This window comes from Nesterenkonia flava (genome assembly GCF_031432335.1).
GTDB classification, from domain to species: domain Bacteria; phylum Actinomycetota; class Actinomycetes; order Actinomycetales; family Micrococcaceae; genus Nesterenkonia; species Nesterenkonia flava.
Genome location: NZ_JAVKGT010000003.1, coordinates 1 through 115,343, shown reverse-complemented (window position 1 = coordinate 115,343; position 115,343 = coordinate 1). Strand labels below are relative to the sequence as shown.

The window sequence follows — 115,343 nt, the reverse complement described above, 5'->3', positions numbered from 1 at the left end:
AGTAGGCCACCTTATTCACCGGGCCTCCGAGATCAATGCACATCATGAGGCCAAGAATGACGCCCAGCAGTACGGCGGCGGAGCCGGTCATGCCCTCGAGCCAGCCTTCCAGTGCACCCGTCAGCGCGGCGATCGGACCACCGAGAACCAGCAGCATCAGACCCGCCGCGACCACGGTTCCCACCAGCGGGATAATGACCACCGGCATGAGCCCGGCCAGCCACCGGGGGACGTCCAGCCGGCGGAAGCCGTAGGCGACCCCGCCGGCAAGCACGCCGCCGACGATGCCGCCGATGAAGCCGGCGTCCATGCTCAGAGCCACAGCACCGGCGGTGAAACCGGGAGCGATGCCGGGACGGTCCCCCATGCCGTAGGCGATATAGCCGGCAAGGGCGGGCACGAGGAAGCCCATAGCGGCGCCGCCGATGGTGAAGAACACCGCGCCCAAGTAGGCCCCGAGCGGGCCGAAGAGACCGTGGAAGGGCTGGGGAAGATCAGCCTCGGAGGGAAGGTCCCACAGCGTACTCCCGAAGACCAGGTCATCAGCCGTGTCGGTGATGTTGTACCCGCCGAAGAGGAACCCCAGCGCGATGAGGAGACCGCCTGCGGCCACAAAGGGAATCATGTAGCTCACGCCGGTCATCAGGACGCGCTGGACACTGCGGCCGAAGCTCTCCCGCTCGGTGTCTGCTGTAGTGTTCCCGCTCTCCGCACTGTCGGACTCGACGCGTCGAGCCTGAGGGTCTGAGGAGGCGCGCAGCGCCTCCTCCAGCAGCTGGTCAGGCTCATCGATGCCCCGTTTGACGCGCGAAGCGACTACCGGCTTTCCAGCGAACCGGTGCTTCTCCCGGACATCGACGTCGGCAGCGAAGATGACGGCGTCTGCGGCGGCGATGACAGAGGAGCTCAGGGGAGTGGATCCTGCGGAGCCCTGGGTCTCCACCTGCAGGTCGATGCCCCGGGCTGCGGCCGCCTTCTTGAGGGAGTCTGCCGCCATGTAGGTGTGGGCGATGCCAGTGGGGCAGGCGGTGACTGCCACCAGGTGGGGGACTGCACCGTCTGCGGTCTTGGCCGCAGAGGAGGAGGGTGTGCTCTCGGTCGTCTCGGAGGCGGCCGGTTCCTGGCTGGGGGCTACGGCCGACTCCACCAGCTCCACCACCTCGGAGGGGTCGGAGGCGCTGCGCAGCGAGGCGACGAACTTGTCTTGCATGAGCCCGGTGGCCAAGGCGGAGAGGATCTTCAGGTGGTCCTGGCTTGCGGTCTCCGGAACGGCGATGAGAAACACCAGATCTGCAGGACCGTCCGGAGAGCCGAAGTCAGCAGCCTCGGCCAGCCGTGCGAATGCCAGGGTGGGGGCCTCCACAGCCGAAGTCCTGCAGTGTGGGATGGCGAAGCCGCCTGGCATGCCCGTGGCAGACTTTTCCTCCCGTGCCCAGGCTGCGGAGGCCAGGCTTTCCGGATCATTCGTCCGACCCGCTGCGGCGACCTGCTGGGCCATCGCCCGGATAATCTCTCGCGGCGGCGCCGTCGCGAGAGCATCCAAGCTGACCAGCTCTTCAGTGATGATGGCCATTGATCTGTCCTTTGCTACTAGAGAGTGAGCTCTTCGACGACGACGTCGCTGAGCCGGAGGTCTTCGGGGCCGGGCATGGTGGAGCCCGGCAGTGAGGCGGCTGCCCGCCCCTGGGCCATAGCGTGGCGGAGACACTCGGAGGCGGTGGCGCCGCGCTCATGCGCGGAAAGGAAGCCCGCCAAGGAGGCGTCGCCCGCTCCCACGGTGCTGCGGACCACCAGCGGCGGGCCTGAGGCGGCAAGCACCGGCTCGGAAGGATTCGCGGGCACAAAGACCGCGCCGTGTCTTCCCAGGGTGACCAGCGCTGCCCGGATGCCGTGGGCCTGCAGGGCCCGGACCAGCCGTGCCACCTCCTGCTTGCTTCCCTCCAGCTCAGCGGCTGTCAGGCGGGGGACTTGATGGGCTCCCAGGAGGCGACCTGCCACCTCCTTCAGCTCCTCCGCATTGGGCTTGATGAGGTCCGGGGAGCCTGCCGCAGCCCGCACCAGGGCGTCGCCGGAAGCATCTACAGCAACAAGCGCCGGGGCAGATGCGCGGCGCACCTGCCCAATGGTCCGCTGGTAGAAGTCTGCGGGGAGCCCGGGTGGAAGGGAGCCCGCCATGGCGATCCAGGAGGCACCGGCGGCCTCCCGGAGAATCAACGCGGTGAAATCCGCAGCATGCTGAGGGCTCAGCCGCGGACCGAGTTCGTTGATCTTAGTGGTGATGCCCTGAGGATCGGTCACGGCGATATTGGTTCGCAGCGGCTGCCCCAGCGTGATGCTGCGGTGAGGGACCGCAAGCTCATGGAGCGCGCTGATCACAGGGTCGGAGGGGTCGCCGGGAAGCAGGGCCAGGGTGGCATCACCGGCGGCGGCCAGTGCGCGTGCAATGTTGACGCCTTTGCCGCCGGGTTCTGCGTGCTGACCCGTGGCGCGTTGAACCTGGCCCACGGCCAGCGGACCGCTGAGCTCCACGGTTTTGTCCAGACTGGGGTTCGGCGTCACTGTCACGATCATGAGGCCACCACCACACGGACCTCTGCTTCGGTCAGCGCCTGAGCCAGAGAGCCCTGCGGAGCCGCGTCGGTGATCAGGACGTCAATGTCCTCCAAACGGGCAAACTGCACCAACGAGGTGCGCCCGAGCTTTGAGGAGTCAGCGAGGACGACCCGCTGCCGACCTGCCTCGAGCAGGGCCGTCTTGACCGCGGCTTCAGCAGTGTCCGGGGTGCTCAGCCCGAAGGTTGAGTCCACCCCGTTGGTTCCAAGGAAGACGACGTCGGCCCGTCGTCGCTGCAGGGCCGTAGCGGTCTGTGCCCCGACGGCGGCACCGGTGATCCCCCGGATGCTGCCGCCGAGGATCTCCACCTCGATGCCGGGCGAGCTGCTGAGCTTCTGAGCGATCGGCAGAGCGTTGGTGATGAGGAATCGATGTGAGTCGGGTCCGGCCACAGTGCCGGGCGCCATCAGGTCTGCCAGCGCTTCGGTGGTGGTACCGGCGTCGATGATCATGGAGCCGCCCGCGGCGGGAGGCAGGAATGCCAGGGCCGCTTCAGCGATGCGCAGTTTCTCCTGAGCATGGCGGCTGAGCCGCTCCTGGAGTGAGCTTTCCGCCCGGGAAGAGGCGGAGGAGGGCACCGCGCCGCCGTGGATACGACGCAGGGAACCCTCCGTTTCCAGCTGGTCCAGATCGCGGCGCACTGTTTCACGGGTCACGCCGAGATGGTCGGCGAGCTGCTGCACGCTCACGGTGCCCTCACGGCCCAAAAGGCTGAGGATCCGTTCGTGTCTCTCCGGGGCCAGAAGAGGCATGGGAAGTCTCTTTTCGAGGTCAGAAAGTGCTTCAGGCCACATGTCTGTGGGTTTAGCCGCACTTTATCTGCGTTTATCTGCGTTTCGCAACAATGGCGTGTCGACGTCGTCGACGGATCGAGGGAGGGGTATGCAGGCGTGATTGCTCCCGAGCGGGGCCCCGGGTATAGTTGTGGGTTGTTGTGCGTGTCCACCCCTGCGTGGTTTCGTGTCGAGGCGGCTCAGTTGCATGGCCACATGCCTCCGCGGATACGGAAGGGGAGCTACGGGCCCGGCCTCTCTTCAGTCCTCACCTGAAGAGCCGGATTGCGCACCCGCAAAGAGAACGCAGGTTCTCCATGACGCAGTGCATCTCACACACTGTTGCTCGTGGAAGATCTGCACCGTAGAACACCGACCGTAAGGCATACCAACGTGCGTACGTACACCCCCAAGAACGGCGACGCCGACGCGCAGTGGCACATCATCGATGCCACTGACGTGGTCCTGGGCCGCCTTGCCAGCCAGGCTGCAACCCTGCTGCGCGGCAAGCACAAGCCGACCTTTGCTCCGCACCAGGACATGGGCGACTTCGTCATCATCATCAATGCAGAGAAGGTCGCCGTCACCGGCGACAAGGCCTCCAAGAAGCGCTACTGGCGCCACTCCGGGTTCCCCGGCGGCATCAAGTCCATCACCTTCGAGGACATGATTCAGCGCTACCCCACCCGCGCCGTGGAGCAGGCTGTGAAGGGCATGCTGCCCCACAACAAGCTCGGCGCCGCGCAGCTGAAGAAGCTGCGCGTCTACGCCGGCAGCGAGCACCCTCACGCTGCTCAGCAGCCCAAGCCCTTTGAGATCACCCAGGTCGCTCAGTAGTCCTGGCCACCGCACAACTTAGGAACTTTTAAGGAGAACCGTGGCTCAGAACACTGAAGAGCTCACCGAGACCGAGGAGCTGACCAGCTACACCTCGGAATCCGCCCCCGCCATCGAGACCGAGGACGCCGCCTCCGAGCGTGCCCCCCTCACCGTTCCCGGCGCAGCAATCGGTCGCCGCAAGCGCGCCCGTGCCCGCGTCCGTCTGGTGCCCGGCACCGGCAAGTGGACCATCAACGGCCGCAGCCTGGAGGACTACTTCCCCAACAAGCTGCACCAGCAGGAGGTCAACGACCCCTTCACCCTGCTGGGCCTGGAAGGCGCCTACGACGTCATCGCCCGTATCGACGGCGGTGGCCCCTCGGGTCAGTCCGGTGCCCTGCGCCTGGGCATCTCCCGCGCGCTCAACGGCATCGACCGTGACCACAACCGCCCGGCCCTGAAGAAGGCCGGCTTCCTCACCCGCGACGCTCGCGCCGTGGAGCGGAAGAAGGCAGGTCTGAAGAAGGCCCGCAAGGCCCCGCAGTACTCCAAGCGCTGATTCTCCGCTTCGCGGACGATTACAGCTTCATACCGAAAATCCCCGCCGGGTTTGTCCCGGCGGGGATTTTTGCTGTTCGGCCGTTAGACTCAAATCCAATATGACCAGATTATTCGGCACTGATGGGGTCCGCGGTGTGGCTAATGGGCTGCTGACCGCCGACCTGGCACTGAAGCTCTCCCAGGCCGCAGCGGTGGTGCTGGGGCACCGTCGCACCGCCGAGGACAGGCGGCCTGTGGCCGTAGTAGCTCGTGATCCTCGGGTCTCCGGCGAGTTCCTGGCCTCCGCGGTGGAGGCTGGTTTGGCCTCGTCGGGGGTTGATGTCTATGACGCCGGTGTTCTTCCCACTCCGGCCGCGGCATTCCTTGTAGCGGACTTCGGGGCAGACTTCGGCGTGATGATCTCAGCCTCCCACAACCCGGCTGCGGATAACGGGATCAAGTTCCTGGGGCGGGGCGGGCATAAGCTCGATGACGCCGTGGAGGACGAGATCGAGGCTCAGATGGCTCAGGCCCCCCTGCGGCCCACCGGCGCGGAGGTGGGCCGGGTCAAGCGGTTCTCCGATGCCGAAGACCGGTACGTGGTGCATCTGCTGAAGTCCCTGGGTGCTACCAGCTTGGAGGGCCTGAAGGTGGTGCTGGACTGCGCTCACGGCGCCGCCTCAGGGTGTTCACCGGAGGCTTTTGCTGCTGCCGGTGCCCAAGTGGTGGTGATCGGTGCTGAGCCGGATGGGATCAACATCAATGATGGCTATGGCTCCACCCACCTGGAGAATCTGCAGGCGGCAGTCCTGGAGCATTCCGCGGATCTGGGGATCGCGCATGACGGGGACGCCGATCGCTGTCTGGCGGTGGATCATACCGGTGAGGTGATCGATGGTGATCAGATCATGGCGGTGCTGGCGATCGCGTTGAAGGAGTCCGGGACTCTGAAGGATGACACCCTGGTGGTCACCGTGATGAGCAATCTGGGGTTGAAGCTGGGGATGGCGAAGGCTGGGATCAGCCTGATTGAGACCGCGGTGGGGGACCGGTATGTGCTTGAGGGCATGCGTACCGGGGGCTATTCTCTGGGCGGTGAGCAGTCGGGTCACCTGATCTTCAGTGAGTTCGCGACCACTGGTGATGGTGTGCTGACCGGGCTGCAGCTGGCAGCCCGGGTCGCAGCGACCGGCAAGACGTTGAAGGAGCTGGCAGCTGAGGCCATGACCAGGCTGCCGCAGGTGCTGATCAATGTCGGTGGGGTGGATAAGGCCAGGGTGAAGACCCATGAGGCGGTCCAGGCGGCGGTGGCTTCGGTGGAGTCCCGTCTGGGGGCCTCTGGTCGGGTGCTGCTGCGTCCTTCGGGCACGGAGCCGGTGGTGCGGGTGATGATCGAGGCGCAGACCGCTGAGCTTGCCCAGTCTGAGGCTCAGGCCCTGGCCGAGGTGGTCAAAGCAGAACTCGCCCTCTGACGTCCGGGAGCCTTCCCGGAACCAGATCGATACTCACAAGGAAGCCCGCCCCACTCCTGTTAGCCAGGAGGGGCGGGCTTCCTTGTCGGTCAGCGCGGAGCGTCAGTCCTTGCCCCAGACGATATTGCGGGCCTTGCCGAAGAGTCCGGCGTTCTTCTCCGCCTCCTCAGCAGCTTTGGCCTCATCTTCGGCCCGGCGCTCAGCCTCTACGAGGCTGGCGATGTAGGCCGGGTTGGTGACCTCAGTCTGCGCCTTGAGCTGGTCACGGATCTCGCGGAGCAGCAGCACGTTCTCCTCCGGCTCCTCCTCGGGCTCGCCGAACTTCTTGTTCCGGGCCTCAATCATCTTGTTCATGGGCAGGATGACGAAGAAGTAGATCGCTGCCGCGATCAGCAGGAAGTTGACGGTGGCCGTTGCCAGCACGCCGAACCGCATGGGCGGGCCCTCCATCCCCGGCAGGGTGATGGCCCACAGATAGTTCAGGTCGGGTTCCTGCCCACCCACCAGCTGGGCAATGAGGGGCATGAGAATGCTGTCCACCAGCGCGTTGACGATGCCGGTGAAGGCCGCACCGAGCACGACTGCGACCGCAAGATCGATGACATTGCCCTGTTTGATGAACTGGAAGAATCCCTTAAGCATGCGGCCAGTCTACGGCTCTAGGGCGTGTAGTTCAGCTGTTCGGGCAGAGGTTCTTCCTCCGGATAGTCCTGCACCGGGGGCTGGTCCCAGAACTCCTCCAGAGTCAGGCCCGACTCGTGAACCGCGGTGGCACTCTCCACCCCCAGGTACCGCAGGTGCCATGGTTCGTAGGGGAACCCGGTGATGTCCTCCTGCCCGCGGGGGTAACGGATGATGAATCCGTAGGTGTGCGCGTTCTCCGCGAGCCAGCGTCCCTCGGGGGTGTCGCTGAAGCACTCGGAGAGAATGCAGTCCATGTGGTCCCAGGACAGCAGATCCGCGGCCAGGCCGCTCTGGTGCTCGGAGTACCCCGGACGGGAGTGATAGACGTCGGCCCCTTGAGTGCCTAGCCGCCGGTGCGCCTCGGAGTACACCTCCACCTGATAGTCATAGGACCGGTAACCGCTGGCCAGCGCGAGGTTCGGATAGCTCTCCTGCGCCTCGGCGAACAGTGCCTCCAGCGCGTCAGCGGCCTCCTCGCGCAGAGCGATACCCTCCCGATTGGCCGGAACATCCGGGACCACCAGGTCCTGCGGCTCCCAGTCGTGAAGCGGATGGCTTCGATTGACCAGCACAGAGATCGACTCGGGGTCCAGATTCACGGCTGGATCGAAGCTGCGCTCATCCGTGAAGGAATCTGCCTCCGCCGAATCGGCTCCCTCCTCGCCGTCGGCACCTGCCTCATCACTCCGCTGGGGAGACCCGGGGCGCTCAGATGACGACGACGGCGTTCCCGCCGCCTCACCGGACTCAGACTTCTGCGTCTGGCCCCCTGGAGAGGGTTCCTGCTGCCCGGGCGGGGTGCCGGCGTCGTCGTCGTTCCCAGCGCCGCAGGCGCCCAGCATCAAGGAAGAGACTGCGAGGCAGGTCAGCAGAGCCGCTGGCGGCGCGGTGCGGAGCGGGGAGGCCTGGGCGCGAGACATGTTCTCACCCTAACCAGTGCGTGCTCAGGCGCCGGGCAGGGGAGCCGGTCCGTGGAGCAGATGATCGGGATGGGGCTCCGGATCCTCGTAGTCCGGGGCCGGCGGCTGATCCCAGTACTCCTCCAGGGTCAGTCCGGCCTCATAGACCTCAGTGGCGGTCTCCACCCCCACATAGCGCAGATGCCACGGTTCGTACGGGTAGCCGGTGATGTGCTCCATGTCCTCCAGGTAGCGGACGATGAAGCCATGGGTGTGGGCGTTCTCCGCAACCCACTGTCCCTCCGGGGTGTCGGCGAAGCATTCGCCGAGCATGCAGTCCGGATTGGCAATGCTGATGACGTCGGCGGCCAGTCCGGTTTGGTGCTCGGAGTATCCAGGGCGCGACATATAGCGGTCAGTGTCCTCGGTGCCCACCTCCGCGTGACGGGCGGAGTAGATCTGCACCTGGTAGTCGAAGGACCGGTAGCCGCTGACGAATCCCAGCACCATGTCCTCCTCCACACCTGCGGCGAAGAGCTCCTCGAGCGCGTCGGCAGCCTCTTCGCGCAGTGACATGGCCTCCTGCGGACCGTACTGCGGCACGTCCGGAACCACCAGATCCTCAGGTTCCCAGTCCATGGGCTCGAACGGGTTCTGCCGGTTGACCAGCACGTGGATCGACTCCGGATCCCAGCTGGGGTCACTGGCGCGCTCGGGCTCGGGATCCTCCGCGGGCTCGGGCTCTGCGTCAGATGCCGTCTCCCCGGGGGATCCCGCGTTCTCGGTTTCGGTGCCGGAGGCCTCTGCGGCGTCCCGGGTCTGATCAGGACCCTCAGAAGACGCGTCGTCGGAGGTGAGGGCGCCCCATAGGGCGGAGACCCCGGTGGCCACTCCCCAGCCCAGAAGCAGGAACACCGGAATGATCAGCAGCAGAGCGACGGTCCGACGACGACGCAGCACCTGCCGGCGACGCGCAGCGCGAGTCGGGCGCGGGGCGCGCGGGGATGCAGAGGAAGGAACGCTCATGGTCAGACCTTGCGCAGCAGGACACGGGAGACGCTGTGGTCCTCACCCTTGGACATCACCAGGCGGGCGCGGGAGCGGGTCGTCTGGATATTCTCCTGCAGGTTGGGTCCATTGATGCGGTCCCAGATATCCCCGGCGCGTTCGACCGCCTCTTCATCGGTCAGCGTCGCGTATTTATGGAAGTAGCTGTGCGGATCGGCGAACGCGCCGTTGCGCATCCGCATGAACCGATCCACGTACCACTGCCGGATGTGCTGGCGCTTGGCGTCCACGTAGATGGAGAAGTCGAAGAAGTCGCTCAGCGCCAGGCCCGTGGTGCCGTCCTCGCGCACCCTGGCCGGCTGGAGCACATTCAGGCCCTCCAGGATCAGCACATCGGGGCGGCGCACGACGACCTCCTCACCGGGGACGATGTCATAGATCAGGTGCGAGTACTTGGGGGCGCGAACCTCGGGGCGCCCGGACTTCACCTCGGAGACGAAACGCAGCAGCGCGCGGCGGTCGTAGGCTTCGGGGAAGCCCTTTCGCTCCATGAGGCCCCGCCGCTCAAGCTCCACGTTGGGGTAGAGGAACCCGTCAGTGGTGACCAGCTCCACCCTCGGGGTGGAAGGCCAGCGACGCAGCATCTCCTGCAGCACACGGGCAGTGGTGGACTTGCCCACCGCCACCGAACCGGCCACACCGATCACAAAAGGCGTGCGGCGGGTGTCTTCTCCGAGAAACGCGTTGGCGGCGCTGCGCAGGTGCGCGGCGGACTCCACGTAGATCGACAGGAGCCGTGACAGGGGCAGGTAGACCTGCGCGACTTCTTCCAGGGAGAGGTGTTCGCCGATGCCGCGCAGCCGATCCACGTCCTCCTGATTCAGCGGCTGCTCGATCGTGTCGGCCAAACGCGCCCAGGCGGAACGGTCCAGCTCCACGAAGGGGGAGTAATGAGCGGACTCGGCTTCGAAAGGGGGAGAGCCGGCCCACGGCGCCGTGCCGGTCACTGCGCGCGGAATAGGACCCGTGGCCGTCGTGGGCACGGATCCGTTCAGGGGATCATCAGAGAAGTGCGGTGACACACCCTCACGATATCGTCATGCGGAGCCGGCCGGAGCACACATGATCAGCGACGTCGCCGCAGGCAGCCCACGACGACGTCGTTCCCTGTCGTCCTGCCCCGTGGCCTGGGGCACATCGTGGCCGCAGAACTCGGCCGGACGGTAGTCTTGTCGCTATGTGTGGAATTGTCGGGTATATCGGCCTGCCGGAGAAGACCAGTACGCATTCTGCGTTGGATGTGCTGCTGGAGGGTCTGCGGCGTTTGGAGTACCGCGGGTATGACTCTGCGGGTGTAGCCACTGTTGCTGATGGTGTGATCGAGGGCCGGAAGAAGTCAGGCAAGCTGGCGAATCTGGTGGCTGAGATTGAGGCTGCGCCGCTGCGTGAGGCTTCTCTGGGTATTGGTCATACTCGGTGGGCGACCCATGGTGGGCCTACTGATCAGAACGCTCATCCGCATTTTGGGGATCAGGGGCGTCTGGCGGTGATTCATAACGGGATCATTGAGAACTTCGCGGAGCTGAAGCAGAAGCTGCTTGCTGCTGGTGAGGTGTTTGAGTCTGAGACTGATACTGAGGTCGCGGCGAAGCTGATTGGTCGCTATTACCGCAACGCGGGTGATCTGACTGAGGCGATGCGTCTGGCGTCCAATGAGTTGGAGGGCGCGTTCACGTTGCTGGCGGTGCATGTGGATCAGCCTGATCGTGTGGTGGCCTCGCGCCGGAACTCCCCGCTGGTAGTAGGTCTGGGTGAGGGCGAGAATTTCCTGGGCTCTGATGTGTCCGGGTTCATCGATTTCACGCGTGAGGCGGTGGAGCTGGAGCAGGATCAGATCGTGACGATCACCACTGATGATGTGGCGATCATCAACTTTGATGGGACACCGGCTGAGGGTAAGCGGTTCCATATTGACTGGGATGCTTCTGCTGCGGAGAAGGGCGGCTATGACTCTTTCATGGAGAAGGAGATCAATGAGCAGCCCAAGGCGGTGGAGGACACCCTGCTGGGTCGCACTGATGCGTCTGGTCAGCTGACTTTGGATGAGCTGCGGATTGATCCTGAGGAGCTGAAGAACACCTCGAAGATCATTGTGCTGGCCTGTGGTACGGCTGCTTATGCCGGGCATGTGGCGAAGTACGCGATTGAGCATTGGTGCCGGATCCCTGTGGAGGTGGAGCTGGCTCATGAGTTCCGGTACCGGGATCCGATCATTGATGAGAACACCCTGGTGGTCTCGATCTCCCAGTCCGGTGAGACGATGGATACCTTGATGGCGGTGCGCTACGCCAAGGAACAGGGTGCCAGGACCCTGTCGATCTGTAACACCAATGGGTCGACTATTCCGCGTGAGTCGGATGCGGTGCTGTATCTGCATGCAGGTCCGGAGATCGCGGTGGCCTCCACCAAGGCGTTCTTGGCGATGATCGCTGCCTCGTATCTGTTGGGTCTGTATCTGGCGCAGCTGCGGGGTCAGCTCTTCCGTGAGGAGATCAAGGACATTCTGGCGGATCTGCATAAGATCCCGGCGAAGATTCAGAAGATTCTGGATTCCAGTGAGGACATTAAGGCCCTGGCGCGGGCGATGAAGGATACTCCCAGTGTGTTGTTCCTGGGGCGCCATGTCGGGTTCCCGGTGGCGCTGGAAGGAGCGCTGAAGCTCAAGGAGCTGGCTTATATCCACGCGGAGGGTTTTGCTGCGGGTGAGCTTAAGCATGGTCCGATTGCTCTGATTGAGCAGGATCAGCCGGTGTTTGTGGTGGTTCCCTCTCCGCGGGGCAGGGATTCGCTGCATTCGAAGGTGGTCTCCAATATTCAGGAGGTCCGGGCCCGGGGTGCTAAGACCATCACGGTGGCCGAGGCTGGGGATGATGCGGTACGTGAGTTCTCCGAGACGGTGTTCTTTGTGCCGGAGACCTCCCCGCTGCTGATGCCGCTGCTGACCACGGTGCCGCTGCAGATATTTGCCTGCGCCCTGGCTGCGGAAAAGGGTTATGACGTGGACCAGCCGCGCAACTTGGCGAAGTCCGTCACCGTCGAGTAGCTCGTCGAAGAAACTGCAGGACAATGGCGTGAGGCCCTTGGTCGACAACGGCCAGGGGCCTCACCCCTCACGTGGAGGAGGCCAGCGCATGATTGTGGGCATCGGTGTGGATGTGGTCCTGGTGACCCGGTTCGAACACCAGCTGCGTAAGGCGCCTGCCCTGCGCGAGCGCCTCTTCACCCCAGCAGAACGACCGCTGAATACCCGGTCCCTGGCGGCACGGTTCGCTGCTAAGGAAGCCGTGGCTAAGGCTCTCGGAGCTCCCGCGGGCATGAACTGGCAGGACTGCCAGGTCGTTATGGACGCCGCCGGGGCACCGCATGTCAAGGTCACGGGCACCGTGGCAGCTGTTGCCGAGGCCAAAGGCGTGAGGCGCTGGCACCTCTCCCTCTCCCATGACGGAGACGTGGCCACTGCCATGGTGGTGGCCGAGGGATGAGAGACCGACTGGACTCGGAGGGCAGACCGCCTCTCCGCTCCGTGTTACGCGCCCGCAGCGGAGGCCCCAGCGCCCTGTGGTCCCCGTGGTGGGTGCTGCTCTACCTGGCAGCAGGCGCCGCGGCGGTGGGCAACGCTCTGCTCCGGGCGGAGGGGACCGGTTCCGGCTACTGGCTGCATGTGCTCCCCATGCTGATGATGGGGCTGATGGGCTTCCTGTTCCCAGCACTGATGCTCCACGTCACGGTCTCCTGGGTGCAGAATCGGCGGAGGTGAGCTGGATGCGCTATGAACCGGTGTGGACAGGGGCCCAGATCCACTCAGCGGAGGCTCCGCTGCTTCGGGCTGGGGAGCCCCTCATGCGTAGGGCCGCCTGGGGGCTGGCCCAGCATGTGCTGTCTCTGCTAGGCGGTCAGGCCTATGGCCGGCGGGTGGTGGGTCTCATCGGCTCGGGCAACAACGGCGGGGACGGGCTATGGGCCCTGGCCCTGCTGCGTCGCCGGGGAGTTGACGCCCGGGCCGTGCTGGTCCGTCAGAGGGCGCATCCGGAGGGTCTGGCCGCCTTCCGTGCCGCCGGGGGCCGGGTCGTGCAGGAGCTTGAGGCAGACGCCGACGTCGTCATCGACGCAATTCTTGGCACGGGCTTCCGCGGCGAGTTTCAGGCCCCTGAGTTGCCTGACCGCGCTCTTGTGGTCGCCTGCGATCTGCCCTCAGGGGTGGATGCGGATACCGGTCAGGTGCGCGGCACCGCGATCCAGGCGGACCACACGGTGACCTTCGGCGGGCTCAAGACGGGCCTGCTGGTTGGTGAGGGCGGATTACGCAGCGGTCAGCTGCACCTGGTGGATATCGGCCTAGGTCCCCAGCTGCCTCCGCCTGATGCGCACTGCGTGGCTGCCGGTGCTGCGAGAGAAACGATGGGTGAGGTGGAGGGTGACAGGGAAGCTGCACACGACACCTCCCGCACGCCTATGGATTCTGCCGATCTGCGGGAGGTTTCAGGTGCGCCCGTATCCCAGGCTGCCACCCTGCACATGAGACCTCCCGTGGGGCCGGGACCGCTGCTGCGGGGCCCAGCTCCGGGCGCGCACAAATACTCGCGTGGCACCGTGCATGTGGTGGCTGGCTCCGCCCAGTACCCCGGGGCCGCAGTCCTGAGTGTCGGTGCCACGGTCCGCACAGGGGTGGGGATGGTGACCTTCCAGACCGCGCAGCAGGCTGCGGACCGGGTGATCAGCAGCTTTCCCGAGGCGGTCGCTGCTGCCGAGCCGAGCCGGGCTTCCGCCGTCGTTGTGGGTCCCGGGTTGGGGGAGGACCCGGCCCAGCTGCTGGCGGCGCAGCAGGCCATCCGGTGGGCAGTTCAGGAGGAGACACCCTGTGTGGTCGACGCCTCCGCCCTGGCCCTGGTGCCGCAGCTGAAGCTAAGCCAGAATATCCTGCTGACCCCACATCTGGGGGAGATGCGCCGGCTGCTGCGCAGCTGCGGACACCCCGATCTGCTGGAGCTCCTGAGCACTGACCCGCTGCAGGCGGTGCGTAGCGCCGCCGAACGCCTCCAGGCCACCCTGCTGCTCAAAGGTCCGACGACGATCATCGCCTCTCCCGGCGGGACCCCGATCCTCCACCGGGGGTCGACCCCGGGGCTGGCCACGGCGGGATCAGGGGATGTGCTCGCCGGGATCCTGGGCGCTGTGACGGCCACCCAGAAAGCGCCGATCGACCAGCTGGCCGCTGCCGCGGCAGCACGGCATGTCCAGGCGGCCCGCCTACTGGACCCACACGGAACCGGCGCCTTCGGTGCCGCCCAGCTGCTGGAGGCTCTGACCGTATGAGTGCAGAGCAGCAGAGACCACCGGCCCCACAGCATCCGCCTCGCAGGGACTTTCTGGGGTCCCTGGCAGCCAACAGGCGCGGCGCCTGGGGTGAGGTCTACCTGCTCTTCGCCCTGGCCGGGATCGTTGTTTCGATAATCATGGGTTACCGTCTGGTGGACAACTTCCGGGAGGCCATGGGCGGACCCCACGGCGCGCCATCAGTAGGTGAGGTGGTGTTGTCCGGAGGGCTCATCTCTCTGGTGCTGGTGCCCGCAGCTCTGCTGGTGGCCGGGCTCATTCACCTGCTCACCTGGGCGGTGGGAGGCCCTTACCCGGGACGCCGGCTTCCGCCGGGTTCTCCCCCTCATCCCTCCTCCGGTCCCCGGGGCCCCGGATACTGAACCAGCACTGAACACGTAGAGTGGAGCCTATGAGTTTCACCGGTGCGCAGCCGAGCGCCGTCCACCCCGGATTCGAGCGGGCGGCAATCGTCGACACCGCTGCGATCAGGCACAACGTGCGCACCATCGCTGATTACGTGCGCCCTGCAAAAGTCATGGTCGCTGTGAAAGCCGACGGGTACGGCCACGGGGCGCTGACCACCGCCCAGGCTGCGCTGGAGGGCGGTGCCGACTGGCTGGGCACCGCTCATGTCACTGAAGCCCTGAGCCTGCGCCGCGCCGGCATCGAAGCGCCCATTCTGGCCTGGCTGCACACCCGCGGCACAAACTTCGCGGAGGCCATTGAGGACCACATTGACCTGGGGATCTCTGGCTGGGAGCTCGATGAGGTGGCCGCCGCTGCCAGCCGTCTGCAGACTCCTGCGCGCGTGCACCTGAAGATCGACACCGGACTCGGGCGCAACGGTGCCACCGCAGCCGCCTGGCCAGAGCTGACGCAGCGGGCCTATCGCTACCAGGAGGAGGGGCTCATCAGCGTCGACGGGATCTTCACCCATCTCGCCGTGGCCGATGAGCCGGACCGTCGCGAGACCGACGAGCAGCTGGAGGCCTACCGGCAAGCATTGGCTGTGGCTGAGGAGAACGGGATTGTCCCCGACCTGCGGCACGTGGCCAACACCCCGGCAGCGCTCTCCCGCCCGGACGCCCACTTCGACATGGTCCGTGTGGGGGTGGGGGTCTACGGGGAGAGCCCGTTCGCCGACCGCAGTGCCGCTGATCTGGGGTTGAAGCCGGCCATGGAGCTGCGCACCACGGTCGCCAACGTCAAACGGGTGCCCGCCGGCCAGGGCATCAGCTACGGGTTGACCCATCGGGTGGATGCTCCCACCGCGCTGGCGCTGATACCCCTGGGCTACGCCGACGGCATTCCGCGCATCGCGGTGCACGCGCCCGTCAGCATCAATGGTCACGTCTACCGCTCCGCAGGGCGCGTGGCCATGGATCAGTTCGTCGTAGATCTCGGCAGCGAGGACGCTCCCGTGAGTGTGGGTGACCAAGTGGTGCTCTTCGGCGGCGAGTCCGGCATCTCCGCAGCGGACTGGGGCGAGGCTGCCCACACCATCAACTACGAGATCATCACCCGCATCGGTGCGCGCGTCCCGCGGATCGTCACCGACTCCGGTGATGCGACTGAGGCTGAGTAGGAGACCGGATGACACCCTCACCCGCCGACCAGCCCGCCGAACCCCTGCCGGGGGAGCGCTGGGAGCGCCGCATCCCCCTCACCGACCTTCAGGAGACCGCGGAGTTCGCCCGGGGCCTCGCCGCTCATTTGCGCGGCGGGGACCTGCTGGTGCTGACAGGAGGTTTGGGCGCCGGCAAGACCACCTTCACCCAGTCGCTGGGAGAGGCACTGGGGGTCAGCGGTCAGATCAGCTCCCCCACCTTCGTGCTTTCGCGCATCCACCGAAGCGCCACTCAGGGGCCCGACCTGGTCCACGTGGATGCGTACCGGACCGACGCCGCGGGCCTGGAGTCCCTGGACCTACTGGCCACACTGCCTGACTCGGTCACCGTGATCGAATGGGGTCGCGGACTGGTCGAGCGCGCCCTGCTGGGAGAGTCCGGCTCCTGGATTGACCTCGAGCTTCTGGCCACCGAGCCCGAGGCCATCACCCCGGCTGTAGCGGCCGGGGAGTCTCTGGCCGCCCACGCCGCTGCGCCGCAGATCGTCACAGACTTCTCCGAAACGGAGGAAGATCTGGCGGGAACTCCGCGGACGGCGGTGCTGCGCGGCTACGGACCGCGCTGGGAGCAGCCGCCGCTGTAGCAAGCCGGCACCGTAGAGGGAGTCGGGACCAGCCAGGCGGCCTGCGCACAGACGCCTTGAGTACCATGGTGGGGTGCTTCTTGCCCTCGACACCTCCGCCGGAGCCTCCGCCGCCCTGATCCGCAGCGGAGAGGTCCTCGCCTCCTGGCGGACCGAGCAGACCAACACCCACGCCGAAGTCCTGGCCCCTGCCGTACAGAGCCTGCTTCAGGAGGCGGGCGCACAGGTGACCGCCGGAGAGATGCCGGTTGACGGCGTCGTCGTCGGAGTGGGTCCCGGGCCCTTCACCGGCCTGCGCGTGGGACTGGCGCTGGCGCAGAGCCTCGCCGAAGGCTGGGGCGTGCCGCTGCACGGAGTGTGCAGCCTGGACGCGGTGGCGCTGCATGCTGTCCAGACCAACAGCGTCTCCGGTGAGTTCCTCGTCACCACCGATGCTCGCCGCCGCGAGGTCTACTGGGCCCGGTACGAGTCCGACGACGACGGATCCCGCCTGATCGAGGGGCCCTTCGTGGGCAGCGCCTCGGAGTTGCCCGAGCTGCCTGCCGTCGGTGCAGGGGTGAGTCTGTACCCGGAGCACCTGCGTCTTCCCGATCAGGCCCCGCGGGAGGCCTCCGGCTGGATCCCGCAGGCGGCTGAGCTGGGGCTGCTGGCAGACGGTGCGCTCGCCGGTGACCTCCTGGGGGTGCTGTGCGAACCGCGCCCGCTCTACCTCAGAGAATCCGACGCCCAGATCCCTCAACAGATGGGTGCGCCCCAGCAGACGCGTGCCCCGCAGCAAACGCGGAGCACCCCATGAGCGCCGGCCACTCCGCGCGGTGGACGTTGCGTGCCATGCGGGCCGACGACGTCGCCGCAGTCCTCGACCTGGAGCGGCGCCTATTCCCGCACGATGCCTGGCCCGAGAGCTTCTTCTACGACGAACTCGCCCACGCAGAGCCCACTGTTCCCGCTGACCAGGCCACGCGCCGCTACTGGGTTGCTGAAACCGCCGAACAGGCCGGCGGCACGGCCGGGATCATCGGGTACGCCGGGATGATGTGTGTGTTGCCACTAGCTGATGTGCAGACCATCGCCGTTGCCCCCGAGGCTCAGGGGCAGGGACTCGGCAGCGCACTGCTGGAAGAGATCGAAACCGAGGCGCGGCGCCGCGGGGCTGAGGACCTTCTGCTGGAGGTCCGCGAGGACAATCCGGGCGCCCAGCGCCTGTATCTGCGCGTGGGCTTCGAACAGATCCACCGCCGCCCGCACTACTACCCCGACGGAGGCGATGCGCTCATCATGCGCAAGCACCTGGCTGATCCGAAACCCTCCACTGCTGCGAACCTGACAGGAGACGTCCGGTGAGTGCCACCGCAGCCACCGCCCAACCCCTGGTGCTGGGCATCGAAACCTCCTGCGACGAGACTGGTGTCGGCATTGTGCGCGGCACTCGACTCCTGGCCAATGAGGTGGCCTCATCCATGGAGGAGCACGTCCGCTTCGGCGGTGTCATCCCCGAGATTGCCGCACGTGCGCACCTAGAGGCCTTCACCCCGACGCTGCGGCGGGCGCTGGACACTGCCGGGGTGCAGCTGAGCGACGTCGACGCGATCGCAGTAACTGCAGGCCCCGGACTTGCCGGTGCACTTATGGTAGGGCTCTCCGCAGCCAAGGGGCTCGCGATGGCTGCGAACAAGCCGCTCTACGGGATCAACCACCTGGTGGCCCACGTGGCCGTGGGTCTGCTCTCCGACGGGGACCGCGATGCCGCGGTGGCTGCGCTGCCGCCTGATACGGGGGCGCTTCTGGTCTCCGGCGGGCACACCGAGATCCTGCGCGTGGGCTCCCTGACTGACGACGTGCAGCTGCTGGGATCCACCATCGACGACGCCGCCGGTGAAGCCTACGACAAGACGGCCCGCCTGCTGGGGCTGGGCTACCCCGGCGGTCCAGCCATCGACGCTGCAGCCGCCCAGGGCGACGGCTCAGCCTTCCGGTTCCCGCGCGGTCTGACGATGCCTAAGTTCGAAGGCAGCGCCGAGAACCCTGGCAAACACCGGCACAACTGGTCTTTCTCGGGTCTGAAGACCGCAGTGGCACGCGCCGTGGAGCAGTTCCAGGACCAGGGTCTGCCCGTGCCGGTGGCCGATATCGCGGCCAGTTTCCAGGAGGCCGTGGTGGACGTCCTGACTTCTAAGGCTGTGCGCGCATGCCGCGAGCATGGCATCACCACCCTGCTGCTGGGCGGGGGAGTGGCGGCCAACCGGCGGTTGCGACAGGTTCTCGCTGAGCGTTGCGAGGCCGCAGGGATCGAGCTGATCGTGCCGCCGATCCCGCTGTGCACCGACAACGGCGCCATGGTCGCCGCCCTGGGGGCTCAGCTTGTGGCGGCGGGGGCGGCCCCGTCGTCGTTGGCGGTCCCGGCCGACTCCTCGCAGCCGGTCGAGCGCATCAGCGTCTAGACCACCCACCGCGTTCGCACCCCACTACGGCACTGATTGCGCTGCCTAAGGCGGGGGCGAATGCGCCAACCGGGGTGTGATCGCAGGGTCGTGAGCACCGGGAAAAGCCCCGCCCCGAGGCTTTAACGCCGGCGTGGCAGTCCGGCACGGCTCAATCGCTCGACCATCCGCGCGGGATCTCGCAGGTCGTCCCAGACCCACCTCACGGTGCGGAGCCCCAGCTCCGCCAGCGTCTCTTCGCGACGTTTCTCCTGAAAGACCACCTCGCCCGCGTCGTCTCCAGAGAGCTGTCTGGCCCGCGTGTACTTCATGCGTCCGTCGAATTCGCCGACTAGTCCCCTTTCAGGCCAGAAGAAGTCCGTCCGCACCCTGCGGCCCGTGCTCAGCGTAAACCTCTGCTGAAGCACCGGGGCGGGAAAACCGCACTGATGAAGCAGCACCCGGGACCAGGACTCCCCGGGGGACTCAGAGTTCTCATCGGCAAACGCCAGCAGCTCCTGCCAGCGCTTCTGCAGGCTGGTGCTGGGGAGAATGGTGCTCCACGCCAGAAGGCTCTCGCGTGTGTACCGCCTCTTCTCGGGGCCGAAACCTCGCAGGACGGCGTCCAGGACGACGACGGCGGCCGGCATCCCCATGCGCGGCACCGTGTCGGAGAGGGTGAACGGCAGGTCTTCCACCTCAGCCAGGTGCGGCTCGGCGGTGAACCCGGTGAAAGCGGCGGCTGGCAGGGCCGTGCGAGGAAGGATTAGTGCCCCCTCACGGTATGCCGCCGCTGCCTGGGCCCGGGTGTATCCGGCGGGCATCGGGGGAAGGATCCGCCTGACCTCCAGCCCCGAGAGCCGATGGCGGGCCTGGCCGGGCGTGAGCCCAGTGCGCTGCAGGAGGTCACGGGCGGCGTCGCTGCTTTCCGGCAGGTCAGCCTGGGAATGACATTGTCGGCCAGCACGAGAGGCTCGAAATGTCCGCACGTGGACCGCACCGGGTGCTGCAAGCAGCGGCACCCCGTGCAGTGCCAGCGCGGTCTCTCGGCAGAAGACCGCGTGTTCCTTGGTCAGGGCGACTGCGGCGGACTCGGCTCTGTGGCGTTGATCAGGGGAAGCGCTGAGAAATGCTGCGGCGTCGATGTAGATTCCGCGTCTGAGCCGCAGTAGCTCGCCGCTGCGGGTTCGCTTCTCCAGGTTCCTACGATGCGGCTGCTGGCCGGGGCGTAGAAGGTTCAGGCTGCGGGCTGCAGCGGCGGAGGCAGGCGGTGCCGGGCTCATGACCCCAGCCTGCCGGCGTCGTGGTGGGGAATCTACAGCTGTGCGTGTCCTGTGGATAACACGCGGCGTCAGGCCGGCGCGTTCACTCTTGCGGATCGCACCCCACTTAGCGCAATCGCACCCCACTTGCGCAGGCCCTGGCGTGCGGAAGTGGGGTGCGAATCGTGCGGGACGGCTCAGCCGTTGATGCTGGTGCGGGTGCGGGCGGCGGAATCCAGCACCACCTGGCGAAGGTCGCCGTCGTGGGTCTCGGCAACCTTGCGCTGACGCTGGTAGCCGGCCTGCTTCATCATGGTCTCCACGTAACGCAGCTCCGCGGTGCAGCCGAGCTCCTTGGCCACTGGCTCCAGACGGTCCAGCTCCTTGGCAAGGTGGTCACTGACCAGTTCCTCGTCGCCGTTTTCGTTGAGGATGATGATCGCGTCCATGCCGTAGCGGGCCGCCCGCCACTTGTTCTCTTTGACGTACCAGGGCGGCATGGAGGTCACCGAGCCGCCGTTGTCCAGGTGCTGGACGGTGTCGTGGACAATGCACTGGGTCAGGGCGGCGATCGCGCCGATCTCCTCCAGAGTGGCCAGCCCGTCGCAGACGCGCAGCTCCACGGTCCCCAGACGCGGCACGGCGCGCACATCCCACCGCACTTCCGTGACGTCCCGGATGACGCCGGTGTGCTCCAGGTCGGACACGGCCTTCTCATAGCCGGACCATTCGTCGAACTGGAAGCTGATGCCGGCGGTGGGAAGCTGCTGGAACATCAGGGCGCGGTTTGAGGCGTAGCCGGTGTCCTCCCCGGACCAGAAGGGAGAGGAGGCGGTCAGCGCCTGGAAGTGGGCGTTGTAGTTGCACAAGGCGTTGACTGCGGGCATCGCGTACTTCACGTCGTCGAGCCCCACATGCACGTGCACGCCGTAGATGACCATCTGACGCCCCCACCACTGGGTGCGCTCGATCAGCTCGTTGTAGCGCTCCTTGTCCGTGACGGGCTGCTTGGTCGGCGGGGCAAAGGGGTGACTGCCCTGGCAGTAGAGATCCACGTCCAGGGGCTCGGCGTGCTTCATCACGGTCTGGGCGGATTCGCGCAGCTGCTGCACGCCCTGGTCCACGGTCTGAGCCACATCGGTGACCAGCTCGATCGTGTTCAGCAGCAGCTCCTGCTTAACGTAGGGATGCTCATCATCGCCGGAGAGCTCGGGGATCTCCCGCCGGACAGCCTCCAGGATCCGCTCGGCGACGCTGCGCAGGTCGCCGGTCTGGCGGTCGACCAGGGCAAGCTCCCATTCCAGGCCGAGGGTGGAGCGATCGGACTTCGCAAAGGGCAGTTCCACGGGAGGCTCTCCTTTAAAACGTAGATGCAACGCTGCCCAGCCTATCCACTGAGCTGGATGCTTCCTGGCCGGAGTCTTGACGCTTACTGCGGGTCAGTGCGCACTGGTGTCACCGGGTGTACTCGGGCGCTCCAGTCAGGTGTCCTACCCTGGAGCGCATGACATCTTCCCCCACCCCCTCCGGTGTTCGCCGCGCCGCATGCGGCAAGACTGCGACACGGCCCCGAGGCCTGGTTGCCTCGTTCCTGCTTCTGGGCGTGGCGCTGAGCGCATGCGCCGGCGACGACGGCGTCACCTCACCTTCCGCACACTCGGACCGTGAGTCAGAGGACCAGCAGTCACAGGAGGCGGAGGCCGAGCGGGAGCGTGAGGAGGCCCGGCGGGCCTACGAGCAGGCGCTCGCCGGTCCTTCGGACGAGCACCGCGCCCAGGCCGCTGAGCTCGTGGGGCAGATGAGCGTGGAACAGAAGGCGGGCCAGGTGCTCATCGGCGAGTACTCCGGCACCGACGCTGCCTCGGCGGCGGCACTCGTGGAACAGCTGCACCTGGGCGGGATGATCCTGATGGGCCACAACATCCCCGGAGGCACCAGTTCGGTCGACACCGAGGCGCTCGCGGCTGACCTTCAGACCATTGCCGCAGCCGGGGGAGAAGACCGCCTAGTCCCCCCGATCCTCTCGGTGGACCAGGAAGGCGGGCTGGTGACGCGCGTGGGATCACCGGTGACCGAGTGGCCGGCGCCCATGGCCTACGGGGCGGCCGACGACGCCACGCTCACCCGGCAGGGACATCAGCTCATGGCCCAGGACCTGCTGGAGCTCGGCTTCACCACGAGCTTCGCCCCCAACGCCGACGTCACCGTGGGCGCTGCAGATCCCACCATCGGCTCCCGCTCCTTCGGCAGCCAGCCCGAGGCTGTGGCTCAGCTCGCGCTGGCCGGCATCCGGGGACTGGCAGAGGGTGGACTCTCCGGCTCGGTGAAGCACTTCCCGGGCCACGGGTCCGTCACGGAGGACTCGCACTACACGCTGCCTGTTCAGGAGGCCTCACTCGAGCAGTTGCGCGAACGTGACTGGGCTCCCTTCGCCGCGGCCGTGGAGGCCGGCGTGCCCATGGTCATGATGGGGCATCTGGAGGTTCCGGCCCTTGAGGAGGGGGTGGCGTCGTCGTTATCAGCGGCTGCTTATGAGGAGATCCGCTCGATGGGCCATGACGGGGTCATCGTCACCGACGCGATGAATATGGCCGCCACCGTCGGCGGCGGTGATCAGGCCTCCGTGCGGGCCCTGGCCGCCGGGGCGGACCTGCTCCTGATGCCCCCCTCGGTGCCCGGGGCGTATGCGGCACTGGTGCAGGCGGTCGAGTCCGGGGAGCTCAGCGAGGATCGGCTGAACGAGGCCGCCGAGCGGGTCGTAGCCCTGGTTCTTTGGCAGCAGGACCTTGCCTCAGGGCGGCTGGATGCCGGACCGGGGGTCGAGGTCCCCGAGATGCTGGCAGAGGAGCTTCCGGCCGAGGATGCCGACCCGGCGGCAACTGCCCTCGCCCTCTCCCAGGCGGGGCTGACGCTAGTGGAGGGCGAGTGCGAGGCGCCTCTGGTGGACGAGGCGATGCAGATCGCCGGGGGTACGGAGCAGGACCGTGCTCGGCTGGCGGCTGCCGCCGAAGAGGCCGGTCTTCAGGTCGGATGGGGGCCCACCGTGACCCTGCTGGGCGGCAGCACACCCGCCAGCGGAGACATTGTGGTGGCCCTGGACAGGCCCGAAGCACTGGCTGACTCCGCTGGGCAGACCAAGCTGGCGCTCTACGGACGGACCCCGGAGTCCTTCCAGGCGCTGGTCGAGGTGCTGCAAGGAGCTGAGGCGCCAGGTGCGCTGCCGGTCACCGTGGGTGAGCACCAGCCGGGTCACTCCCGCTGCTGAGCTATGCGTCGCGTCCTCCGGCGCCGATCCGGAGTGCGGCGACGAGGTCCTGGTACAGCTCAGTGGACTGCATCAGCTCTTCGTGGGTGCCGCGTCCGACCACCCGCCCGCCGTCCATGACGAGGATCTGGTCCGCGTCAAGGACGGTGGAGAGCCGGTGGGCGATGGTCACCACCGCCGAGTGCTGGGCCAGGTCGCTGATGGTCTCCTGGATCGCTGCCTCGGTGAGGCCGTCGACCTGAGCGGTCGCCTCATCCAGCAGCAGCACCTGGGGGCGAGCCAGCAGGGCCCGCGCCAGCGCGATGCGCTGCCGCTGCCCGCCGGAGACATTCGTCTCGGTCAGGCGGGTATCTAGCCCCTGAGGCAGAGCCGCGATCTTCTCGCTCAGGTGCAGGCGCTCCAGCACGGTGCTGATCTCCTCATCGGTGGCCGACGGGTTGGTGAACAGCAGGTTTTCCCGGATGGTGCCCGGCACCACGGGGGTCTCCTGCTCCACATAGGCGAAGGAGGCTCGCACCTGCGCATGGTTGAGCTGGTCATAGGGGACCCCTGCCAAGCGGAGGGTCCCCTGCTCGGGCTCCAGGAACCGCAGCAGAAGGTTCAGTACCGTGGTTTTGCCCGCTCCGGAAGAGCCGACCAGCGCCACGTGGCCGGCGCGGGGGACCACAAGATCCAGTCCGACCACGGCGGGCTCGGCGCCGGGCTCATAGCGGGCAGTGACCCCGCGCAGCTCCACGATCGGGCTAAGGGCGGAGGCGTCGCGTCCGTCTGGGGTGTCCCCGGACGCGGAGAGGCCGGAGGAGAGCTTCTGCTCGGCACGCCGGAGATCCCCTGCAGTGCCTCCGGTGACACGAACCTCGAGGTCCGGGTCTTCCGCGGGCAGCCGCTCGATCTGCGCGATACGCCCGGCCGCGGCCAGGCCTGACTGCAGGGTGGTCAGGTTCTGAGTGAGCTCCATCATCGGTCCCATCAGGCCCCAGACGTAGAGCAGGAAGGCCACCAGGGTGGGAACTCCCAGCTCGCCGGTGCTGACCCGGTAGGCACCGAAGCCGAGCACCACGATGATGGCCAGGTCCATGGCCCCGCCGCTGATGGTCCAGGCGGCTGCCTGGGTCCGCACGGAGCGCATGCTCTGCCGACGGGACTCCGCCGCATGAGACATCACGGCGTCGTAGCGGCTGTGCTCCGCGGAAGAGGACTTTACGGTCTTCACCGCGCGCACTGTCCCCTCAACCTCAGTGCCCAGGCCCCCGAGTGCGGCTTGGGCCTTCTCCTCAGCGGTGGCGATGCGCGGCATGAGAACCGCGAAGCACAGGAACACCAGGACGACGGCACCCAAGGTAGCCAGCAGCAGCGGAAGGTCCAGCCACGCCATCAGCAGCAGCGAGCCGAGGAGGGTGACGGCACCGTTGATCAGGCCGATGATCGAGGAGGATGCCGCCTGGTTCAGCAGCACCGTGTCGCTCGTGGTTCGGGTGACCAGTTCTCCCGGGCTGTGGCGAAGCAGATCAAAGACCCGGCTGCCCAGATAGCGCAGCACCATCCGGCGTCGGGCGTCGTAGACGATGTCCTCAGCCAGCCGGCCCAGCAGAACCCACTGGAACCACCCGACGACGGCGCCCACCACCAGCAGGGCAAGCAGGATCAGCAGGGGATCCCGCAGCGAACCCCCCACGGCCAGGGTCTCCAGCACCCATTCGGTGACCAGAGGGCTGGCCAGTGTCATGGCAGAGGTCAGCAACCCGAGAAGCAGGGCCGCGCCGAGGGCGGGGAGATAGGGCCGAGCGAAGGACCAGAGGATTCTGAACCGCGCGGAGGTGGGCGTGGCCTCCGGGTCGGTGTCGGGGCGAGTGGTTGCGTCAGTCATGCTCTCTAGTGAGACATAAGTGTCTCATTATTGTCAATATCTGATGCACTACGGGGCACGGTCTTATAGCATTGGGGCATGCCTGAATCCTCGTCTGCTGCCGAACGTACCCGTCGCGCCATCCTCGAGGCCGGTATCGAGGTTCTCGCCTCCAACCCCGGGGCGCCCCTCGCCGAGGTGGCAGAGAAGGCTGGGGTCTCCCGCAGTACCCTCCATCGGTACTTCTCCGACCGCAGTGCGCTCAGGGCCGCAGCGACCGAGTTGGCGGGCCAAGCCTGGCGGGACGTCGCCAACAGGGCTCGTCTGGAGGAAGGCACGGGGTTCGAGGCCTACCGGCGGCTGTGTACCGAGCTGCTGGACAGTCTGTCCATTCTCATCTGGTGGTGGGCCTCCACGGCAGACGCTGCCCAGCTCAACCCCGAGGAGCCGGACGAGACCGAAGAACGCATCGGTGCGATGATCGACCGCGGCCACAGGGATGGCACGATCGACCCTCAGCTCAGCGTGGAGTGGCTGGCCAGTTCCGTGTGGGCCATGCTCTACATGGTCCATCATCTGCCGGCCGAGTCCGGGGGAAAGATCAACGGCTTCGAAGCCCGGCAGCAGGCCATTCGCACCCTGCTGAAGGCTGCGGCGGCTGATCCCACCGCCCTCTGACGCCGTCCCCTCTTCTACGGGGCGTAGAATTTGGGCGAGGTTGCGAGGCGTCAGAGGCTTCGGTCCGGCGAGCGAGGAGGTGCAGCATGAGCGGTGCAGGCCGAATGCTGCGCGGCGTGCTCATCACGGCAGTCTCCTTGGTCTCAGCCGTTCTGGCTCATACCGCGGCTGGGCATCATCCTCCTCATGCCGTAGTCCTGGTCCTCGCGCTGGCCGTAGGTGCCCCGCTGGCGACAGCGCTGTCCTCCATCCGGCTCAGCCGATGGCGCTTGGCCGGTGCGGTCATTGGCACCCAGGCGGTGCTCCACGGTCTCTTCGTGGTGCTTCCGGCCCCGTCTGCCGTTGCGTGGGGGGATGCCCCAGGGGCTGGCGACAGTGCCCACTCCCACGGGGCCACGTTCGTGGATGTAGCCGCACTCACCGCGGTTGCTGAATCCTCAGGCGCGAGCCATGGCGCCCACGGCGGCGTCTCACCCGTGATGGCCGCTGCCCACCTCGCGGCCGCGGCCGCGGCGTATCTGCTGATCCGCCGCGGAGACCTGGTGCTCGCGGCCCTCGCCGACCTGCTTACCCTGCGTCCCATCGCCCTTCTGCTGGACGTCCTGGGGCATCCGCTGCACGTGCGGCCGCATGCCGCCGGTGCCGGCTGGCCCCAGCCAGTCCGTCTGCGCTCATGGTGGGGCGCGGGGGCAAGAACGCTTCGCGGTCCACCGGTCGTCGTCGTGCCCTGAAGAACACGCACGTCGACAACCCTTAAGGAATCTCCATGAAGACCACTGATACCGCACGTACCGCGAGCCTGAACCCCCAAGCACTGCGCATCACGGCAGCCGCTGGAATCGCAGCACTGGGACTGTGCGCCGCCTGGGCCGCGCCGGCCTGGGCTCATGACACCCTGATCTCCTCCACCCCTGAGGCCGGAGAGGTACTGGAGGAGGCGCCGGCAGAGATCGTGCTCGAGTTCTCCGGCTCAGGCCTCACGGTGGGCGAAGGCATCACCAATGACATTCAGGTTCATGACGACGACGGCGAAGACTGGGCCAGCGATGAGCCCGCGGAGGTCAGCGGCTCCACGATGAGCACTGACCTGCGTGACGAACTGCCCAACGGCGATTACGAGGTGCTCTACCGCGTGGTCTACTCCGACGGTCACGATGAACAGCAGTCCTTCGAATTCACCGTCGACGCCCCCGTCGAGGCAGAAGAGGAGGGGGCGGGCCAGGCTGACGGCGTCCAGCAGGACGAAGCGGCAGCGGATTCCCCGGGTGCTGACGAGACTAGCCCCGCTCCCGAGGTGCTCTCCGAGGACGAGGCTGCCTCGGAGGAGAACCCCGCGATCGCCGAAGACTCCATCCCGACCTGGGCGCCCATCGCCTTTGCCGGAGGCGCCTTCGCGATCATCGTGGTGGTGCTGATCCTGGTGCGGCAAAAGCTCAAGCAGTCGGAGAGCTGGAAGGATGATCCGGAGAACCCCGGCCCCGGCGGCCCCGGTTCGGGTCCCGACGCCGACCGGTAGTCCTCACCGCAGTAGATCATCGAATGTGCGGCGCCCGTGAGGGCCGAGACGGCACGCGGGCGCCGCACATTCGAGGCATCAGAACTGCTCTGGGTGCAGAATCTCGGCGATCTGCCGCAAACCCTCACCGATACGCAGCCCCGCGGTGCCGGAGGCTACCGCACCGGGGATCAGATGCACCTCGTCCTGGGCGATCGCCGGGACCTCAGCGAGGACCGATGAGGCCAGCAGATCCTCGAACGGGGCTATGCCGGCGCCCTGGAAGTCCTCGATGAGGATGACGTCCGGATTGGCCGCCAGCAGTAGCTCGGCATCCACCGGCACAGCCCCGCGCCAGCCCATCTCCTCGGCCACCGAGGCTCCGCCAGCCTGCTCAGCCAGGCTGGTCAGCGTGGAGCCCATGCCGGTGACCATCACCTGGTTGCCCCGGGCCATCAGTCCTACGGTGCGCGGCTGCGACTGTCCCTCGGCCCCAACCACCGCTTCCTGAACCTGAAGGACCTCCTCTTCAATGGCCTCGGCCTGCTCGGCGGCGGAGGTGTCCTCGCCCAGGGCCACACCGAGGAGTCGTACCGAGTCGGCCACCGCATCCGGGGTGGCGAAGTCCGCGGTATCGAATACCAGGGCCGGCACGCCGGAGGCCGCCAAGATATCCGCGACGTTGTCCTCCCCGTCATGCCGCCCAGTGATGAGCACCAGATCCGGCTCAAGCGCCAGGACTTGTTCCGGATCGGGATCGGTGCCCGGAGGGAAGACGGTCTCCACCTCCTGGGCCAGCTCCACCGCATTGCCCGTGCCCTCGGTGGCCGAACCGGTCGTCACTGCCGCCACTCGCTCGGGTCCGGCGAGCTCCAGGGTGATATCCCCGGTTTCGGTGGAGAGCGCGACGACGGCCTGGGGCTCCTGCTCGATCACCACCTCCTGCTCACCCAGGGTGACGGTGCGCGGCCAGTCCGGCCCCTCCACTGTGGCAGCCTCGCCGGTCACTGTGGCAGCCTCGCCGGTCTCCGCTGAGTCCTCGGTCGGGGCCCCATCATTCTCTGTCCCCGACTCGGGGGCACCGGTCCCCTGCGCGTCCAGGGCGTCGGGGTCGTCTGCCCCGGCGCATCCGGTGAGCACGAGTGCTCCGATGCTCAGCGCCGCGACGGCGCTCAGCAGCACGCGGGAATCGCGAGCAGGCGGTCTGTGCACCATGCGCTTCTGTGTCATGGGTCATTCTCCTTCTTGTCTTCTTCGGGTGCGGTCACCCCGGGCGGAAACCACCCCGTAGGGGAGAACCGTGAGGTTCCCCCCGGAAGTGGTCTCCACGCGGGCTCGGACGCGATATACCTCGGCGAACATCTGCTCGGTGAGGACGTGTTCGGGAGTGCCGTCGTCGTAGATGCGCCCCTGGTGCATCACTGTGATGCGGTCACACAGAGCGGCGGCATAGGTGATGTCATGCAGCACGACGACGACGGCGTGTCCGGCGGCTGCCAGCTCGCGCAGGCACTGGGCCACATGTAGTTGGTGCGCGATGTCCAGGGCGGAGACTGGTTCGTCCAGGAGATAGATCTCCGGGCGCTGGGCGAGCTGCTTGGCCAGTAGCACCAGCTGCCGCTGCCCTCCGGAGAGGCTGCGAACGGACTTCTCCGCCAGTGCTTCGGTGCCGGTTCTCTGCAGAGCGTGCTGAATGCGGGCAAGATCCCCGCTACTGGGGCCCCTGAAGCGGGAGAGGTGGGCGTAGAGGCCCATGGCCACCACCTCCCGGACAGGGAAGTCAAAGGCCACCGAGGTGTCCTGGGGCAGATAGGCCAAGAACCTCGCCCGCTCCCGGCTGCTCAGGGTGCACAGGTCTCGTCCGGGGCAGGCGGGCTCGGAAGCTGGCTCGTTCCGGGTGGAGGGCAGGTACACCCGTCCCCGGGCTGGCTTCTGCAAGACGGCCAGCGTACGCAGCAGAGTGGACTTGCCGGCACCGTTGGGACCGACGAGACCGTGGACGCGCCCGCGTTGCAGGCTCAGTGTGACTCCCTGCAGCACGCGCTGCGAGCCGTAGGACAACTGCAGATCCTCCGCGCGCAGCACCGTGCTTGCTGCGGAGGAGCGGGTTGGTGTCCTCGGCGGGGGTGTGGTGCTCATCCGGGCCTCCGGTGCAGTACGAGGAGCAGCAGTACCGGCGCACCGACGAGGGCGGTCACCACTCCGGTCTGAAGCACTACGGGGCTGAAGAGCAGGCGGGCCCCCAGGTCAGCCAGGACCAGGAAGACCGCGCCGGCGGCCACGGAGAGCGGCAGCAGCGCCCGTTGATCCGGACCGATGACCAGCCGCACCAGATGCGGGACCACCAGGCCCACAAAGGCGATGACCCCGGTCACGGCCACCGTGGCGGCGGTGATGAGTGCCGCGACGGCCAGAACGACCTGCCGCACGGCCACCGTGTTGACCCCGCTGGAGGCTGCCGCGTCCTCTGAGAGCACCATCAGATTCAGTTCTCTGCCGAAGCCCAGCAGGACGACCAGTCCGATCAGTACAGGGATGACGGCCACGCGCACATCGCCCCAGGAGGTGGCGGTGAGATCCCCATTGAGCCAGAAAATAGCGTGCTGCACGTCCGAGGTGCTCGAGGCGTTGGCGATCGCAGCGGAGATGACAGCGCCCAGCAGAGCGTTGAGGGCCACGCCCACCAGGAGCAGGGTTGCGGTGGAGCCTGGTCTGGCAACTCCGGCGACCAGCTGGACAAAGGTGACTGCTGCCAGGGCGCCCAAAAAGGCACCAGCCGGCAGAGTCCAGGGATGGGCCATGGCCACGCCGGTGACCAGGAGCAGAACTGCCGCGGCTGCCGCACCGGAGGAGACGCCGGTGATTCCCGGTTCCGCCAGAGGGTTGCGGAAGACCGCCTGCATCACGGCACCGGCACAGGCGAGTGCGGCCCCCGTCAGGGCAGCGAGCAGGACACGTGGCAGGCGCACGGTGGAGATCAGCGCCGAATGTGACGGATCCAGGTCCGGCAGGTGCAGACCAAAGGGCTGAAGGGCGGGTGCAATGGGCTCGAGTAGCACCACGGGCGCGGCGAGCATCGGGGTGCGCACCGGACCCAGGGATACTGCCAGGCTGATGACCGTCACTAGGGCGGCCGTGCTCGCGGCGGCAATGAGCAGAAGCTTCCTCAGGCGGCGTCGTCGTGCGCTCAGGGCTGTCGCGGGGGAGGGGTGCCGTGCCGCTCGGGGGGACGCAGGAGAATCCAGCATGCAGAGAGAGCTCGCGCCGGGGCGGATCAGCCCTGACGGCCCTTGAATCGCGGGTTCTGTTTGTTGATCACATACGTCTTGCCCCTGCGGCGCACCACCTGGGAGCCGGGCTTGTTCTTCAGTGATCGCAGAGATTTGCGGACCTTCACTTGACCTCCTCATGAGAATGATTAGCATTAACAGTTAATCACACCGAACACGGAAGGGTTGCCCATGGGTCTCAATCTCCGCCCTGTTGATGTCATCGCGGTGGTAGGAGCCTGCGGGCCGGAGCGGCACGGCTATGCCCGGCGGCTCGCGGCGTGCCAGGGCAGGGCGCTGCTCAACGCGCAGCAGGTGGCCTCGGGGTCGCATGCGATCAACGACGCGGTCCAGCGACTGGCGCACCACAACTACGGCACCGGGCAGAATGCAGCCCTGGTCATGGAGATCCCGCTTCATGCGGTGATGACCGATCTGATCGGAGAGTACGCCGACCCCGCCGGGCAGACGCAGCTCAGCGAGATCGTCTGCGTGGTCGACCTCGCGCACCTCATGCAGGATCTATGGGGAGAGGACTACGTCATCACTGACCTGCAGCGCCAGTGGTCTCCGGATGGTGGCGAGGCCTCGGAGCGGGCGGAGTTCGTCTCTCGTGCGCAGCTGATGATGGGGCAGATTGAATATGCCTCGATCGTGGTGATGGTCAACTGGCGCGGGCTGCCCGATGCTGAGTTCGACCTGATCCACGCTCTGCTGGGACATCTGAGCCCCCACGCTGCCCTGCGCCTTGAGGGGGAGGACGATGTCTCCTTCACGCCGTCGGCCAAGCCCTACACTCAGGAGCAGACCCGCCCCGGCTGGGTCAGCGTGCTCAATGCCGACTTTGTACCGGCGGTCGATCACCCCTCGGTCTCCGCTGTGCGCTACGAGACCCCCAGGCCTTTTCATCCCGGCCGGCTGAAGGATGTGCTGGACACCCGAGTGGAGGGTGGTGAGTTCGGGCAGGTGGTCCGCTCGGCAGGCTTCTGCCGCCTGGCGACGCGCCCGCACGTCACCGCGCACTGGGAGCAGGTGGGAACCATGCTGTCACTGCTGCCTCTAGCCTTCGATCACCAGATCTCAGATCCGGATGAGCTGCTGGCCTTCGGTCAGGACATCGTCTTCATCGGAGTGGACCTGGTTCCGGAAGCACTTGTGCAGGGCCTCGATGATGCCCTGCTCACCGATGCGGAGCTGAGCGCTGGTCCGACGACGTGGGCCACCTTCTGCGACCCGTTCCCGGCGTGGAGTCTGAGTCCCCGCTCCGACGGAGGAAGTCCCGGCTCCTGAGCCAAACATTACGTCTGTAATGTTGCGTGCTACGCTGGTGGGCAGCGGGATTTTCCCGTCAGGACGGTATCCCGGCGATCTGCCCCAGCCGGCACATCACGTGTACCGCGCAGCTGCATCCGGCCGTCCCATGCAGCACTGCGCCCAATGGAACATCATGACTTCGCAGACCCCTGTGAATCCCCAGCCCGCGCTGCCCTCTGAGCGTGCGGGCCTGAAGGCATGGCTCGGACTGGCAACTCTCGTGCTGCCCGTCATCCTCATCTCCGTGGACATGACGGTCCTCGGATTTGCCGTGCCCCATCTCTCCGCCGACCTGCAGCCCACCGGTGAGCAGCTGCTGTGGATCGTGGACATCTACGGCTTCCTCATCGCCGGCTTCCTCATCACCATGGGCTCCCTCGGAGACCGCGTGGGCCGTCGTCGTCTGCTGATGATCGGTTCGGCGGCCTTCGGCGCCGCCTCAGCCCTGGCTGCCTTCAGCACCAGCCCCGAGATGCTCATCGGTGCCCGGGCCCTGCTGGGCATTGCCGGGGCCACCCTCATGCCGTCCACGCTGTCGCTCATCCGCAGCCTCTTCCCAGACCCGAAGCAACGAGTGGTGGCGATCGCGGTATGGGCCTCGGCATTCTCCGCCGGCGCAGCCTTCGGGCCCATCCTCGGCGGCGTGCTGCTCGAGCACTTCTTCTGGGGCTCGGTCTTTCTCATCAACCTGCCCGTGATCGTGCTCATCCTCATCGCTCTGCCGCTGCTGGTCACCGAGTCCAAGGACCCGAACCCGGGCAGGATCGACGCCGTCTCCGTGGGTCTGTCCCTGCTGGGCATGCTGAGCACCGTCTACGGCATCAAACGACTCGTGGCCGGAGACATCTCCGTGCTGCCGTTGGTCGCCCTCGCCCTGGGCCTCACCGCCCTGGTGATCTTCGTGCATCGTCAGCGGCGCCTGACCCATCCCCTGCTGGACCTGAGCCTGTTCAGCATCCGGCGGTTCCGGGCGGGCGTGGTTACCAACTTCATGCTCGTCTTCTCAATGGTGGGCGCGCTGTTCTTCCTGACACAGCTGCTGCAGACCGCCTATGAGATGCGCCCCGTCCACGCCAGCCTCGTGCTGATCCCGGGGCTCATCCTCTCGGTGGTCGCCAGCTTCATCGTCATCCCGATCGCGCGGCGCCTGGCGCTGCGCACCGTGATCGCCGGCGGTCTGCTCATCGCCGCGGCCGGAATGGCCTCACTCACGCTGCTGCCAGTCACCGACGGCATGCTGGTGGTGCTCATCGCCTTCGCTCTGCTGGGCCTGGGCACCGGGCTGACCGAGACTCTGACCAACGACGCGATCCTTACCGCGGCGCCGCCGCACCGGGCCGGGGCGGCTTCGGCGATCTCTGAGACCGCCTACGAGTTCGGCGGCGCCCTCGGCGTTGCCGTCATGGGCAGCGTGCTGACCTTCTCCTACCGCACCCAGCTCACCGGCGCGGAGCTGCCCGAGAGTGTGCCCGCCCGCACGGTCGAGGGCGCATCGGAAACCATCAGCGCGGCCTCGGTGGCCGCCGAGCGGCTCGGCGGCACGGAGTCAGAAGCGCTCTGGAGCGCGGCACGTGAGTCCTTTGTGCAGTCAGTGCACCTGACCGGCGGCATCGCCGCGGGCATCGTGCTCGCCACGATCCTCACCGTCTGGGTCCTGCTGCGGAATGACACCGCAACCGTCGCAGACCAGGCCGCGGCAGCGGGTGCTGGTCCCGAGCCGGACGGAGCGGCGGCGCCCGCCTCCGCAGAGGCCCCCGCCCCCACCGCGTGAGGCGGTGCGCCCCACCTGCGAGAAGAGTCCTCAGCGTAAAGGCTCGACGACGGCGGCGAGCCGTTCATCCCCCACTCGGGTCAGCACCAGGGTGGCGTGTTTCTTGGGACTCCCGGCGCGAGGCTTCTTCGGAGAGCCCAGCAGCTGCCGGCGGAGGGTCTCGGGGACGACGTCGACCCCCCGCTTCTTGATCTCAAGGCTGGTCACCTCCTGATCCTGGAGCCAGCGCTTGAGCCTCTTGGGATTGAAGTCCATGACCTCCAGCACCCGGTAGGCCCTGCTGAAGGGAGGATGGGCGGGGGAAGGCGCGTCGTCGGTGCACAGGTAGGCGATGTGCTCATCGAGCATGCGCCCCTCCAGCTGTGCACAGAGTTCAGCCACAAGCCCGGCGCGGATCACCGCTGGATCGGGCTCGTGCAGAACGCCTCGCAGTCCTGCCGAGCCCGCCGGATCGGGGTGCAGGCCCTGGCCGAAATCATCCGAGGACGTGAGTTCCGCAGCGGTGACCCGCAGGGGGTCCTCCCTGCTGCTAGTCAGCACGGTGGCAGCACGGCGAACACCCGGGCGCGCCAGTGCGTTGAACCACAGCACCACCTCCACCAGCTCTCCGTCGATGCTGACCCACTCCGCCTCACAGTCTGCAGGGATCAGCTCGTGGGGCATGCCCGGTCCGAGCTTCACTCCCATCGGGGCCCCCGTGGCAGCAAGTTCGGTGACGAAGCTCAGCGGAGGTGAGAAGGCCTCGGGGTCCCAGATGCGGGAGCGCTCATCGCGCCGGGCAGGGTCCAGCCACAGGCCAGGTCCCGTCCACCGGGGCGGCATGTCCGGTCCTTCTGCGGGGGGCCTGGCGAACCAATCCAGCCCCGCCGTGTACTCCTCCGCGCGGGAGTGGACCACCGAGGCTTCGGGGAAGGCGCGGAGGTTGATGGTGGCCGCGGCGGCTGTGGTCTCGTCGGCCTCCACTGCCGTGACCTGCAGTCCGGCGGAGGCCATCGCCAGGGCGTCACCCCCGAGGCCACAGCCCAGATCTACCACGTGCTCCACTGCCGCCGAGACGAACCGGCGGGCGTGCCGGGCGGCCACCGGAAGTCGTGTGGACTGCTGCAGCCCGTGGTCGGTGAGCAGCATGCGTTCGGCGAACTCGCCGAACTTTCCTCGCGCGGCCCTGCGAAGGCGTAACTGTGTCAGCACAGCGGCCACCACCTCGGGGGGCCATCCGTCCTTGCGCAGCCGCAGGTTCAAGGAGGAGGAGGCGGCGTCGTCGTACTCCGGCAGGGAGTTCAGCAGCTCCCAGGCTTCAGGGCTGAGCACCGGAGCCAGGGACGTGGGGGAGGGCATGTCAGACACAGCTCCACGCTACCGGTCCGAGCGGGCCCCAAAGTGACTGTGCCAAGGATCCCACCAGGTGACACATACCTGTCACACAGTTGCACCTGATTACGGCACACAGTAAATTCTTTTCTCAGCTTAGGTCAGACTAAGTCGAATAAAACCTAGAAAGGTTCGCTTCATGACGTCACTCGACACCCCTGCTGAGAAGCTCCGCACGTTCCGCCTCCTCTCTGTCGCCGCCATCGCCGCTCTGGCGCTCGCCGCCTGCGGTGACGACGGCGATTCCGGTGACAACGGCAACGACGCCGACAATGGCACCACCGAGTCGTCCGAGAATGGCGAGTCGGGCGGCACTCTCAGCGTCACCGACGACCACGGCACGCACGAGATCAACCTGGACGAGATCGACTCCGTGGGCGCTTTCGACAACCGCGCGTTCCGGATCCTGGAGGACTTCGACGTCGAGCTCACCGTGGCGGCCCGCTCGCTCATGCAGCCCCATGTCCACGAGACCTACGCGGAGAACGAGGACATCCTCGACACCGGCAACCACCGCGAGCCCAACCTCGAGCTCGTTGCCGCCGCTGAGCCGGATTTGGTCATCAACGGCCAGCGCTATGCCCAGTACTACAACGACATTGCGGCTCTGCTTCCGGAAGGCGGCGTCATTCTGGAGTTCGACGAGGAGTTCCGGGATCCGGCTACCTTCTTCGACGCGTTGAAGAATCACGCCACTCAGCTGGGCGAGATCTTCCAGTCCGAGGAGGAGGCCCAGGAACTGGTGGATGAGCTCGACGCCGCCATGGCGCGGGTGGCCGAGGCCTACAACGGCGAGGACACCGTGATGGGCCTGATCACCTCCGGCGGCGACATTAATTACGCGGGCCCCAACGAGGGCCGCGCCGTAGCTCCGGTCTTCCAGGAGTTCGGCCTGGTGCCGGCCCTCGAGGTGGACGATCAGTCCGCCGACCACGAGGGTGATGACATCTCGGTGGAAGCCATCGCGGAATCCGACCCTGACTGGATCATTGTCCTGGACCGCGACGGTATGAACCCGAATGACCCGGAGTACACCGCCGCCGAAGAGCTCATCGCTGATTCGCCGGCGCTGCAGTCCACCACGGCAATTGAGAACGACCAGATCGTCTACATGCCGCAGAACATGTACATCACCGAGGACATTCAGGCCTACACCGAGTTCCTCAACGACTTCGCTGACGCCCTGGAGGCGGCGCAGTAGTCGCAGATTCTCACCGTCGACGCCGGCACCTCGCCACCGGGGTGCCGGCGTTCACATTCGACTTCCCTGGTTGAATCTCCGTAGCATTGCCTTACTGATGTTTCGGCACTAAGTTCTTGCCCATCTACGATCGAAGAGACCACATGACCACCACCCTGCGGCAGGACGTCTCGCAGACCAGCCGGGACATTCTGGTGGAGGATGCCCGCACTCGCCGGCATCGCCGCCTGTGGACCCCCGCTTTCCTGCTGGCCATTCTGGTGACCCTGATCCTGGTGGTCCTTTCTCTGCTGACCGGCCAGTTCGACGTCTTCGGCGGCGAGAACTGGGAGAACTTCTGGATGTTCGGGATCACCCGTGTTCCCCGCACCGTAGCCCTGGTGCTGGCCGGGGCAGCGATGGCCATGTCCGGGGTCATCATGCAGCTGCTGACCCAGAACCGCTTCGTGGAGCCCTCCACCATGGGCACCACCGAATGGGCTGGGCTGGGGCTCATCCTCGTGATGTGGCTGGTGCCCGCCGCCACACTGTTCGAGCGGATGATCGGTGCGGTCATCATGTCCTTCATCGGGACGATGGTCTTCTTCCTCTTCCTGCGCAGAGTCTCCCTGAAGTCCAGCCTGATCGTGCCGATCATCGGCATCATGCTGGGCGCGGTCGTCAGCTCCTTCACCACCTACCTGGCACTGATGACCGATCGCCTGCAAACTCTGGGCATCTGGTTCCAGGGATCCTTCACCGGTGTGATTCAGGGGCGCTACGAGCTGCTGTGGATCGTCGCCGGAGTCACCGTGCTCGTCTTCCTCGTGGCGGACCAGTTCACCGTCGCGGGACTGGGCCGGGACATGGCCACGAACGTGGGCCTGAACTACGCCTTCGTGCTCTTCCTCGGCACCGCCATGGTGGCAGTGGCCACCGGCGTCACCGCCACGGTCGTGGGCACCCTGCCCTTCCTCGGCCTCGTGGTGCCCAACATCGTGGCGCTCATCCGCGGCGATGACCTGCGGACCAACCTGCCCTGGGTCGTTCTGGTGGGCATCTGTACGGTCACCGTTTGTGACCTCATCGGACGTGTCATCATCGCTCCCTTCGAGATTCCCGTGGGAATGGTCCTGGGCCTGGTCGGCGGCACCGTGTTCCTGGGCCTGTTGCTGCGCCAGCGGCGCAAGGGAGGCCTCGTCTCGTGATGTTCAAGACCGCAGAAGCCCAGTCCACGGGCGCTCCCGCCCGCAGCACCAGCGCAGAAGCATCGCAGGAGACCCAGCGACGACGCCGCTCGGGACCGGTGACAGACCCTAAGCATCTGCGCCGCTACATCATCGTGATGTCCGTGCTGGTGGTCCTGGCGGTAGGCCTGACCTTCGGCATCATGACGTGGAACAACCCGGCAGAGACCGGTTCGCGCCCCTGGTGGCTGATCGTGGACATGCGGCGGGACTCCCTCATCACCATCGCCGTGGTCGCGGTGTGCCACGCCGTCTCCACGGTCGCCTTTCAAACCGCAGTCAACAACCGCATCCTGACCCCGGGCATCATGGGCTTCGGCTCCCTCTACACCGTGATCCAGACGGCAGCGGTGTTCCTGCTCGGTGTCGGCGGAGCGGCCGCGCTGGTCGGCGTCGGGCCCTTCCTGCTCCAGCTGGCGGCCATGATGCTGCTTGCCACGGTTCTCTACACCTGGCTGCTGGGCGGACGCTTCTCCAACATCCACATCATGCTGCTGGTGGGCGTGGTGATCGGCGGTGTGCTGGGGTCCCTGTCCAACTTCATGCAGCGCATGCTCACCCCCAGCGAGTTCGACGTGCTGACCGCCCGGCTCTTCGGCAACATCTCCAACGCGCGGGCGGACTATCTGCCCTACGCGATCCCCATCGTCCTGGCAGTGACCGCGCTGCTATGGCTGCGCGCCAATACGCTCAACGTCATCGCTCTGGGGCGCACCAGCGCCCTGAACCTCGGCATCGCCTACAAGCGCGAGCTGATCCTCATCATGGCGCTGGTCTCTCTCCTGGTGGCCACAGCGACCGCCCTGGTGGGGCCCATGATGTTCCTCGGGTTTCTCGCCGCCACCCTGGCCTATCAGTTCGGCGACACCTACTCCCATCGCATGCTCTTCCCGCTGGCCACACTCTTCGCCTACACGATCCTGGCGGGCAGCTATTTTGTGCTCCGGCATATCTGGGATGCCGGGGGAGCCGTCACCATCATCGTGGAGCTCATCGGCGGGCTCGTCTTCCTGATCGTTCTCATGAGAAAGGGGCGCCTGTGAGCATCACCCTGACCGGCGTAGCCAAGGACTATGCCTCCGACGTCAAGATTGGCCCCATCTCCACCGAGATCCAAGCAGGTGGTGTCACCGCTCTGGTGGGCCCCAACGGTGCGGGCAAGTCCACCGTCCTGACCATGATCGGACGACTGCTCGACGTCGACGCCGGCACCATCACCGTGGCCGGGCACGACGTCGTCAACAGCCCGTCGAAGACCATCGCCAAGATCCTCTCCGTGCTCCGGCAGGAGAACCACTTCGTGACCCGCCTGACCGTGCGTCAGCTGGTGGGCTTCGGACGCTTCCCGCACTCCCGGGGGCGGCTGACCATCGGCGATGAGCGCTACATCTCCGAAGCCATCGACTTCCTGGATCTCACTGAGCTGGAGAACCGCTACCTCGATCAGCTCTCCGGCGGCCAGCGGCAGCGAGCCTATGTGGCGATGGTCCTGGCCCAGCAGACTGACTATGTGCTGCTGGACGAGCCGCTGAACAACCTCGACATGCAGCATGCCGTAGCGATGATGAAGCAGCTGCGCCGCGCGGCGGACGAGCTCGGACGCACCGTGGTGATCGTGCTGCACGACATCAACTTCGCCGCCCACTACTCCGACAAGATCCTGGCCATGAAGGACGGACAGATCGTCCAGCACGGCACGCCCGAGCAGATTATGCGCGACGACGTCCTCACCGAGATCTTCAACACCGACATCCAGGTGATCCAGGGTCCCAACGGGCCCCTGGCTGTGTACTACTGAGCTGGACCCGCGGGCGGGGAGACCCCGCCGCGGCCCTCTCGCAGCCGTGCCTGTCCCTCGGTGGCCGGCGGTGTTTCACTCAGGCCCCTATGGTGGGTGATGAAACACTACCGGGCACCGACTCGCCCCTGAGGCTTAAGGGTGCGGGGAATGTTTCACCCCGACGCTGATCACCAGCGGTGGTGCACTTCCGGTTTGATCCGCTCCCGGTAAATCTGCTCGACCCCGTTGAGGAACGACGCCGGAAGCTGCGGTAGCTGCCCGGCCTGGGCATTGCTGCGGGCCTGTTGGGCGCTGCGGGCACCCGGGATCACACTAGAGACCGCGGGCTGCTGAAGGATCCAGGCGATGGCTGCGGCCGCCGGCTCAAGCCGGTGCTCGGCGGCGAGGGCGGAAAACTCCGCCGCGGCCTCGATCCCGGTGGCGTAGTCGATTCCGGCGAAGGTCTCACCGACATCGAAGGCCTCCCCCCGGCGGTTGAAGCTGCGGTGGTCGTTCTCGGGGAAGATCGTCTCTGCGGTGTAGCGGCCCGAGAGCAGCCCGGAGGCCAGCGGAACCCGGGCGATGATCCCCACTCCGGCTTGCCGGGCGGCGGGAAGCACCTGCTCCAGGGGCTTCTGCCGGAAGGCGTTGAGAATGATCTGCACGGTGGCGACTCCGGGGCGGGCGATGGCGGTCAGTGCCTCCTCCACAGTCTCTACCGAGACCCCGTAGGCAGCCATGGCGCCCTCCTCCACGAGGGTGTCCAGGGCGTCGTAGACGAAGTCAGAGGAGTAGACGGGGGTCTCGGGGCAGTGCAGCTGAACCAGGTCCAGCGTGTCTACTCCGAGATTGGCGCGGGAGCGGTCGGTCCAGGCGCGGAAGTTCTCCAGTGTGGCGTGCTCCAGACTCGGCGCCGGGGCGCGGCGGATCATCTTGGTGGCCACAGTGCCCTGCCAACCGGGATTCTGTGCCCGCCAGCGGCCGATGAGTTGCTCGCTGCGGCCGTCGCCGTAGACGTCGGCGGTGTCGAAGAAGGTGATGCCGGCCTCGGCGGCGGCGTCAAGCACGGCGAAGGCTTCGGTTTCGGAGACCTCGCCCCAGTCGCCGCCGATCTGCCAGGTGCCTAGCCCCACGGCCGAGACCTCCCGCCCGGTTCTGCCCAGAGTGCGCTGCGGGATGGTGGTGTCTGCGGTGTCAGCCATAGGAGCATCGTAGGCCAGGCGACTGACACCACCCGGCGTCGTCGTCATCTGGCGTCTCCTGGCTGACCCCGTCGGCGGGATCTCACCATGTGAGAAAGCGGGGAGCGGGACGACGTCGTCGTGCCTGGGTGTCTAAGATCTGACAGGCTTAGCCGCAGTCTTTTTCTGCGGCACAGATCACACGCACTCCCCACTTGGAGAACACGAACCGTCATGTCCACTACCGCTGACAGCGCCGTCGAGTCGGAGAACCCGAACTCTGCGGACAAGATCGCCGACGAGAACCTCACCGTGCCCCGGCGCCGCATTGTTGTGGCCTCCCTGATCGGCACGACTATTGAGTTCTACGACTTCTACATCTACGCGACCGCCGCTGTGTCGGTGTTCCCGATCCTCTTCTTCATCACCGACTCCGAGGGCGCCGCGCTGCTGGCTTCGATGGCGACCTTCGGTGCGGCCTTCGTGGCCCGGCCTTTGGGCGCAGTGATCTTCGGGCACTTCGGCGACATCGTCGGTCGAAAAGCCACCCTGGTGGGCGCACTGCTCACCATGGGCATTGCCACGTTCCTCATCGGCGCGCTGCCGACCGTCTACCAGATTGGTCTGTGGGCCCCGGCCATGCTGACCATCTTCCGCTTCTGCCAGGGCCTGGGCCTGGGCGGTGAGTGGTCCGGTGCCGCGCTGCTGGCGTCGGAGACGGCACGCCCGGGCAAGCGCGCTCAGGCCGCCATGTGGCCGCAGCTGGGCGCCCCCTTCGGCTTCATCCTCGCCAACGGCCTCTTCCTGCTGCTGGCCTGGGGCTTCAGCTACGACTCCACCGCGATCCGCGCTCTGGCCGCCGATGACATCGACGCCGCCCTGGCTGATCCCTTCCTCGTGTGGGGCTGGCGCATCCCGTTCCTGCTCTCCATCGTGATGGTGGCCGTGGGCCTCTACGTGCGCCTGCGCATTGAGGAGACCCCCGTCTTCGCCAAGGCCCTGGAGAAGAAGGAACAGGCCAAGGTCCCGGTGGGCGAGGTCTTCAGGAAGAACTGGTGGGAGATCATCCTCGGTACCTTCATCATGCTGGCCACCTACGGCCTGTTCTACCTGATGACCACGTGGATCCTCTCCTACGCCATCGGCAGCCCCGACGACGGCGGCCTCGGCTACAACTACATGAACTTCCTGGTGCTGCAGGTCATCGCCATCGTCTTCTTCGCGATCTTCGTGCCGATCGCCGGCCGCCTGGCCGACGCCTTCGGCCGTCGCCGCATGCTGATGACCGTCACCGTGGGCATCATCATCTTCGGCGGCACCTTTGGGTTCTGGCTCAGCTCGGAGAACATCGGCTCCGGCGCAGACATGAACGTCTGGCAGATGCTGCTCTTCCTCTCCGTGGGTATGTCGCTGATGGGCCTGACCTTCGGACCCATGTCCGCCTACCTGCCTGAGCTGTTCCCGACCAATACCCGGTACACCGGCTCCGGCGTGGCCTACAACCTCTCCTCCATCCTGGGGGCGGCGCTGACTCCGTTCGTGGCCGTGTGGCTGGTTCAGAACTACGGGGTGTGGGCCGTGGGTGCGTACCTGGCGTTCCTGGGTGTGCTGACCTTCATCAGCCTCATCCTCTCCCCGGAGACCAACCACAAGTCCCTCTACACGGAGGAGGCTGCCTCCTAGAGGGAGTCACGCAGCCGGGTGCTGGGCATCAGCATCACGGACACCAGCCCGATCAGACACAGGCCTGCGGCCACGGCAAGGACCACTCCTATGCCGTCGCCGTAGGCCTGTTCTACTGCCGGAGCAAGATCTGGGCTCAGCTGCGACAGGTCCAGTGCCCCCGCCTCCTGGGGGTCGATGCCCTCAGCCTCCAGAGCGGACGCGGCCAATCGTCCCACCTGGGCGGCATAGACAACTCCAAGTACCTGCACGCCCACCGCACCGCCCAGGCTGCGGAAGAAGTTCACCGTCGACGTCGCAGCTCCCACGTTCTCCTGGGTCTCGTTGTTCTGCACGGCCACCACGATGTTCTGGATGGCCCCGCCGAGGCCCAGTCCCACAAGGCTCAGGGCCGCGGTGACCTGCCACAGGGGAGTGCCGGCGTCGATCAGCGCCAGCAGACCGAGTCCGAGGGTCATGGCGCCCATGCCCGTGGACACCATGAGCTTCCACCGCCCCGAGCGGGTGAGGATATTTCCGGTGACCTGGGAGCCGAGGCTCATGCCGACCATCAGCGGCAGCACCAGCAGGCCGGCCGCCAGCGGACTGAAGCCCCGGCCCAGCTGGAAGTACTGGATGAGCAGGACATTGGCGCCGAACATCACCACGCCCATGGCCAGGCAGGCAACAATGGCGAGAAGGCTGAAGCGCTGAGTGAGCAGCCGCAGGGGCACCACCGGTTCACTGACTCGCCGCTCCACCGCTACGAATCCGGCGGCGAACGAGACCAGCACCAGCAGCATCAGGGCAGACTGCCAGGAGAACCACGGGAAGTAGGTGCCGGCCAGGGAGACCAACAGCAGCAGCATCGCAGCTGCCAGGGCGATCAGGGCGGCCCCGCCCCAGTCCACCCGGGTGTTCTCCCGGCGGATGACCGGGACGTGCAGGCGTTTGGCCAGGAAGAACCAGGAGGTCACGGTCAGGGGCAGCATGCCCCAGAAGCACCAACGCCAGTCCAGGCCGGGCGCTTCGATGATCAGCCCGCCCACCAGGGGTGCTGCCACCGTGGAGAACGTCATCGTCACCGCGATGTACCCGTTGTAGCGGCCACGCTGCCGGGGCGGGACGATGGCGGCGATGACGATTTGGGTGAGCACCATGATTGCGCCCATGCCGGCTCCCTGGAGGACGCGGGTGGCGATCATCATCTCCGGGGTCATCGCGAAGCCGCAGAGGGCGGTTCCGGCGGTGAAGACCGCGATGGCTCCCAGCAGCAGCTGCTTCTTGTTGTAGAGGTCCGCGAGTTTCCCGGCGATGGGGGTGACCGCAGTGGAGGCCAGGATCGCCGAGCTCATCAGCCAGGTGTAGTGGTGCTGGGTGCCACCGATGTCAGCGATCACCACCGGCAGCGCCGTCGTCACGATCAGCGCCGAGAGTCCCGCAGCCGTCATCGCCACCAGCACGGGCCAGAGCACGCCCATCACCTCGCGGTGTTCCGCGTCGGCCCGCACCGCGGCCTCCGGGCTCATCCCACGATAGATGCGCCGCCGCCAGGGTTCGCGCCGGCTCATGCTGGGGACTCCTCCATGGGGCTGACGCTAGGAGCGGCACGACGACGGCGCCACTACCTCCCCATCGAGTGGAAGATTATTCGCGTTCACGCGGGCTCACGGGGGCTGGTTTCGGGAGAAACCTTCCACTCGATGCGGGCTAGTCGCTGGTGGCCACGACCACCCAGTGGGCGTCGGCGGGGAAATCCTGAGATTCAACGGTCACGTGTTTGCCTGCCAGGTGAGGGCGTCGGCGAGGAGCGTATGCGCAACAGGTTTCACAAGAATCCCTCTCGCGGGCAAGTGTCGGCGAAGCAGATGACCTCTAGGTCACACTACCTCCGAGGGAGAGGGGCGAGTACGCTGGAAGGCATGCTGGTTGCTTTCTCCGTTGCCCCGACCACCGCCGAGAGTGACGACGGATCGGTGAGCAAAGCTGTCGCTGAGGCCGTGCGCATCGTCCGGGACTCGGGCCTGCCGTATGAGCTCAATGCCATGTTCACCCTGGTCGAGGGGGAGTGGGATGAGGTCTTCGGGGTGATCAAGCGGGCCACGGACGCCGTCGTCGCGGTGTCCCCGAGGGTGAGTCTGGTGGTTAAGGCGGACATCCGTCCCGGCTTCACCAACCAGCTGAGCGAGAAGGTCCAGCGGGTCGACGCGCTTCTAGGGGACTGAATCCCCCGGGTCTCGTCACTGGCCTAGGGCCAGAGCATCCACACCACCGCAGCCGCGCACGCCGCGCTGAGCATATGGAAGAACACCAGCCACAGCGCCGCCGGCAGCGGGAGCAGCCGCCAGGCCCGTGCCGCCTGCGCGGCATCCGTCCCCGCCACCTGCGCACGGCGGCGTGGGTCGTGTCCGCGGCCGATCCCTTGGATGTGCACGCGCGTGACGTCGAAGCTTCCCCGGACACCGGCAGCCGCGTAAAAGGCGCCCAGCCCCACCACGGTATAGACCACGACGTCGGGATCGTTCCACCACCAGACGGCACCGGCGGCCGCAGCCGCTAACAGGCAGGAGAAGATCCCCACCGCGTTGCGGGAGAGCAGTAACGCCAGCATCAGCACTGCCTGAAAAACGGTGAGAGCCGCGCCAGCATGACCGGCTGAGGCCAGCCATACCAGGAGCACCGCCAGCACGCCGGGGGCGGGATAGCCAGCTAAGAACGTCAGCAGCAAGCCCGGCCCGTCCGGCCGGCCTTTGGAGACCGTGACCCCGGAGGTGTCCGAGTGCAGCTTGATGCCGGAGACGCGGCGTCCCACGAGCCACGCGACAAGCACATGGCCCATCTCGTGGATGATGGTGGCGGCCTGACGAGTCACCCGCCACACGGCAGGAACCCCGGTGACCACCACCACCGCTGCTGCCAGGAGTGCCAGCATCAGCGGATCCGGCTCAGCCTGGATCTGCCAGCGCTGGATGACGGCGTCAAGAACCTCGTTCATGCGCCCCTCGTCTCACTGCCGCTGAAGCGGGTCGGTGATGCTGCCGCGTCCGATGCGTCAGTCCTCGATCGTGGCCAGCACTTCGCCGGCCTTGACGCCGGTGCCCGCCTGGACCTTCAGTCCCTTGACCTTGCCCGCCTTGTGGGCGGTGATGGGCTGCTCCATCTTCATGGCCTCCAGCACCACCACCAGGTCTCCCTCGGCCACGGTCTGTCCGTCCTTGGCAGCCACCTTCACCACGGTGCCCTGCATGGGGGAGGTCAGCGCATCACCGGAGGCGGCTGCGGCGGTGGCCGAACGCTTCTTGCGCGTCTTCTTTGCCGGAGCCGCACCGCCGAGCTTGCCGGCCGCCAGCGACGCCGGCACCGTCACCTGAACACGCTTGCCGTTGACCTCGACCACGACCTCTTCGCGTCCCTCTGCTGCCTCGCCCCCCGGATGGGCGCTGAGCGCGTTGTAGGGCTCGATGTCATTGGTGAACTCAGTCTCGATCCACCGGGTGTGCACGCAGAAGCTGTCTGCCTTGCCCTTGAGCTCGGGAGCGAATGCGGGATCCTTGACTACTTTGCGGTGGAAGGGCAGCACGGTCGGCATGCCCTCAACCTGCATCTCCTCCAGTGCGCGGGAGGCCCGCTGCAGCGCTTCGCGGCGATCGCGGCCGGTCACGATGAGCTTGGCCACCATGGAATCAAAGGCCCCGGAGATAGTCTCTCCGGCCCTCACCCCCGAGTCCACGCGCACGCCCGGACCCGACGGCGTATCGAAGCGCTCCAGAGTGCCCGGAGCGGGCATGAAGCTGCGCCCGGCGTCCTCCCCGTTGATGCGGAACTCGAAGCTGTGGCCGCGCACCTCGGGATCGTCGTAGCCGAGCTTCTCACCCCGAGCAATGCGGAACTGCTCGCGGACCAGATCAATCCCGGTGACCTCCTCGGTCACGGGGTGCTCCACCTGCAGGCGGGTGTTGACCTCCAGGAAGCTGATGGTGCCGTCCTGGCCGATAAGGAACTCGCAGGTTCCTGCGCCCTGGTAACCGGCCTCCTTCAGGATCGCTTTGGAGGCGCGGTAGAGCTGGCGGGTCTGAGCCCGGGTGAGGAAAGGCGCAGGGGCCTCCTCGACGAGCTTCTGATTGCGCCGCTGCAGCGAGCAGTCACGGGTGGAGACCACGACGACGCCGCCGTGGGCGTCTGCCAGGCACTGAGTCTCCACGTGCCGGGGCTTGTCCAGGAACTTCTCGATGAAGCACTCGCCGCGACCGAAGGCGGCAGTGGCCTCGCGCACGGCCGATTCGTAGAGCTCGACGATCTCGTCGTGCTCCCGGACCACCTTGATACCGCGCCCGCCGCCGCCGTGAGCGGCCTTGATGGCGATGGGCAGACCCTGCTTCTCCGCGAACTTCAGAACTTCCTTGGCGTCGGTCACCGGCTGCTTGGTGCCCGGCGCGAGCGGCGCCCCGACCTTCTCAGCCAGCTGACGAGCCGAGACCTTATCGCCCAAGGTGCGGATGGCGGCCGGGGAAGGACCGATCCAGACCAGGCCCGCGTCGATGACGGCCTGGGCGAAGTCGGCGTTCTCAGACAGGAAGCCGTATCCGGGGTGGACGGCGTCGGCTCCGGTAGCACGTGCCGCCTCAAGGATCTTGTCGATGACCAGGTAGCTCTCCGCGGCGGTGGCCCCGCCCAGGGCGAAGGCCTCGTCTGCCAGCTGCACATGGACGGCGTCGCGGTCCGGCTCGGCGTAGACGGCCACGGTGGCCAGTCCCTCGTCGCGGGCGGCGCGGATCACGCGCACTGCGATCTCGCCACGGTTGGCGATGAGTACCTTGGAAAACTCAGTCATCTTCTTTTCTCCTTCGCGTTCGGTGGCGCAATATGACGGCTTTTCTCAGCGAAGCGGGGCACAGATACCGTCACACTGCGCCACCGAACAAAACGGTGTCAGGATGTGGTGCCCTCAGGGCGGCTGCGGTACGTCCTCAGGTCGTGGCCAAGCTGCTCGAGCAGCCTGGCCAGGGCAGCGGGAGAGACGCCGATGACGGCCTCACGGTCGCCTTCGACCTTCTCGATGAACGTCGCAGCTCCGCCCTCCAGGGTGAAAGCGCCTGCGCAGTGCAGGGGCTCCCCGGAGGCGCAGTAGGCCCGGATCTGCTCGTCGGTGGGGTGACCGAAGGTGATGTGTGAGGACACCGTCTCGCCCACCGAGTTCAGGGTGTTCTCGGGCACCCCCAGCGGGCCGGAGGCCAGGGCGGCGGACCCCAGCCAGGAGTGCTGGGAGGTGGTAGCGGCGGAGCCGGCATCGACCAGCGCGTGGCCGGTGTGCAGGATACCGATCCGGCCGCGCATCTGCTGCCACCGGGCAACAGCCACCTCCACCTCATAGGGCTTGCCGTAGGCGGCGCCATCGAGCTCGAAGACGGAGTCGCAGCCGAGCACCAGGGCCCCGCGGGCCTCGGGCTTGGCCGCCACATCCTCAGCCTTGACCTCCGCGAGCAGCTGGGCCTCCTCAGCGGGGGAGAGGGGCCCGCCCGCCTCCACGGCGGCCTCCACCACGGCGCGCTCGTCAACGTCGGAAACCACTACCTCGAACTCGATGCCGGCCTGGGTCAGGATGTCGCGGCGGCTGGGTGAGGCGGAGGCAAGGATCAGCCGTGGTGCAGTCTCGCGTGCGCGGCTCATCGCATGCCTCCCGACGCCATCCTCCACGACGACGTGCCCGGCCTGCCCCACAGTCCGTGGTGGTTCTGGGTCATGCGCTGGTGGCGCAGCGAGGCGCGGTCGCGGGGGCCGGTGGTGCCGGCGTCGTCGTCCTGCTCCTCGGCCTGAGCAGCCAGCCGGGAGATCACCGCGACGACGGCGGCCACCTCCTCGGCTGAGAGGTCGGCTCCCCGCATGCGCAGGGGGCTGCTCTCGGCGGCGGCTGCGGACTCGGCGGGGGTGAACTCAGCGGCCTCGGAGGGTGTTGAGGCGCTGGCCGCGGGGGTCGCAGGCTGTGTGGTCAGGGGCATCTGCAGCGCGCTCACAGCGGAATGTTCCCGTGCTTCTTGGCGGGCAGGGACTCGCGCTTGTGGTAGGTGGCCCGCAGCGCCTGGGTGATGTGCCAGCGGGTCTCTGCGGGCTCGATGACGGCGTCGATGTATCCCAGCTCGGCAGCCTGGTAGGGATTCAGCAGCTGCTCCTCGTAGTCGGTGATGAGTTCCGCGCGCTTGGCCTCAACGTCTCCGCCCTCTGCCTCCACGGCAGCCAGCTCGCGGCGATAGAGGATGTTGACTGCGCCTTGTGCGCCCATCACGCCGATCTGGGCGGTGGGCCAGGCAAGATTCACATCCGCACCGAGCTTCTTGGAGCCCATCACGATGTAGGCGCCTCCGAAGGCTTTGCGGGTGATCACGGTGATCTTTGGCACGGTGGCCTCGGCGTAGGCGTAGAGCAGCTTGGCCCCGCGGCGGATGATGCCGCCGAACTCCTGGTCGGTGCCGGGCAGGAAGCCGGGCACATCCACCAGGGTGAGGATGGGGATGTTGAACGCATCGCAGAAGCGGACGAATCGCGCCGCCTTTTCGCTGGCGGCGATGTCGAGGGTTCCGGCGAACTGGCTGGGCTGATTGGCCACCACGCCCACCGACTTGCCCTCAACCCGGCCGAACCCGATGATCACGTTCGGGGCGTAGAGAGACTGCAGCTGCAGGAAGTAGCCCTCATCAAGAACCTGCTCGATGAGGGTGACCATGTCATAGGGAGCCGAAGAGGAGTCGGGAATCAGCTCGTTGAGCGCCTCATCCTCCGGCTCGATCTTGGGCCGCTCGGGGGCTTCCTCCACCGGAGCCTCGGCCAGGTTGTTCAGCGGCAGGAACTCCAGCAGCTCCTTGGCGAACTCGATGGCATCCTCCTCGTCGGAGGCCATATAGGTGGCAGTGCCGGTGGTGGTGGAGTGGGAACGTGCGCCGCCCAGGGTCTCCATGTCCACGTCCTCACCGGTGACCGACTTGATCACGTCGGGCCCGGTGATGAACATGTGGGAGGTCTTGTCCACCATGATGATGAAGTCGTTCAGGGCCGGCGAGTAGGCGGCGCCGCCTGCAGCCGGTCCCATGATCAGCGTGATCTGCGGGATGACGCCGCTCGCGTGGACGTTGTTGCGGAAGATGTCAGCAAACATCGCCAGGGACTCCACGCCCTCCTGGATGCGCGCGCCGCCGCCGTCGTTGATGCCGATCACTGGGCAGCCGTTGCGTGCGGCGAACTCCTGGACCTTGACGATCTTCTTGCCGTTGACTGCCGAGAGGGAGCCGCCGAAGACCGTGAAGTCCTGGGAGTAGACCGCCACCAGGCGCCCGTCGATGGTGCCGTAACCGGCCACCAGGCCGTCCGTGAGGAGCTTCTTCTTCTCCATGCCGAAGGCGGTGCTGCGATGCACAGCCAGGGCGTCGAACTCTACGAACGAGTCCTCGTCTAACAGCATCTCGATGCGCTCGCGGGCGGTGTGCTTGCCGCGATTGTGCTGCTTCTCGATGGCCGCCTCACCGGCTGGTGCAAGGGTCTTGTCTCGACGACGACGGAATTCGGCGAGTTTGCCCGCAGTGGTCTGAAGGTCAGGCGAGGAAGTCATCGGTGTCTTCGGGCCCCTTGTATCCGTGGTGGTGGTCATGTCTGGAGGAAATCCACAATTCTGGCGCCAGTCTAATGAGCAGCTGCTGTCACTCGGATGTAGGAACCCTACAAGCGTGGCTGCTCTCCTACAGTGGGAGTCATGTCTGACTCCTCAGTGCTGCCACCTTTGGACGACCTGACCCTGCAGCAGCGACTTGTTGACGAGGGGCCGGTCTCCCGTCTGGTGCGGGTAGAGAGCATCGGCTCCACCACCGCCGAGCTTCTCGCGGCCGCCGAGGGCTGCATCTCGGAAGAGGCCTTCGCCTCTGCCTGGCCCCACTTCTCCGTCCTGACCGCGGAGGAACAGACCGGAGGCCGCGGCCGGTTGGGCAGGGCGTGGTCCTCACCCAAGGGCGCTTCGTTGTCGACCTCGATCGTCTTGCGCCCTCATCTTCCGCGAGCGGACTGGTCGTGGCTCACCATGGCGGCCGCCTGTGCGCTGGTCGAGGAGCTGCAGCAGGCCTACGGAGTGCAGGCAGGGTTGAAGTGGCCCAACGACGTGCACATCGAGGGGGCCAAGATCGCCGGGCTGCTGGCGGTCATGACCCCCAGGGCCGACGCTGTCATCCTAGGCTGCGGCATCAATGTGCTGCTGGAGCGGGAGGAGCTCCCCACGACGACGTCGACCTCCCTCCTGCTGGCGCTGCGCGAGGTGGAAGCGCCAGTGTCCCAGGATGGACCTTGGGAGGACGAGACAGGTGTATCCAGTGCTGAGCGCGGGAGCGAGTGGAGTGACCTCCGGACTGAGCTGCTCAGCGGCTGGCTGCTGCGATTCCATAAGCTGCTGGCCCAGAGCGAAAGTGCCGGCGGAGCCGGAGTCATCCGGGACCGGGTGGCCGGTGTGCTCACGACCCTGGGCCAGTACGTTCGGGTGGAGCTGCCCGACCGCACGGCGGTGCGCGGAACAGCCGTGGCGCTGGAGGAGTCCGGGGCGCTCACCGTAAAGATCATCGAACGCCGCTCCGCAGCCCTGGACCCAGAGGCGGGCGGAGGGGAGGAGTTGCTGTGGAGGCCCGTGGCGGCGTCGTACGAATCCTTCTCCGCGGGCGACGTGGTGCACCTGCGGCGCGCGGACCAGGGCACCTGGGCCGCTGGCTGCCGGGAGATCTGTACTGACGCGTAGACTGGAGCGGTACGCAAGGGCAAGCAGGAGGTAGGCGCCAGACATGCTGCTGAGGTTGGTTGACGGTGAGCAGGTGATGGTGCGGACCCGTGCCCACTACCGCGCCGTGGTGCCGGCTGTGGTGAACCTGCTGGTGACCATCACGCTGATGAGCTTTCTGCTCGGATACCTGGGCCGCGGCTCACAGCCGGCCTTTATCCAGCACTACAGCTACATCGGGGTTTTTGTCATCTGGTCGGTGGGTCTGCTGTCCCTGATCTTCGGCACGCTGAAGCCTCTGCTGAGCTGGCTGAACCGGTTCACCTTCCTGACCACGCACCGGATTGTGCAGAAGAACCTCATCGGTGCGGCCCAGCCCACCGTGGTGCCCCTGGGTCTGCTTTCTGAGGTGCAGCTGGACCAGTCGCGGATGCAGGCGATGACCGGAGCCGGGGACCTGATTCTGATCCACGGTGCCTACGGCCAGCACCAGCGCACGAGACTGCGCGATATGCCCGATGCCGAACGTCTGCACACCCTCGTGGCCCAGGAGCTGGGGGAGTACCGCCGCAAGGTAGCGGCACAGTACCCGGCTCTCAGTCCCTACGAGCCCCAGTACGGCGACTCACCGGATCAGTCTTTCTCTGGAGGCTACGGTGGCCGCTTCTGAGGACCCCTACGAGAGCATGGTGGAGGTGCTCGCCGCCGATGAGGTGATTCCTCGCCGGGTGGTGGAGGCCGCGCGCCAACGCCGTGCTGAGGCGCAGACCGATCAGGAGGCCACCGATCCGGGCCGGGCCGCCTGGGAACGGGCACGGCGCAGAGGCTTCGGCGCCGCCGGCGACTATATGGCGGATGAGACGGGCGAGATCGCCACTCTTCCCCAGGGGGTCCTGGGCTACAGCTCCGATGAACTGGCGCAGGCCCGGTCCGACTGGTCAGACTTCCCCTCCATCCAGCTCAGAGGTTCGGCCGGCGCCGTGCCGCCCGCGGCGGCGGTTCCCACCCGGGGCTTCGACGGGGGTGCCGTGGCGCCGACCCCGGTGGCCTCCACGCCTGTAGCCCCTACCCCGGCCGAGTCCGCGGACTCTGCCCCCCTGGGCCTGGACCAGGGGCCGGAGACGGACGGCGGCCCCGTGGCGAGCGACGACGTCGATGGGCAGGCGGAGGATACCTACGAGCGGGCCCCCGAGACCGCCGTGATTCCGATCCCGACCCAGCAGCAGCGCGACTGGCACCGCAGCATCCGCACCCTGGAGCACCAGCTGCTGGGCGCCGAGCGGACGCTGACCTACCGGGAGATGGCCCAGCGGATGGGCGTCTCCACCCATTCGGCGCGCAAGCTCTGGCGTGCTCTGGGATTCCCCAACCTCGACGACGACGTCCGCGCCTTCACCGAGGCCGACGCCGACGCGCTGGCCACCATGGTTCGCCTGGTGCGCGAAGGGCACCTCAACGAGGAGACAGCGATCTCCCTGACCCGCTCGGTCGGGCAGATGACTGACCGCATGGTGGTCTGGCAGATCGAAGCCCTGGTGGAGGACAAGATCGCCAACCAGCAGCTCTCGGATGCGGAGGCGCGAGCTCAGGTAGTGGAGTCCCTGCCCCAGCTGATCCAGCCCATCCAGCAGCTCATGGGGTATGCCTGGCGGCGTCAGCTCTCCGCGGCGCTGCAGCGTCTGACGGTCCGGGTGGAGTCGGGTCTGGCCGCTGTCTCGCGCGGACGAGAGGAAGGGCCCGATGCGCCGCTGCCGTTGGCGCGGGCCGTGGGCTTCGCCGATCTGGTTTCCTACACCTCGTTGTCGCGGCAGATGAGCGAGCGCACCCTCGCGCAGATGGTGCAGCGCTTCGAGTCCAAATGTGCTGAGATCATCTCCATCGGCGGCGGCAGGCTCGTCAAGACTGTGGGGGATGAGGTGCTCTACAACGCGGAGACGCCCGAGGCCGGGGCGGAGATTGCGCTGGCCCTCGCCGAGACGATCGCCGCCGACGACGTGCTGCCCCAGGCGAGGGTCTCCGTGGTGTGGGGCCGGGTGCTCTCGCGCATGGGGGACATCTACGGGCCCACCGTCAACCTCGCGGCACGGCTGACTGCTCTGGCCGACCCCGGCACCATCCTGGTCGACGACGCCACCGCCGCCGCGCTGGAGGACAGCGAGGATTACCTGCTGGTGCCCCAGCCGCCGAGGGTGGTGCGCGGTTTTGGCGAGGTCCAGCCCAATATGCTGCTGCGGGCCAGCGGCACGGGCATCATTCTGGACAGTGAGTAGACGTGTGCGACTGGGCTCACCCGAGGCGTGGTCATACGGAATCGAGTGTTGAGGTTTTCGTCGGAATGGCCGGCAGTTCCGACGAAAACAGCAGCACCAGTTGAGAGGCATGCGGCTGCGGCGGGGTTTCCCCGCCCGCGGAACCAGCGCTTGAGGCGTGATGGTCGGCGTGAGCCGACCGAGAGCGTGGCGGGGTTTCCCCGCCCGCGGAACCAGCACTATGCAAAGATGGGTGAGTGGCGTTGAGTGCAGAGAGTCCTGAAACCCCGCTGGAGTCCTATGTGGACTACGGCTATGGCACGCACGTGGGTCTGCGCCGCCAGCTGAACGAGGATTCCTACGTCGTCACCGATTCGTTGTTCGCCGTCGCCGACGGCATGGGCGGGCACGAGGCCGGCGAGGTTGCTTCATCTCTGGCAGTTCAGGCCCTGGCTGAAGGCTGGGAGTCCCACGGCGGGATCGTGACTGAGGTCGAGATCCAGGACTTTCTCGACGAGGCGGATCGCCGCATCCGTGAAGCCACCGACTCCAAGGCCGGCACCACCCTCTCTGGCGCCGTGGTGGTGCGTACCGAGAACCAGCTGCAGTGGCTGGTCTTCAACATCGGAGATTCCCGCACCTACCTGCTCCACGACGGCGCGTTCATCCGCCTGACCCGCGATCACTCCCAGGTCCAGGAACTGGTGGATTCGGGCATGATCACGGCAGAAGAGGTCCACACCCATCCCAACCGCAACGTGATCACCCGCGCCCTAGGGGCGGGGGACTCGTGGGACGCGGACTTCTCCACCGCCACGGTCCAGCCCGGTCAGCGCCTCCTGGTCTGCTCCGACGGCCTCACCGGGGAGCTTACCGACGAACAGATCGGCAAGATCCTCAACGCCGGGCGCAACGCCCAGGAAACGGTGGACTGGCTCATCCACCAGGCTCTGCGGGCTGGTGGACGAGACAACGTGACCGTCGTCGTCGTCGACGTCAAAGACACCCCTGAGGATGACTGAGGCCCCAGGCAGCTGCAGCGCCGCTCCCGCGGGGACCACGCTGGCGCCAGCCCGCTAGGATTGCAGGGAAATATTGTGCCCTCAACCTGTAGGAGCTGCATGTCTGAGATCTCGCGCGCAGACGTCGAGCATCTTGCCACCCTCGCCCACATTGCGATGACGGACGCCGAACTGGAGAAGATGGCCGGCGAGCTGGACGTCATCGTCGATTCGGTCAAGAAGGTCTCTGAGGCCGCCGGCGCCGATGTGCCTGCCACAAGCCACCCGCTTCCGCTGACCAATGTCTTCCGAGAGGACGTGGTCGGTCACGTCTTCACCGCGGAGCAGGCGCTGAGCAACGCCCCCGACGCCGAAGAGAGCCGCTTCAAGGTTCCGGCCATTCTGGACGAGGAGTAGGAACACGAGATGACGACGACGCCAGAATCGATGATTCGTCTGACGGCGGCCCAGATGGCCGCCGCCCTGCGCGCCGGGGAGATCACCTCCGTCGAGCTGACCCGGGCCCACCTTGACCGCATCGCTGCCGTGGACGGCGGGGACAGCGGCATCAATGCGTTCCTGCACGTCTCCGCGGAGGAGGCCTTGGCCACCGCGGCAGAGGTGGATGCTATCCGCACCGCCGGCGGCGAGGAGGCCCAGGCGCTGCACCCCCTGGCCGGTGTGCCGATCGCCATCAAGGACCTCATCGTCACCAAGGGTCAGCCCACCACGGCCGGCTCCAAGATGCTTGAGGGCTGGATGAGCCCCTATGACGCCACGGTCATTGAGAAGATCCGTGCCGCGAAGCTGCCCATCCTCGGCAAGACCAACCTGGATGAGTTTGCGATGGGCTCCTCCACGGAGCACTCGGCCTACGGTCCTACGCGCAATCCCTGGGACACCTCCCGCATTCCGGGCGGCTCCGGCGGCGGCTCCGCTGCCGCGGTGGCGGCCTTCGAGGCTCCCCTGGCCCTGGGCACCGACACCGGCGGCTCCATCCGTCAGCCCGGTGCGGTGACCGGCACCGTGGGCACCAAGCCCACCTACGGCAGCGTCTCCCGCTACGGGGCGATCGCCATGGCCTCCTCCCTGGATCAGATCGGTCCGGTGACCCGCACGGTGGAGGATGCCGCACTGCTGCACGAGCTGATCGCCGGACACGACCCTAAGGACTCCACGTCCCTGCCCGATCCCGTGCCGCCCTTCAGCGCCGCGCTGAGCCAGGATGTGGCCGGACTGCGGGTGGGTGTGATCAAGCAGCTGCAGGGCGAGGGTTACCAGCAGGGTGTGCTGGACCGTTTCCAGGAGGCCCTGGAGAAGCTGCGCGCCGCCGGTGCCGAGATCGTGGAGGTGGACTGCCCGAGCTTCGACTCCGCGCTGGACGCCTACTACCTGATCATGCCCTCGGAAGCCTCCTCCAACCTGGCGCGCTACGACGGCGTCCGCTACGGCAACCGCGTGCTGCCGCAGGAGGGGCCGATCACCATCGAACGAGTCATGGGGGCCACGCGCGCCGCGGGCTTCGGTGACGAGGTCAAGCGCCGCATCATGCTGGGAACCTATGCGCTCTCCGCTGGTTACTACGACGCCTACTACGGCTCTGCCCAGAAGGTCCGCACCCTCATCCAGCGTGACTTCGACGCCGCTTTCGAGAAAGCCGACGTCCTGATCTCGCCCACCTCCCCGGTGGTGGCGTTCCCGCTGGGGGAGAAGCTGGATGATCCACTGGCCATGTACCTCAACGACGTGGCCACCATCCCCGCAAACCTGGCCGGGATCCCTGGCATCTCCGTCCCGGGAGGCCTCTCCGACGGACTCCCCGTGGGTATCCAGTTCCTGGCCCCGGCCCGGGAGGACGCACGCGTCTACCACGCCGCCGGAGCTCTGGAGAAGCTGCTCAACGACGACGCCGAGACGCCCCTCTGGGCACAGGTCCCCGAGCTCGTTCCGGCGGCGGGCGCAGGTTCCGCCGACTCTCGGCCGGCTGCAGCGGCGCCGGCCCTCGCGCCTGAAACCGAAGGAGGCCCAGCACATGACTGACACGCTGACGACTGAACCCGCTCCGCTCAGCTTCGAGGAGGCACTGGAGCGCTACGAGCCGGTGATGGGCTTTGAGGTCCACGTGGAGCTGAACACCCAGACCAAGATGTTCTCCTCCGCGCCCAACGCGTTCGGCGACGAGCCCAACACCAACGTCAACGAGGTGGACCTGGGACTGCCGGGTACGCTTCCGGTGGTCAACGGCAAGGCCGTGGAGTATGCGATCAAGCTCGGCCTGGCGCTGAACTGCCAGATCGCTCCGTACTGCCGCTTCGCCCGCAAGCAGTACTTCTACCCTGATACCCCCAAGAACTGGCAGACCTCTCAGTACGACGAGCCCATCGCCTTCGAGGGCTTCCTCGACGTGGAGCTCGACGACGGCGAGATCTTCCGCGTGGAGATCGAGCGCGCCCACATGGAGGAGGACGCCGGCAAGCTGACTCACGCCGGAACCTCCGGTCGCATCCAGGGGGCGGACTACTCTCTGGTGGACTACAACCGCGCTGGTGTGCCGCTCATCGAGATCGTCACCAAGCCGATCACCGGTGCCGGTGAGCGTGCACCGGAGATCGCCCGCGCCTACGTCTCGGCGATCCGCGACATCGTCAAGGCGCTGAACATCTCGGACGCGAAGATGGAGCGCGGCAACGTCCGCTGCGACGCCAACGTCTCCTTGATGGAGAAGGGCGCCTCGCAGTTCGGGACCCGGTCGGAGACCAAGAACGTCAACTCCCTGCGCGCCGTGGAGCACGCGGTCCACTACGAGATCCGTCGCCACGCTGGCATTCTGGCTGCCGGGGGCTCCATCGTGCAGGAGACCCGGCACTGGAAGGAGGACACCCGGACCACCTCCTCGGGCCGCCCCAAGTCCGACGCCGACGACTACCGCTACTTCCCTGAACCGGACCTGGTGCCGATCGTCACCACCGAGGAGTGGATCGAGAAGCTGCGCGCCGAGCTGCCGGAGCCGCCGGCGGCGCGTCGTCGTCGCCTGCGGGAGGCGTGGGGCTACTCCGACAAGGAGTTCCGCGACGTCATCGCTGCCGGCCTGATGGATCAGATCGACCAGACCGTCAGCCAGGGCGCCACCCCCGCGGTGGCCCGCAAGTGGTGGATGGGTGAGATCTCGCGCATCGCCAACGCACGCGACACCGATCCGGGCGCCCTGGGGGTGGAGCCCTCCACGATCGTGGAGCTCAACGGCCTCATCGAGGAGGGACGGATCAACGACAAGATCGCCCGCCAGGTCCTGGAGCACCACCTCGACGGCGAGGGAACACCTACGGAGATCGTCTCCGCTCGCGGGCTGGAGGTCGTCTCCGACGACGAAGCCCTCACCGCCGCCGTGGAGAAGGCGATGGCGGAGAATCCGGATGTGGTGGAGAAGGTCGCCGCCGGAAAGCTCAAAGCCATCGGTGCCCTGATCGGTCCGGTGATGAAGGAGACACGCGGCCAGGCCGACGCCGGCAAGGTGCGCGAAATCGTCCTGAACAAACTGGGAATCGAGGGCTGAGCAAGCGTTCTTCCAGCTGGCGAAAGCGCCCCTGATGTGCAGACTGCGCATCAGGGGCGCTTTTTGTTGACGTCTTGACAAGGAACTTAGCAATCCTGAAATATGGTCGTCACATTTTTCCAAACTTTTGCAAAGTGGGGGAAACAGACGCCGGGTACATTTCTGCCACACGCAGATCGCCTACCCGGCGTGGACGCACTCGACACATCCGATGAGGCAACATCCGAAAAGGGGATGCACACATGAATCCATTGGGGCTATTAGCGGCTGAAGAGGCCGAAGCCGAAGAAGCGGCCAACGGTGGAGGGGAAGAGGCCGTCTCCGGCGTCCAGCAGATCGCTAACTCCATTGACGAAGGCTTCGGCAATGTCACCGAGTTCTTTGTGAACCTGATCTTCGGCACCGAAGTGACAGTCCCCCTGGGCCGGCCCTTTCCGGAGGACTCCGCCCTGTGGGACGGCTCCCTGGTGGTCCTGTGGGCCATCGTGGCCGCCATCGGCTTCACCATCTACTTCAAAGCCGTGCAGTTCCGGGGATTCGCCGTCGCGCTCGAGGTGGTGCGCGGCAAGTGGTCCCGCAAGGACGATCCCGGCGAGATCACGCACTTCCAAGCGCTGACTGCAGCAGTCTCCGGCACCGTGGGCCTGGGCAACATCGCCGGTGTGGCCGCTGCAATCGGCCTGGGCGGACCGGGCGCCACCTTCTGGATGATCCTCGCGGGTCTCTTCGGCATGTGCACCAAGTTCGTCGAGTGCACGCTGGGCGTGCGGTACCGCACCATCGATGAGGACGGTACCGTCCACGGCGGTCCCTTCAAGTACCTGCCCGTGGCCTTCCGTAAGCTGGGTCGCATCCCGGTGGCCATCATCACCGGTATCTTCGCCATCTCTGTCATGCTCTTCGGCGTGATCGGCGGCGGCATGTTCCAGGCGAACCAGGCCTTCGCCTCCATCGCCGGGGCAGGCCAGCAGGTCACCGGCAATGAGAACTTCCTCGGCGACGAGGTGCAGGCCCTGATCTTCGGCCTGGTCTTCGCCGCCCTGGTGGCTCTGGTGATCATCGGCGGCGTCAAGCGCATCGCCACCTGGACGGCCACCCTCGTGCCCGTCATGGCTGGCGTCTACGTGCTGGCGTGCCTGCTCATCATTGCCGCCAACATCAACAACATCGGCGACGCGATCGGCTCCATCATCTCCGGCGCCTTCAGCCCGGAGGGCATCGCCGGTGGCGTGATCGGCGTGATCATCATCGGCGTCCAGCGCGCTGCCTTCTCCAACGAAGCCGGCGTCGGCTCCGCTCCGATCGCTCACTCGGCGGTCAAGACCCGTCGTCCGGCCTCCGAGGGTCTGGTCGCGACGCTGGAGCCCTTCCTGGACACCGTGGTGGTGTGTACCATGACCGCCCTGGTGATCATCTTCGCTGCTCCGCAGTCCTTCCTGGACCGTATGGACTTCATCGCCCTGTCGGAGGAGGAGCAAGCAGCTGTTCCGGATGACGAGGTGCCGATCGGCGACATCACGCTGACCCAGGATGCCTTCGAGACCTTCTTCTCCAACTTCTCGGTGATCCTGGCAGTGGCAGTGTTCCTCTTCGCCTTCTCGACCCTGATCACCTGGAGCTACTACGGACTGCAGGCATGGCGCTACATCTTCGGCAAGTCCACCGCCGGAGACACGACCTTCCGCGTCATCGTCTGCGTCATGGTCGTCGTGGGTTGCGTGGTCTCCTTCGGCAACATCATCGACTTCGCCGACTCGGCGCTGTTCCTGTGCATCTTCATCAACGTCGTCGGCCTGGTCATCCTGGCGCCGGTGGTCAAGAAGGAGGTCGAGCAGTACTTCGCCGATCGCAAGGCTGGTCGTCTGATGGAGGACCCGGAGTACATTGAGGGCCCCGAGGACATGGTGACGGTGAGCCGTACCCGGGTGAAGGACACCGCAGACGTCTGATCCTCGCTCACTGAACACCCTGCGTTCACCGCGGAGAGAAGCCCCGCCGGCCCTGTGCCGGCGGGGCTTCGCCGTCTGAGCCTCCAGGAACCAGACAGCTGCGGCCACTAAAGTGGGACGGGTGAGTGAAGCTGTGAACGACGACGACGCCACCCCTGACCTGGACCTGCGGGAGGAGTACGCCCAGCTGGTGGAGGAGGTGCGCAAACACCGCATCGCCTACTACCAGGAGGATGCGCCTCTGATCACCGACGCTGAGTTCGACGAACTCTTTGAGCGTCTGCAGCAGATTGAGGCCGAGCACCCCGAACTGGTCGCCAGCGACTCACCCACCCAGGAGGTCGGAGGCGAGGTCTCGGAGGCGTTCGCGCCCGTGACCCACATCCAGCGGCTCTATTCCCTGGAGGATCTCTTCTCCCGCAGCGAGCTGCGCACCTGGTACGACCGCGCCGTGGCCAGTCTCCAGCAGCAGCGGCCCGACGCCGTCGAGAAGGGACTGACATGGCTCGCCGAGGTCAAGATCGACGGGCTCGCGATCAACCTGCTCTACCGAGACGGCAAGCTAGTGCGCGCCGCCACCCGCGGTGACGGCATCACCGGTGAGGATGTCACGCACAACGTGCTCACCATCGGTGACATCCCTCAGCAGCTGAAGGGCGAGAATCACCCCGCAGAGCTGGAGGTGCGTGGGGAGATCTTCATGCCCACCGCCGAGTTCCATGCGTTCAACGAGCAGCTCACCGCCCAGGGCAAAGCGCCCCTGGCCAACCCTCGCAACGCGGCCGCCGGCTCCTTGCGGCAGAAGGATCCGGCCAAGACCGCCGAGCGCCCCCTGTCCATGTTCGTCCACGGAGTGGGCGCCCGGGACGGCGTCACCCTGACCTCCCAGCACCAGACCTACGACCAGCTCGCCGCCTGGGGCCTGCCGGTGAGCCCTTACACCAAACTGCTGCGCAGCTACGAGGAGATCGAGGCCTACCTCGATGAGTACCTTGAGAAGCGCCACAGCCTGGTCCACGAGATCGACGGCGTCGTCATCAAGGTGGACAGCTTCGAACTGCAGCGCGTCTTGGGCCACACCTCCCGGGTGCCTCGTTGGGCCGCAGCGTATAAGTACCCACCGGAGGAGAAGTCCACGGAGCTGCTGGACATCCGCGTGCAGGTGGGCCGCACCGGCCGAGTCACGCCGTTCGCCGTACTGGAGCCGGTGCTCGTGGCCGGCTCTGAGGTCTCCAAGGCCACCCTGCACAACCAGGACGTGGTGAAGCTGAAGAACGTCAAGATCGGCGACCGGGTGCTGGTCCGCAAAGCCGGTGATGTCATCCCCGAGGTGCTGGGGCCTGTGCTCGCGGAGCGGGAGAAGCGTGAGAAGGAGCCCGGACGGCTGAAGGACTTCGTCTTCCCCTCCCACTGCCCCGCGTGCGGCGCGGAGCTGGCCCCGGCTAAGGAGGGCGACGTCGACTACCGCTGCCCCAACGCTGAATCCTGCCCCGCCCAGCTCGCCGAACGCGTCATCCACGTGGGCTCCCGCGGCGCCCTGGACATCGAGGCCCTCGGGGAAGAGGCCGGCCTGGCGCTGACCAATCCGGACCCGGAAGAGGTGCGCCCGCCCAAGGAGCTCATCGACCCGGAGAAGACTGCGGAGTCCGGAGCGCCGGTGGAGTACGACGACGAGGGTCAGCCGCTCCCGCAGAAGCCGGTGTTGCGCAACGAGGCCGACCTCTTCCACCTCACCCCCGAGGACCTCAAAGGGATCTACCGTTGGCGGGAGGTTCTGGAGAAGAGCTCCGAGACCGGCAAGTTCGAGGGGACGGGCCGGTATGCTCCCGTCCTCTACTTCTGGACCAAGCCCCAGTACTCCAAGGGCGAGCTGAAGGAGGCATCGAAGCCCCGGGAGAACACCACCAAGCTCTTCTCCGAACTGGAGAAGGCCAAGGAGCAGCCGTTGTGGCGGGTGTTGGTGGCCCTGTCCATCCGGCACGTGGGCCCTACGGCCTCCCGCGCTCTGGCCAGCGCCTATGGCTCCATGGAGAAGATCCGCGCCGCCACCGAGGAGGAGCTGGCCGGCATCGACGGGGTCGGTCCCACCATCGCCTCCTCCATCCGGGAGTGGTTCAGTGTGGACTGGCACTGCCACATCATCCAGCGCTGGGCCGAGGCCGGGGTGCGGATGGAGGACGACGTCGACGAATCCATGCCTCGGACTCTGGAAGGTCTCACGGTGGTGGTCACCGGCTCCCTGGAGAACTTCTCCCGGGACGAGTCCAAGGAGGCCATCATCTCCCGTGGCGGCCGTGCTGCCGGTTCGGTCTCGAAGAAGACCGATTACGTGGTGGCTGGGGAGAGCGCAGGGTCCAAGCTGGCCAAGGCCGAGTCGCTGGGCGTGCCGGTGCTGGACGAGGATGAGTTTGTACAGCTGTTGGAGAAGGGTCCCGAAGGGGTGCAGAAATGACGGAGAAGACGACGAGCATCAGTGTGGCCGAGCTGCTGGAGATTGCTCAGGAAGCGGCGGCGGCCGGCGCGGCCGTGCTGGCTGAACGCGAGACGGTGGCCCCGGCAGGCACAGTTCTGACTCAGGCCGAGTCCGGGGTGAAGACCAAGTCCTCGGAGTCCGACCTGGTCACCGACTTTGACCGGCGGGCTGAGGAGGCCGTGCGTGAGGTGATCAGCCGTCGTCGTCCCCACGATTCCATCTCCGGTGAGGAGTACGGCACCACGGAGGTGGAGGACCCCAGCGGCTACCGCTGGTCCATCGATCCGCTGGACGGCACCACGAACTTTGTCCGGGGCATCGCCTACTACGGCACCTCGGTGGGAGTTCAGGGGCCCGACGGCGACTGGCTGGCCGGAGTGGTCAACGCCCCGGCGCTGCGGCGCATCTGGTGGGGCTCCCGCGGTCAGGGGTCCTTCACCACACGGAACGGAGGAGAGCCGGTGCGCCTAGCAGGCCCCACCGGGGACCCGCACGCGGGACTGCTGGCCACCGGCTTCGGCTATGACCCGGATCGCCGTGACGAGCAGACCGCAGCCGTGGCCGAGATGCTGCGGAACTTCGGCAACCTGCGCCGGTTGGGTGCCGCGGCCCTGGACATTTGCATGGTGGCTGATGGCGCCCTGGACGCTTATGCCGAATACGGGATTTGGGAGCACGACTGGGCCGCCGGCGCCCTCATCGCGGAGGAGGCCGGAGTGCCCGTGCGCCGACCGGCCTCTCCCAACAGCGACGAGGCTCCGGACTGGTGCGTGGTCGGCAGCCTCGGCATCGAGCACCGGCAGCTGCAGCCCACGCCCACTGGTCTCTGAGGCCGCACCGGCGCGGCGCTGTCGCCTACGGCCATGGTGTTCCGGAAGCCCAGTCCCCCCGGGTGGTCCCAGGCTGCCCGGATAGAGGCTGCCGGCCTGCGCTGGTTGGCTGAGGCTGAGCCCGGGGGAGGAGCTTCCGTGATACCGGTGCTCTCTGTGGCGCCGGGAGAGCTAGTGCTTCAGGAGATTCCGTCTGTGCCCAGTACCCCGGAAGCCGCTGAGGTCTTCGGTGCTGCGCTGGCGCGGACGCACCGCTCCCTGCCGTCGGGGACGGCGTTCGGGGTGTTGCCTGGCGAGCATCCCAGCGATGAGCCGCCGCTCTTTGGTCCCGCGGATCAGCCGCTTCGCATGGGAACCGGCACACATGACTCCTGGGGCGCCTTCTGTGCCAGTGAGCGTCTGAGCCCCGTGCTCGCGGCACTGCAGAACCGGCTGACCGCCGCCGAGAGGGACCTGCTGGAGGGCGCCAGCGACCGCATCGCGGACGGAGATTTCGACGACGCCGAATCCCGCTCGCGCATCCATGGGGATCTGTGGAGCGGCAACGTCCTCTGGACACCCGGCGACGAGGTGGGGCGAGCGGACGACGTCGTGGCGGTGCTGATTGATCCGGCCGCCCACGCAGGCCACCGGGAGGATGACCTGGCGATGCTGCAGTTGTTCGGGCTTCCGCACCTGGAGGCAGTCATGGCAGCATACGAGCGCACCGCGCCGCTGCGGTCCGGGTGGGAGGAGCGCATCCCCGTGCACCAGCTGTTCTACTTGGCAGTCCACTGGCTGCTCTTCGGGGAGGCCTATCGTGCCCCCACATGCGCGGCGGCCCGGGCAACGCTCTCTCTCTAGCGAGTTTCTTGGCCCTAGTCCTCGCGACCGGATTCCAGGCGTTCCAGGATGCTCATACACGCTGGCGCGCAGATCCCGCAGGGCAGTCCACGGAGTACTGCGGCCCTCCAGCTGGGCCCGCGGCTGCCGGACAAGGCTGTCGCCGAGAATGGTCAGGTCATCCGGCGCCAGCATTGGCGCCATGTCGAGGAACCAGCCGAGGACCGCTGGAAACCGCCGCACCGTGCCACCTCATGACCTCCCCAGGCAAGGCAGCAGGCCGGTGGATCAACAGCCGCAGACCAGACGGAGCGGCGAAGACGCCTGCGGAGCTGCCCGAGAGATGGATAACGTCGTCGTCCCGCAGGCGCGTCGGAAGTGGAAAGCCCAGAAAGCGGGCCGCGGTGGTGTTGCTCAAGCGCAACCTCGGGTGACGTGCAAGGAACCTGTGTAGCAGCTCAGGATCGGCAGTGGCCTGCTGTAGCGGGGATACACCCGTCAGGTGCTGGTAAACCCCGCGTGAGAGCCGCCGGACGTCCCGGCGGCGCAGGCGTTCATCCGTCAACCCCGCATGAAGAGCTTCACGGCGGGTGAAGGTGTGACCGTACAGGGAGGCGGGGAACGGGGAGAGGCGGCGCATGCCCCCAGTCTCGAGCCGCGGGCTCGCCTGCTGGGGGCGTGGCGGAGAATTGTGGATAACCAGTGCTGCTGTTGTCGTCGGAACTCGGGGCCGTTCCGACGACAACAGCAGCGACAGGTCCAGCGGGTCTTAGGGCTGGGTGTCCATCTGGTCCACGGGGGCCTCATAGCGCAGAATGGCAGCCGCCTGGTCCGCCACCCCGGTGCCGACGAGGCCCACGGCCGCGTCGACGCTGGCGGCGGCCTGCAGGAGCTGATCCTCGTCTTGGGCCCGCTCGTCGTAGCGGAGCAGCAGCGTCTCCACCGCGCCGAGCTGCACGGCGCGGCGGATGTTCTCAGCACCCTCCACTGCCAGATTGTGCGCCCGCGCTTCCCGGTAACGGTCGGTCAGCTCGCGAGTGCGTTCCAGCGTGATCTGGCGAGCCAGGTCGCTCAGATCCTCCGACAGGGCCTGTTCTGCGCCCTCGTCAGCGCTCTCGGCGGCAATACCGCCTCCGGACTCGACCTCGTGGGCAATCTGCTGGAGGTCGTGGGGAAGCTCATTGTGCAGCAGGCGGCGTCCCTGGACCTCGCCGGCCAGCACCACGACGTCGGGCTGGAAGCGTTGGGCGGTCTTCTTCAGCTGAGTAAGCACATCGCGGATGTTCTGCTTGGCGGCCTCGTCGGCGGTGTTCTGGATCTGGCGGTGCTTCAGGTGCTGCCCTCGAGGTTTGTGCACCGATTCCACCGCTGAACCCTCAACGGTCTGCTCCTCCTCGGTGTCGAGAACATCGGAGGAGGTGAGTACGAGCCTGCGCAGCACTGCCTGCTCCTGATCCGTCACGGCCACCAGCATCCGCACGGACCGCAGGCGCTGGCGCAGGTAATCACCCAGCTGGGCAGGTTCCCCGAGCTCAGCGTGGTCGCCCCCGGCGCCCGTGGCGTCAAAGTCCTCCTCCAGCAGCAGGCCGGTGCGGTTGGCCACCAGCACCCGCCCTTCAGTCTGGACCGCGGTGGGGTTCTCCGTGATCACGGCGTTTTCCAAGGCTGACAGCGCCTCCTCGTGCGCGCCGGCGTCGGCGAGCTGACTCTTGAGCTCTTCCCATCGCAGCCTGACCTTCTGCTCGGCGTCGGCTGAGGCGGGCTGTGCCTCAAGATAGACCGTGGCAAAGGGAGCCTCGGCCTCGTAGATGTGTCGTAGAGCGGAGAGCTGCATGATCCATCACCTTCCCTTACGCGGAATCGGTTGCCGGTCTGCTCGACCATTACCGGTGACGTTAGGAGCCGCAGGTCAGCACCGGCACCATACGAGCTTGGAACTTCCTCCATGCCCGCATCCCGGATGGTCAGGACGACGCCGACCCCAGAACCTGTGCCGCCACATTGCGGGCATCAGGAATGACCTGGGCCAGGCCGGTGCCGGCGAACCAGGTGCCTACCGTGTAGAACGCGGGCTCCCCGGCGGCTCTCGCGGCTCGCCGCTCAGCCAGGGCGGCACGCAGTGCCTGGGCCTGCGTGCGCTGCTCGGTCGCGGCACCGGGCAGCGCCTTGTCCCATCGGACCACGCTGGCGTCGAGGACCTCCAGCTGGGTGCGGGACAGGCCGAAGAGCTGGGGGACATCGTCCATGGCGGCCGCCAGGAGGTCTTCATCGCGGGATCTGTACCCCAGAGTGTCCGCCGAATCGGTGATCCGGCCGTAGGACAGGCGCACCACGTGGTGGCCCGGTCCCAGCTGATGGATGAGAGCACGCGCCGCCCAGTCCCATTTGGCGGAAACATGCGTCATGGCCTTTGCCGCCACGTGCATCACCGAGGGGGCCACAAGCATGCCCGTGCCCCGGGGACGGCCATCAAGGTCGGGTGCGTGCAGGACCAGCGTGACCAGTGCGACCCCGCTTCCCTGCGCGCCGGAGTCCTTCTCCGGGGTACTCGAAACTCCCGGTCCGGAGCCGACCGTTCCCGGGCCGTCCAGCCCCGTGCCGTCCAACCACCCCGCGGCCAGTCGCGAGGCGCCGGGTCCGTCCACGGCCAGCACCACGTGGTCAGCCCTTAGCTCTGCGTGCCCCACCGCGGCGAGGGACTCAACCGGCGTCTTCAGGAGCAGGCGCGCGCCCATAGTCCTCAGCTGAATCTCCAGCGCAGAGACGAGCGTGTTCATCCCGCCGCGCAGCGACTGGACTGCGGAGCCGGCCGGAGCCTGGGCGCGCAGGAGGGCCACGGCGCGGGCCAGAGACCCTTGCTCGAGCATGGTGGTGAAGAGCTTCGGGTGCGCTGCCCGGACATCAAGGTCATCGGGGGCGGCGGAGTGCACCCCCGAGGTGATGGGGGAGACCAGACGGTGAAGCACGGGCTCGCCCATGCGGGCACGTACCACCTCTCCCAGACTCGGGGCGTCCTCGGGACGCCAAGTCATCGGGAGATGCAGGTCCTCCAGGGCGCGTTCGGCGGCCTCGTCTCCCAGCAGCCGACGGACGTCCTCGGCCCCGGGGTCGGCGGGGATGCCCAGCAGCCCCGTGGCGGGCAGAGGAGCCGCCCTATCGGGCAGCTGAAGCCACGCGGGTGCGGGCGTCGGGGACACCACCTGGTCGCTGAGGCCCAGATCATCGATCAGCTCACGAACCGCAGGGGTGCGTGTGGCGAACGCTTCTGCGCCGGCGTCGAGCCGCACGCCTGCCAGCGTCTGGGGCGCGACGGCGCCGCCCAGCTGCTCGCCGGCCTCGTACACGGTCACCGAGTGTCCGGCCCTGGCCAGCTGCCAGGCCACGGTCAGACCAGCGACGCCGCCGCCCACGACGATGCTCGTCATCCTGCTGCCGCCGGCACTGCGGGTGCTCATCAGTAGTCGATGCTGTGGATGAGCTCCACCACGCGGGTCAGGACCTCGGGATCGGTCTCCGGAGGGACGCCGTGACCGAGATTGAGGACATGGCCGGCAGCACCGGCGCCGTCGCCGATGACCTCGCGCACATGGTCCTCAAGCACATCCCAGGGAGCGGAGAGCAGGGCCGGGTCAATGTTGCCCTGCAAGGGGGTCTCCGCGCCGACACGTGCGGTGGCCTCCGCCAGATTCAGCCGGTAGTCCACGCCCACCACGGTGCTGTCGTTCTCGCGTCCGGCCAGAGCCAGCGCGGAGTCCCCGGCGTTCTTCATCAGATCCAGGATCTCCCCGGTGCCCGTGCCGAAGTGGACCAGCGGAGTTCCCAGATCGGCCACGTGGGAGAAGGCTGCGGCGGAGTGCTTCTGCACGTGGGCGGCGTAGTCCGCGCGCCCCAGGGAACCCGCCCACGAGTCAAAGAGCTGAGCGGCTGAAGCGCCCGCCATCAGCTGGGCCCGCATGAATCGTCCGGAGACATCGGCGGCCCAGGATGCCAGCGCGTCCCAGGTCTGGGGATCGGCATGCATCATGGTCCGCGGACCCAGGTGGTCCCGCGACGGTCGGCCCTCAACCATGTAGGCGGCCAGGGTGAAGGGTGCTCCCGCGAACCCGATCAGCGGGGTGGATCCCAGCTCCGCGACCGTGCGCTGCACGGCTTCGGTGATCGGGGCGAAGGCCTCCTCCTCAAGCCGGGGCAGGGCGGCCACATCTGCCGCACTGCGCACCGGTGTTCCCAGCACCGGGCCCACCCCCGGCTGGATCTCTACATCCACCCCGGCCAGGCGCAGGGGAATCACGATGTCGGAGAAGAAGATCGCCGCATCCACGTCGTGGCGGCGCACCGGCTGAAGAGTGATCTCGCTGGCCATCTCCGGGTTCAGACAGGAGTCCAGCATGGTCGTGCCTTCACGCAGCTTGCGGTACTCCGGGAGCGAACGGCCCGCCTGCCGCATGAACCACACCGGTCGCCGCTGCGGCTTGGCCGCCGCGCCGTCCGCCGTCCGCGAACCCCGGTACTGATTCAGCAGCGGCGCGTCAGCGGTGACGCCGGTGATCAGCGGGTGGTCGGAGGGCAGTGCAGAGGCCGGCGTCGTCGAAGTCATGACACCATTCTGCCGCGAACTTCGACACACGGTAGAATCAACTCCGCCGTGGTTCTCTTTTCACTTGTTGCCACCCACACCGATCTCGACCTCGAGACTGTGGGAACCCTCTCCTCAGGAGCGGCCGACGTCGCCGCTTCTGTTGATCTGCCTGCCGTCACGCTGGCCACCTGCAACCGGCTGGAGATCTACGCCGAGTCGGCCTCCGAGAAGCCGGAGGACCTCGAATCCAGCCGCGAGAAGCTGCTCGACGCCGTCGCAGAGTCCTCAGGGCTGGACCGCGACACCGTGGCCCGTTCCTTCAGGGTCCTCATCGAGGACGACGCCGTCAGCCACCTCTTCGAGGTCGGAGCCGGACTGGACTCCGCTGTCATGGGCGAGCGAGAGATTGCCGGTCAGGTTCGCCGCTCCCTCAACGAGGCCAAGAGCGCGGGCACCGCATCGGGCAACCTCACCAAGCTTTTTGAGACCGCCACCCGGACCGCCAAGGACGTGGGCACCAAGACCGCCCTGGGCGCACGAGGGCGATCCATCGTCTCTGTGGCCCTGGACATCGCCGGGGATATGCGCGGGGACGGCCCGCAGTTCTACCGTGAAGCGAAGGTGCTGCTCATCGGCACCGGCGCTTATGCCGGGACGTCGCTGGCCCAGCTCGTGGAACGGGGAGTCCCGGAGATCTCCGTCTTCTCCGGATCCGGTCGGGCCGAAGAGTTCGTCGCCGAACGCGGCGGACACGCCAAGCCCCTGCGCATGGATGAGCTCGCCGCAGCCTTCCGCGAGGCCGACCTGGTGATCGGATGCTCCGGGGGCAACCGGCGCATCACCGCCAAGGAGATCCAGTCCCTGGCCGGGCTGTCGGAGCGGGAGGCCCCGCTGCTGGTGATCGACCTGGCCCTCTCCCACGACTTCGAGCCCGCTGTGGCGGAGCTGGACGGCGTGGAGCTGATCACGCTCGAGTCGGTCAAGGTCGCAGCCCCTGGGGAGACCCAGGACTCCGTGGAGGAGGCGCGCGCCGTCGTCGCCGAATCGGTCCAGCAGTACCTCACGGAGCGCCGTGAGCGCACCGCCGACGACGCGATCGTAGCCCTGCGGCGCCACACCCAGCAGCTGCTGGACTCCGAGATGGAGAAGGTCCGCAAGGCTCACGGATGCACCGCCGCGGCCGAGGAAGTCGAGTTCGCCGTGCGCCGGATCGTGCGCAAACTGCTGCACACCCCCACGGTGCGAGCTCGTGAGCTGGCCGCCGAAGGGCGGACTGAGGACTACATCAAGGCCCTCGACGTGCTTTTCGGATTGGACGTGGGCTCGCGGGAGGAGTCCCAGCGGCCAGGCCCGGCGCGCCGGCGTCGTGCCGAGGAGTTCTCCGCCGCCGAGATCGCCCAGATGGCCACCTACCTGCAGCAGGTTCCCGAGGGCGGGTTCTGCCGCCACCACCGCCCCGGGGAGTTCAATATCGAGCGCCTGGCCTTCACGCAGCAGATCCGCCGCAGCGCCTAGTCAGACCGCCGCACCGGCTCGAGCGGGCACCGTGAGCCACCCCACTTCTACAGCCTGTAGAAAACCGTGCTCCACGGGTTAGACTGCTTAATACGAACTCTTAAGAAGTAGTGGAGGAGCCCGCAGTGAGCGAAGGTTACGGCCGCAATCCCCAACGCACCGCCGAGGACGTCAACTCCTCCGGCAAAGACTGGTTCACCCTCTTCACGGTCTTCAAGCGCAGCCCCGCCCAGAGCTACTGGGACCGGATCGTGCGCAGCGAGCCCCAGGAGGGCCGCAGCGCCAAGAAGCTCACCAAGGAGTTCGACGACGCCGTCGCCGCCCTGGCCGAGCAGGAGATCATCCTGCGCGGAGTCTATGACGTCTCAGGTATGCGCGCCGATGCCGACGTCATGCTCTGGCTCACCGGACACGCCGCTGAGGAGCTGCAGGCCGCTCTGCGCCTGCTGCACCGCACCGGCGTGCTGAACCAGACCGAGATCGCCTTCTCCGCCATGGGTGTCCACCGCACCGCGGAGTTCGCCCGCTCCCACGTGCCCGCCTTCGCCCGCGGTGTGGAGGCCGAGGACTGGCTGGTGGTCTACCCCTTCAACCGCAGCTACGACTGGTACCTCATGGAACCGGCCAAGCGCGGAAAGATGCTGCGCGAGCACGGCATGCTGGGTCAGGAGTTCCCCTCCGTGCTGGCCAACACCACCAGCGCATTCGCCCTCAACGACTGGGAGTGGCTGCTGGCGCTGGAATCCCCGAAGCTCACGGATCTTGTGGACATGATGCGCAAGCTGCGCGAGTCCGAGACCCGCTACCACGTCCGGGACGAGACCCCGTTCTACACCGGACGCCGCCTTGCCCAGACCGACGACATCCTCGAGGTGCTTGCCTGATGACCACCACCCCCGCCCCGATGCCCGTTGAGTACCGCGCCCAGCAGCCACTGGACGGGGAGCGCGCCAACTACGACGCGATCCTGTTGGCCAGCTTCGGCGGTCCTGAGGGCCAGGACCACGTGATTCCGTTCCTGCGCAACGTCACCGCGGGTCGCGGAATCCCGGACGAGCGTCTGGAAGAGGTCGCCACGCACTATCGCGCCAACGGTGGCGTGAGCCCCATCAACGCGCAGAACCTCGAGCTGAAGGCGGCACTGGAGGCTGAGCTGGCCAAGAGGCAGATCGAGCTGCCGGTGTACTGGGGCAACCGCAACTGGGATCCCTACTTCAACGACACTTTCCGCCAGATGTACGCCGACGGTCACCGCCGGGTGCTGGTGCTCGTGACCTCCGCCTACGCCGGCTACTCCAGCAACGATCAGTACCTCGAGGACTTCGAGCGTTCGCTCAAGGAGACTGAGCTGGAGGGCAAGCTGACGCTGGTCAAGATCCGTCAGTTCTTCTACGACAAGGCCTTCACCCGCCCCAACGAGGAGTTCCTCGCCGCGGGCATCGCCGAGGTCAAGTCCCAGCTGCAGGCCGCAGGCAAGACCGACGGCAAGATCAAGCTGCTCTTCGTCACCCACTCCATCCCCACCGCAGTGGCCGAGAAGCAGGGCCCCCAGCGCATCAAGGACCTCTTCGGCACCGACGTCTACACCGCCCAGCACCAGGCGGTCGCCGACTACCTGGTGGGGGCCGTCTCCGCGGCGGAGGGACTGGACTACCAGGTGGTCTTCCAGTCCCGCTCCGGTGATCCCCGCACCCCGTGGCTGGAGCCGGACATCAACGATCAGATCGAGGAGGACGCTGCCGCGGGATACGCCGGCGTCGTCGTCGTGCCGTTCGGGTTCATCTCGGATCACATGGAGGTGATCTGGGACCTCGACACCGAAGCCAAGGAAACGGCTCAGGAGAAGGGGCTGGCCTTCCACCGTGCACCTACCACGGGGGTTCACCCCGAGTTTGTGGCCGGTCTGGTGGACATCATGGGCGAGTACATCGCCGGTGCAGAAGGTGAGCCGCTGGCCAACGGTGAGCAGACCGTGCCCGGCGACTGGTCAGACCTCACCGGCGACGGCGGTTGGGGCACTTCGCTGGAGGGTGAGTCCGCCTGATGGCGTTCCGAGTAGGCACCCGAGGCAGCCGGCTGGCGCTGACACAGACGACGACGGCGGCCCAGGCCCTCTCGGAGTACTCCGGGTACGACCACGAGCTGGTCACCATCAAGTCCGAAGGCGACGTGCTCACCGGGCCGCTCTCCCAACTCGGGGGCACGGGTGTCTTCGCCACCGCCCTGCGACAGGCCCTGTTCGACGAACGAGTGGACGTCGCCGTGCACTCCATGAAGGACCTGCCCGCCAAGGACCTGGAGGGACTGGCGATTGCCGCGGTCCCCGTGCGTGAGGACGTCCGGGACGCCCTGTGCTCGGCCGAGGATCTCACCCTCGAGGAACTGCCCGAGGGCGCTAAGGTCGGCACGGGGTCACCCCGGCGGGCCGCGCAGCTGCTGGCCGCGCGCCCGGACCTGCAGATCGTGGACATCCGCGGCAACGTGGGTACTCGACTGGCCCGAGTCCGGGGCCGGGAGGACGCTGCAGAAGCATCCTCGCAGGCACCCGACGCCGCCCGCGGCGACCTGGATGCGGTGGTGCTTGCCGGTGCCGGCCTGAAGCGGCTGGAACTTCACGAGCACATTTCGGAGCTGCTGGATCCCGCTGTGATGCTCCCAGCCCCCGGACAAGGTGCGCTCGCAGTGGAGGTGCGCGCTGCCGATGCTGCCGTTTCCCAGCCGCTGGGCATTGCTCTGGCGCAGTACGAGCACATTCCCACCCGCCTCGAGGTCACCGCAGAGCGGGCCATGCTGGCGCGGTTGAACGCCGGATGTGCAGCCCCGCTGGGCGGTCTCGCGCGCTGTGAGGATGAGCCTGACGGAGGGGTGCGCCTGCGCCTGGATGCCGCGGTCTGCGCGCCAGACGGCTCGCAGGTCCAGTATGCCGGCCAGGAGCTGACCCTCGAGGCCGGCGTCACCCGGGAAGGCGGTATCGAGGCCGCCCAGGAACTCGGCCGTGCCGTGGCGGAGACGCTGCTGGCCGAGGACACCGGGCTGCTCAAACACGTTGTGGACAGCTGAGCCCGCTGACAGTCCTAGGGCGCAGGCAGCTCAATGTCCTGGCTGAACTCCTCAAGGGTTTCGTCTGAACCGATGACCTCAGCCCCCGGTCGGGTGTAGCGCAGCACATACGTCTCAGCACGCTCCTCCGCAAAGAAGGCGATCCACCCGGTGTGCTCCCCGCCGTCCCTGCGGGCCACGTCCTCCAGCGGGGTGCGGTCCGCGGCCTCCACTGGTGGGGCCCTGGGTGCTGAAGGTCCTCACGGGACGTCAGCTGAAGAGAGCGCGCACCGTGGAGCGGCTGGTTGCGGCGCGAAGTGTTCTGGAATCTCCGCAGCAGATGTGGAAGCAGATCGGCGGGGTCTCCATCACCACCTACGCAGGGGTGGTGGGGATTAACCAGAGTGCCCAGGTGCTCGACCGCCGGCACCTCTACGTTTCCCTCCACAAGGTGGGCATGTCCAGGGCCCAGCTGCAGCGGATTCGGACGCTGGCGGTGATGCGTTCGCTGGGCATCGTGGTCACCATTGCGCTGCTGGCCGCGGCCGTGACCGCGTTCCCCATCATCGGGCTGGCCGTGCTCAGCGCCCCGGCCACGGTGGCTACCGCGTTGGCGGTGCTCGCATTGGGCGTGGGCGCCGTGTACGGAGGAGTGCATGCCACGCGGTCCACACTGGCGCGAGTGGTCCCTGCCTGAGAGATTCGCGCCGGAGAGCCCGAGCTCAGGCGGTCACCGCGCTGGGACGACGGCGACGACGTCGGCCGTGGGTGACCAGCCAGGCAGCTAGGCTGAGGGAATGCGCATCGTCCTGACCCGTCACCCTGCTCAGGCCGGTTCCCTGGAGGCCGAGCTGCGCGAGGCCGGGGTGGAGGTGGCCTTTCTTCCGCTGACCATCCAGCGACTCCCACGCGACACCGCCTCGCTGCGCCGGGCCGTTGCCGAGCTGGAGGCCGGGGCGTTCTCCACGTTGCTGCTGACCAGCAGCAATACGGTGCGGGCGCTGCTGGCTGCTGGGTGGGACGGAAGCGTTCCCGAGAAGGTGAGGGTCGGCGTCGTCGGGCCGGGCACCGCGCGCACTCTGCAGCAGCTCACGGGACTGACCACTATCTGGATGCCCCAGGCGGAGCACAGTGCTGCGGGGATCCTCGCGGAACTTCCGGCCCCGGAGCCGGGGGAGAGGCTGCTGCTGCCGCAGTCGGCGCAGGCTCGGCCAGTGCTGTCCACCGGGCTGCGTGAGCGCGGCTGGGACGTGCATCGCGTGATCGCCTACGAGACCGTCACGCCTGGAAACCACGACGACGGCGCCCCGCTGGGACCGGGAGCCGGCTCGAGCACCCTGTTGGGCTCGCCCCTGGACCAGCTGGATTCTCCGCGTCAGGACAACGGCCCTGCGGGGGAAGCCGGGGAGCGCATGCTGGAGCCCACGGATCTGCGCAGCACGGACTGGGTGCTGGTCACGGCCTCCTCAGCAGCCCGGGAGCTGCTGCGCCAGGTGCCGGAGACGGAACAGCCGCGGCTGATCGCGATCGGGGAGCCGACGGCTCAGACGCTGCGTGCCGCTGGGCGCCCTGCGGAGGCAGTCCTGGCTTCTCCCACGGGGTCAGCCCTCCTGCAGGCGCTGGTCCCGGGCCACTAGACTTAAGGCCATGGCTTTCCCCGCAGAGCAGCCCCGTATGACCCACCGTCCGCGCCGGTTGCGGCGCACCCCGGCCCTGCGCCGGCTGGTGGCTCAAACCCGGCTGCACCCCGCCGACTTCATCCTCCCGGCCTTCGTGCGTGAGGGACTGACGGAGCCGGCGCCCATTAGCTCGATGCCCGGTGTTGTTCAGCACACCGAGCAGACCCTTCTGGAGGCCGCCGAGGAAGCCCGCGACCTGGGCCTGGGCGGGATCATGCTCTTCGGCATCCCCGCTGAGCGCGACGCCACCGGTTCCGCCGGACTGGACCCCGAGGGCATCCTTAATCGCAGCATCCGGGCGGTGAAAGACCGTGTAGGTGAGGAACTGCCCGTGATGAGCGACGTGTGCCTGGACGAGTTCACCGATCACGGTCACTGCGGTGTCCTCGACGCCGAGGGCGGGGTCGACAATGACGCCACCCTGGAGCTCTACGCCCGTATGGCCGTAGTCCAGGCCCAATCCGGTGCCGACGTCGTCGCGCCCTCAGGAATGATGGACGGCCAGGTGGCTGTCATCCGGCGGTCCCTGGATGACGCCGGCTTCAAGCACGTGCCGATCCTTGCCTACGCCGCCAAATACGCATCCGCCTTCTACGGACCCTTCCGTGAGGCCGTGGATTCTCAGCTGACTGGAGACCGCCGGCAGTATCAGATGGACGCGCCCAACCGCACTGAAGCTCTGCGCGAAGTGCAGCTGGACCTGGATGAGGGCGCGGACATGGTCATGGTCAAACCCGCAGGGGCCTACTTGGACATTCTCTCCGACGTGGCTCAGCTCAGCGATGTCCCCGTCTCCGCCTACCAGGTCAGCGGCGAGTACGCGATGATCGAAGCGGCCGCCGCCAACGGCTGGGTGGACCGTCGCGGGGTCGTGCTGGAATCCCTGCTGGCCGTACGCCGGGCGGGAGCCACCAACGTGCTCACCTATTACGCGGCAGAAGTCGCGCGCTGGCTGCGTGAGGAGAACGCCTCCGTGACACCGGCGCAGTCGCGCTCCTCCGTGGAAGAGACCGAATACCCGCGCGCCAGCGGGAACACCACGGAGCTGCGCGAATCCGACGCCGGCTACCCGCCCGTCAGCTGACCACCGCCAGCCGTACTCCGAACTCTGTGACCCGATCAGACGAGACCTAAGGAACTGAACCTCAGCATGGCTACCAACCAGGACCTGCACACCGCCGCCCGCGACCTGATGCCCGGGGGAGTGAATTCCCCCGTGCGTGCTTTCGGCTCGGTAGGCGGGACCCCGGTTTCCATGGTCGCGGGAGAAGGCCCCTACCTGACCGACACCGAGGGCAAGCGGTATGTGGATCTCGTGGGCTCCTGGGGCCCGGCACTGCTGGGGCATAAGCACCCCAAGGTCATCGAAGCCGTGCACGCCGCCGTCGACCAGGGTCTGGGATTCGGCACCTCGCACCCGGCAGAGGCGCGTCTGGCGGAGCTGGTGCGCGAGCGTGTTCGGGGCGAGAACCTCACCGGTGCCCAGATGATCCGCATGGTCTCCACCGGCACCGAGGCCACCATGACCGCGATCCGTCTGGCACGCGGGGTGACGGGCAAGAACCTCGTGGTGAAGTTCGCAGGCTGCTACCACGGCCACTCCGACGGACTGCTGGCGGCAGCGGGATCCGGTGTGGCCACCCTGGGACTTCCCGGGTCCGCAGGGGTCACTCAGGCACAGGCTTCCGAGACCATCGTCATCGAGTACAACGACCGGCAAGCGCTGGAGGCAGTCTTCGCCGAGCACGGAGACAACGTCGCAGCGGTCATCACCGAGGCGACTCCGGCCAACATGGGCGTGGTACCTCCGAGCGAGGGCTTCAACGCCTTCATCCGCGAGATCACCCAGCGCCACGGGGCGTTGATGATCTTCGATGAGGTCATGACCGGTTTCCGCATCACCGAGGCCGGCTACTGGGGCGCATCCGGGCGAGTAGAAGGCTGGGAGCCCGACATCTTCACCTTCGGCAAGGTCATCGGCGGCGGTCTGCCCACGGCAGCGCTGGCTGGGCGTCGCGAGATCATGGAGCATCTGGCACCCACCGGTCCGGTCTACCACGCAGGGACCCTCTCAGGTAATCCGGTGGCCATGGCTGCCGGCGTCGCGACCTTGGAGAACGCCACCGCGGAGGTCTACCGCCACATCGATGAGAAGGCCCAGGTGGTGGCCGATGCGCTCGCCGCCGCGCTCTCTGACGCCGGGGTGGACCACACGCTGCAGAAGGTCGGCTCCCTGTTCTCGGTGGCGTTCGGGACCTCGGCCACCGGCGTGCACAACTATGCCCAGGCTCAGGCGCAGGAGGCTTTCCGCTACGGTCCGTTCTTCCACGCCATGCTGGAGCAGGGCGTCTACCTTCCCCCGAGCGTGTTTGAGGCGTGGTTCCTCTCAGCGGCCCACGACGACGAAGCCGTCGGCCGCATCCTGCAGGCCCTTCCCGCTGCCGCCCGCGCCGCAGCAGGGGCGCAGCCCGGAAGCGGGAAATGAAAACAGTTTTCTACAAGATCAATGGCTTAGACGTTGATGATGCTCCGCAACTCTGAGAAGGAACTGATGAAGTGGGTCGGAGCCGAAGCCTTTACCTTTTCTTCGCACTGGTGTCCGCCTGCGATCGCTACGGAGAGAAAACCTGCGGCTTTCGCGCTCACAACATCGTAGGCTGTGTCGCCCACGTAGTAGGCCGGTGCATGGTGCCTGCCCAGCGTGCTGAGGGCGTGCGCCTTATCTTTGACACCTCCCAGGGTGATATCGAAGAGCGAAGTGAGACCATGTCGGCGAAGGTCCTCTCCTACCGCGGAAGGGCTCACGGCTGAGAGGACCCCCGTGGTGACACCATGAGCTCGAAGGTCCCTCAACAACGTGCGGACACCTTGGCGAAGAGGAGAGGGCGCGCGCATCTCCAGTCCCCATTCCTCTTCCACATGTTCGAGGAGATGGGGAGGGATGCCGAAGGAAGCGAACCAGGAACTCAGCGGGAGCATGAACTGCTGGCGGAAAGATTCTCGGTCCACCAGGGTCTGGTGATGGCGGAGTAACACCGTATTTGTTGCACGTACAGCACGGTCCAGATCGTCCATGAGGGTGCCATTGAGGTCGAACAGCACCAGTGGGCATGATGTATTGGGCTTCAGGCTTTTGATATCGGTCACGCGTCGAGAGGTTCCTGTTCCTTCAGCCACTCCGCCGCGGTTCCCATGTTCAGCCCCGTCTTGGTGTCAAAGACGGAGACATGACGGGGGTCGCAGTGGAGAGGTATCACGGCATCACGCTGGGAGGTGTAGTCCGCGGGAACCCGTACACGTATTACGGGGCCGCCGAGTTCGACGTCTAGGATCCGTGAGGAGCCTTCATGCTCGATCTCCAGGACGCGGCCTTTAAAGTTCCATGTGTCGGCTCCCCCGGGAATGATGTTCTCTGGCCTGATGCCGAGGGTGATGTCATTCTCGGAGTTTGGTCCGCGGACGACGCCGAGAGGTGAGACGAATCCCTCATCCCGGCGCTCAGCATGCAGCAGATTCATTGGTGGACTGCCCACGAACCCTGCGACGAAGAGGGTTGCGGGACGGTGGTACACATCGTCGGGAGTCCCCAGCTGCTCGATTCGCCCGTTGTGCATCACCGCAATTCGATCGGCTGTAGCCATCGCATCGGCTTGGTCATGGGTGACCATCAGGTGGGTGGCACCGATATCCCGCAGACGTCGGGAGATCTCTAGACGGAGGCTCAGATGGAGCTGGGCGTCCAGGCCGGAGAGGGGTTCATCGAGCAGCACTACCGAGGAGTGTCTGGCCATGGCTCGTGCCAGGGCAACCCGTTGCCTCTGGCCGCCTGACATCTCACGGGGTCGCCTGTCCAAGAGATGATCTATGCCCAGCATAGTGGCCACGTCTTCAGCTCGGCGCGTGGCTTCTGCCTTGCCGATCTTCAAGCCGTGGATGAGACCCATAGTGATGTTTTTGCGTGCCGAGAGATGAGGGTAGAGCGCGAAGTGCTGGAAGACGATGGCGATGTCACGTTCGTGCGTCGGTATGCCGCTTTGTTCCCTCCCCCCGATGATCACCTTGCCGGAAGTCGGTGGCTCCAATCCGGCGATTAGTCGCAGCAGGGTGGACTTGCCTGAGCCTGAAGGCCCCAGGACGACGAGGCTCTCTCCCGGAGCTACTTCCAAGTCGATGTGGTCCACCGCCGTGACATCACCGAAGTGCTTGGAGAGTCCCTCGAGAGCGATGGTGTGGGAAGAGGTGTTCACTGGACTTCCCTTTCAATCCTCTCGACCGTGTCCGGCACTACGACGTCCACTGCCTCGCCGTTGGTCAGACGTTGCACCATGTCCTGGAGGATCTGGTTCACCGCTGGAGTGGAACTTCCGTGCCAGCCTCCCCACAGGGTGGGGGTTCCCTCATAAGTCCAGGCGTAACCCACAGGAGTTTCTGCTAAAGGATCCTCGGACAGAATCTGAGCAGCTTTGCTGTCTACAGGGATGTAGCTCCAGTCCTTAGAGCTTTCTACGATGTTCTCAGTGCTGAGCATGGCCGAAATGAACTCGTAGGAGTACGCGGCAGCACAGCTGTCCTCTGAAAGGACCATCCAACCGTTTCCTCCAATAGGAAGTTCCGGGGTTCCCCCGTCAGGAATGGGGAAGTCGGTGACGGTCCACTCGAAGTTTTCTCCGATCTGGTCGTGGAAAGTCGCGGCGATCTGCGGGCTATAAACCAGGTAGGCGAGGTTGCCACTGGTGAAGGCATCCAGCGCGTCTGCAACGTCAAGAGAGTCGTGCAGTCCTTGGCTGCCGAACTCCTCAAGGATCGCAAGCCCTTCACGTCCTTCTTCGGTATCAAAGGCTGGCATGCCGTCCTCGTCGACCAAGGTGCCTCCAGCGTTCTGAATCATGGCTTGGACTGGCCAATCGCTGATTGCCGTGCGGGGGACATGGACAGAAGCGTTTCCAGTAGCCTCCGTCACCTGCTGTGCGGCTTCCAGCCATTCGGAGTAAGTGGCAGGGGCTTGGGTAACCCCTGCATTCTCCGTGATATCGGTATTTGTGAAGAGGACGGGGACGGAGGTCTGGAACGGTGCGGTGTAGACCGTCCCGTCCACTGAACCTGCTTCGAGGAAGCGCTCGTCGTAGGTATCGGCTAACGCAGAAGTGTCGAAGGGCTGGGGGTCGTATTCGTCGACCCAGAACCTCACCTGACCGAGGCCTACCATGATCACATCTGGGCGGGAACCTGCTGCGATGTCGGCCACGAGCTGCTGAGTAAGTTCGTCGTAACTTCCGCCGGGGACTTCGTTGATCTCAACGGTCAGCCCCTCATATTCAGCTTCGAGCACCTCTTTGGCGTTCTCGGCCGGTTTAGTTCCCCATTGAAGGAACTGAGCCTCGATCGTTGTGTCCTCGGGCGCGCATTCGCTAATATCGGCGGCTTCGGCCACCTCTCCGGAACTATTGTCTCCGCAAGCGACGAGTGCCAAGGCAGAGAGAAGTCCGATCGAGAGCAGTGCCGCTGGGCGTGGGAATGTCATTCTGCTGGTCATAGTGGTGACGTACCTTTCGGATGAAGAGGTCATGGTGTTGGGATGAGCGAAACGAGGTTCTGTTGTCATACGCGTTTGTCTTTCCGGGCAGAGAACCGCAGCAGCGGGGCCTCAGAGCATGGCAGTTACTTGTCAAAGTTGCGCGGTTATCCGGGCAGTTCTCCGCCGCCGAGCCCTGCTTCGAAGGATCGTTGGGCGAAAATGTAAAGAAGAACGATGGGCAGGGTGATGATGAGTGCGCCGGCAGCTAAGGCTCCGTAGTCCTGACCTGTTTCGATCTCCTGGAAGACCGAGAGCGCCAGTGGGGGTGTCTGTAAGTCACGGCTCCTGATGGCCAGCAACGGCCAGAGGTAGTCATTCCAATGAACGAAGATCGAGAAGATCGAGAAGGTGGCGATCGAGGGCATCGACGCAGGGACGACGACCCGCAGCAACGTGGAGAAAGTGCCTAAGCCGTCGGCTCTCGCTGCCTCGAGCAACGCATCAGGAATGGTCATCATGTGCTGGCGCATCAGAAAGATTCCGAAGGCGCTCGAGACGAAGGGCAGGATGAGCGCCGTGAGCGTGTTGCTCAAGCCCATGGCGCTGATCCCTAAATATGTGGGCATAGCGTTCGCCTGCGTGGGAACCAGCAGGCAAGCGATCACCGCGGCGAACGCAAAGCCTCTCCCGGGGAAGGGGACCTTGGCGAAGGCATAGGCGGCCGGAATGCAGGTCACCAGCTGGCAGGCGAGGATAGCCAGAGTGACGATGGCTCCGTTGAACATGGCGCGGCCGATGTTTCCCTCGGTCCAGGCACGCGAGAAATTCGAGAGGTCCCAGCTGCCGGGCAGTAGTTCGATGCCGCTGAGAGTCACTGAGTCCGCTCCCGAGACCGAAAGCCGAAGCATCCAGAAAAACGGGAAAAGCGCGATGGTGACAGCGGTTAGTAAAATTGCCCATCTCAGGAGGGTCCAGTGCAGCCGGGGAGAGAAGCCAGTCGGAGAGAGAGTCATGAGGTGCCTCCGGAGAGTTGACGACGGCGGAAGATACCGATGGCGATGAGCGTGATCAGCAGCAGTGTGGACAGAGCCGCGGCTTCACCGAATTTGAGCTGCTGCATTCCCAGCCTGTAGACCATGGTCAGAACGGTTTCGCTGGAGCTGAGCGGACCGCCCCCTGTCATGACATGGATGGTGTCGAAAACCTGCGCGGCCTGCAGAATGAGCATCACGACCACAAAGACGGTGAACGGCCTCAGGAGAGGAAGAGTCACCGATGTGAGTTTGTGCCATCCTCGGAGTCCATCGGCAGCACACGCCTCGTGGATGGCGGTGGGGATGCTGGTGAGTCCGCTGAGGAAGATGATCAGGGCAAGTGAGGTGTTCCTCCAGATGCCTACGAAGGCGACGGTGAGGAGCGAATACTGTTCTTCACCCAGGAAGTTGATTGGTGCTACTCCGATGACCCCGAGAAGTTCGTTGGCGAATCCGCCGTGGAGGGCGAATATCCAGCGGAAGACCACCGCCATAGCCACGAGATTGGCAGCGAAGGGGAGGAAGAGTAATACCTGAACGCACCGCCGCCCTCTGCCCAGTGAGCTGGCGAGAATCGCCAGGCCCAGGCCGATGATGAGACTGGGAATTATGGTGAGCAGTGAGTAGACAAGAGTGTTTCTCAGGGAGAGGAGGACATCCCTATCCTCAAAGAGAAACCGATAGTTATCCAGGCCAACCCACTCCAGCCGTATCCCGCGGCTGAGACTGACATCGAAGAAGCTCGCGGTGAGAGAGATAAGGGCGGGCACGAACATGAAGAGGAAGATGAGCACCAGAGCTGGTGCGGCAAGCAGCAGGCCGTGGCGCCTGCCCTGCCCCTTTCCGGTGTGTGCAGTCACGATGACACCCCCGGAAGCGTACGGCGATCGAACGCGGAAAGCTCCCCGCGTATATCGAGGAGAAACAGCGATTCATCATCTGCCTGCGGGGGCACCGCGATGGGGTTGGGCACCTGAATGCTGTGCAGCAGCGTCCCAGAGCGGGAATGAATGAGGTGGATTTTTGAGTCGAGTCCTGGGACGGCCAGTACTTCTGAAACTTCACATACCGGGGCGGAGATGGTGTGCCCGGTCTGTTGATAACCGGAGGTGATCATCGCGGTGTCGTCCTGGAGATGACAACTCCAGATCGGCTCTCCGGTATCACGATTCAACAGGACGACGCCGTAGCCCGGGTCGCTGACGACAACCCCCTGCTGCGTCAGTAGAGGCGGATGGGGATTCCACGGGAGGGTGTTGGCTCGCTGCCAGCGGATCTCCCCGGAATCCCCGTTTATTCGCGCGAGACCATCGACCATGGGAGCGAAAAGATCGTTGCTCAGCTGATCCGGAACGGGAGTCGCCAGGGGAGCGCTCGAACCGAGAAGCTGCACGTTCTTCCCGTCTCCCCATCGAATGCTGCCCGTGTACGGGTCCAGCGCCATCAGCTGTGGTGTGGCAGGCCATTGTCCGAAGTAGAGTGTGTCGCCGGATACCACCGGCGCGGCAGAAGTGCTGAAGGTCTGGTAGGGGGCGATCACCCTCTCCCAGAGCAGCTCTCCCGAGTTCAAGCAGAGGCTTCGTAGGGTAGTGGAATCGGCAACGAAGAGGCGATCTTCGTGGATGGCGGGAGAAGCGAGGAGGAAGGTCCGCAGCGGTTCCGGTGAGCTCCTGCTCCACGCGACTTCTCCGGTGTTCAGATCAAGGACCACAACGGTGCCCTCGATACAAGTGACGGCGACACGGTCTCCAGCTGAGGAGGGGGCTGAACGCACCGGAGCCGGCAGTGGAGTGCTCCACCGTACGGAGCCGTCCGAGATGTCGACCGCCGTAAGCTGCGCGTTGCGTGAGTCTTCGTCAGCCCATGAGGTGACCAGATGTCCTCCGGTGAGGCAGAATCCGGCGTCATGGGCAGTACCGGGAAGTTGAGTGACCCATTTCCGGGTTGGCTGGAAGGTTCCGTCGGAGTGTGCGGAGTTGGTGAGAATGTGCGCCTTGGGTGCCGGGAAGTCTCTATGGGTGGTGAGGTGCAGCTCCTCTCCATCCCATCTCACTGTCCGGTAGCTGGGAGGGGTGCCGTCCAGCCCTCCGAAAAGCGGCGTGGGAGTGGTCACATGTAGGATTCCATCCACGTCGATGACCCGGGAGACATGCCGATGGCCGGAGAACGTGGCGAGTGGCTTACTCGGCAGATGATCAAGCATCGTGTGCCACGGCTGATCATGACTGAGAAGAATCCACGGTCTGCCAGGGGGCTGGTGCTCCAGGTCTGCTCGCATCCAGGCGTTCTGCTGGGCGGTGTCCAGACCGAATTCATGAGTATGCCAGTCCACGGCGATCACATGTAAACCGGGCAGGTCGAACGAGTACCAGCGCGGGCCCAAGAACTGTTCATAACTTCGAGGGTCAGCAGCGTGCAGAAGATATCCTCCCGGTGATACCGCACTGTCGCGTGAGCCTGCCATGTGATCGTGGTTCCCGGGCAGAAGCCGTACGTTCACAGGACTGGAACTCACTGCGGCAAGTAGGTCCTCGAACTCTGCCGGGATGCCAGTGTCGGTGAGATCGCCGGTAGCTACGAAGGACTCTAGCCCTGGCTCGGACTCCCAGACTCGCTGGAAGAACTCCGTGAGACTCTCCCGGCTGCCCAGTTCAACGCGGAAGGGATAATAGGAGCCCTTTCCCAGATGCATGTCTGAGATGTGCACGAATCGATAAGGGAATATCGCCGGTTTCTTCTTCAGGACGAAGGCCGTCGTCGGTAGGTTCGCGGGGACGTACCAAGTCTGGCAGCTGTAGTCAGCAGGAACAGTCACGAAGACAAAAGGTCCTTGGGGTGCGATGCTGAAACTGCCGTCCTGGCCTGTGGCAGTGACGGTTATCCCGTCACTCACCAGCACGTGGGGGACAGGCAGGCCCTGATCGTCTTTGACGTGTCCTCGCATCATTGCTCAGATCCTGTGTTCGGTCACGATGTCGGAAGACAGTTCCAGGGCAGCGCGTGCGGAGGTGTAACGCAATGCCACCGAGGTATAGAGAGAGTCGAGAACTGCCAGATGTACGGAGCGGCTCACCATTGCTTCGACACGGAATGCCTTCTCATGGCTTCCTGCCACGATGACTTCATCGCATAGCTCGGTAAGAGGCGAGCTGCTGAAGCTGGTGACCGCCATGGTTGCGGCGCCGGCCTCTTTAGCCGCACGCATCACTTGGAGTGTTTCGACCGTGGAGCCAGTGTGGCTGACGGCGAAGCAGACGTCTTCGGGGCCTAGCAGCCTGGCCGTGACGTGCTGGACATGGTTGTCCGGGGAGAATGTGGAATCGAGCCCCAGGGTGGCGAAACGGTAAGCGATGTCTGCGGCAAGGGGTGCTGAGGTGCCGATCCCTGCAAAGACGATCCTGCGTGCAGAAACAATACGGACAAGCATGCGTTCCAGGGCGTCGCCGTCGAGGTTTCGTGCGGTTTCATTGAAGGCATTGGCTGCGTCGCGCAGAATCTTGTCTGCCACTTCCCGGGCGGAGTCTCCCTCGGTGACCTCGGTGGCGAAGGGTTGCACCCGTGTACCCATGTCCTTGGCGAGTTTGAACTTCAAGTCCTGGTAACCCTTGAGGTTCACTCGCTGACAGAAACGGATCACGCTCCCGACGGAGGTTCCTGCCATGCTGGCAAGTTCGGTCACGGAGATGCCCATGACGTGTTCTGGAGCCTGAAGAACGGTGTCGGCCACACGTCGTTCTGCCGCCGACATGGAGATTAACCCGGAGCGGATCTGTTCGATGACCGAGACGGCATGATCACGGGTACTGGTGCTTTCGGTTCTGTTCACATGCTTCAGCGTCGGGTTCTTGATTGAACCAGAAGTGCCGAGACGGTGAAGAGGAGATGAATGCTGGAAAAACTTTCCGCATTGGTAGGAAGGTTGGAAATTATTACCGGAAAGGGCTCTTCGAGGAGGCGAGTCGAGTCCAGTCATAGTCTCCTGCGCTTCACGTGACATGTGCTTCAGGTGTCAGTCTGAACAAGGGGTGACGAGGAGCCGAGAACGGGGGAGGGGATCAGCCCGACGCGCGCATATGCCGGGCGCATGCTGTCACGATCTTGGAAGCAGCCTCGATCGCTTCCTCAACATCTTGCCTGGTTGCTGTGGGGCGGTCAGCAGCTGGATATTCCGTGGCATTGCGTACCTGCCGCATCCACTCGAACTCCTGAACCGCTTCCTCTCTGAGGAAGATTGCGGCCGCGATGCCTGTATTGCGATGGGCGTCGCGAGATCATGGAGCATCTGGCACCTACCGGTCCGGTCTATCACGCAGGCACACTCTCAGGTAACCCGGTGGCCATGGCTGCCGGCGTCGCGACCTTGGAGAGCGCCACCACGGAGGTCTACCGCCACATCGATGAGAAGGCCCAGGTGGTGGCCGATGCGCTCGCCGCCGCGCTCTCTGACGCCGGGGTGGACCACACGCTGCAGAAGGTCGGCTCCTTGTTCTCGGTGGCGTTCGGGACCTCGGCCACAGGGGTGCACAACTATGCCCAGGCTCAGGTGCAGGAGGCTTTCCGCTACGGGCCGTTCTTCCACTCCATGCTGGAGCAGGGCGTTTACCTGCCCCCGAGCGTGTTCGAAGCCTGGTTCCTTTCAGCAGCTCACGACGACGAGGCCATCGGGCGCATCCTGGAGGCCCTGCCGGCAGCCGAGGCTCAGCCGGCCTGAGGCAGCAGCCGATCAGCGGCTAGAAACTGGAGCTCAGCACCGAGCCCAGCGGAGCCAGGACATTCTCGTGGGAGGGCACCCAGTAGTACGTGACAAAGTTGCTGCGCATCTCACGGATGAGGATGAACAGCAGAATAAACACCACAATGCAGACCACCACGACGCCGACAGGGAGGCCCCCGCGGGCGTTGCGCGGCACCTCAGCCCCGTGATCGCGGTTCCAGCGTTCACGGCTCCACTGGTCGTGGTCCTGGTGATCGCCGTCGTTCCGCGCGTCAGGGTCGTGTCCGTCTTCTGGCGTCCTCGGGGTTTCGGTCACAGGCCCTGACCTCCTGGGAGTACCTGAGCGGCCACGGGCCAGGAGGGCTCGATGACGGCGTCGGGCTTGGTCCGGCGCAGGAACTGCTGAAAGTCTGCAGCCTGCTCAGCCTTCCACTGCACCTGCAGGTCGTGGAGAACCTCTGCGGGCACTTGCAGTTGAGGGTAGTTCCTGGCCAGGCAGTCGGCGACCTCCACCGCCGCTTTCGCGTCCGCTCCAGCGGTGTGGGCTCCGTCGAGAATGACCTGGTAGACCCCGCACAGGTCACCGAGGGTGCGCTTGCCGCGCCGGAACTTATCCACCTGCTTATCGATGACCAGCGGGTCAATCACCGGACGGGGCACTGGAAAGCCCACGCCGTAGCGCTGCGCCTCGGCCTGGAGCACAGTGAAGTCGTAGGGAGCATTCATCACGACGATCGCGGATCCCGCTTCGATCTCCTTGGTCAGCTCCACCACAATCTGGGGCACGGCCTCAGCTGCCGGCTGCCCCTCCGCTTGGGCGTATTCGGTGCTGATGCCGTGGATCGCGGTGGTCGCCGGCGGAATCTCGACACCGGGATCCACCAGCCATTCGCGAACCCGCACCTCTTCCTGGTCCGCTGGGTCGAAGATCACCAGCGCGGCGGAGACGATCCGCGCCTCATGAGGGAAGCGGGAGGTGGTCTCCAGGTCGAAACCCACCCGGCGACGGGTGTGCCAGGATTCGCTGCTGGGGGTGATCTCGAATAGTGCCGGGCTCTCCATGCCGAACACACTATCGTGCCCCTGGGACACCGCCGCTCCACACAGGAACAGAGCTCCAGACACAGCAGTGGGCCGCGGCAGGATCTCCCGCCGCGGCCCACTGAGAGGTTCTGGGAACTACTCGCCAGGAACAGTGATCTGTTCGCGGATGGCGGCCATCTGCTCCTGGCTGATGGCGAACTGATGGGCGGCACCCGGATCGATCACGATCCCTGCATCGGTCACTGACTGCAGCACACCGATGCCGGAGACGGTGGCCACGTGCGGGGCCTGCTCCTTGTACTCGGCCGGGACTTGCTCGGGGGACGAGAAGAGCGGGAGCACCGGGTTGGCAGCTTCATCCTGCAGCATCAGGGGGCTCACCGAACCATCCTCGCCGGGCGCTGCCACAGCCGGCAGGTAGATCTCGGACTGAAGGAACGCGTTGACGACGCCGAGCATGTCATCGCTACTGGCCTCGTCGCTGGCTGCCGCTTGCAGGGCGCCGTGCAGATCGGGGGTCTCGAATGCTTCCTGGGTCATGTTCTCTACCTACTCACTTCTCGTGTCTTCCCGTGCTCGGTGCCCCGGGACTCATCAATTGAAGGACCGTTCTCGTCAAGGACCGTCGTGAACGTCCCACGGTACGCGAGCACCTCCGCGGGTGTGAAGCGCCTCCAGCCGGGAGCGAAATCCTCGGTCGGGATACGGCGATCCGTGCGTGAAGGCCCCGGACGTGTCCTAGGGTGCGCCTACCGTGAAGATACGCGGCGACCTCGCACTGAACCGGCCGCGGCGAGCTGATTAAATGACAAGGCGGGGCCGGGCGTCGGCCCGACACCGAAGGAGAGGCAGCGATGAGTCCAGAGGCAGGGCGGAACACGGAGCCTGAGCTGAGCGCTGCAGCACAGAGCAGCGCAGCTGAGTGGAACCCTGAGCAGCAGGAGGTCCTCGATAGGCTCAACACCGCGCAGACCGGCCACGGTCCCCTCCTGGTCTACGGGGCCCCGGGCACAGGCAAGACCGCCCTGGCGGAGGAGCTCGCTCTACGGTTCCTGGCTGCCGGCCATGATGCCCGACGCCTTCTTGTCCTCTCACCCACCCGCACCTCTGCGGCGCGTCTGCGTGAACGCATCGAATCGCGCTGGGCTGCCGAGTCATCCGAGGCGGCGTTGAGTGACCAGCCCTCCCGCTCCTTCGCCTCCTACGCGTTCTGGCTGCTGGGCGAGGCACGACGACGTCGTGTCCTCACCTTCGCTTCCCGCACCCCGCGACTGCTCTCGGGCGCCGAGCAGGACCGCATCATCCGTGACATCCTCGCCGAGATGGACGCCGCCGATGCCGAGCACTGGCCTGGTTCCCTGGCCGAGGCAGCCACCACTGACGGGTTCCGCAAAGAGATCCGCGAACTGATCGACCGGGCCTCCGAACACGGCCTGACGCCAGATGCCCTGGACGATCTGGGGCGGCAGCACTGGAAGCCTGAGTGGCAGGCCGGCGCTGAGGTCTACCGCCGCTATCGAGAGCGCCTGGACTCACCGCCCTTTGAGGATGCCTTCGATCCGGCCGGACTCATCGACGCCGCCTGTGCTCTGCTTGAGAACCATCCCGACCTGCTGGCCGCCGAACGTGAGCGCCTCCGCCTTCTCGTCGTGGACGATCTGCAGGAGGCAGGCGCCAGTACCTTCCGTCTGCTGCGCCTGATCGGAGCTGGTCAGCAGGCCGTCGCCTTCGCCAATCCGGACGCCGCTGTCCAGGGCTTCCGCGGCGCCCGTCCCGACAGGCTGCGGACCTGGACGGCGCAGCAGCGCCCCGCGGCCCCGGGCTCCATGCAGCCCGACCCGGAGGCCGGGCTTCCGGGCGGAGCCGCCGAGACGGCAGTGCTGCGCACCAGCTACCGGCTCTCCTCTGAGATCGCCGAGGTCTACACCCGTACGGTCCAGCGTATCGGCGCCGTAGGCCCCCCAGCGCTGCGGCGGCCCGCACTGTCGGAACAGGCGGAACAAGGACCGGCGGAATCGGCCGGCGCAAGGGCCGAGGCCGTGACTGCCGGGAGCGGATATGTCGCGGAACAGGCCGTCGTCGCCGAGCTGCTGGAGCGTTACGACGCCGCCGGGGTGCCCTTCGCCGAGATGGCCGTCATCGCCCGCAACGGCGCTGCGGCTCATCAGCTCGGCCAGGTCCTGCGTGCCCACGGCATTCCCGTCGTTCAACCGATGAGCGAGTTCGTCCTCAAACGCGAACCGGCCGTGGCCCCGCTGCTGCACATCCTTGAACTCGTCACCGCAGATACCGTGCACCCGCTGCGTGAGGTGCCGGCTCCGGACGGTGACGATTCTTCTCACCGGCAGAGCTTCCAGGTGCCGCTGGAGGATCTCATTGATCTCCTCGGCAGCCGCTACGGCGACACCGACCCGCTGAAGCAGAGGCGGCTGCGCCAGCTGCTGCGGCAGGCAGAACGACGCCTCTCGGCCCGGCAGAATCTGGAGTCCCGGGGGAGCGGGGGCGCGGCCGCCCCAGCTCTGGCCGTTCGCGACTCGGACGAGCTCCTGCTTGAAGCCGGCAACAACCCCGATGCTCCCGTGCTGCGGGAGGTAGCAGAGAACTTCCCCGGCATCGCCTACGGGCTGGCCCGAATTGGCCGAATGGTGCGCGCCGCCCGGGCTGTGGTGGAAGACAACCCGCAGGGAGCGGGACCGGAGGAGGTCCTGTGGGCTGCATGGGAGGCCGCCGCCGTTTCCGAACGCTGGGCTGAGGCTACGCGCGGCACCGGATGGGACGCCGAGCGGGCGGACCGGGACCTCGACGCGGTCCTGGCTCTGTTTCATGCGGCCGAGCGCTTCGCCGACCAGAACCCCCGGGCGCTGGCTGCCAGCTTCGCGGACCATATGAACCGGCTGGAGCTGCCCATGGACACGCTCGCCGAAGGCGCAGCCCCCGAGGACGCGGTGCACATCCTCACCCCCGCCACGGCGGCGGGCCGTGAATTCGATACGGTGATTCTCACCGGTCTGCAGGAGGGCACCTGGCCCAACCTGAAACCCCGCGGACAGCTGCTGAGCACCACGGCACTCGTCGACGTCGTCGAGCACGGGGGTCTGGACGCCCAGGGAACGCCTGAGGCCAGCAGCGCCCTGGTCAAACGCCTTCACGTTCTGCAGGACGAGTATCGGCTCTTCGCAGCTGCCGTCTCCCGCGCCCGGTCGCGGCTGTTCGCCGTGGCAGTCGAGGCTCAGGAGGAGCAGCCCAGCATGTTCCTGGACCTCATCACCTCCGCAGGCCACCGGCCCCCGGTCAACCAGCTCGCACCAGAGCCCATCACCGGACCGGCCCTTGTCGCGCAGCTGCGCCGCCATCTCGAAACGACCGGCGAGGACCCCGCTGAGGCGGCCGGCCGTGACGCCGCAGCCCAGGCGCTGGCGGTTCTGGCGGAGCACCGCATCGCCGGCGCCGATCCCCGTCAGTGGTGGGGATTGCAGCCCCTCAGTACGGAGGAGCCGATCCTGGATGTTGAGGAGCCGGTGAGAGTCTCACCCTCCAGCGTCGGAGGGGCTGTCGCGGATCCGCTGGGCTGGTTCACCGCGGAGGCCGGAGGTACCCAACCCACCGACTTCAGCCGCATGCTCGGCACACTCATCCATGAGGTCGCAGAGCACCACCCCACCGAGACCGAACCGGACGTTCTCACGGAGGCTCTGGAGCGCCGATGGCACTCGCTCGGCCTGGAACCGGGCTGGCAGGCCGAAGCGGAATGGGCCCGCGCCCAGGACATGCTGCGACAGCTGACTGATTATCATCGCGAGGCCAATGCGCTGCGTGAACTCGTGCACGTGGAGCTCAAGGCAGCGGCGGAAACCACATTGAGCCTCAGCAGCGGCGAACGCCGCGTCATTCTCAGCGGCATGATCGACCGTATCGAGAAGACTCCTGACGGAACGCTCTGGGTCATCGACCTGAAGACGGGTCGGCACGCCGCCAGCGCCAAAGAGACCGCCCGACATGCTCAGCTGGGGACCTACCAGCTGCTGCTGGCCCACGCCGAGCTGCCTGAAGCCCTCCGCGCGCCGCTGGAGCGTGCGGCCCTGCTCTATGTCGGGGTGAACAAGAACCCGACCACACGGGAGCAGGAGGCGGCGCCGCTGGAGAATCCGCACGCCTGGCCGCACCGACTTCTGCACTCTGCCGCAGAAGTCATGACCGGGAGTAGTTTCGACGTCCGCCGCAACCCCGGGCAGAGCTGGGGCGGCCCCGGCGTCGCAACCAATCCTCTCAGCCCCCTTCGTGACGAGAACAAGCAGGTAACCCAGCCGTGACTCCCACCCGCCTCAACCCCGCGGAAGCCGTCCAGACGGGGCCCCGCTACACCTCCGACCAGATTGCTGAGCGGCTCGGCGCCTTCGCACCGACGTTCGAACAGCGTGAAGTCATTGAGGCACCTCTGGAACCGACCCTGGTGATCGCCGGAGCGGGGTCCGGAAAGACCGCGACGATGGCCGACCGCGTGGTCTACCTCGTGGCCAATGGCATCGTCCGTCCGGATCAGATCCTCGGGGTCACCTTCACCCGCAAGGCAGCCGGTGAGCTACGCGAACGCGTCGTGGCGAAACTGACCAAGCTCGTGGAAGTGGGCCTGGTGGACCCCACGGCTCTTGTCCCGGAGGGCACCCTCGACGACGACGTCGTCCTTGACGCGGAGGGACTGGTAGCCCCGGTGATCTCCACCTACCACTCCTACGCTCAGAGTCTGGTCACCGAATACGGCATGCACATCGGACTTGAGCCGGAGACCGAGCTCATCGGCGAGGCTGCCGCCTGGCAGCTCGTCGCTCCGCTCGTGGAGCGCTACGAGCGGGGCGAAGCCTTCGTCGAGGCGCGCGCCACCGCCTCCACGCTCCCCAGTCAAGTGCTCACCCTGGCCGGGGACTGCGCCGAGCACCTCATCGACCCAGAACAGATCACCGCCTACCTGGACGCCGAGATCGCCCGCGGCGAGCGGCTCGCCCAGCAGAAGGGCAAACCGCTGACCCAGAAGGAGCAGGAGCTTCTTGACCTGCTGCGCACCCGCCGGGAGCTGCCTGAGCTGGTGCGGCGCTATCACCTGGCGAAAACGGAGCAGGGACTCATGGACTTCGGCGACCTGCTGCGGCACGCAGTCCGCATCGCCCAGACCGTGCCCGTAGCCGCCGAGGCCGAACGCGGCAAATACAAGCTCGTTCTGCTGGACGAGTTCCAGGACACCTCCTATGCCCAGCTGGAGCTCTTCGCCAAGCTCTTCGGTGACGGCGTCGGCACCGCCGTGACCGCAGTCGGTGACCCCAACCAGTCCATCTACGGATTCCGGGGCGCCTCTGCGGGGCAGCTCTTCGACTTCTCGCACCGATTCCCGGTGGTCGACCCGGTCACCGGAGATCGCCGGCCAGCGGGGCTGCGCCAGCTGACCGTGGCCTGGCGGAACGGGCGTTCCATTCTCGCCGTGGCCAACACCATGGTGAAGCCCTTCACCGACAGTGCTGAGCGTCCCACCGCCTCCTGGCACCAGTCCACCGCTCATCTGCGACGCCGGCTTAACCCGCTGCGGACCCCGGATCACGCCCCGAAAGACCCCACCCATCCACTGGAGCAGGGCGGGCCGAGCATCCTTCCGGGGGAGAAGGTCGCCGCCGGGGAGGTTCGCTACGGGTTCTTCACCACCGACGCCGAGGAGGCGCACGCTATCGCCGCCCACCTCTCGGAGGCGATCGAGGAAGCACGCCGAACCGGTCACAACCCGCCGTCCTGCGCGGTGCTCGCCCCCACGCACTCACACCTGGCCGACATCGCCGAACACCTGCTTCGGGCCGGACTCGACTATGAACTGCTGGGGCTGCGGGGGCTGCTCTATGTTCCTGAAGTCGCCGAGACGCTGGCTTATCTGCGGGTGCTGGCTGATCCCGCCCGCTCGGACGCGATGATTCGCATCCTTGCTGGAGCGCGCTATCGCCTGGGTCCCAAAGACCTCCGCAGACTCGGCCGGTACGCCTCCGGGCTGGAGATCAGCCGTACCCGTGTGCCCTCCCAGGCGGAGGCCGCTTCCGAGGCAGAGAGCCACGACGACGAGCGCTTTCCCAGCTCTGAGCTGGAACTCGACGAGCGCGCCAGCCTCATCGAAGCAGTGGACGGCCTTCCTGCCGACACCCACCGCCTGACCGAGCAGTACGGGTTCTCTTCGGTGGGGGCGCAGCGCCTGCTCACCGTACAGGACGACTTCCGTGCGCTTCGGAGCCTGGTCGGACTCGAGCTTGGAACGCTCATCCAGCGGCTGGTTGCGACCATCGGCCTCGACGTGGAGGTGGCCGCCCGCCCCTGGGAGGCGCGTCACCACGCGACGCGCCAGATTGATGCCTTCATCGAACAGGCCCAGAGCTACGCAGCCGGCGCCGAACCCACGGATCTGCGTGGATTCTTAGCCTGGCTCGATGCTGCAGCCGAGCGCGAGCGCGGACTCGAGCAGGCCCCCAAGGATCCGGTTCCCGGGGCCGTGCAGTTGCTGACCGTGCACGCTTCCAAAGGACTGGAATGGGACGTCGTCGCCGTCGCCGGTCTGCGGGAGGAGAAGTTCCCTCAGCGCAAGGCCATGGCACAGAACTGGCTCAACAGCCAGGCCAATCTCCCGTGGCCCCTGCGTGGCGATCGCGCCTCCATTCCCCAGTGGGACTCCGCTCAGGAAAGCGCCCAGCACTGGGCCTGCTCGGCGGGTATCGCCACCTCGAAGAAGTACGAGGGGAGCATCTTCAAAGAGGACTGTGCCGCGTTCGCCCGAGAGGAGCAACGGCGACTGGCCTATGTGGCCTTCACCCGCGCTCGGACGCTGCTGATCTGCACCGGAGCAAGCTTCTACGGTTCTGCAGGCGGCAAGGAGCCCTCAGAGTTCCTGCAGGACATTCGCCGCGCTGCCCACCAAGCGGACGCCTCGGCCACTGCGGAAGAACACTTCACGGAGCTGCGCTGGTACGCCTACGATCCGGAGGACAAACCGGAGAACCCCGACTCCGGTGAACTCGAGGTCGCCACTTGGCCCTACGACCCGCTGGCCGAAGTCCCGGTGCGGCGGGTACGCCTGCAGGAAGCAGATCCCGCCGACCCCACCTCGATCGACGAATACCTCGACGTGGAGCAGGAGCAGTCCCGCACCGAGGGCGCGCCGACCCCGGCGACCCGGCGTCCCGCCCTGGAGGCTGCTGCTGAGCTGGTGCGCGAAGCTCAGACCGCCCTCCAACGGGACCACGCCGCCCAGCCGGAGGAGCTGCTAGGGGAGGACAACCCCTGGGCCGACAGCGTCCGTTATGTGATCCGGCGTGCCGCACTCGCCCGGCGGGGAGCGCGCAGACCGGGCCTGCCCTCCCACCTGAGCGCCTCACGTCTTATAGCCCTCGCACAGGACCCTGCGGAGGTGGCCGAGCAGGTTCGACGTCCCGTGCCCCAACGCCCCTCCCGTGCCGCCCGCCGCGGTACGGTGGTGCACGCCTGGGTGGAGCAGCAGTTCGACGCCACCGCGCCTTTCCCCGAGATCGACGACGCCGTCAGCGCTGACAAGGACCTCGAAGTAGTCTTCGACTTGGAGAGGGTGAAGGAGAACTTCCGCTCCAGCCCTTGGGCCGCCCGCCAGGTCTACGCCATGGAGATCCCCGTGGAGCTCTCCCTGGAGGGGGTGACACTGCGTGGACGAATCGATGCCGTCTTCGGGGTCGATGACCAGAACCGTCAGCTGGGAACAGCAGACTACGAACGCTGGGAGCAGCTTCCCAAGGCGGAACGTAACGCGAAGATGGCTCAGTGCAGCTGGGACCTCGTTGACTGGAAGACGGGGGCGGTGCCCACGGGCAGGAATCTGGAGGAGAAGAAGATTCAGCTGGCCGTCTACCGGCTTGCCTTCAGCCGCATCTTCGGTGTTCCGCTGGAGCGCATTAACGCGCACTTCGTCTATCTCGACCACGGACAGACGGTCACTCCGGACGCGTTGCAGGGTGCCGAAGAGCTCTCGGCGATTCTCGGCTCCGCTCGTGAGGCCTTTGGGCGCTAACGTGGGAGACATGTCTGCGATCACCACCACCGCGTCCTGGATTCACCACATCACCGGTGCACTGGATGCCAAGAACCTGACTTACGCCGTGAACCGGTACAACGACGTCACGCTGGCGGTCGACGACGCCGAATACGTCATCCGCAACACAGCAAGCGTCGTTCCGCAGCGCATCCATATGCTCGGCTACCCGGCGGCACAGGTCACGGCTCAGCCGGCGGATGTTGAGGGCATCACCATCCGTCAGGAGTTCGAGAACATCTCCGTGCGAGCCCGGGGCCGGGCGCTGCTGGACCACGAGGGTCGCGTCTACTTCGACCTCATCTGCATCGCCGGGGAGCCCGGTGAAGTGCCCTCCCAGGCGCAGCTGGAAGAGCTGCTGCCGCAGCTGATTGTGCTGATGACCCAGATGCAGCAGCAGCTGCGGACCGCTGGCGTCTAAATCGCGTTGGCGCGGTCCTAGACCTTGTGACCGCCTCGGCGGGCCAAGTGCACGCTGTAGAGCGCAATGAGCAGACCGAGCGCTGCCGCGGTGGCGCCTGCATAGGCGGGTGCACGCAGTCCCCAGCCGGCGGCAATGACCCAACCACCCATAAGGGCACCCATCGCGTTGGCGGCGTTGAACGCGGAGTGGTGGAAGCTCGCGGCCAGCTGGGGGGCCTGCGGGGCGGTATCGATCAGGTGAGTCTGCATAGCGGGTCCCAGCATGCTCGCCGAGGTGCCGATGAGGAACAGCAGCAGAATCATCAGCCACGGAATATGGGCCAGCAGACCGAAGAGGCCCATGAAGACTGCCACCAGCGCCATCGCCCCGAGTACGGTGCCCAGCACGGACTTATCTGAACCCCAGCCGCCCAGGAAATTGCCGACCACCATGCCGAACCCGAAGATGAACACCACCCAGGGGAGGACGGACTCATCCAGTCCGGTGACATCCACGGAGATGTGAGAGATGTACGAGTAGATGGCGAACATGCCGGAGAATCCCACCACCGCCAGGGCGATTCCCACCCAGAGCCGCTGATTCGCCAGGCCCCGGATCTCTCGTCCGAACGACGCACCCGCGGGGGGCTGCTGGCGCGGGGCATAAATGGCGACAGCGACCATAGTCACCAGGGCCAGGAGCGCGACGACGGCAAACATCCACCGCCACCCGAACTGCTGACCCACCCAGGTCACCGCCGGAACGCCGGTGAGGTTGGCGATCGCGATGCCCGAGAGCACCACGGCAATGGCCCGAGCGCGTTTGCCCGGGCCCGCCATCTGAGCGGCCATCAGCGCCGCAGTGGCAAAGAACGCTCCGTGGGGCAGTCCCGAGAGGAAACGGGCGGCCAGCATGAGCTCATAGGTGGGTGCGAAGAAGCTCAGCACGTGAGCGACTGCGAAGATTCCCAGCAGCAGCAGCGCATACATCTTCCGCTCCCGCTTGGCCCCTGCCAGCGCCAGAATGGGAGCACCCACCACCACGCCGAGGGCGTAGAACGTCACGAGCATGCCGCCGCGGGCCATCGTGGATTCGGTCAGCTCGCCGAACAGGTCGGCCACCGCCTCACGCTGCAGCCCCATGATGGCGAACTCCGTGACCCCGATGGCAAAACCGCCGATCGCCAGAGCCAAGATCGCCAGGGTGGTCTGACGCCTGGTGTAGTGCGGTCTCGCGTGGCTGACCAGGGGCACTGAGCCCGTGGACAGCGGCACAGCGCCGGTGGTTACGGGAACCTGTTTCTCATTCACCTCACGCCCAACCCTTCTGTCTATACCGTCATTCCCGGACCGGGAGCGTGATGATGCTTACGTGCAAATGCCTGTGGTGGGAACAGTCGAGGGGGCGCCGCAGGGTGACCGTCAGCGGTTAGGCGCCGGGCGGGCGCAGACCGGGATGACGAGAGTAGATGGACTCCCTGGTGGAGGAGCCTGCTGAGCTGGTGTCTTCTGCGCCGGTAGACTTGGGGCGTTCGGCCTCGACGGACTTCTGAGCGGGCTCAGCGGCCTTCTTCGGGGAGGCTGCCACCGGCCTCGGAGTAGTCTGAGGCTTCGGCGCAGGAGAACTCAGGTCTTCAGCCGAGGCCGCCGACGGCGCCGAGGCGGCGGAACCCACGGACGCGGCTGAGCGTGCTGATGACGCCGAGCGCGCCGATTCAGCGGACTGGGCCGACTCAGCGGACCGTGCCGAGGAGGCGGACTTGGCGGGGAAGAAGTTCTTCCGTTTGGCGCGCTTCTCGCTGACCGAATCGGGCTGGATCGGCAGGGACCCCGTGGTCGGGTGCGGTTCCACGGCCACAGGGGTGAAAGACGAGGTCGGCGTCTGATCCTCGTCAATGTCCGCTGCAGTGGGTGCACCGCCGAAGGGATTGCGGATGTCGGAGGCCTGCTCGTCCTCGTCCTCGACGTAAGCCGGGATCTGGTCCGTCGGCGGATCATCATCCATGTCTTCACGCCCCGGCGCCGGCTGGGCCGGCACGGAGCTCTGCGCACGGGTGATCTGGCCGGTGGTGTTCTGACCCTGGGCGGAAGGAGTGCGCAGCGGAGTGATCGTGCCCGTGGCGTCGTCGTCCGCGTCCTCCTCTGCTGCGGAGGCGTCGGTGATGACGGCCGGCTCACCGTCGTCCTCGGGATTCCAGGTGCCGTAGCCGGCCACGGTGGCGTGCGCGCCGGGCCGAGCCACGGGCTTGGAGTCCTGGGTTTCGGCCGGGGCTTTGACCTCTTCACCCTCCTCAGGGGTGACAGAGATCTCCTGGCCGCCGAAGGTCTCGATATCGGTCTTCAGCTGAGCCAGAAGGGCTTTGGCCTCTTCGACCATCTGTGGGTTTTCTTCGGTCTTCCCGCGTACCAGCCACTGGGCCAGAGCAAACTCGGCGGCCAGCGCGGCGCGGCGCATGAGGTGCTCGTCCACCTCGCCGGTGCGGTGCTCGGTGTAGGCCGCCATGACCGCAGTGGCGAACTGCGGCAGGGGAGAGGCCGTGAGCCAGGCCAGGTCCTCGGCAGGATCGCCGATGTGCAGGTCGGTCCAGCCGGTGGTGGCGACCACGCGGTCGCCGCTGATGAGCAGGTTGTCCTCGTGCAGGTCCCCGTGGACCACAACCGGGGTGAACTTCCACAGAGCCTTGTCCTCCATGGCGTGCTCCCAGCGGCGCAGCAGCATCGAGGGCACCAGGCCAGTGGCGGCAGCGGCATCGAGCTCGTTCAGGCGACGCTGCCGCAGGCGCTCGGCCGAGTAGCGGGGCAGGTCCGCGTGGTCCACCACGGAGGCATCCAGGTCATGAATGGCAGCGATGGTCCGTCCGATGTCATCGATGACCGCGGGCGGCTGGGTGATGAGCTCGTTCAGCGGCAGGGACGCACCGGGAAGATGGTTGTAGACGAAAGTGCGCATCTCCCCACGGCGCACGGCTCCAGCCACTGAGGGCAGGCGGAAGGGAAGCTCCGCCCGCACTGCAGAGGTGAAGCCGCGCAGCACCTGAAGTTCAGTCTCCAGACGCATGGCCGATTCGGGATGCTGAGGGGCGCGAACCCGCCAGCGATTGCCTTCGGAGTCCTCGACCACGGCGGAGACGAAGTCGCGCCGGTCATCGGCCGCAGCAGCTACGCCCGTCGGCGTCAGCCCGGGCACCGCAGCGGTCGCCAGCGCCGCCAGCTCAGTAGGAGTCCATCGCACGGGGACCAGCCTAGGGTTCCGCAGGCCTCTGGCCTCGGTGAAACGCGGGGGAGCCGGGAGATTGGACCGTTCCACCCGGTCGGTGCACGGCCTGGCGTGAGGTGTGGAGAAGCCGCCGGAGGTGTCAGCAGCACCCGATACCGTAGAGGATATGAGTTCCAGCCCCGAAGAGATCCTCGCCGGTCTTGACGACGAGCAGCGAGAAGCGGCCAGCACCCTCAGCGGGCCGCTATGCATCCTGGCAGGTGCAGGAACCGGCAAGACCCGGGCCATCACGCACCGCATTGCCTATGGGGTCCAATCAGGGGTCTATGACCCTCACCGGCTGCTGGCTGTGACCTTCACCGCACGTGCTGCGGCGGAGATGAGGTCGAGGCTGACCTCCCTGGGGGCTCCCGGGGTGCAGGCCAGGACCTTCCACGCCGCGGCATTGCGCCAGCTGCAGTATTTCTGGCCGGTCGCCATCGGGGGGACCATCCCGCAGATCCTGGACCACAAAGTCCGGATCCTGGCGGAAGCAGCCAAACGTCTGCGGCTGAGCACGGACCGGGCTTCCCTGCGTGATGCTGCCTCCCAGATCGAATGGTCCAAGGTCACCAACCTCACTCCTGAGGGGTATCTGGAGACGCCGGATAAGCCCGAGCTCACCGACCTGGACCATCAGAGCTTCGCCCGGCTCTACCAGGCGTATGAGGACCTGAAGCATGACCGGCACCTCATCGACTTCGAGGATGTTCTCCTACTGACCGCCGGCATCCTGGAGGACGACGAGCGAGTGGCCGCCCAGGTGCGCCAGCAGTACCGCCACTTCGTGGTGGATGAGTACCAGGACGTCTCACCCTTGCAGCAGCGTCTGCTGGAGTTGTGGCTGGGTGGGCGTGAGGAGCTGTGCGTGGTCGGCGATGCCGCGCAGACCATCTACTCCTTCACCGGGGCTAAACCCGACTACTTGTTGAACTTCCGGGCCCGCCACCCTCAGGCGAAGGTGGTCAAGCTCATCCGGGACTACCGTTCCACCCCAGAGGTGGTCTCGCTGGCCAATGTGCTGCTGGGTGACCGTACCCGGGAGCAGGCCAGGCTGAAGAACCCTCCGGTATGGCCGGAGCCGCTTGAGCTGATCTCGCAGCGGGAGCACGGTCCCGCCCCGGAGCTGACCCAGCACAACGACGACGACGCCGAGGCAGGGTGGATTGCCACACGCATCGCAGAGCTCGCTCAGGAGGGGGTGCCGCTGAGCGAGATGGCGGTGCTCTACCGGACCAATGGGCAGTCCCAGACTTTCGAGCAGGCCCTCAGCCAGGCCGGGATCTCCTATCAGCTCCGTGGCTCCGAACGCTTCTTCTCCCGGGCAGAGGTGCGCGAGGCGATGGCCGCGCTGCGCACCTCCTCGCTGGTGGATGATGATGAGAGTGTGGGCGAAGGGGTGCGGGCCGTGCTCTCCTCCCACGGCTGGTCGGCCCAGGCTCCCACCACCACGGGCGCGGTGCGGGAGCGCTGGGAGTCCCTTGCCGCGCTGGTGGCTCTGGCGGATCAGCTGGCCGCTGAGCGCGAGGGGTTCACCCTGCGGGACTTTGTGGCCGAGCTGCAGGAGCGTTCGGCTGCTCAGCATGCGCCCACCGTGGAGGGCGTGACGCTGGCGTCGCTCCACTCGGCGAAGGGCCTGGAGTGGGACGCCGTCTTCCTGGCCGGACTGTGCGAGGGCCTGATGCCCATCAGCTTCGCTCAGGATCAGCGCGCCATCGATGAGGAACGGCGTCTGCTGTATGTCGGTATTACCCGTGCCCGGAAGTACCTGTCTCTTTCCTCAGCCGTGGCCCGCCATGCGGGAGGCCGCGGCAAGCGCACTCCCTCGCGTTTCCTCAAGCCGCTGAGACGTCAGCTTGGCCTGGAAGAGCCCACTCGGAAGATCCTGGCCTCCTCTGGACGCCCCAGCCCTAATGCCCGCAAGCGAACGGCGGTCTGCGCGACCTGCGGTGAAGTGCTCACCTCCGGGGCGGAGATCAAGAGGCGGCGGTGTGCCGAATGCCCTGCCCGATACGACGAGGCTCTGTTTGAGGCGCTGCGCCAGTGGCGGCTGGAGTACTCCAAGGAGCTGGAGGTCCCGGCGTTCGTGATCTTCACGGACGCGACCCTGGAGGCCATCGCTGAGCTCAAACCCACCAGCGACGACGAGTTGCTGGGCATCCCCGGCATCGGTGAGCGCAAACTCGAGAAGCACGGGGAGCGGCTCAAGGCCGCGCTCGCTGAGAACCTCAGCTGATCACCGCTGGGTGAGGGCCCGCCTCTCAGCTCCCGTGCTGTTCGGCCCAGCTGACGCCCGCTAGGAATGCATCGGCCTCGGACGTGCGGGGATACCGTGCGACAAGCTTCTTAAACGCTGCTCCGTGCCCCGGTTCAATCAGATGCGCGAGCTCGTGAACCAGCACCGCGTCCACCACCCACTGAGGCATGGTCCTCAGCCGCGCAGAGAGACGAATCTGGCCGGTGGTTGACGTCGTCGACCCCCAGCGGCGCTGCTGCTGAGCGGACCAGGACACCGAGGTGGGCTGTGGCACGGCGTCCAGATACTCAGCGGAGAGCTCCCGCGCCCGCTGGGCAAGGGCCTCGTCGCTGCGGCCGGAAGAGGCTGAGCGGCGGTTGAGCTTCTGCTGGAACGCCCGGGCGTGCTTCTCCACCTCGGCGCCGGAAAGTCGCATCGGCACCCTCAGTCGGAGCTGGCCGGCCACCTGATCTGCGGTGATGGTGCGCGAGCGGCGCGCCGAGCGAATCACCAGCACCTCGGCGCCGTCTACCGTCATCGTCGTCTGACGCTCCTGCCCAGCCATGGATCTAGCGTAGCCCCACGGGGTCACGTCACCACCGTTCCCGCAGGCCCTGTGGAAAACCTCAGCGGAGATTCCGCCACCGCCGCAGAATGGACCTCATGAATGGCGCAGCCAGCACAGGCTCACCCGGCGTACCCGGGATGAGCGCGCCCCAGGACGCCACGCGTTTCCGGCGAGGCCTCGCGGCCCTCCGGATTGACGGCCTGGGTCCCGTCGGACTCACCGTGGCCCGCCTGCTGCTGGGGCTGGGTCCGGGCACCGTGGTGCTATGCGACGATGCCCCCGTGGGCACAGGCGACCTGGACTGGGGGTATCTGCGCACTCAGAGGGGACGGGAGCGGTCTGCCGCCGCGGTGGCGCTGCTCAGCGCGCCGGAGCGCCAGAGGGATCGGCCGGGACGCGGTAGGGGCCTGCCGGGGAGGCAGGCTGCGGAGCCGGTCCTCATCGAAGCCCCGGAGGGTGCGCGGACCCCCGGGGTGGACGTCCGGCTGGTCACCCCGGACGCCCCGTGGCCGGAGTCTCATGAGCTTGACGACGCTGGTGCTCTTCTGCCGCTGGCGCTGCACGGCCCAGGCCTGCCGGAGGTGCTGGTGATTGGCCCCCTGCTGACCCGGCACCCCGGTCCCTGCGCGGACTGCCTGGACCTGCACGGTGTTCCCCGTCCGGTCCTTCGCTCGACCCTGGAGATGCCCCCGCATCTGGTGCACCTCGTTGCTGCCGTGACGGTGCACCAGGTTCAGGTGCTGCTGGATGGTCGCTATGCCGCAGCCTGTGAGCAGTTTCAGGTCATCGTTGATCTGGGCACCGGGGCCGCGAGCACTATGCCGATCAGTTCTCATCCTGAGTGCGCCTGCCTCACCCACCTGCCCGCGGCATAAGACCGGAGCGGGCCCGGCCGGGGATGCGCTGTGCTACGGGCGAACTGCGCCGCGGCGGGACAGACAACGCCCAGCTGACGGCGATACTCTGAAGTCTCCGATCTCACATCACTATCGGTGAACGCACTGGCGGTAGACGCCAGGAGCTTAGGAGCAGCGCAATGAGCCAGAACTCGGACGATTCCCGCAGCGGCGAGAACCGCGAAGGACCTGACGAGGAGTTCCTGCGGAAACTGTTCGGCGAGGCCTTCGGGCAGGACGAGCAGAAGGACGCGGAGGACTCCGGCGACAAGCCTGAGGACCAGAAGAAGGACTCAGGGCCCTCGATCGGGTTCACCGGCACGCCGCGCCCCGGCGGCTCAGACTCCGGTCAGCAGTCCGGGGGCTTCCCCGGCTTCCCGCCCGGCTTTGACCCCTCCCAGATGCTCGGCGGCCTCGGCGCCGACCCGGGCATGATGCAGCAGATCATGGGGCAGGTCCAGGCGATGTTCTCCGCCATGCAGAACGACGACGACGCCTCCGCGGTCAACTGGGACGTGACCATGTCTTCGGCGCTCGCCGCCGTTCAGGAAGACGACCCCGCCGTCACCCCGGCAGATCAGCACCGGATCGACTCTGCGCTGCGCCTGGCGGAGATGTGGCTGAACGAGGCCACCACCTTCGAGTCCCTCGGTCAGATCGGCCAGGGCTACACACGCCGCAAGTGGATTGAGCAGACCTTCGAGGCCTGGCAGTCCCTCACCGAACCGGTCGGGGAGTCCGTGGCACGCGCCATGGGTGCGGTGATCCGCGAGCAGCTCGAGGACGGCGAGGGTGCGGGCATCCCGGAGGAGCTCAAGGGGATGCTGCCTCCGCAGGCCATGGGTCAGATGTTCACCATGATGGAGCGCATGGCAGGCGTCGGCTTCGGCGCCCAGATCGGTCAGGCTATTGGTGAGCTCGCCCGTGAGGTGCATTCCTCCTCTGACATCGGGCTTCCCCTGGCCGGTGACACTCTGGCGCTGCTGCCGGCCAACATCGAGGCCTTCAGCAAAGACCTCCAGGTGGAGGACGAGGAGATTCTCCTCTTCCTCGCCCTGCGCGAGGCCGCGCGCATCCGCCTCTTCGTCCACGCTCCCTGGCTGCGCGATGACCTGTTCAACGCGGTGGCCCAGTACGCCGCAGACGTGCACGTGAACATGGATCGCATCGAAGAGGCCGCACGCCAGATCGACCCGCAGAACCCCGAGTCCATGGAGATGATCTTCGGCGAGGGACTCTTCTCGGATCCCACCCCCATGCAGCAGGCAGCGCTGCGCCGCATCGAGACCACCCTGGCACTGGTGGAGGGATGGGTCGACGACGTCGTCTCCCAGGCCGCCTCACATCTTCCTTCGCTGGAGAAACTGCGCGAGACCATGAACCGCCGCCGCGCCTCCGGCGGACCTGCCGAGCACACCTTCGCCACTCTCGTGGGACTTGAGCTTCGTCCCCGGCGCCTTCGCGACGCCGCTGCCCTGTGGGCCCACCTGCGCGGGGAGCGGGGAATCGAAGGTCGTGACGAGGTCTGGGCCCACCCTGATGTCCAGCCCGAGGAGCAGGACCTGGACGACCCCCAGGGGTTCTTTGACCGCCGGGCCGAGCGCGAGGCGCAGGCCTCCAAGATGGACGAGGAGCTGAAGAAGCTGCTCGACGGCGACTATGGCAGCACCGATGACGGCGGCACGGAGCAGACTCCGTGACCCTGCGGCGCACCGCCCAGCTGGTCACCGGTACCGGTGCCCTGCTGGGCGGCCTCGCGGTGCTGGTCCTTCCCAGCCCCTACGTCATTGAATCTCCCGGACCCCTGGTGAACACCATCGGCGAGGTCCAGGAGTGGCCGGTGATCTCAGTGGACGGGGCGGAGACCTATGAGACGGAGGGGTCACTGAGCCTCACCACCGTCTACGTCAGCGGAGCACCGACCTCCACGGTACGGGTGCCCACGGCCGTCTACGCCTGGGTCTCGCCCACCTCCGACATGCTGCCGCATGAGCTGGTCCACCCTTCAGGAACCACCGATGAGGACATCAGGCAGCGCAACACTCAGGCCATGGCGGCCTCCTACGAGCTGGCACTGGCTGCCGCGCTGGACTACCTCGGCACTGACTACACGCTGAAGCTCTCCGTACTTGAGTTCACTGACCAGGCCCGCGAGGCCGGCACCGACGAGATCCTTGCCCACGGAGACCAGATCCTCAGTGCCCAGGGTGAGGAAATCACCGGCATTGAGGGCCTGCGCAACGCAGTGAACGAGGCGGCAGGCCAACCGTTAGAATTGACGGTGGCCCGCGGTGAGGACCAGATCCAGCTCGAGGTTCCCACCTACCAGGAGGCGGACGGCGAGTACTACGTGGGACTCATGCTGGCCAGTGAGTTCGATTTCCCCGTCGAACTCGACATCCGTGTTGGCGAGGTGGGCGGTCCTTCGGCCGGTCTCATGTTCGCCCTGGGGATCATCGACACCCTCACCGAGGAGTCGTTGACCGGGGGAGAGGACTTCGCTGGAACGGGCACCGTCGATCCTGACGGCACGGTCGGCGCCATTGGTGGCATCGCGCAGAAGGTGGTCGGGGCTCGGGAACGTGGGGTCGAGCATTTTTTGGCCCCCCGTGACAACTGTGATGAGCTGACCGGACGTACTCCGGACGGGCTGACGGTCTACGGCGTCGAAGACGTCGCCGAGGCCGTGCGCATCGTCGAGGCTGTCCGGGACAATGATGAGGACTTCCTCGCAGGGCTCGAGCCCTGCGGCACTGCCTAAGAAGGCAGCCGGCAGAAGACAATACAGGCGAAAGACGAGGACACCAGGTGAGATTCTCTCCGGGATTCGGCTCCACGAACCCCTTCGGCGGAGGTGGCGGAGGCCTCTTCGGCTCCGGGAACAATGACGACGACGGCGGCAGCCGGGGATTCGGAGGGCCCGGCGGGTCAGGTCCTCGTGGTCCTGAGGCACGCGGCGAGTCCGGTCCGCGTCGTCCCTCTGCCCTGCTGATCACCATTGTCATCATCGCCGCCATCCTGGTCGCGTTCGTGGCGCTGGCCGGCTTCTACGCGGATGTCATGTGGTACAACCAGCTCGGATACTCCGAGGTGTTCTGGACCGAGCGTCTTACCCGCGCGGGAATCTTCGCCGCAGCCTTCCTCGTCATGGGCCTGCTGGTGTGGCTGAGCCTCTTCATTGCCTTCCGGACCCGTCCCCGCAGCGTGGAGGACCAGCTCAACGACTCGGTCGCCCGCTACCAGAAGACCTTGACCTCCATGCGCCGACTGCTGATGTTCGGTCTGCCGGTCCTCATGGGCGTTTTCGCCGGCACTGCCGCCCAGGCCAACTGGGAGGGCGTGCTGCTGTTCTTCAACCAGGAGCCCTTCGGCGAGACCGATCCCGAGTTTGGCCTGGACTTCGCCTTCTACGTCTTCACCCTGCCGTTCCTGGGCTTCCTGATCGGCTTTTTGATCTCCGCGGTGCTCGTGGCCGGCATCGCCGGTCTGCTCTGCCATTACCTCTTCGGCTCCATCCGCATGGAGTCCTCGGGTAAGTTTGTGGTGGAAAAGGCCGCTCGCTGGCACTTGGCCATCACCGCACTGCTGTTCCTGCTGCTGCAGGGCGGCAATTGGTGGCTGGATCGCTTCCGCACCCTGCAGGACCAGAGCGGCAACTGGGCTGGTGCCATGTACACCGACGTCAACGCGGTGATCCCGGCTCAGACCATTCTGGCGGTCGCCGCCGTCGTCGTCGGCCTGGTGTTCCTGGTCACGGCGATCACCGCTCGCTGGCGCTTCTCCATCATTGGTGCCGCCATGCTGGTGGTCACTGCCGTCATCGGCGGCGGCATCTATCCGTTCCTGGTGCAGGAGTACCAGGTGGTCCCCTCCGAGCGGACCCTGGAGACTCCCTACATTGAGCGCAACATGGAGCTGACCCGCTACGCCTACGGGCTGGACGGCATCGAGCAGCAGGACTACAACGCTGAGACAGTCGCCCAGGAGGGCGCACTGGCCAACGACGCCGCCAACACGGAGAACATTCGTCTGCTGGACCCGAACCTGGTCTCCGCGGCGTTCGGTCAGTTCCAGCAGTTCCGCCAGTACTACTGGTTCCCCGAGACGCTGAGCTTCGACCGCTACGACATCGACGGCGACCGCCATGACACCGTGATCGCTGCCCGCGAGGTCAACGTGCCCCAGGACGCCTCATGGGTCAACCAACACCTGGTCTACACCCACGGCTACGGACTGGTCGCCGCCAACGCGAACACCGTCACGCCTGAGGGCCGGCCCAGCTTCACTCTGCATGGGATCCCCTCCCGCGGCGAACTGGGCACCGATGAGGACTACCAGCCGCGCATCTACTTCGGTGAGAACTCCCCGCAGTACTCGATCGTCGGCGCCCCCGAGGGTGAGCCGCCCATGGAGCTGGACCGCCCAGCGGCCCAGGACTCCCAGGAGGAGACCCAGTACACCTTCACCGGCGACGGCGGCCCCTCCGTGGGCAACACGTTCAACCGGCTCGTCTACGCACTGCAGTTCCAGTCCCCGGAGATCTTCCTCTCCGGTGACATCACCAGTGAGTCCCAGATCCTCTACGACCGCCACCCGCGTGAGCGTGTCCAGAAGGTTGCACCCTTCCTGGAGGTCGATCAGAACATCTACCCGGCGATCATCGATGGCCGTGTGAAGTGGATCGTGGAGGGCTATACCACCTCCAACGAGTTCCCCTACTCCACCCAGCAGCAGCTGGAGTCCGCCACCACCGACGCCCTGACTCAGGGCGGACCGGTGCTCGCGGGACAGGTCAACTACATCCGGAACTCGGTCAAGGCCACCGTGGACGCCTACGACGGATCGGTGACCCTCTACGCCTGGGACGACGAGGATCCGATCCTCAAGGCCTGGCAGAACGTGTTCCCCAACTCCCTGCACTCTTACGAGGACATGAGCGCCGAGCTGCTGGAGCACGTGCGCTACCCCGAGGACATGTTCCGGGTGCAGCGGCAGCTGCTGGCTCAGTACCACGTGACCGATCCGGGCACCTTCTACGAGGGCAACGACGCGTGGTCGGTGCCGGAGGATCCCACGGTTGCCGACCAGGACGTGGCACAGCCGCCGTACTACATGACCCTGCAGATGCCCGGCCAGGAAGAGCCCAGCTTCTCCCTGACCTCGACGTTCATCCCGGCGGTGACCGCCGGAGGACAGCAGCGCAACGTCATCTATGGCTATCTTGCCGCCAGTGGCGACGCGGGCACGGGCGAGGACGGCGTCAAGCACGAGGACTATGGACAGCTGCGTCTGCTTGAACTCCCACGTGACACCGCAATCCCAGGCCCGGGACAGACCCAGGCGAACTTCGATTCGAACAACCTGGTCTCCCAGCAGCTGAACCTGCTGCGTCAGGGCGCCTCGGAAGTCATTAACGGCAACATGATCACGCTGCCAGCCGGTGATGGCATCCTCTACGTGCAGCCCGTCTACGTTCAGTCGACCGGCACTGCGGCTGCCTACCCGGCGCTGCGCCACGTGCTCGTGGCCTTCGGCGAGGAGGTCGGCTTCGGCGATACCCTCGGTGAGGCCCTGGACCAGGTCTTCGGAGGGGACTCCGGCGCCCAGGTTGCCGACGGTGCAGGCGTCGACGCCGACGCCGTCGAGGATGAGATCGAAGCCGGTCCCGATGACGAGGACGGGGTGACCGAAGAGGATCAGGAGGCCACCACCGACGAGGAGGAGGCACCCGCGGAGGACGAGGAGGCTGAGGCTCCGGCAACGGGCGACGGCGACCTCGCCTCGGTTCGCGCTGACATCCTCGAGGCATGGCAGGACTCCCAGCAGGCCTTTGAGGAAGGTGACTGGGCCGCCTACGGCGAGGCTCAGGACCGTCTCTCGCAGGCCATCGCCGAGCTCGAGGCGCTCGAAAACGGCTGATCAGCAAGACCCGAAATGCACTGACCGGGGCTCAGGGCTCGCCCCCGGGTCCCGGTCAGTGCGGGGGACGAGGCGCGAGTTTGCCTCGATTTTGCTAGATGCTAACCGGCATGTAAACTAAACAAGTCCCAACGCGGGGTGGAGCAGTTCGGTAGCTCGCCGGGCTCATAACCCGGAGGTCGCAAGTTCAAATCTTGCCCCCGCAACGAGAATGACAAAGGGCCCCTATCCAGAAATGGATCGGGGCCCTTTGCGTTGTCCTCTCGCATGGTCCGAACCTATGCGCCGAGACCTGCGAGCGTGTGCTGAGTCTCCAGCGCGTCGAGGCCTGTGGCCCGCAGTGTGCTCATCGTCTCCCGGAGAAGCTGCCGTTCCTGAGCACCGCGCCTCAGCACCATCAGGACTGAACGCACCGGTGCAGTGGGGCCGGAAAGCCGGACCCGCACCACGCCCGGATGCGTTGATGCCATCCGGGGAAGCAGTGAAACCCCCAGTCCGCCTGCCACAAGGGTTGACACCGAGGTCCAGTCCTGAGCGTGATGGCCCTCCGCAGGGATGAACCCTGCCCTGGAGCAGTGCTGCAGTATCTCCTGCCGTGAGCCCTGCCCCGGTGACCCCAGGATCCACGCCTGATTCGCGGCCTCGTCCAAGGAGACCTCATCCGTCCGAGAGGCCAGTTCGTGGCCCGGGGGCACGATGAGGTCTACCGGTTCCAGCACCAGAGGCTCCACGCTGAAGCGGGGATGATCCGCCGCGGGAGTGTCCGGTCCTGCAGGCATGATCACCACATCAGCCGTGCGCGAGGTCAGCAGTTGCTGCCCCTGGGCCGGTTCGGTCTCCCGGACCCTCCACGTGCTGTGGTCATGGGCCACCGACCACCGTCGCAGCCCCGGCACCACAATGGCCGACATCGCGAAGACATGCGCGGCGAGGCGTACCTCCCCGGCCTGAGGATCGGTCGCCTCGGCCAGCGCGGCACGGACCCGTTCGGCGGCATGCAGATGCGGGGCCTCTCGCACCAGGGCCCGTGCCGCAGCGGTGAGCTCCACCTGGCGCCCGCGGCGGCGCAGCAGCGGGGTGCCCACCTCCGCGGAGAGACGCTGAATCTGGCGTGAGATCCCTGAGGCGCTGCGCCCCAGCACATCCGCCGCCGCGTTCACTCCGCCGAACTCTGACACAGCCTCCAACAATGGGAGCGCTTCGTCGATCAGGCGAGTGGTTATGGTCCCAGTCAAACATTGCCTCCTGTGCAATGAAAAGGGACACAACACCGCCGTGGACCGAAGGTGTCCACCTGCAGGACAGTAGAGCGCGTGGAAATACTACTTGCGGTCTCCGCCGCGGCGATGTTCGGTGCCGGGCACTAGCTGAGCGGCACTGTCAGCAGGAACTCAGGCCCAGCGACCGTGGCCTACTGGACGCAGTTCGGCGTCGTGGCCGCGGCGGCGGCCCTTCTGCTGGCTCAGCCGTTGCCGGAGCATTGGAGCCTTCCCGCTGCGCTGTGGGGCACCGAGGCGGCTCTGGGAGGCGTCTTCGGCTCCCTCTGCCAGTATGCGGCACTGGCGAGAGCTACCTTTACGCTCGCGGTGGGCTCCTCCACGGTAACCACCACGGTGACCCCTGCGCTGCTGGCCATGGCGTTCCTCGGCGAGCATGTCACCCTCATGCGGATCGTGCTGGTGCTGCTGGCCGTGCTGACGGTATGGCTGCTGGTCTCTCAACGGCGCCGCCGTGGAGTCGCCGTGGTGACCTCCCCGCTTCCGGTGATCACCACACAGGATACTGACGACGACGAATCGCCTGCCCTCGGCTCACCGACTGCCTCCCAGCCGCCCCGGCGTGGCGCCGGTCTCCTCGCCCTGGCCGCCGGCCTGGGCTACGCCGTGGAGCTGGTGGGCATCGCCCAGATTCCCGGGGAGGACTTCAACCAGGGGCTGCTTGCCTGGGGTGTGGTTTCCTTCGCGGTCATGCTAGGTCTGATGGTCCTGCGAGGGCGGCGAAATCTGGTGCCGACTAGCTTGCGCAGCGCTCGTGGTAGCTCTCGGCGCCTACGCCACTACCTTCACTGAGTGAGCGGGCTCAGTCGCTCAGCTCATGGGGGAACTGGACCGTAATGGGGTCGCTGCTGAGGGAGACGCCTTCACGCCCGGAGCCGCTCCACGGGGCGAAGGTCGACTCTAGATCGAGAGTGATCTCCAGTTCGTCCACGTCCATCGGCACCTCCACCGCCACGTAGAAGTACCCCATGGGCCACCCCCACTCTCCACCGGCCTGTGACACATAGGTCGCGCTGTAGGTCTGACCGTCCTGGTCGGTCACGTTGACCTGCCAACTCCCGGAGAGGAATTCGAACGCGGACTGGTCACCGGTCAGTTCCAGGTCAACGTGCGCCACCGCCCAGACCGTGCCCTCGGAGGCCCAGCCCTGAGGGTCATTGGTGAGGTTCTCGTAATAGGTCAGCTCCACGTCGTTGAGCGTGGCATCGGCCGAGATCGTCGCTGAGCTGGAACCCACAGAGATGTTTTGGGAGCTCACGCTGAAGTCGGTGCCCAGGTCGAGGAACATATCGGAGGAATCACGATAGAAGCCGGCCGCGGGAAGGCTCGGCACCCGCTCACCCGTTGACAGCGTGATCTGCTGCTCGACCCCGTGGGCATCGATGACGATGACGTCGTCGTCGGCGGCGGAGACCAGGAACCGTCCGCTGCCTGCATCGTTGTAGGAGAGAGAGGTCAGTTCATGGGTCTCTCCCGCGGCGGAGACGAATGCGCTTCCGGAGGGCGGTTCCTCCTCCCGGGAGCCGGGCTCGAAGCTCCACTCCACTACTCGGAAGGCCTCACCATCTGCCGGAGTCTGTTCCTGTCCCTCCACCAGAATTTGCTCGGCGGTGGCGAAGTTCTCCACGGTGAAGGTTCCCAGGGGCGTGACCACTTCGGCGGAGTCCGAGGTCTCCTCGGCAAGGCCCACCAAGTCAGCATCGGAGACTGCGTCGAGGAAAAGCCCTGATTCGGCCTGAACGGCGTCGGGCTCCTCGTCCTCGGAAGCGTCCTCCTCATCCTCCGAAGTCTGCCCCTCGTCCTCGGGCTCCTCCTCTGCGGCGGCACTGGAGGCCTGGAAAGGATTGGCGACGCGAGTGTCCTCGTTCCAGAGGAACCACCACCCTCCGAAGGCGAGGCCTCCTAGCAGAATCAGCACGAGCAGCCAGGTGGCGACAAGGCCGAGCGTTGAGCGCTTCTTCTTGCTCTCTGGCGCTTCGGAGCCCGGATAGCCCTGGGAGCCGCCGTAGTGACCTGCAGCGAATCCGTGACCGGCATAGGGGGCGCTGGTGGCCGAGGGAGCGGAGCCGTAGTGCTGCGTCTGGCCCTGGGCGTAGCCGGCGTACTGCTGGGGCTCGGTCTGGATTGCCCCGTACTGCGCCTCGGGCGGAGTTCCTGCGTCCCGAGTGCCTGTGTGGTCAGCGGCGCCGCCGGGTGTCGCCGCACCGCTCAGCGACGTCGGCTCGGTGGGGGAGTGCTGGGCTTCGGTAGGTGTCACGGCCGAGAGAGGTGGGATCGCCGTAGTGGCATGGTCGGCTGATGTGCCGTGTCCCTGCTGGACGGGGGATTCTTCGGAAACGGCGAGGCCATCGGCGTCGGTCGGTGAGGCAGACTCAGCGGAGAGAGCAGACGTCTGGGACTCACCCTGCCGCGCCTCGCCGGGACCGGAGGTCTCGGGTGCGGAGAGTGCCTGAGTGGACTCGTCAGGGGCTGCGGCCGGCGCCGTTGCCGTGGCGTGCCAGCGGCCCTGCGGATCACGGAAACCGCCGTACCAGGTGCCGTCCTCACCGAAGTAGCCGGCGTGCCACTGCCCCTGCGGGTCGTAGAATCCCGGCTGCCACTGCCCGGCCTCATCGTAGAAACCGCCGTGCCATGTTCCGGAATCGTCGAAGAACCCCGGCTGCCATTGGCCATTGCCGTCATATGTTCCGTGCGGCTGGCCGGAATTGTCCGAACTCATGGCGTCCCCTCAATTGCCCATGCAGTGATGAATAATCCCAGGCTAGCTGATGGTCTCAATGCGAGTTGTTCCGGCCAACAGGTGTGGTCATTTATGTCATGAACACGGGGGACCTCCGTCCTCTATTACTCTAGATTCCGGAGCGCACCAGCACATTGAGGGGGAAGCATTGAGTCCGAATTCTGGTCCGGAAGAGCACCACGAAAAATCCACCCCGTCGCCGGGGCCCACACCCCCTCCTCCACCGCCACCCGCCCGGCAGCCTGGGACTCCGCCGCTGCCGCCGCGGCCTCCGCACCCCGGACCGCTGGGATCCCAACAGGCGCCGTCCCCTTCTCAGCCCCAGCAGCCCCACTCTGACGGCCCGCCGCCGCAGTCTGCTGCTCCCGGTGCCGGTCAGCCGCCTCACGGGGGAGGCGTCCCGCCCAGCGGACCGCCGTTCTACGGCCAGTTCCCGCCAGGCCGGCCGCCCGGACCCGGCCCGGGACCGGGCCACTTCCCGCCATCCGGCGGCAGGCCCTCCGCGGCGGCCGTTCTGAAGAGGCCCCGGGTGCTGCTGGGAGCCGGTGCCGTCGTCGTCGTGGTGGCGTTGGTGGTGACGGCAGCAGTGGTGGTGCCCCGCATGCTTGGCGGTTCGTCCTCGGAGAACGCCTTTGCCATTGCAGACCTCAGCGAAGATATGGAGCGGGACTGGGAGTTCGACTTTGCCCTCGGAGACTCCGGCTACGAATACGCCGCCCCCTCGGTGTGGAGCGTGGGTGAGGACGAAGCCGTGGTGATGACGCGGCTGGAGTCCCTGGGCGGGCTTGCCGGGGAGGTGGACTCCAGCTGGTACGCGGGAATCGAGGCAGACTACCAGGCGGGATGGGACGCCTACGACGAATGGCAGGCCACGGATCCAGGGTTCAGCTCGCCAGGTTCCGAATGGTGGGCAGAGAATCAGGAGGGGCTCACTGACTCCTACGGCTACAACCAGGGTTGGAGCGACAATCAGTACGGGTCCTTTGGAGACAACCTCCCTGAGGAGCCGGACCTGCCCTCATCCCAGCCCACGCTGACCAAGCTCAACCTGCGCAACGGCGAAGCCCAGTGGGAGATCAACCTGGAGGACGCTCTGGAGGGTTTCCACGCCCCGACGCACGGGCTCTACGGCGGCATGGCGGGCTTTGTCACCGGGGAACAGAACGCTGTCATCCTGCGATGGGGCGGTGACGACGTCGACGAGAACAACAACCGCACCTATCACCTGGCAGCGGTGAGCACCGACAGCGGGGAGGTCCTGTCCCAGGCGGCAGTGGATTTCTATCCCGAGCTCTATGCCTACTCCGAGGGCGTGGTGCTCATGCGTCAGAGCAGCTACCCCGGGGAGAGTGAACCTGATTCCCGGTCCGTGGCGGAGTACCGGAATGCCGCAAGCCTGGACGAGGCGGCGTGGGTCTCTGAGCTTGAGCTGGAGGGCTTCGGCGACGGCGTCATTCTGACCGACGGTCCCGACGGTGACATTCTGCGGCTCACCGGATGGTCCGGGAACTCCGGCTCTGATGCAGAGAACTACTACATCAGCCTGGAGGACGGTGCTGAGCTCGAGGAGTTTGCCAGATTGGGCCAGCGGTGGATCGTCACCGTTGACGGTGAGTACGTCGAAGTCTCCAGCCGCGGCGACGGGATTGAGCTGCTGGGAGTCGACGCTGCCCTGGATGAGACGTGGGACGACGTCGTGGAGGCGCGCTCCTACACGGTTGTCCATGACGCGCTATACATTGCCGATGGCAGCGGAGATCGGCGTGACGTCATGCGCATCAACCCGGCCACGGGTGACGAGATGTGGGATCGTACGGCCCGCGAGTCCTTCAGCTACATCCACGAGGCTTCGGACGGTGACTACGTCTACCTGATTGGCGATGACGCGCTGACCGTGCTGGACGCCGCTGACGGCGCAGAAGTCTTCTCTCTCGGCCGTCTGGAGGGCACCCCGCGGGTCCACCCCGGTGACAGTCGTCTCTATACCGTCAGCGACCGGGAGATCACCGCGTACGAGTGGAACGGTGAGCGCGACTGGCGCTGGCGGTATGGGGGCTCCGAGGAGGGGGAGACGGTGATCCGCGCTGGCCAGCACCTTCTGCTGGTAGACGCTGAGCGCCAGACCCTCTACGGCCTCGACTGACCGAGACACCAGGGGAGCTGCGCGAGCGCCTATCAGATGCACATGGGTGGGCCGAGTTCGATCTCTTCATCGTCCAAGGTCACATAGCCGACGCCGCAGATTTTGGCCTCGACGTTGGGTTTTCCAGCAGCATGGGCGAGTAGACCGACTGCACATCGAAGGCCTCCCGCTCCTGGGCGCATTCAGACTCGGGACCCTCGTTTTGCGGATAGATCAGGAAGCGCACCGAATTGCCCATGGACTGCTCATCCCAGCGGGTGGGTGCTCCTCGGGGTCACGGGTTGTCATGGGCCGGGATCTTTCCGTTGTGCGAGCGATTGTCTGTGATTCATGGCTTATCTTGCCAAGCGTCCGTGCCAGCAATGTTCCGAAGCGCGTTCCGTGGTCGGAATTTCATTCCGAAGTGTCCTTCCGGGTTCAGGAAATCGATCAGGAATCCAACTGATCTGCGCTTTCAATGAGACTGGTCCTCGTAGCTCTCAGTTGTTTGACCGCTGTGCACCTACGCAGCGCGTGAGCGTGACGCCAAGTTTCCCCGTGCAATGTCCGCCGGGCAGGCCCGGCGAGAGTGTGAATTCCGGACACCGGAACACCACGGAACTTGGTCGCCCGCTATGACGCGGAGACTGAAGAGCTGCTCACCAGCTGGCCCGGAGCTCTCGTGAGCCTGGACCACGGGCATAACTGGCTCATCGCAGATGAGGGTGTAGCAAGGGTCTGAATCCTCCGGTGTCGAGCAGGGCTCGGGTGATGTAGTTGGTGAGGTTCCGGAATCCCAGTGCGGTGCCGCGGAGGTGTTCGAGCCGGCCGTTTATCGCCTCGGTTGGACCGTTGGATGTGCCCGGCCTGTCGAAGTAGGCCAGGATGTCAGCAGCTCGTCGGTTCAGAGTCCGGCCCAGCTTCTTTAACTCGACCAGCTTCACGGGAATCCCGCGACGCAGGGAGCGGATGACCTCG

At 66.3% G+C, this 115,343-nt stretch carries 98 protein-coding genes, 1 tRNA gene and 1 pseudogene (1 of these 100 running past the window's edge); 56 read left to right on the top strand and 44 right to left on the bottom strand.

What is annotated here, in order from left to right:
• The 3 genes in view from RH857_RS02050 to RH857_RS02040 are tightly spaced (at most 17 nt apart) and all read right to left on the bottom strand, a layout consistent with a single transcriptional unit that may run on beyond the window.
• Window positions 1-1,573, bottom strand: the 5' portion of a protein-coding gene (locus RH857_RS02050; protein WP_310536308.1) for a PTS fructose transporter subunit IIABC. The gene continues 458 nt to the left of window position 1, outside the view; only the first 1,573 of its 2,031 coding nucleotides appear in the window; the start codon lies at window positions 1,571-1,573; the stop codon falls past the left edge of the window.
• 17 nt (window positions 1,574-1,590) lie between these two features.
• Complete coding sequence (locus RH857_RS02045; protein WP_310536307.1) at window positions 1,591-2,571, bottom strand: 1-phosphofructokinase family hexose kinase; 981 nt, start codon at window positions 2,569-2,571, stop codon at window positions 1,591-1,593.
• On the bottom strand, window positions 2,568-3,365 hold the full coding sequence (locus RH857_RS02040; protein WP_310536306.1) for a DeoR/GlpR family DNA-binding transcription regulator: 798 nt from the start codon (window positions 3,363-3,365) through the stop codon (window positions 2,568-2,570). Before RH857_RS02040 ends, RH857_RS02045 begins: the two co-directional genes overlap by 4 nt.
• A gap of 414 nt (window positions 3,366-3,779) precedes the next feature.
• Here RH857_RS02040 and rplM point away from each other — a divergent pair, with 414 nt between their 5' ends.
• From rplM to glmM, 3 genes are all read left to right on the top strand, one after another.
• Window positions 3,780-4,223 (top strand): 50S ribosomal protein L13, encoded by a 444-nt coding sequence (gene rplM, locus RH857_RS02035; protein WP_310536305.1) that lies wholly within the window; start codon window positions 3,780-3,782, stop codon window positions 4,221-4,223.
• A gap of 40 nt (window positions 4,224-4,263) precedes the next feature.
• Window positions 4,264-4,764 (top strand): 30S ribosomal protein S9, encoded by a 501-nt coding sequence (gene rpsI, locus RH857_RS02030; protein WP_310536304.1) that lies wholly within the window; start codon window positions 4,264-4,266, stop codon window positions 4,762-4,764.
• A gap of 100 nt (window positions 4,765-4,864) precedes the next feature.
• The gene (gene glmM / locus RH857_RS02025; RefSeq protein WP_310536303.1) at window positions 4,865-6,217 is read left to right on the top strand and encodes a phosphoglucosamine mutase; all 1,353 of its coding nucleotides are present in this window, start codon (window positions 4,865-4,867) and stop codon (window positions 6,215-6,217) included.
• Between the two features lie 102 nt (window positions 6,218-6,319).
• Here glmM and mscL read toward each other — a convergent pair whose 3' ends face one another.
• Genes mscL through coaA form a run of 4 tightly spaced genes read right to left on the bottom strand, consistent with a single transcriptional unit; the run spans window position 6,320 to window position 9,815 of the window.
• A complete protein-coding gene (mscL, locus tag RH857_RS02020; RefSeq protein ID WP_310536302.1) occupies window positions 6,320-6,859 on the bottom strand; it encodes a large conductance mechanosensitive channel protein MscL in 540 nt (179 codons plus the stop codon).
• A 17-nt stretch (window positions 6,860-6,876) separates the two neighbouring features.
• Window positions 6,877-7,821 carry a M15 family metallopeptidase gene (locus RH857_RS02015; protein WP_310536301.1) on the bottom strand — a complete coding sequence of 315 codons (945 nt, stop codon included), beginning with the start codon at window positions 7,819-7,821 and terminating at the stop codon, window positions 6,877-6,879.
• A gap of 24 nt (window positions 7,822-7,845) precedes the next feature.
• Window positions 7,846-8,826, bottom strand: a complete 981-nt coding sequence (locus RH857_RS02010) for a M15 family metallopeptidase (protein ID WP_310536300.1) — start codon at window positions 8,824-8,826, stop codon at window positions 7,846-7,848.
• Between the two features lie 2 nt (window positions 8,827-8,828).
• Window positions 8,829-9,815 (bottom strand): type I pantothenate kinase, encoded by a 987-nt coding sequence (gene coaA / locus RH857_RS02005; protein ID WP_310536317.1) that lies wholly within the window; start codon window positions 9,813-9,815, stop codon window positions 8,829-8,831.
• A 230-nt stretch (window positions 9,816-10,045) separates the two neighbouring features.
• On the opposite strand from coaA, the gene glmS reads away from it, so the two are divergent.
• The 10 genes from glmS to tsaD all read left to right on the top strand — a co-directional run bounded on the left by glmS (window position 10,046) and on the right by tsaD (window position 18,836).
• Window positions 10,046-11,911, top strand: a complete 1,866-nt coding sequence (gene glmS, locus RH857_RS02000; RefSeq protein ID WP_310536299.1) for a glutamine--fructose-6-phosphate transaminase (isomerizing) — start codon at window positions 10,046-10,048, stop codon at window positions 11,909-11,911.
• Window positions 11,912-11,999: 88 nt separating this feature from the next.
• Entirely contained in the window at window positions 12,000-12,350 is a 351-nt protein-coding gene (locus RH857_RS01995; RefSeq protein ID WP_310536298.1) for a holo-ACP synthase, read from the top strand.
• Complete coding sequence (locus RH857_RS01990; RefSeq protein WP_310536297.1) at window positions 12,347-12,625, top strand: hypothetical protein; 279 nt, start codon at window positions 12,347-12,349, stop codon at window positions 12,623-12,625. Before RH857_RS01995 ends, RH857_RS01990 begins: the two co-directional genes overlap by 4 nt.
• 83 nt (window positions 12,626-12,708) lie before the next feature.
• A complete protein-coding gene (locus tag RH857_RS01985; RefSeq protein ID WP_310536296.1) occupies window positions 12,709-14,181 on the top strand; it encodes an NAD(P)H-hydrate dehydratase in 1,473 nt (490 codons plus the stop codon).
• Window positions 14,178-14,564, top strand: a complete 387-nt coding sequence (locus RH857_RS01980) for a hypothetical protein (protein WP_310536295.1) — start codon at window positions 14,178-14,180, stop codon at window positions 14,562-14,564. Before RH857_RS01985 ends, RH857_RS01980 begins: the two co-directional genes overlap by 4 nt.
• 29 nt (window positions 14,565-14,593) lie before the next feature.
• Entirely contained in the window at window positions 14,594-15,769 is a 1,176-nt protein-coding gene (gene alr / locus RH857_RS01975) for an alanine racemase (RefSeq protein WP_310536294.1), read from the top strand.
• Window positions 15,770-15,777: 8 nt separating this feature from the next.
• A complete protein-coding gene (tsaE, locus tag RH857_RS01970) occupies window positions 15,778-16,395 on the top strand; it encodes a tRNA (adenosine(37)-N6)-threonylcarbamoyltransferase complex ATPase subunit type 1 TsaE (RefSeq protein WP_310536293.1) in 618 nt (205 codons plus the stop codon).
• A 73-nt stretch (window positions 16,396-16,468) separates the two neighbouring features.
• A complete protein-coding gene (gene tsaB, locus RH857_RS01965) occupies window positions 16,469-17,191 on the top strand; it encodes a tRNA (adenosine(37)-N6)-threonylcarbamoyltransferase complex dimerization subunit type 1 TsaB (RefSeq protein WP_310536292.1) in 723 nt (240 codons plus the stop codon).
• On the top strand, window positions 17,188-17,739 hold the full coding sequence (gene rimI / locus RH857_RS01960; RefSeq protein WP_310536291.1) for a ribosomal protein S18-alanine N-acetyltransferase: 552 nt from the start codon (window positions 17,188-17,190) through the stop codon (window positions 17,737-17,739). Before tsaB ends, rimI begins: the two co-directional genes overlap by 4 nt.
• Complete coding sequence (gene tsaD / locus RH857_RS01955) at window positions 17,736-18,836, top strand: tRNA (adenosine(37)-N6)-threonylcarbamoyltransferase complex transferase subunit TsaD (protein WP_310536290.1); 1,101 nt, start codon at window positions 17,736-17,738, stop codon at window positions 18,834-18,836. The genes rimI and tsaD overlap by 4 nt, the downstream gene beginning before the upstream one ends.
• Before the next feature lie 122 nt (window positions 18,837-18,958).
• Here the strand turns inward: tsaD and RH857_RS01950 are convergent, their stop codons facing one another.
• Both RH857_RS01950 and RH857_RS01945 read right to left on the bottom strand, forming a co-directional pair.
• A complete protein-coding gene (locus tag RH857_RS01950) occupies window positions 18,959-20,098 on the bottom strand; it encodes a hypothetical protein (RefSeq protein WP_310536289.1) in 1,140 nt (379 codons plus the stop codon).
• Between the two features lie 176 nt (window positions 20,099-20,274).
• Window positions 20,275-21,423, bottom strand: a complete 1,149-nt coding sequence (locus tag RH857_RS01945) for a glutamate--cysteine ligase (RefSeq protein WP_310536288.1) — start codon at window positions 21,421-21,423, stop codon at window positions 20,275-20,277.
• Window positions 21,424-21,581: 158 nt separating this feature from the next.
• Between RH857_RS01945 and RH857_RS01940 the strand changes: the two genes are divergently transcribed.
• On the top strand, window positions 21,582-23,342 hold the full coding sequence (locus RH857_RS01940) for a glycoside hydrolase family 3 protein (RefSeq protein WP_310536287.1): 1,761 nt from the start codon (window positions 21,582-21,584) through the stop codon (window positions 23,340-23,342).
• A gap of 1 nt (window position 23,343) precedes the next feature.
• On the opposite strand, the gene RH857_RS01935 is transcribed toward RH857_RS01940, so the two are convergent.
• Complete coding sequence (locus tag RH857_RS01935) at window positions 23,344-25,209, bottom strand: ABC transporter ATP-binding protein (protein ID WP_310536286.1); 1,866 nt, start codon at window positions 25,207-25,209, stop codon at window positions 23,344-23,346.
• Between the two features lie 78 nt (window positions 25,210-25,287).
• Between RH857_RS01935 and RH857_RS01930 the strand changes: the two genes are divergently transcribed.
• From RH857_RS01930 to RH857_RS01920, 3 genes are all read left to right on the top strand, one after another.
• Window positions 25,288-25,866, top strand: a complete 579-nt coding sequence (locus tag RH857_RS01930; RefSeq protein ID WP_310536285.1) for a TetR/AcrR family transcriptional regulator — start codon at window positions 25,288-25,290, stop codon at window positions 25,864-25,866.
• A gap of 86 nt (window positions 25,867-25,952) precedes the next feature.
• Window positions 25,953-26,597 (top strand): hypothetical protein, encoded by a 645-nt coding sequence (locus RH857_RS01925; protein WP_310536284.1) that lies wholly within the window; start codon window positions 25,953-25,955, stop codon window positions 26,595-26,597.
• Window positions 26,598-26,632: 35 nt separating this feature from the next.
• A complete protein-coding gene (locus RH857_RS01920) occupies window positions 26,633-27,382 on the top strand; it encodes a copper resistance CopC family protein (RefSeq protein WP_310536283.1) in 750 nt (249 codons plus the stop codon).
• Between the two features lie 78 nt (window positions 27,383-27,460).
• On the opposite strand, the gene RH857_RS01915 is transcribed toward RH857_RS01920, so the two are convergent.
• From RH857_RS01915 to ykgO, 4 genes are read right to left on the bottom strand one after another with little or no spacing between them, the layout of a single operon-like run.
• A complete protein-coding gene (locus RH857_RS01915; RefSeq protein ID WP_310536282.1) occupies window positions 27,461-28,591 on the bottom strand; it encodes an ABC transporter substrate-binding protein in 1,131 nt (376 codons plus the stop codon).
• Window positions 28,592-28,594: 3 nt separating this feature from the next.
• Window positions 28,595-29,500, bottom strand: coding sequence for an ABC transporter ATP-binding protein (locus tag RH857_RS01910; protein WP_310536281.1), 906 nt, complete (start codon window positions 29,498-29,500; stop codon window positions 28,595-28,597).
• On the bottom strand, window positions 29,497-30,609 hold the full coding sequence (locus tag RH857_RS01905; protein WP_310536280.1) for a FecCD family ABC transporter permease: 1,113 nt from the start codon (window positions 30,607-30,609) through the stop codon (window positions 29,497-29,499). The genes RH857_RS01910 and RH857_RS01905 overlap by 4 nt, the downstream gene beginning before the upstream one ends.
• Window positions 30,610-30,635: 26 nt before the next feature.
• Window positions 30,636-30,758, bottom strand: coding sequence for a type B 50S ribosomal protein L36 (gene ykgO / locus RH857_RS01900; protein ID WP_310536279.1), 123 nt, complete (start codon window positions 30,756-30,758; stop codon window positions 30,636-30,638).
• 64 nt (window positions 30,759-30,822) lie between these two features.
• Between ykgO and RH857_RS01895 the strand changes: the two genes are divergently transcribed.
• Both RH857_RS01895 and RH857_RS01890 read left to right on the top strand, forming a co-directional pair.
• On the top strand, window positions 30,823-31,920 hold the full coding sequence (locus RH857_RS01895) for a CobW C-terminal domain-containing protein (protein ID WP_310536278.1): 1,098 nt from the start codon (window positions 30,823-30,825) through the stop codon (window positions 31,918-31,920).
• Between the two features lie 157 nt (window positions 31,921-32,077).
• Window positions 32,078-33,715, top strand: a complete 1,638-nt coding sequence (locus tag RH857_RS01890; RefSeq protein WP_310536277.1) for an MFS transporter — start codon at window positions 32,078-32,080, stop codon at window positions 33,713-33,715.
• 30 nt (window positions 33,716-33,745) lie between these two features.
• On the opposite strand, the gene RH857_RS01885 is transcribed toward RH857_RS01890, so the two are convergent.
• On the bottom strand, window positions 33,746-35,053 hold the full coding sequence (locus tag RH857_RS01885; RefSeq protein WP_310536316.1) for a THUMP-like domain-containing protein: 1,308 nt from the start codon (window positions 35,051-35,053) through the stop codon (window positions 33,746-33,748).
• A 172-nt stretch (window positions 35,054-35,225) separates the two neighbouring features.
• On the opposite strand from RH857_RS01885, the gene RH857_RS01880 reads away from it, so the two are divergent.
• From RH857_RS01880 to RH857_RS01865, 4 genes are all read left to right on the top strand, one after another.
• Window positions 35,226-36,287 carry a siderophore ABC transporter substrate-binding protein gene (locus RH857_RS01880; RefSeq protein ID WP_310536276.1) on the top strand — a complete coding sequence of 354 codons (1,062 nt, stop codon included), beginning with the start codon at window positions 35,226-35,228 and terminating at the stop codon, window positions 36,285-36,287.
• Window positions 36,288-36,430: 143 nt separating this feature from the next.
• Entirely contained in the window at window positions 36,431-37,474 is a 1,044-nt protein-coding gene (locus RH857_RS01875; protein ID WP_310536275.1) for an ABC transporter permease, read from the top strand.
• On the top strand, window positions 37,474-38,556 hold the full coding sequence (locus tag RH857_RS01870; protein ID WP_310536274.1) for an iron chelate uptake ABC transporter family permease subunit: 1,083 nt from the start codon (window positions 37,474-37,476) through the stop codon (window positions 38,554-38,556). Before RH857_RS01875 ends, RH857_RS01870 begins: the two co-directional genes overlap by 1 nt.
• On the top strand, window positions 38,553-39,311 hold the full coding sequence (locus tag RH857_RS01865; RefSeq protein WP_310536273.1) for an iron ABC transporter ATP-binding protein: 759 nt from the start codon (window positions 38,553-38,555) through the stop codon (window positions 39,309-39,311). Before RH857_RS01870 ends, RH857_RS01865 begins: the two co-directional genes overlap by 4 nt.
• Before the next feature lie 170 nt (window positions 39,312-39,481).
• Here the strand turns inward: RH857_RS01865 and RH857_RS01860 are convergent, their stop codons facing one another.
• Entirely contained in the window at window positions 39,482-40,471 is a 990-nt protein-coding gene (locus tag RH857_RS01860; protein ID WP_310536315.1) for an aldo/keto reductase, read from the bottom strand.
• Window positions 40,472-40,708: 237 nt separating this feature from the next.
• Here RH857_RS01860 and RH857_RS01855 point away from each other — a divergent pair, with 237 nt between their 5' ends.
• The gene (locus RH857_RS01855) at window positions 40,709-42,157 is read left to right on the top strand and encodes an MFS transporter (protein WP_310536272.1); all 1,449 of its coding nucleotides are present in this window, start codon (window positions 40,709-40,711) and stop codon (window positions 42,155-42,157) included.
• Here the strand turns inward: RH857_RS01855 and RH857_RS01850 are convergent.
• Complete coding sequence (locus RH857_RS01850) at window positions 42,154-43,707, bottom strand: MFS transporter (RefSeq protein ID WP_310536271.1); 1,554 nt, start codon at window positions 43,705-43,707, stop codon at window positions 42,154-42,156. The two genes, RH857_RS01855 and RH857_RS01850, sit on opposite strands and share 4 nt — an antisense overlap.
• A 351-nt stretch (window positions 43,708-44,058) precedes the next feature.
• Between RH857_RS01850 and RH857_RS01845 the strand changes: the two genes are divergently transcribed.
• Window positions 44,059-44,361, top strand: coding sequence for an MTH1187 family thiamine-binding protein (locus RH857_RS01845; protein WP_310536270.1), 303 nt, complete (start codon window positions 44,059-44,061; stop codon window positions 44,359-44,361).
• Between the two features lie 23 nt (window positions 44,362-44,384).
• Here RH857_RS01845 and RH857_RS01840 read toward each other — a convergent pair whose 3' ends face one another.
• The 5 genes from RH857_RS01840 to RH857_RS01820 all read right to left on the bottom strand — a co-directional run bounded on the left by RH857_RS01840 (window position 44,385) and on the right by RH857_RS01820 (window position 49,733).
• Complete coding sequence (locus RH857_RS01840; protein WP_310536269.1) at window positions 44,385-45,131, bottom strand: M50 family metallopeptidase; 747 nt, start codon at window positions 45,129-45,131, stop codon at window positions 44,385-44,387.
• A 57-nt stretch (window positions 45,132-45,188) separates the two neighbouring features.
• Entirely contained in the window at window positions 45,189-46,967 is a 1,779-nt protein-coding gene (locus RH857_RS01835; RefSeq protein ID WP_310536268.1) for an acetyl/propionyl/methylcrotonyl-CoA carboxylase subunit alpha, read from the bottom strand.
• Between the two features lie 98 nt (window positions 46,968-47,065).
• Window positions 47,066-47,803, bottom strand: a complete 738-nt coding sequence (locus RH857_RS01830; protein WP_310536267.1) for a Maf family protein — start codon at window positions 47,801-47,803, stop codon at window positions 47,066-47,068.
• Entirely contained in the window at window positions 47,800-48,147 is a 348-nt protein-coding gene (locus RH857_RS01825; RefSeq protein WP_310536266.1) for a hypothetical protein, read from the bottom strand. Before RH857_RS01825 ends, RH857_RS01830 begins: the two co-directional genes overlap by 4 nt.
• Window positions 48,144-49,733 (bottom strand): acyl-CoA carboxylase subunit beta, encoded by a 1,590-nt coding sequence (locus tag RH857_RS01820; RefSeq protein ID WP_310536265.1) that lies wholly within the window; start codon window positions 49,731-49,733, stop codon window positions 48,144-48,146. The genes RH857_RS01825 and RH857_RS01820 overlap by 4 nt, the downstream gene beginning before the upstream one ends.
• Before the next feature lie 141 nt (window positions 49,734-49,874).
• Here RH857_RS01820 and RH857_RS01815 point away from each other — a divergent pair, with 141 nt between their 5' ends.
• From RH857_RS01815 to RH857_RS01765, 11 genes are all read left to right on the top strand, one after another.
• Window positions 49,875-50,897, top strand: coding sequence for a biotin--[acetyl-CoA-carboxylase] ligase (locus RH857_RS01815; protein WP_310536264.1), 1,023 nt, complete (start codon window positions 49,875-49,877; stop codon window positions 50,895-50,897).
• A gap of 43 nt (window positions 50,898-50,940) precedes the next feature.
• Window positions 50,941-51,546 carry a PH domain-containing protein gene (locus RH857_RS01810; protein WP_310536263.1) on the top strand — a complete coding sequence of 202 codons (606 nt, stop codon included), beginning with the start codon at window positions 50,941-50,943 and terminating at the stop codon, window positions 51,544-51,546.
• A 427-nt stretch (window positions 51,547-51,973) separates the two neighbouring features.
• Window positions 51,974-53,146: an adenylate/guanylate cyclase domain-containing protein gene (locus tag RH857_RS01805; RefSeq protein ID WP_374761103.1), complete on the top strand. Its 1,173-nt coding sequence runs from the start codon at window positions 51,974-51,976 to the stop codon at window positions 53,144-53,146.
• Window positions 53,147-53,382: 236 nt separating this feature from the next.
• Window positions 53,383-54,147, top strand: coding sequence for a PP2C family protein-serine/threonine phosphatase (locus RH857_RS01800; protein WP_310536262.1), 765 nt, complete (start codon window positions 53,383-53,385; stop codon window positions 54,145-54,147).
• Window positions 54,148-54,246: 99 nt separating this feature from the next.
• On the top strand, window positions 54,247-54,543 hold the full coding sequence (gatC, locus tag RH857_RS01795; RefSeq protein ID WP_310536261.1) for an Asp-tRNA(Asn)/Glu-tRNA(Gln) amidotransferase subunit GatC: 297 nt from the start codon (window positions 54,247-54,249) through the stop codon (window positions 54,541-54,543).
• A gap of 9 nt (window positions 54,544-54,552) precedes the next feature.
• A complete protein-coding gene (gatA, locus tag RH857_RS01790) occupies window positions 54,553-56,166 on the top strand; it encodes an Asp-tRNA(Asn)/Glu-tRNA(Gln) amidotransferase subunit GatA (RefSeq protein WP_310536260.1) in 1,614 nt (537 codons plus the stop codon).
• Window positions 56,159-57,679, top strand: a complete 1,521-nt coding sequence (gatB, locus tag RH857_RS01785) for an Asp-tRNA(Asn)/Glu-tRNA(Gln) amidotransferase subunit GatB (RefSeq protein WP_310536259.1) — start codon at window positions 56,159-56,161, stop codon at window positions 57,677-57,679. The genes gatA and gatB overlap by 8 nt, the downstream gene beginning before the upstream one ends.
• Window positions 57,680-57,921: 242 nt before the next feature.
• Entirely contained in the window at window positions 57,922-59,628 is a 1,707-nt protein-coding gene (locus RH857_RS01780; protein ID WP_310536258.1) for an alanine/glycine:cation symporter family protein, read from the top strand.
• A gap of 121 nt (window positions 59,629-59,749) precedes the next feature.
• Window positions 59,750-62,080 (top strand): NAD-dependent DNA ligase LigA, encoded by a 2,331-nt coding sequence (gene ligA / locus RH857_RS01775; protein ID WP_374761099.1) that lies wholly within the window; start codon window positions 59,750-59,752, stop codon window positions 62,078-62,080.
• Window positions 62,077-62,931, top strand: coding sequence for an inositol monophosphatase family protein (locus tag RH857_RS01770; protein ID WP_310536256.1), 855 nt, complete (start codon window positions 62,077-62,079; stop codon window positions 62,929-62,931). Before ligA ends, RH857_RS01770 begins: the two co-directional genes overlap by 4 nt.
• A gap of 33 nt (window positions 62,932-62,964) precedes the next feature.
• The gene (locus RH857_RS01765) at window positions 62,965-63,774 is read left to right on the top strand and encodes a fructosamine kinase family protein (RefSeq protein ID WP_310536255.1); all 810 of its coding nucleotides are present in this window, start codon (window positions 62,965-62,967) and stop codon (window positions 63,772-63,774) included.
• Between the two features lie 748 nt (window positions 63,775-64,522).
• Here RH857_RS01765 and RH857_RS01760 read toward each other — a convergent pair.
• From RH857_RS01760 to hemE, 3 genes are all read right to left on the bottom strand, one after another.
• Window positions 64,523-65,587 carry a baeRF2 domain-containing protein gene (locus tag RH857_RS01760; protein ID WP_310536254.1) on the bottom strand — a complete coding sequence of 355 codons (1,065 nt, stop codon included), beginning with the start codon at window positions 65,585-65,587 and terminating at the stop codon, window positions 64,523-64,525.
• A gap of 130 nt (window positions 65,588-65,717) precedes the next feature.
• Entirely contained in the window at window positions 65,718-67,208 is a 1,491-nt protein-coding gene (locus RH857_RS01755) for a protoporphyrinogen/coproporphyrinogen oxidase (protein ID WP_310536253.1), read from the bottom strand.
• Window positions 67,208-68,350, bottom strand: a complete 1,143-nt coding sequence (gene hemE / locus RH857_RS01750) for a uroporphyrinogen decarboxylase (RefSeq protein WP_310536252.1) — start codon at window positions 68,348-68,350, stop codon at window positions 67,208-67,210. Before hemE ends, RH857_RS01755 begins: the two co-directional genes overlap by 1 nt.
• A 48-nt stretch (window positions 68,351-68,398) precedes the next feature.
• Here hemE and RH857_RS01745 point away from each other — a divergent pair, with 48 nt between their 5' ends.
• The 4 genes from RH857_RS01745 to hemC all read left to right on the top strand — a co-directional run bounded on the left by RH857_RS01745 (window position 68,399) and on the right by hemC (window position 72,907).
• The gene (locus tag RH857_RS01745) at window positions 68,399-69,847 is read left to right on the top strand and encodes a glutamyl-tRNA reductase (protein WP_310536251.1); all 1,449 of its coding nucleotides are present in this window, start codon (window positions 68,399-68,401) and stop codon (window positions 69,845-69,847) included.
• Window positions 69,848-69,972: 125 nt separating this feature from the next.
• Window positions 69,973-70,731 (top strand): hydrogen peroxide-dependent heme synthase, encoded by a 759-nt coding sequence (gene hemQ, locus RH857_RS01740; protein ID WP_310536250.1) that lies wholly within the window; start codon window positions 69,973-69,975, stop codon window positions 70,729-70,731.
• A 20-nt stretch (window positions 70,732-70,751) separates the two neighbouring features.
• The gene (locus tag RH857_RS01735; protein WP_374761102.1) at window positions 70,752-71,891 is read left to right on the top strand and encodes a ferrochelatase; all 1,140 of its coding nucleotides are present in this window, start codon (window positions 70,752-70,754) and stop codon (window positions 71,889-71,891) included.
• Complete coding sequence (hemC, locus tag RH857_RS01730; protein WP_310536248.1) at window positions 71,891-72,907, top strand: hydroxymethylbilane synthase; 1,017 nt, start codon at window positions 71,891-71,893, stop codon at window positions 72,905-72,907. The genes RH857_RS01735 and hemC overlap by 1 nt, the downstream gene beginning before the upstream one ends.
• Window positions 72,908-72,921: 14 nt before the next feature.
• On the opposite strand, the gene RH857_RS01725 is transcribed toward hemC, so the two are convergent.
• The gene (locus RH857_RS01725) at window positions 72,922-73,119 is read right to left on the bottom strand and encodes a hypothetical protein (protein ID WP_310536247.1); all 198 of its coding nucleotides are present in this window, start codon (window positions 73,117-73,119) and stop codon (window positions 72,922-72,924) included.
• Between the two features lie 14 nt (window positions 73,120-73,133).
• Here RH857_RS01725 and RH857_RS01720 point away from each other — a divergent pair, with 14 nt between their 5' ends.
• From RH857_RS01720 to hemL, 4 genes are all read left to right on the top strand, one after another.
• Window positions 73,134-73,583 carry a hypothetical protein gene (locus tag RH857_RS01720; protein ID WP_310536246.1) on the top strand — a complete coding sequence of 150 codons (450 nt, stop codon included), beginning with the start codon at window positions 73,134-73,136 and terminating at the stop codon, window positions 73,581-73,583.
• A 100-nt stretch (window positions 73,584-73,683) separates the two neighbouring features.
• Window positions 73,684-74,523: a uroporphyrinogen-III synthase gene (locus RH857_RS01715; RefSeq protein WP_310536245.1), complete on the top strand. Its 840-nt coding sequence runs from the start codon at window positions 73,684-73,686 to the stop codon at window positions 74,521-74,523.
• Window positions 74,524-74,533: 10 nt separating this feature from the next.
• The gene (gene hemB / locus RH857_RS01710) at window positions 74,534-75,649 is read left to right on the top strand and encodes a porphobilinogen synthase (protein WP_310536244.1); all 1,116 of its coding nucleotides are present in this window, start codon (window positions 74,534-74,536) and stop codon (window positions 75,647-75,649) included.
• Window positions 75,650-75,703: 54 nt separating this feature from the next.
• A complete protein-coding gene (gene hemL / locus RH857_RS01705) occupies window positions 75,704-77,050 on the top strand; it encodes a glutamate-1-semialdehyde 2,1-aminomutase (protein ID WP_374761101.1) in 1,347 nt (448 codons plus the stop codon).
• A gap of 26 nt (window positions 77,051-77,076) precedes the next feature.
• Here the strand turns inward: hemL and RH857_RS01700 are convergent, their stop codons facing one another.
• The 8 genes from RH857_RS01700 to RH857_RS13645 form a co-directional block, all read right to left on the bottom strand.
• Entirely contained in the window at window positions 77,077-77,712 is a 636-nt protein-coding gene (locus tag RH857_RS01700) for an HAD family hydrolase (RefSeq protein WP_310536242.1), read from the bottom strand.
• The gene (locus tag RH857_RS01695; protein ID WP_044496472.1) at window positions 77,709-78,812 is read right to left on the bottom strand and encodes an ABC transporter ATP-binding protein; all 1,104 of its coding nucleotides are present in this window, start codon (window positions 78,810-78,812) and stop codon (window positions 77,709-77,711) included. Before RH857_RS01695 ends, RH857_RS01700 begins: the two co-directional genes overlap by 4 nt.
• Complete coding sequence (locus tag RH857_RS01690) at window positions 78,809-80,086, bottom strand: extracellular solute-binding protein (protein ID WP_081652785.1); 1,278 nt, start codon at window positions 80,084-80,086, stop codon at window positions 78,809-78,811. The genes RH857_RS01695 and RH857_RS01690 overlap by 4 nt, the downstream gene beginning before the upstream one ends.
• Window positions 80,087-80,244: 158 nt before the next feature.
• Window positions 80,245-81,093: a carbohydrate ABC transporter permease gene (locus RH857_RS01685; RefSeq protein WP_044496474.1), complete on the bottom strand. Its 849-nt coding sequence runs from the start codon at window positions 81,091-81,093 to the stop codon at window positions 80,245-80,247.
• Window positions 81,090-81,974, bottom strand: coding sequence for a carbohydrate ABC transporter permease (locus RH857_RS01680; protein ID WP_049897896.1), 885 nt, complete (start codon window positions 81,972-81,974; stop codon window positions 81,090-81,092). Before RH857_RS01680 ends, RH857_RS01685 begins: the two co-directional genes overlap by 4 nt.
• Window positions 81,971-84,058 carry an outer membrane protein assembly factor BamB family protein gene (locus RH857_RS01675; protein ID WP_044496494.1) on the bottom strand — a complete coding sequence of 696 codons (2,088 nt, stop codon included), beginning with the start codon at window positions 84,056-84,058 and terminating at the stop codon, window positions 81,971-81,973. Before RH857_RS01675 ends, RH857_RS01680 begins: the two co-directional genes overlap by 4 nt.
• A gap of 6 nt (window positions 84,059-84,064) precedes the next feature.
• Window positions 84,065-85,087 (bottom strand): MurR/RpiR family transcriptional regulator, encoded by a 1,023-nt coding sequence (locus RH857_RS01670; RefSeq protein ID WP_081652783.1) that lies wholly within the window; start codon window positions 85,085-85,087, stop codon window positions 84,065-84,067.
• Window positions 85,088-85,169: 82 nt separating this feature from the next.
• Window positions 85,170-85,346 (bottom strand): HEPN domain-containing protein, encoded by a 177-nt coding sequence (locus RH857_RS13645; protein WP_374761100.1) that lies wholly within the window; start codon window positions 85,344-85,346, stop codon window positions 85,170-85,172.
• Between the two features lie 26 nt (window positions 85,347-85,372).
• Between RH857_RS13645 and RH857_RS01665 the strand changes: the two are divergent.
• Window positions 85,373-85,825: pseudogene (locus RH857_RS01665) on the top strand (aminotransferase class III-fold pyridoxal phosphate-dependent enzyme); the annotation flags it as partial.
• 19 nt (window positions 85,826-85,844) lie between these two features.
• Here RH857_RS01665 and RH857_RS01660 read toward each other — a convergent pair.
• From RH857_RS01660 to RH857_RS01650, 3 genes are all read right to left on the bottom strand, one after another.
• Complete coding sequence (locus tag RH857_RS01660; protein ID WP_310536241.1) at window positions 85,845-86,144, bottom strand: hypothetical protein; 300 nt, start codon at window positions 86,142-86,144, stop codon at window positions 85,845-85,847.
• Window positions 86,141-86,890 (bottom strand): 3'-5' exonuclease, encoded by a 750-nt coding sequence (locus RH857_RS01655; protein WP_310536240.1) that lies wholly within the window; start codon window positions 86,888-86,890, stop codon window positions 86,141-86,143. The genes RH857_RS01660 and RH857_RS01655 overlap by 4 nt, the downstream gene beginning before the upstream one ends.
• A gap of 117 nt (window positions 86,891-87,007) precedes the next feature.
• Window positions 87,008-87,412 (bottom strand): SseB family protein, encoded by a 405-nt coding sequence (locus RH857_RS01650; protein WP_310536239.1) that lies wholly within the window; start codon window positions 87,410-87,412, stop codon window positions 87,008-87,010.
• Window positions 87,413-87,726: 314 nt separating this feature from the next.
• On the opposite strand from RH857_RS01650, the gene RH857_RS01645 reads away from it, so the two are divergent.
• The 3 genes from RH857_RS01645 to RH857_RS01635 are packed head-to-tail and all read left to right on the top strand — an operon-like array spanning window position 87,727 to window position 95,370.
• Entirely contained in the window at window positions 87,727-91,182 is a 3,456-nt protein-coding gene (locus RH857_RS01645) for an ATP-dependent helicase (RefSeq protein ID WP_310536238.1), read from the top strand.
• Window positions 91,179-94,928 carry an ATP-dependent helicase gene (locus tag RH857_RS01640; protein WP_310536237.1) on the top strand — a complete coding sequence of 1,250 codons (3,750 nt, stop codon included), beginning with the start codon at window positions 91,179-91,181 and terminating at the stop codon, window positions 94,926-94,928. The genes RH857_RS01645 and RH857_RS01640 overlap by 4 nt, the downstream gene beginning before the upstream one ends.
• Before the next feature lie 10 nt (window positions 94,929-94,938).
• A complete protein-coding gene (locus RH857_RS01635; protein WP_310536236.1) occupies window positions 94,939-95,370 on the top strand; it encodes a hypothetical protein in 432 nt (143 codons plus the stop codon).
• Between the two features lie 17 nt (window positions 95,371-95,387).
• Here the strand turns inward: RH857_RS01635 and RH857_RS01630 are convergent, their stop codons facing one another.
• Both RH857_RS01630 and RH857_RS01625 read right to left on the bottom strand, forming a co-directional pair.
• Window positions 95,388-96,662, bottom strand: a complete 1,275-nt coding sequence (locus RH857_RS01630; protein WP_310536235.1) for an MFS transporter — start codon at window positions 96,660-96,662, stop codon at window positions 95,388-95,390.
• 118 nt (window positions 96,663-96,780) lie between these two features.
• Complete coding sequence (locus RH857_RS01625) at window positions 96,781-98,583, bottom strand: phosphotransferase (RefSeq protein ID WP_310536234.1); 1,803 nt, start codon at window positions 98,581-98,583, stop codon at window positions 96,781-96,783.
• Window positions 98,584-98,734: 151 nt separating this feature from the next.
• Between RH857_RS01625 and RH857_RS01620 the strand changes: the two genes are divergently transcribed.
• Window positions 98,735-100,843, top strand: coding sequence for an ATP-dependent DNA helicase UvrD2 (locus RH857_RS01620; protein WP_310536233.1), 2,109 nt, complete (start codon window positions 98,735-98,737; stop codon window positions 100,841-100,843).
• Between the two features lie 25 nt (window positions 100,844-100,868).
• Here RH857_RS01620 and RH857_RS01615 read toward each other — a convergent pair whose 3' ends face one another.
• Window positions 100,869-101,408 (bottom strand): M48 metallopeptidase family protein, encoded by a 540-nt coding sequence (locus RH857_RS01615; protein WP_310536232.1) that lies wholly within the window; start codon window positions 101,406-101,408, stop codon window positions 100,869-100,871.
• Between the two features lie 98 nt (window positions 101,409-101,506).
• Here RH857_RS01615 and RH857_RS01610 point away from each other — a divergent pair, with 98 nt between their 5' ends.
• The 5 genes from RH857_RS01610 (at window position 101,507) to RH857_RS01590 (ending at window position 108,432) form a co-directional block, all read left to right on the top strand.
• The gene (locus RH857_RS01610; RefSeq protein WP_310536231.1) at window positions 101,507-102,286 is read left to right on the top strand and encodes a hypothetical protein; all 780 of its coding nucleotides are present in this window, start codon (window positions 101,507-101,509) and stop codon (window positions 102,284-102,286) included.
• A 161-nt stretch (window positions 102,287-102,447) separates the two neighbouring features.
• Window positions 102,448-104,007: a zinc-dependent metalloprotease gene (locus RH857_RS01605; protein ID WP_310536230.1), complete on the top strand. Its 1,560-nt coding sequence runs from the start codon at window positions 102,448-102,450 to the stop codon at window positions 104,005-104,007.
• Complete coding sequence (locus RH857_RS01600; RefSeq protein WP_310536229.1) at window positions 104,004-105,068, top strand: YlbL family protein; 1,065 nt, start codon at window positions 104,004-104,006, stop codon at window positions 105,066-105,068. Before RH857_RS01605 ends, RH857_RS01600 begins: the two co-directional genes overlap by 4 nt.
• 47 nt (window positions 105,069-105,115) lie before the next feature.
• Window positions 105,116-108,226 carry a UPF0182 family membrane protein gene (locus tag RH857_RS01595; RefSeq protein ID WP_310536228.1) on the top strand — a complete coding sequence of 1,037 codons (3,111 nt, stop codon included), beginning with the start codon at window positions 105,116-105,118 and terminating at the stop codon, window positions 108,224-108,226.
• A gap of 132 nt (window positions 108,227-108,358) precedes the next feature.
• Window positions 108,359-108,432 (top strand) — tRNA-Met (locus RH857_RS01590).
• A gap of 72 nt (window positions 108,433-108,504) precedes the next feature.
• Here RH857_RS01590 and RH857_RS01585 read toward each other — a convergent pair.
• On the bottom strand, window positions 108,505-109,461 hold the full coding sequence (locus RH857_RS01585; RefSeq protein WP_310536227.1) for a LysR family transcriptional regulator: 957 nt from the start codon (window positions 109,459-109,461) through the stop codon (window positions 108,505-108,507).
• Between the two features lie 171 nt (window positions 109,462-109,632).
• Here RH857_RS01585 and RH857_RS01580 point away from each other — a divergent pair, with 171 nt between their 5' ends.
• Window positions 109,633-110,295: a hypothetical protein gene (locus RH857_RS01580; RefSeq protein WP_310536226.1), complete on the top strand. Its 663-nt coding sequence runs from the start codon at window positions 109,633-109,635 to the stop codon at window positions 110,293-110,295.
• Window positions 110,296-110,305: 10 nt separating this feature from the next.
• Here the strand turns inward: RH857_RS01580 and RH857_RS01575 are convergent, their stop codons facing one another.
• Window positions 110,306-112,222, bottom strand: a complete 1,917-nt coding sequence (locus RH857_RS01575; protein ID WP_310536225.1) for a hypothetical protein — start codon at window positions 112,220-112,222, stop codon at window positions 110,306-110,308.
• A 550-nt stretch (window positions 112,223-112,772) separates the two neighbouring features.
• On the opposite strand from RH857_RS01575, the gene RH857_RS01570 reads away from it, so the two are divergent.
• The gene (locus tag RH857_RS01570) at window positions 112,773-114,386 is read left to right on the top strand and encodes an outer membrane protein assembly factor BamB family protein (RefSeq protein ID WP_310536224.1); all 1,614 of its coding nucleotides are present in this window, start codon (window positions 112,773-112,775) and stop codon (window positions 114,384-114,386) included.
• A gap of 79 nt (window positions 114,387-114,465) precedes the next feature.
• Here the strand turns inward: RH857_RS01570 and RH857_RS01565 are convergent, their stop codons facing one another.
• Complete coding sequence (locus tag RH857_RS01565) at window positions 114,466-114,624, bottom strand: hypothetical protein (RefSeq protein WP_310536223.1); 159 nt, start codon at window positions 114,622-114,624, stop codon at window positions 114,466-114,468.
• A 451-nt stretch (window positions 114,625-115,075) separates the two neighbouring features.
• Window positions 115,076-115,343: transposase (locus RH857_RS01560; protein WP_310536222.1), on the bottom strand; the 268-nt coding region annotated here is incomplete at its 5' end.

Excerpts from the sequence above, each read along its gene's own strand:
- RH857_RS01655 (WP_310536240.1), bottom strand. The coding sequence starts at position 86,890 with ATGGAGAGCCCGGCACTATTCGAGATCACCCCCAGCAGCGAATCCTGG.
- rimI (WP_310536291.1), top strand. The coding sequence starts at position 17,188 with ATGAGCGCCGGCCACTCCGCGCGGTGGACGTTGCGTGCCATGCGGGCC.
- mscL (WP_310536302.1), bottom strand. The coding sequence starts at position 6,859 with ATGCTTAAGGGATTCTTCCAGTTCATCAAACAGGGCAATGTCATCGAT.
- RH857_RS01925 (WP_310536284.1), top strand. The coding sequence starts at position 25,953 with ATGAGCGGTGCAGGCCGAATGCTGCGCGGCGTGCTCATCACGGCAGTC.
- RH857_RS01990 (WP_310536297.1), top strand. The coding sequence starts at position 12,347 with ATGAGAGACCGACTGGACTCGGAGGGCAGACCGCCTCTCCGCTCCGTG.
- RH857_RS01905 (WP_310536280.1), bottom strand. The coding sequence starts at position 30,609 with ATGCTGGATTCTCCTGCGTCCCCCCGAGCGGCACGGCACCCCTCCCCC.
- RH857_RS01910 (WP_310536281.1), bottom strand. The coding sequence starts at position 29,500 with ATGAGCACCACACCCCCGCCGAGGACACCAACCCGCTCCTCCGCAGCA.
- RH857_RS01675 (WP_044496494.1), bottom strand. The coding sequence starts at position 84,058 with ATGCGAGGACACGTCAAAGACGATCAGGGCCTGCCTGTCCCCCACGTG.
- RH857_RS01690 (WP_081652785.1), bottom strand. The coding sequence starts at position 80,086 with ATGACATTCCCACGCCCAGCGGCACTGCTCTCGATCGGACTTCTCTCT.
- RH857_RS01770 (WP_310536256.1), top strand. The coding sequence starts at position 62,077 with ATGACGGAGAAGACGACGAGCATCAGTGTGGCCGAGCTGCTGGAGATT.
- RH857_RS01890 (WP_310536277.1), top strand. The coding sequence starts at position 32,078 with ATGACTTCGCAGACCCCTGTGAATCCCCAGCCCGCGCTGCCCTCTGAG.
- RH857_RS01930 (WP_310536285.1), top strand. The coding sequence starts at position 25,288 with ATGCCTGAATCCTCGTCTGCTGCCGAACGTACCCGTCGCGCCATCCTC.
- RH857_RS01760 (WP_310536254.1), bottom strand. The coding sequence starts at position 65,587 with ATGCAGCTCTCCGCTCTACGACACATCTACGAGGCCGAGGCTCCCTTT.
- RH857_RS02010 (WP_310536300.1), bottom strand. The coding sequence starts at position 8,826 with ATGAGCGTTCCTTCCTCTGCATCCCCGCGCGCCCCGCGCCCGACTCGC.
- RH857_RS01810 (WP_310536263.1), top strand. The coding sequence starts at position 50,941 with ATGCTGCTGAGGTTGGTTGACGGTGAGCAGGTGATGGTGCGGACCCGT.
- RH857_RS01980 (WP_310536295.1), top strand. The coding sequence starts at position 14,178 with ATGAGTGCAGAGCAGCAGAGACCACCGGCCCCACAGCATCCGCCTCGC.
- hemC (WP_310536248.1), top strand. The coding sequence starts at position 71,891 with ATGGCGTTCCGAGTAGGCACCCGAGGCAGCCGGCTGGCGCTGACACAG.
- RH857_RS01765 (WP_310536255.1), top strand. The coding sequence starts at position 62,965 with ATGGTGTTCCGGAAGCCCAGTCCCCCCGGGTGGTCCCAGGCTGCCCGG.
- hemE (WP_310536252.1), bottom strand. The coding sequence starts at position 68,350 with ATGACTTCGACGACGCCGGCCTCTGCACTGCCCTCCGACCACCCGCTG.
- RH857_RS01610 (WP_310536231.1), top strand. The coding sequence starts at position 101,507 with ATGAATGGCGCAGCCAGCACAGGCTCACCCGGCGTACCCGGGATGAGC.
- RH857_RS01815 (WP_310536264.1), top strand. The coding sequence starts at position 49,875 with ATGTCTGACTCCTCAGTGCTGCCACCTTTGGACGACCTGACCCTGCAG.
- RH857_RS01715 (WP_310536245.1), top strand. The coding sequence starts at position 73,684 with ATGCGCATCGTCCTGACCCGTCACCCTGCTCAGGCCGGTTCCCTGGAG.
- RH857_RS01685 (WP_044496474.1), bottom strand. The coding sequence starts at position 81,093 with ATGACTCTCTCTCCGACTGGCTTCTCTCCCCGGCTGCACTGGACCCTC.
- RH857_RS01840 (WP_310536269.1), bottom strand. The coding sequence starts at position 45,131 with ATGAACGAGGTTCTTGACGCCGTCATCCAGCGCTGGCAGATCCAGGCT.
- RH857_RS01670 (WP_081652783.1), bottom strand. The coding sequence starts at position 85,087 with ATGACTGGACTCGACTCGCCTCCTCGAAGAGCCCTTTCCGGTAATAAT.
- RH857_RS02015 (WP_310536301.1), bottom strand. The coding sequence starts at position 7,821 with ATGTCTCGCGCCCAGGCCTCCCCGCTCCGCACCGCGCCGCCAGCGGCT.
- hemB (WP_310536244.1), top strand. The coding sequence starts at position 74,534 with ATGGCTTTCCCCGCAGAGCAGCCCCGTATGACCCACCGTCCGCGCCGG.
- RH857_RS01755 (WP_310536253.1), bottom strand. The coding sequence starts at position 67,208 with ATGAGCACCCGCAGTGCCGGCGGCAGCAGGATGACGAGCATCGTCGTG.
- RH857_RS01605 (WP_310536230.1), top strand. The coding sequence starts at position 102,448 with ATGAGCCAGAACTCGGACGATTCCCGCAGCGGCGAGAACCGCGAAGGA.
- RH857_RS01915 (WP_310536282.1), bottom strand. The coding sequence starts at position 28,591 with ATGACACAGAAGCGCATGGTGCACAGACCGCCTGCTCGCGATTCCCGC.
- RH857_RS01820 (WP_310536265.1), bottom strand. The coding sequence starts at position 49,733 with ATGACTTCCTCGCCTGACCTTCAGACCACTGCGGGCAAACTCGCCGAA.
- RH857_RS01875 (WP_310536275.1), top strand. The coding sequence starts at position 36,431 with ATGACCACCACCCTGCGGCAGGACGTCTCGCAGACCAGCCGGGACATT.
- gatC (WP_310536261.1), top strand. The coding sequence starts at position 54,247 with ATGTCTGAGATCTCGCGCGCAGACGTCGAGCATCTTGCCACCCTCGCC.
- RH857_RS01635 (WP_310536236.1), top strand. The coding sequence starts at position 94,939 with ATGTCTGCGATCACCACCACCGCGTCCTGGATTCACCACATCACCGGT.
- glmM (WP_310536303.1), top strand. The coding sequence starts at position 4,865 with ATGACCAGATTATTCGGCACTGATGGGGTCCGCGGTGTGGCTAATGGG.
- RH857_RS02040 (WP_310536306.1), bottom strand. The coding sequence starts at position 3,365 with ATGCCTCTTCTGGCCCCGGAGAGACACGAACGGATCCTCAGCCTTTTG.
- tsaE (WP_310536293.1), top strand. The coding sequence starts at position 15,778 with ATGACACCCTCACCCGCCGACCAGCCCGCCGAACCCCTGCCGGGGGAG.
- RH857_RS01650 (WP_310536239.1), bottom strand. The coding sequence starts at position 87,412 with ATGACCCAGGAAGCATTCGAGACCCCCGATCTGCACGGCGCCCTGCAA.
- RH857_RS01985 (WP_310536296.1), top strand. The coding sequence starts at position 12,709 with ATGCGTAGGGCCGCCTGGGGGCTGGCCCAGCATGTGCTGTCTCTGCTA.
- RH857_RS01845 (WP_310536270.1), top strand. The coding sequence starts at position 44,059 with ATGCTGGTTGCTTTCTCCGTTGCCCCGACCACCGCCGAGAGTGACGAC.
- RH857_RS01835 (WP_310536268.1), bottom strand. The coding sequence starts at position 46,967 with ATGACTGAGTTTTCCAAGGTACTCATCGCCAACCGTGGCGAGATCGCA.
- RH857_RS01645 (WP_310536238.1), top strand. The coding sequence starts at position 87,727 with ATGAGTCCAGAGGCAGGGCGGAACACGGAGCCTGAGCTGAGCGCTGCA.
- RH857_RS01830 (WP_310536267.1), bottom strand. The coding sequence starts at position 47,803 with ATGAGCCGCGCACGCGAGACTGCACCACGGCTGATCCTTGCCTCCGCC.
- glmS (WP_310536299.1), top strand. The coding sequence starts at position 10,046 with ATGTGTGGAATTGTCGGGTATATCGGCCTGCCGGAGAAGACCAGTACG.
- RH857_RS02045 (WP_310536307.1), bottom strand. The coding sequence starts at position 2,571 with ATGATCGTGACAGTGACGCCGAACCCCAGTCTGGACAAAACCGTGGAG.
- RH857_RS01780 (WP_310536258.1), top strand. The coding sequence starts at position 57,922 with ATGAATCCATTGGGGCTATTAGCGGCTGAAGAGGCCGAAGCCGAAGAA.
- RH857_RS01920 (WP_310536283.1), top strand. The coding sequence starts at position 26,633 with ATGAAGACCACTGATACCGCACGTACCGCGAGCCTGAACCCCCAAGCA.
- RH857_RS01995 (WP_310536298.1), top strand. The coding sequence starts at position 12,000 with ATGATTGTGGGCATCGGTGTGGATGTGGTCCTGGTGACCCGGTTCGAA.
- RH857_RS01620 (WP_310536233.1), top strand. The coding sequence starts at position 98,735 with ATGAGTTCCAGCCCCGAAGAGATCCTCGCCGGTCTTGACGACGAGCAG.
- gatA (WP_310536260.1), top strand. The coding sequence starts at position 54,553 with ATGACGACGACGCCAGAATCGATGATTCGTCTGACGGCGGCCCAGATG.
- RH857_RS01895 (WP_310536278.1), top strand. The coding sequence starts at position 30,823 with ATGGGTCTCAATCTCCGCCCTGTTGATGTCATCGCGGTGGTAGGAGCC.
- RH857_RS01615 (WP_310536232.1), bottom strand. The coding sequence starts at position 101,408 with ATGGCTGGGCAGGAGCGTCAGACGACGATGACGGTAGACGGCGCCGAG.
- RH857_RS01565 (WP_310536223.1), bottom strand. The coding sequence starts at position 114,624 with ATGGGCAATTCGGTGCGCTTCCTGATCTATCCGCAAAACGAGGGTCCC.
- RH857_RS01950 (WP_310536289.1), bottom strand. The coding sequence starts at position 20,098 with ATGAGCCCGGCACCGCCTGCCTCCGCCGCTGCAGCCCGCAGCCTGAAC.
- RH857_RS01880 (WP_310536276.1), top strand. The coding sequence starts at position 35,226 with ATGACGTCACTCGACACCCCTGCTGAGAAGCTCCGCACGTTCCGCCTC.
- RH857_RS01735 (WP_374761102.1), top strand. The coding sequence starts at position 70,752 with ATGCCCGTTGAGTACCGCGCCCAGCAGCCACTGGACGGGGAGCGCGCC.
- alr (WP_310536294.1), top strand. The coding sequence starts at position 14,594 with ATGAGTTTCACCGGTGCGCAGCCGAGCGCCGTCCACCCCGGATTCGAG.
- RH857_RS01855 (WP_310536272.1), top strand. The coding sequence starts at position 40,709 with ATGTCCACTACCGCTGACAGCGCCGTCGAGTCGGAGAACCCGAACTCT.
- RH857_RS01850 (WP_310536271.1), bottom strand. The coding sequence starts at position 43,707 with ATGAGCCGGCGCGAACCCTGGCGGCGGCGCATCTATCGTGGGATGAGC.
- gatB (WP_310536259.1), top strand. The coding sequence starts at position 56,159 with ATGACTGACACGCTGACGACTGAACCCGCTCCGCTCAGCTTCGAGGAG.
- RH857_RS01885 (WP_310536316.1), bottom strand. The coding sequence starts at position 35,053 with ATGCCCTCCCCCACGTCCCTGGCTCCGGTGCTCAGCCCTGAAGCCTGG.
- RH857_RS01575 (WP_310536225.1), bottom strand. The coding sequence starts at position 112,222 with ATGAGTTCGGACAATTCCGGCCAGCCGCACGGAACATATGACGGCAAT.
- RH857_RS01940 (WP_310536287.1), top strand. The coding sequence starts at position 21,582 with ATGACATCTTCCCCCACCCCCTCCGGTGTTCGCCGCGCCGCATGCGGC.
- RH857_RS01870 (WP_310536274.1), top strand. The coding sequence starts at position 37,474 with ATGTTCAAGACCGCAGAAGCCCAGTCCACGGGCGCTCCCGCCCGCAGC.
- RH857_RS01935 (WP_310536286.1), bottom strand. The coding sequence starts at position 25,209 with ATGACTGACGCAACCACTCGCCCCGACACCGACCCGGAGGCCACGCCC.